This window comes from Chelativorans sp. M5D2P16 (assembly GCF_034427935.1).
GTDB lineage: Bacteria > Pseudomonadota > Alphaproteobacteria > Rhizobiales > Rhizobiaceae > Chelativorans.
Map to the genome: position 1 here is coordinate 165,501 of NZ_JAXQNM010000003.1, position 114,274 is coordinate 279,774.

Annotated in this window: 100 protein-coding genes, 1 pseudogene and 1 riboswitch (2 of these 102 only partly in view); of the genes and pseudogenes, 54 read left to right on the forward strand and 47 right to left on the reverse strand. The window is 65.7% G+C overall.

Translation table 11 applies throughout. From position 1 onward, the window contains the following. The 5 genes in view from SIN08_RS01625 to SIN08_RS01645 are tightly spaced (at most 18 nt apart) and all read left to right on the forward strand, a layout consistent with a single transcriptional unit that may run on beyond the window. Positions 1-868, forward strand: partial view of an oligopeptide/dipeptide ABC transporter ATP-binding protein gene (locus SIN08_RS01625; RefSeq protein ID WP_322449741.1) — the 3' portion only. It extends 113 nt beyond the left edge of the window; 868 of the gene's 981 nt are visible here — the last part of the coding sequence; the start codon falls outside the window, past its left edge; the stop codon is at positions 866-868. A 10-nt stretch (positions 869-878) separates the two neighbouring features. Then, complete coding sequence (locus tag SIN08_RS01630; protein ID WP_322449742.1) at positions 879-1,805, forward strand: ABC transporter permease; 927 nt, start codon at positions 879-881, stop codon at positions 1,803-1,805. 18 nt (positions 1,806-1,823) lie between these two features. After that, entirely contained in the window at positions 1,824-2,705 is an 882-nt protein-coding gene (locus tag SIN08_RS01635; RefSeq protein WP_322449743.1) for an ABC transporter permease, read from the forward strand. Between the two features lie 11 nt (positions 2,706-2,716). Further along, the gene (locus SIN08_RS01640) at positions 2,717-3,520 is read left to right on the forward strand and encodes a glycerophosphodiester phosphodiesterase family protein (RefSeq protein ID WP_322449745.1); all 804 of its coding nucleotides are present in this window, start codon (positions 2,717-2,719) and stop codon (positions 3,518-3,520) included. Then, positions 3,517-4,431: a TIM barrel protein gene (locus SIN08_RS01645; RefSeq protein WP_322449746.1), complete on the forward strand. Its 915-nt coding sequence runs from the start codon at positions 3,517-3,519 to the stop codon at positions 4,429-4,431. Before SIN08_RS01640 ends, SIN08_RS01645 begins: the two co-directional genes overlap by 4 nt. A gap of 78 nt (positions 4,432-4,509) precedes the next feature. Here SIN08_RS01645 and SIN08_RS01650 read toward each other — a convergent pair whose 3' ends face one another. From SIN08_RS01650 to SIN08_RS01675, 6 genes are all read right to left on the reverse strand, one after another. Next, positions 4,510-5,442 (reverse strand): isoaspartyl peptidase/L-asparaginase, encoded by a 933-nt coding sequence (locus SIN08_RS01650; protein ID WP_322449747.1) that lies wholly within the window; start codon positions 5,440-5,442, stop codon positions 4,510-4,512. A 193-nt stretch (positions 5,443-5,635) separates the two neighbouring features. Continuing rightward, positions 5,636-6,679 carry a P1 family peptidase gene (locus SIN08_RS01655; RefSeq protein WP_322449748.1) on the reverse strand — a complete coding sequence of 348 codons (1,044 nt, stop codon included), beginning with the start codon at positions 6,677-6,679 and terminating at the stop codon, positions 5,636-5,638. A 6-nt stretch (positions 6,680-6,685) separates the two neighbouring features. Next, entirely contained in the window at positions 6,686-7,585 is a 900-nt protein-coding gene (locus SIN08_RS01660; protein ID WP_322449749.1) for an ABC transporter permease subunit, read from the reverse strand. An 11-nt stretch (positions 7,586-7,596) separates the two neighbouring features. Then, a complete protein-coding gene (locus SIN08_RS01665; protein ID WP_322449750.1) occupies positions 7,597-8,517 on the reverse strand; it encodes an ABC transporter permease subunit in 921 nt (306 codons plus the stop codon). Positions 8,518-8,573: 56 nt separating this feature from the next. Beyond that, on the reverse strand, positions 8,574-10,106 hold the full coding sequence (locus SIN08_RS01670) for a glutathione ABC transporter substrate-binding protein (RefSeq protein WP_322449751.1): 1,533 nt from the start codon (positions 10,104-10,106) through the stop codon (positions 8,574-8,576). Between the two features lie 44 nt (positions 10,107-10,150). Beyond that, complete coding sequence (locus SIN08_RS01675) at positions 10,151-12,013, reverse strand: dipeptide ABC transporter ATP-binding protein (RefSeq protein ID WP_322449752.1); 1,863 nt, start codon at positions 12,011-12,013, stop codon at positions 10,151-10,153. Positions 12,014-12,208: 195 nt separating this feature from the next. Here SIN08_RS01675 and SIN08_RS01680 point away from each other — a divergent pair, with 195 nt between their 5' ends. The 3 genes from SIN08_RS01680 (at position 12,209) to SIN08_RS01690 (ending at position 15,243) form a co-directional block, all read left to right on the forward strand. Then, a complete protein-coding gene (locus SIN08_RS01680; RefSeq protein WP_322449753.1) occupies positions 12,209-13,159 on the forward strand; it encodes a LysR family transcriptional regulator in 951 nt (316 codons plus the stop codon). Further along, the gene (locus SIN08_RS01685) at positions 13,156-13,977 is read left to right on the forward strand and encodes a M55 family metallopeptidase (RefSeq protein ID WP_322449754.1); all 822 of its coding nucleotides are present in this window, start codon (positions 13,156-13,158) and stop codon (positions 13,975-13,977) included. The genes SIN08_RS01680 and SIN08_RS01685 overlap by 4 nt, the downstream gene beginning before the upstream one ends. A gap of 189 nt (positions 13,978-14,166) precedes the next feature. Then, positions 14,167-15,243, forward strand: a complete 1,077-nt coding sequence (locus tag SIN08_RS01690) for a DUF475 domain-containing protein (protein WP_322449755.1) — start codon at positions 14,167-14,169, stop codon at positions 15,241-15,243. Here the strand turns inward: SIN08_RS01690 and SIN08_RS01695 are convergent. Next, positions 15,225-15,728, reverse strand: coding sequence for a GAF domain-containing protein (locus SIN08_RS01695; protein WP_322449756.1), 504 nt, complete (start codon positions 15,726-15,728; stop codon positions 15,225-15,227). The genes SIN08_RS01690 and SIN08_RS01695 overlap by 19 nt on opposite strands. A 483-nt stretch (positions 15,729-16,211) precedes the next feature. On the opposite strand from SIN08_RS01695, the gene SIN08_RS01700 reads away from it, so the two are divergent. The 8 genes from SIN08_RS01700 (at position 16,212) to SIN08_RS01735 (ending at position 25,503) form a co-directional block, all read left to right on the forward strand. Beyond that, on the forward strand, positions 16,212-17,243 hold the full coding sequence (locus tag SIN08_RS01700) for an aminoglycoside phosphotransferase family protein (RefSeq protein ID WP_322449758.1): 1,032 nt from the start codon (positions 16,212-16,214) through the stop codon (positions 17,241-17,243). Positions 17,244-17,585: 342 nt separating this feature from the next. Next, positions 17,586-18,899 carry a sugar ABC transporter substrate-binding protein gene (locus SIN08_RS01705; protein WP_322449759.1) on the forward strand — a complete coding sequence of 438 codons (1,314 nt, stop codon included), beginning with the start codon at positions 17,586-17,588 and terminating at the stop codon, positions 18,897-18,899. Positions 18,900-18,968: 69 nt separating this feature from the next. Beyond that, on the forward strand, positions 18,969-19,841 hold the full coding sequence (locus SIN08_RS01710; protein WP_322449760.1) for a sugar ABC transporter permease: 873 nt from the start codon (positions 18,969-18,971) through the stop codon (positions 19,839-19,841). An 11-nt stretch (positions 19,842-19,852) separates the two neighbouring features. Then, positions 19,853-20,683, forward strand: coding sequence for a carbohydrate ABC transporter permease (locus SIN08_RS01715; protein ID WP_322449761.1), 831 nt, complete (start codon positions 19,853-19,855; stop codon positions 20,681-20,683). A gap of 14 nt (positions 20,684-20,697) precedes the next feature. Further along, positions 20,698-21,696 carry an ABC transporter ATP-binding protein gene (locus SIN08_RS01720; protein ID WP_322449762.1) on the forward strand — a complete coding sequence of 333 codons (999 nt, stop codon included), beginning with the start codon at positions 20,698-20,700 and terminating at the stop codon, positions 21,694-21,696. 19 nt (positions 21,697-21,715) lie between these two features. Beyond that, entirely contained in the window at positions 21,716-23,191 is a 1,476-nt protein-coding gene (locus SIN08_RS01725; protein ID WP_322449763.1) for a mannitol dehydrogenase family protein, read from the forward strand. 51 nt (positions 23,192-23,242) lie between these two features. After that, positions 23,243-23,929 carry an HAD family hydrolase gene (locus tag SIN08_RS01730; protein ID WP_322449764.1) on the forward strand — a complete coding sequence of 229 codons (687 nt, stop codon included), beginning with the start codon at positions 23,243-23,245 and terminating at the stop codon, positions 23,927-23,929. After that, positions 23,929-25,503, forward strand: coding sequence for an FGGY-family carbohydrate kinase (locus SIN08_RS01735; protein WP_322449765.1), 1,575 nt, complete (start codon positions 23,929-23,931; stop codon positions 25,501-25,503). The genes SIN08_RS01730 and SIN08_RS01735 overlap by 1 nt, the downstream gene beginning before the upstream one ends. A gap of 32 nt (positions 25,504-25,535) precedes the next feature. Here SIN08_RS01735 and SIN08_RS01740 read toward each other — a convergent pair whose 3' ends face one another. The 5 genes from SIN08_RS01740 to SIN08_RS01760 form a co-directional block, all read right to left on the reverse strand. Next, positions 25,536-26,705: a mandelate racemase/muconate lactonizing enzyme family protein gene (locus SIN08_RS01740; RefSeq protein WP_322449766.1), complete on the reverse strand. Its 1,170-nt coding sequence runs from the start codon at positions 26,703-26,705 to the stop codon at positions 25,536-25,538. A gap of 168 nt (positions 26,706-26,873) precedes the next feature. Continuing rightward, on the reverse strand, positions 26,874-27,983 hold the full coding sequence (locus SIN08_RS01745) for a sn-glycerol-3-phosphate ABC transporter ATP-binding protein UgpC (RefSeq protein WP_322449767.1): 1,110 nt from the start codon (positions 27,981-27,983) through the stop codon (positions 26,874-26,876). A 5-nt stretch (positions 27,984-27,988) separates the two neighbouring features. After that, the gene (locus SIN08_RS01750; protein ID WP_322449768.1) at positions 27,989-28,870 is read right to left on the reverse strand and encodes a carbohydrate ABC transporter permease; all 882 of its coding nucleotides are present in this window, start codon (positions 28,868-28,870) and stop codon (positions 27,989-27,991) included. Next, positions 28,867-29,787 carry a sugar ABC transporter permease gene (locus SIN08_RS01755; RefSeq protein WP_322449769.1) on the reverse strand — a complete coding sequence of 307 codons (921 nt, stop codon included), beginning with the start codon at positions 29,785-29,787 and terminating at the stop codon, positions 28,867-28,869. The genes SIN08_RS01750 and SIN08_RS01755 overlap by 4 nt, the downstream gene beginning before the upstream one ends. Before the next feature lie 85 nt (positions 29,788-29,872). After that, entirely contained in the window at positions 29,873-31,126 is a 1,254-nt protein-coding gene (locus SIN08_RS01760; protein ID WP_322449888.1) for an ABC transporter substrate-binding protein, read from the reverse strand. A gap of 234 nt (positions 31,127-31,360) precedes the next feature. Here SIN08_RS01760 and SIN08_RS01765 point away from each other — a divergent pair, with 234 nt between their 5' ends. Together SIN08_RS01765 and SIN08_RS01770 are read left to right on the forward strand one after the other, a co-directional pair. Further along, a complete protein-coding gene (locus SIN08_RS01765; RefSeq protein ID WP_322449770.1) occupies positions 31,361-32,392 on the forward strand; it encodes a LacI family transcriptional regulator in 1,032 nt (343 codons plus the stop codon). A 148-nt stretch (positions 32,393-32,540) separates the two neighbouring features. Then, a complete protein-coding gene (locus SIN08_RS01770; RefSeq protein WP_416207994.1) occupies positions 32,541-32,786 on the forward strand; it encodes a glycine zipper family protein in 246 nt (81 codons plus the stop codon). 78 nt (positions 32,787-32,864) lie between these two features. Here the strand turns inward: SIN08_RS01770 and SIN08_RS01775 are convergent, their stop codons facing one another. After that, the gene (locus SIN08_RS01775) at positions 32,865-33,734 is read right to left on the reverse strand and encodes an SMP-30/gluconolactonase/LRE family protein (protein ID WP_322449771.1); all 870 of its coding nucleotides are present in this window, start codon (positions 33,732-33,734) and stop codon (positions 32,865-32,867) included. Positions 33,735-33,855: 121 nt separating this feature from the next. On the opposite strand from SIN08_RS01775, the gene SIN08_RS01780 reads away from it, so the two are divergent. The 14 genes from SIN08_RS01780 (at position 33,856) to SIN08_RS01845 (ending at position 47,864) form a co-directional block, all read left to right on the forward strand. Continuing rightward, positions 33,856-34,836: a C4-dicarboxylate TRAP transporter substrate-binding protein gene (locus SIN08_RS01780; RefSeq protein WP_322449772.1), complete on the forward strand. Its 981-nt coding sequence runs from the start codon at positions 33,856-33,858 to the stop codon at positions 34,834-34,836. 49 nt (positions 34,837-34,885) lie between these two features. After that, the gene (locus SIN08_RS01785) at positions 34,886-35,335 is read left to right on the forward strand and encodes a TRAP transporter small permease (protein WP_322449773.1); all 450 of its coding nucleotides are present in this window, start codon (positions 34,886-34,888) and stop codon (positions 35,333-35,335) included. 4 nt (positions 35,336-35,339) lie between these two features. Then, positions 35,340-36,620 carry a TRAP transporter large permease gene (locus tag SIN08_RS01790; RefSeq protein ID WP_322449775.1) on the forward strand — a complete coding sequence of 427 codons (1,281 nt, stop codon included), beginning with the start codon at positions 35,340-35,342 and terminating at the stop codon, positions 36,618-36,620. Between the two features lie 60 nt (positions 36,621-36,680). Then, positions 36,681-37,403: a GntR family transcriptional regulator gene (locus tag SIN08_RS01795; protein WP_322449776.1), complete on the forward strand. Its 723-nt coding sequence runs from the start codon at positions 36,681-36,683 to the stop codon at positions 37,401-37,403. Between the two features lie 320 nt (positions 37,404-37,723). Continuing rightward, the gene (locus SIN08_RS01800) at positions 37,724-38,065 is read left to right on the forward strand and encodes an ArsR/SmtB family transcription factor (protein ID WP_265515614.1); all 342 of its coding nucleotides are present in this window, start codon (positions 37,724-37,726) and stop codon (positions 38,063-38,065) included. Continuing rightward, entirely contained in the window at positions 38,062-38,988 is a 927-nt protein-coding gene (locus tag SIN08_RS01805) for an SRPBCC family protein (protein WP_322449777.1), read from the forward strand. The genes SIN08_RS01800 and SIN08_RS01805 overlap by 4 nt, the downstream gene beginning before the upstream one ends. Before the next feature lies 1 nt (position 38,989). After that, positions 38,990-39,178 carry a hypothetical protein gene (locus SIN08_RS01810; protein WP_322449778.1) on the forward strand — a complete coding sequence of 63 codons (189 nt, stop codon included), beginning with the start codon at positions 38,990-38,992 and terminating at the stop codon, positions 39,176-39,178. A 41-nt stretch (positions 39,179-39,219) separates the two neighbouring features. Then, the gene (locus SIN08_RS01815) at positions 39,220-39,768 is read left to right on the forward strand and encodes a dihydrofolate reductase family protein (RefSeq protein WP_322449779.1); all 549 of its coding nucleotides are present in this window, start codon (positions 39,220-39,222) and stop codon (positions 39,766-39,768) included. A 471-nt stretch (positions 39,769-40,239) separates the two neighbouring features. Then, a complete protein-coding gene (locus SIN08_RS01820; protein ID WP_322449780.1) occupies positions 40,240-41,259 on the forward strand; it encodes a galactitol-1-phosphate 5-dehydrogenase in 1,020 nt (339 codons plus the stop codon). A gap of 33 nt (positions 41,260-41,292) precedes the next feature. Continuing rightward, a complete protein-coding gene (locus SIN08_RS01825; RefSeq protein WP_322449781.1) occupies positions 41,293-42,810 on the forward strand; it encodes an FGGY-family carbohydrate kinase in 1,518 nt (505 codons plus the stop codon). Positions 42,811-42,869: 59 nt separating this feature from the next. Continuing rightward, positions 42,870-43,796, forward strand: a complete 927-nt coding sequence (locus tag SIN08_RS01830) for a sugar-binding transcriptional regulator (RefSeq protein WP_416207999.1) — start codon at positions 42,870-42,872, stop codon at positions 43,794-43,796. A 97-nt stretch (positions 43,797-43,893) separates the two neighbouring features. After that, positions 43,894-44,823: a deoxyribose-phosphate aldolase gene (deoC, locus tag SIN08_RS01835; RefSeq protein WP_322449890.1), complete on the forward strand. Its 930-nt coding sequence runs from the start codon at positions 43,894-43,896 to the stop codon at positions 44,821-44,823. 12 nt (positions 44,824-44,835) lie between these two features. After that, positions 44,836-47,196, forward strand: coding sequence for an aldehyde dehydrogenase family protein (locus SIN08_RS01840; protein WP_322449783.1), 2,361 nt, complete (start codon positions 44,836-44,838; stop codon positions 47,194-47,196). Next, positions 47,193-47,864, forward strand: coding sequence for an HAD family hydrolase (locus SIN08_RS01845; RefSeq protein ID WP_322449784.1), 672 nt, complete (start codon positions 47,193-47,195; stop codon positions 47,862-47,864). Before SIN08_RS01840 ends, SIN08_RS01845 begins: the two co-directional genes overlap by 4 nt. 4 nt (positions 47,865-47,868) lie before the next feature. Here SIN08_RS01845 and SIN08_RS01850 read toward each other — a convergent pair whose 3' ends face one another. The 6 genes from SIN08_RS01850 to SIN08_RS01875 are packed head-to-tail and all read right to left on the reverse strand — an operon-like array spanning position 47,869 to position 52,803. After that, positions 47,869-48,753, reverse strand: coding sequence for a MurR/RpiR family transcriptional regulator (locus tag SIN08_RS01850; protein ID WP_322449786.1), 885 nt, complete (start codon positions 48,751-48,753; stop codon positions 47,869-47,871). A 16-nt stretch (positions 48,754-48,769) separates the two neighbouring features. Further along, positions 48,770-49,642, reverse strand: coding sequence for an MBL fold metallo-hydrolase (locus tag SIN08_RS01855; protein WP_322449787.1), 873 nt, complete (start codon positions 49,640-49,642; stop codon positions 48,770-48,772). Then, entirely contained in the window at positions 49,629-50,570 is a 942-nt protein-coding gene (locus tag SIN08_RS01860) for a phosphoglycerate dehydrogenase (RefSeq protein ID WP_322449788.1), read from the reverse strand. The genes SIN08_RS01855 and SIN08_RS01860 overlap by 14 nt, the downstream gene beginning before the upstream one ends. Before the next feature lie 3 nt (positions 50,571-50,573). Continuing rightward, positions 50,574-51,527: a shikimate dehydrogenase gene (locus tag SIN08_RS01865; RefSeq protein WP_322449789.1), complete on the reverse strand. Its 954-nt coding sequence runs from the start codon at positions 51,525-51,527 to the stop codon at positions 50,574-50,576. Beyond that, entirely contained in the window at positions 51,524-52,171 is a 648-nt protein-coding gene (locus tag SIN08_RS01870; RefSeq protein ID WP_322449790.1) for a bifunctional 4-hydroxy-2-oxoglutarate aldolase/2-dehydro-3-deoxy-phosphogluconate aldolase, read from the reverse strand. The genes SIN08_RS01865 and SIN08_RS01870 overlap by 4 nt, the downstream gene beginning before the upstream one ends. Then, positions 52,168-52,803, reverse strand: coding sequence for a glucose-6-phosphate isomerase (locus SIN08_RS01875; RefSeq protein WP_416207995.1), 636 nt, complete (start codon positions 52,801-52,803; stop codon positions 52,168-52,170). Before SIN08_RS01875 ends, SIN08_RS01870 begins: the two co-directional genes overlap by 4 nt. A 219-nt stretch (positions 52,804-53,022) precedes the next feature. Between SIN08_RS01875 and SIN08_RS01880 the strand changes: the two genes are divergently transcribed. The 7 genes from SIN08_RS01880 to SIN08_RS01910 all read left to right on the forward strand — a co-directional run bounded on the left by SIN08_RS01880 (position 53,023) and on the right by SIN08_RS01910 (position 60,783). Continuing rightward, positions 53,023-53,985, forward strand: coding sequence for a substrate-binding domain-containing protein (locus tag SIN08_RS01880; RefSeq protein ID WP_322449791.1), 963 nt, complete (start codon positions 53,023-53,025; stop codon positions 53,983-53,985). 67 nt (positions 53,986-54,052) lie between these two features. Continuing rightward, positions 54,053-55,558, forward strand: a complete 1,506-nt coding sequence (locus SIN08_RS01885; protein WP_322449792.1) for a sugar ABC transporter ATP-binding protein — start codon at positions 54,053-54,055, stop codon at positions 55,556-55,558. Continuing rightward, positions 55,555-56,562: an ABC transporter permease gene (locus SIN08_RS01890; protein ID WP_322449793.1), complete on the forward strand. Its 1,008-nt coding sequence runs from the start codon at positions 55,555-55,557 to the stop codon at positions 56,560-56,562. The genes SIN08_RS01885 and SIN08_RS01890 overlap by 4 nt, the downstream gene beginning before the upstream one ends. A gap of 9 nt (positions 56,563-56,571) precedes the next feature. Beyond that, positions 56,572-58,086 (forward strand): xylulokinase, encoded by a 1,515-nt coding sequence (locus tag SIN08_RS01895; protein WP_322449794.1) that lies wholly within the window; start codon positions 56,572-56,574, stop codon positions 58,084-58,086. Continuing rightward, positions 58,087-58,878 carry a glucose 1-dehydrogenase gene (locus SIN08_RS01900; RefSeq protein WP_322449795.1) on the forward strand — a complete coding sequence of 264 codons (792 nt, stop codon included), beginning with the start codon at positions 58,087-58,089 and terminating at the stop codon, positions 58,876-58,878. A gap of 14 nt (positions 58,879-58,892) precedes the next feature. After that, positions 58,893-59,987: a glycerol dehydrogenase gene (locus tag SIN08_RS01905; protein WP_322449796.1), complete on the forward strand. Its 1,095-nt coding sequence runs from the start codon at positions 58,893-58,895 to the stop codon at positions 59,985-59,987. A gap of 43 nt (positions 59,988-60,030) precedes the next feature. Then, on the forward strand, positions 60,031-60,783 hold the full coding sequence (locus tag SIN08_RS01910) for an SDR family NAD(P)-dependent oxidoreductase (protein WP_322449797.1): 753 nt from the start codon (positions 60,031-60,033) through the stop codon (positions 60,781-60,783). A 58-nt stretch (positions 60,784-60,841) separates the two neighbouring features. Here the strand turns inward: SIN08_RS01910 and SIN08_RS01915 are convergent, their stop codons facing one another. The 7 genes from SIN08_RS01915 to SIN08_RS01945 form a co-directional block, all read right to left on the reverse strand. Next, entirely contained in the window at positions 60,842-61,060 is a 219-nt protein-coding gene (locus tag SIN08_RS01915; protein ID WP_322449798.1) for a hypothetical protein, read from the reverse strand. Positions 61,061-61,120: 60 nt separating this feature from the next. Beyond that, the gene (minE, locus tag SIN08_RS01920; protein ID WP_322449799.1) at positions 61,121-61,384 is read right to left on the reverse strand and encodes a cell division topological specificity factor MinE; all 264 of its coding nucleotides are present in this window, start codon (positions 61,382-61,384) and stop codon (positions 61,121-61,123) included. Then, entirely contained in the window at positions 61,381-62,196 is an 816-nt protein-coding gene (minD, locus tag SIN08_RS01925; protein WP_322449800.1) for a septum site-determining protein MinD, read from the reverse strand. Before minD ends, minE begins: the two co-directional genes overlap by 4 nt. Before the next feature lie 30 nt (positions 62,197-62,226). Then, on the reverse strand, positions 62,227-62,979 hold the full coding sequence (gene minC / locus SIN08_RS01930; RefSeq protein WP_322449892.1) for a septum site-determining protein MinC: 753 nt from the start codon (positions 62,977-62,979) through the stop codon (positions 62,227-62,229). 304 nt (positions 62,980-63,283) lie between these two features. Further along, complete coding sequence (locus SIN08_RS01935) at positions 63,284-66,364, reverse strand: efflux RND transporter permease subunit (RefSeq protein ID WP_322449801.1); 3,081 nt, start codon at positions 66,362-66,364, stop codon at positions 63,284-63,286. Then, positions 66,361-67,563, reverse strand: coding sequence for an efflux RND transporter periplasmic adaptor subunit (locus SIN08_RS01940; protein WP_322449802.1), 1,203 nt, complete (start codon positions 67,561-67,563; stop codon positions 66,361-66,363). The genes SIN08_RS01935 and SIN08_RS01940 overlap by 4 nt, the downstream gene beginning before the upstream one ends. Before the next feature lie 318 nt (positions 67,564-67,881). Next, positions 67,882-69,219 (reverse strand): tetratricopeptide repeat protein, encoded by a 1,338-nt coding sequence (locus SIN08_RS01945; RefSeq protein WP_322449803.1) that lies wholly within the window; start codon positions 69,217-69,219, stop codon positions 67,882-67,884. A gap of 106 nt (positions 69,220-69,325) precedes the next feature. Between SIN08_RS01945 and SIN08_RS01950 the strand changes: the two genes are divergently transcribed. Beyond that, entirely contained in the window at positions 69,326-70,345 is a 1,020-nt protein-coding gene (locus SIN08_RS01950) for an AraC family transcriptional regulator (RefSeq protein WP_322449804.1), read from the forward strand. A gap of 36 nt (positions 70,346-70,381) precedes the next feature. On the opposite strand, the gene SIN08_RS01955 is transcribed toward SIN08_RS01950, so the two are convergent. From SIN08_RS01955 to SIN08_RS01975, 5 genes are all read right to left on the reverse strand, one after another. Continuing rightward, a complete protein-coding gene (locus SIN08_RS01955) occupies positions 70,382-71,095 on the reverse strand; it encodes an RES family NAD+ phosphorylase (RefSeq protein WP_322449806.1) in 714 nt (237 codons plus the stop codon). Continuing rightward, on the reverse strand, positions 71,092-71,505 hold the full coding sequence (locus tag SIN08_RS01960; protein WP_322449807.1) for an MbcA/ParS/Xre antitoxin family protein: 414 nt from the start codon (positions 71,503-71,505) through the stop codon (positions 71,092-71,094). The genes SIN08_RS01955 and SIN08_RS01960 overlap by 4 nt, the downstream gene beginning before the upstream one ends. A gap of 150 nt (positions 71,506-71,655) precedes the next feature. After that, positions 71,656-73,002, reverse strand: a complete 1,347-nt coding sequence (locus SIN08_RS01965) for a sigma-54 dependent transcriptional regulator (RefSeq protein WP_322449808.1) — start codon at positions 73,000-73,002, stop codon at positions 71,656-71,658. Then, positions 72,999-74,900, reverse strand: coding sequence for a sensor histidine kinase (locus SIN08_RS01970; protein ID WP_322449809.1), 1,902 nt, complete (start codon positions 74,898-74,900; stop codon positions 72,999-73,001). The genes SIN08_RS01965 and SIN08_RS01970 overlap by 4 nt, the downstream gene beginning before the upstream one ends. A 358-nt stretch (positions 74,901-75,258) precedes the next feature. Continuing rightward, a complete protein-coding gene (locus SIN08_RS01975) occupies positions 75,259-75,765 on the reverse strand; it encodes an Rrf2 family transcriptional regulator (protein ID WP_322449810.1) in 507 nt (168 codons plus the stop codon). A gap of 325 nt (positions 75,766-76,090) precedes the next feature. On the opposite strand from SIN08_RS01975, the gene SIN08_RS01980 reads away from it, so the two are divergent. From SIN08_RS01980 to SIN08_RS02000, 5 genes are all read left to right on the forward strand, one after another. Beyond that, positions 76,091-77,020: an NAD(P)/FAD-dependent oxidoreductase gene (locus SIN08_RS01980; protein WP_322449811.1), complete on the forward strand. Its 930-nt coding sequence runs from the start codon at positions 76,091-76,093 to the stop codon at positions 77,018-77,020. A 61-nt stretch (positions 77,021-77,081) separates the two neighbouring features. After that, a riboswitch (cobalamin riboswitch) is annotated at positions 77,082-77,321 on the forward strand. A gap of 150 nt (positions 77,322-77,471) precedes the next feature. Next, positions 77,472-78,527: an ABC transporter substrate-binding protein gene (locus SIN08_RS01985; RefSeq protein WP_322449812.1), complete on the forward strand. Its 1,056-nt coding sequence runs from the start codon at positions 77,472-77,474 to the stop codon at positions 78,525-78,527. A 23-nt stretch (positions 78,528-78,550) separates the two neighbouring features. Continuing rightward, positions 78,551-79,552: an iron ABC transporter permease gene (locus tag SIN08_RS01990; protein WP_322449894.1), complete on the forward strand. Its 1,002-nt coding sequence runs from the start codon at positions 78,551-78,553 to the stop codon at positions 79,550-79,552. Then, entirely contained in the window at positions 79,549-80,376 is an 828-nt protein-coding gene (locus SIN08_RS01995) for an ABC transporter ATP-binding protein (RefSeq protein WP_322449813.1), read from the forward strand. Before SIN08_RS01990 ends, SIN08_RS01995 begins: the two co-directional genes overlap by 4 nt. A gap of 201 nt (positions 80,377-80,577) precedes the next feature. After that, a complete protein-coding gene (locus SIN08_RS02000) occupies positions 80,578-83,421 on the forward strand; it encodes an EAL domain-containing protein (protein ID WP_322449814.1) in 2,844 nt (947 codons plus the stop codon). Positions 83,422-83,462: 41 nt separating this feature from the next. Here the strand turns inward: SIN08_RS02000 and SIN08_RS02005 are convergent, their stop codons facing one another. From SIN08_RS02005 to denD, 7 genes are all read right to left on the reverse strand, one after another. Beyond that, positions 83,463-85,109, reverse strand: coding sequence for an alpha/beta hydrolase (locus SIN08_RS02005; protein ID WP_322449815.1), 1,647 nt, complete (start codon positions 85,107-85,109; stop codon positions 83,463-83,465). Between the two features lie 169 nt (positions 85,110-85,278). Continuing rightward, positions 85,279-86,178, reverse strand: a complete 900-nt coding sequence (locus tag SIN08_RS02010) for a carbohydrate ABC transporter permease (protein ID WP_322449816.1) — start codon at positions 86,176-86,178, stop codon at positions 85,279-85,281. 266 nt (positions 86,179-86,444) lie between these two features. Next, complete coding sequence (locus tag SIN08_RS02015) at positions 86,445-87,392, reverse strand: sugar ABC transporter permease (RefSeq protein WP_322449817.1); 948 nt, start codon at positions 87,390-87,392, stop codon at positions 86,445-86,447. Between the two features lie 337 nt (positions 87,393-87,729). Then, positions 87,730-89,040, reverse strand: a complete 1,311-nt coding sequence (locus SIN08_RS02020; RefSeq protein WP_322449818.1) for an ABC transporter substrate-binding protein — start codon at positions 89,038-89,040, stop codon at positions 87,730-87,732. Positions 89,041-89,170: 130 nt separating this feature from the next. Beyond that, positions 89,171-90,238, reverse strand: coding sequence for a sn-glycerol-3-phosphate ABC transporter ATP-binding protein UgpC (locus SIN08_RS02025; RefSeq protein ID WP_322449820.1), 1,068 nt, complete (start codon positions 90,236-90,238; stop codon positions 89,171-89,173). Between the two features lie 81 nt (positions 90,239-90,319). After that, a complete protein-coding gene (locus SIN08_RS02030; protein ID WP_322449821.1) occupies positions 90,320-91,093 on the reverse strand; it encodes an SDR family oxidoreductase in 774 nt (257 codons plus the stop codon). Continuing rightward, complete coding sequence (gene denD / locus SIN08_RS02035; RefSeq protein WP_322449822.1) at positions 91,086-92,078, reverse strand: D-erythronate dehydrogenase; 993 nt, start codon at positions 92,076-92,078, stop codon at positions 91,086-91,088. The genes SIN08_RS02030 and denD overlap by 8 nt, the downstream gene beginning before the upstream one ends. A gap of 307 nt (positions 92,079-92,385) precedes the next feature. On the opposite strand from denD, the gene SIN08_RS02040 reads away from it, so the two are divergent. After that, entirely contained in the window at positions 92,386-92,568 is a 183-nt protein-coding gene (locus SIN08_RS02040) for a hypothetical protein (protein ID WP_322449823.1), read from the forward strand. Positions 92,569-92,624: 56 nt separating this feature from the next. Here SIN08_RS02040 and SIN08_RS02045 read toward each other — a convergent pair whose 3' ends face one another. From SIN08_RS02045 to SIN08_RS02085, 9 genes and pseudogenes are all read right to left on the reverse strand, one after another. Further along, complete coding sequence (locus SIN08_RS02045; protein WP_322449824.1) at positions 92,625-95,237, reverse strand: PAS domain S-box protein; 2,613 nt, start codon at positions 95,235-95,237, stop codon at positions 92,625-92,627. Positions 95,238-95,375: 138 nt separating this feature from the next. Then, a complete protein-coding gene (locus SIN08_RS02050; protein WP_322449825.1) occupies positions 95,376-96,566 on the reverse strand; it encodes an RHE_PE00001 family protein in 1,191 nt (396 codons plus the stop codon). Between the two features lie 21 nt (positions 96,567-96,587). Continuing rightward, the gene (gene repC / locus SIN08_RS02055) at positions 96,588-98,048 is read right to left on the reverse strand and encodes a plasmid replication protein RepC (protein ID WP_322449826.1); all 1,461 of its coding nucleotides are present in this window, start codon (positions 98,046-98,048) and stop codon (positions 96,588-96,590) included. A gap of 213 nt (positions 98,049-98,261) precedes the next feature. Further along, the gene (repB, locus tag SIN08_RS02060; RefSeq protein ID WP_322449827.1) at positions 98,262-99,329 is read right to left on the reverse strand and encodes a plasmid partitioning protein RepB; all 1,068 of its coding nucleotides are present in this window, start codon (positions 99,327-99,329) and stop codon (positions 98,262-98,264) included. Further along, a complete protein-coding gene (gene repA, locus SIN08_RS02065; RefSeq protein WP_322449828.1) occupies positions 99,326-100,585 on the reverse strand; it encodes a plasmid partitioning protein RepA in 1,260 nt (419 codons plus the stop codon). Before repA ends, repB begins: the two co-directional genes overlap by 4 nt. A 484-nt stretch (positions 100,586-101,069) precedes the next feature. Beyond that, positions 101,070-102,056 (reverse strand): LLM class flavin-dependent oxidoreductase, encoded by a 987-nt coding sequence (locus SIN08_RS02070; RefSeq protein WP_322449830.1) that lies wholly within the window; start codon positions 102,054-102,056, stop codon positions 101,070-101,072. Between the two features lie 429 nt (positions 102,057-102,485). After that, entirely contained in the window at positions 102,486-103,256 is a 771-nt protein-coding gene (locus SIN08_RS02075; RefSeq protein WP_322449831.1) for a hydroxypyruvate isomerase family protein, read from the reverse strand. A gap of 183 nt (positions 103,257-103,439) precedes the next feature. After that, positions 103,440-104,675 (reverse strand): glycerophosphodiester phosphodiesterase family protein, encoded by a 1,236-nt coding sequence (locus SIN08_RS02080; protein WP_322449832.1) that lies wholly within the window; start codon positions 104,673-104,675, stop codon positions 103,440-103,442. Positions 104,676-104,727: 52 nt separating this feature from the next. After that, a pseudogene (locus SIN08_RS02085) lies at positions 104,728-104,961 on the reverse strand (recombinase family protein); the annotation flags it as partial. Positions 104,962-106,204: 1,243 nt separating this feature from the next. On the opposite strand from SIN08_RS02085, the gene SIN08_RS02090 reads away from it, so the two are divergent. From SIN08_RS02090 to SIN08_RS02125, 8 genes are all read left to right on the forward strand, one after another. Continuing rightward, positions 106,205-106,651 (forward strand): DUF4260 domain-containing protein, encoded by a 447-nt coding sequence (locus SIN08_RS02090; protein WP_322449833.1) that lies wholly within the window; start codon positions 106,205-106,207, stop codon positions 106,649-106,651. A 1-nt stretch (position 106,652) separates the two neighbouring features. Then, positions 106,653-107,054, forward strand: coding sequence for a RidA family protein (locus SIN08_RS02095; protein WP_322449834.1), 402 nt, complete (start codon positions 106,653-106,655; stop codon positions 107,052-107,054). Positions 107,055-107,328: 274 nt separating this feature from the next. Next, complete coding sequence (locus tag SIN08_RS02100) at positions 107,329-107,580, forward strand: DUF1427 family protein (protein ID WP_322449836.1); 252 nt, start codon at positions 107,329-107,331, stop codon at positions 107,578-107,580. 42 nt (positions 107,581-107,622) lie between these two features. Continuing rightward, positions 107,623-108,312 (forward strand): hydrolase, encoded by a 690-nt coding sequence (locus SIN08_RS02105; RefSeq protein ID WP_322449837.1) that lies wholly within the window; start codon positions 107,623-107,625, stop codon positions 108,310-108,312. A 166-nt stretch (positions 108,313-108,478) separates the two neighbouring features. After that, on the forward strand, positions 108,479-110,329 hold the full coding sequence (locus tag SIN08_RS02110; RefSeq protein ID WP_322449838.1) for an amidohydrolase: 1,851 nt from the start codon (positions 108,479-108,481) through the stop codon (positions 110,327-110,329). A gap of 109 nt (positions 110,330-110,438) precedes the next feature. Next, complete coding sequence (locus SIN08_RS02115; RefSeq protein ID WP_322449839.1) at positions 110,439-112,031, forward strand: MFS transporter; 1,593 nt, start codon at positions 110,439-110,441, stop codon at positions 112,029-112,031. A 311-nt stretch (positions 112,032-112,342) separates the two neighbouring features. Continuing rightward, positions 112,343-113,173 carry an alpha/beta hydrolase gene (locus SIN08_RS02120; RefSeq protein WP_322449840.1) on the forward strand — a complete coding sequence of 277 codons (831 nt, stop codon included), beginning with the start codon at positions 112,343-112,345 and terminating at the stop codon, positions 113,171-113,173. Positions 113,174-113,366: 193 nt separating this feature from the next. Continuing rightward, positions 113,367-114,274: the 5' portion of a homoserine dehydrogenase gene (locus tag SIN08_RS02125; RefSeq protein ID WP_322449841.1), read on the forward strand. Its footprint extends 121 nt past the window's final position; 908 of the gene's 1,029 nt are visible here — the first part of the coding sequence; the start codon lies at positions 113,367-113,369; its stop codon lies beyond the right edge, outside the window.

A 114,274-nucleotide genomic window follows, 5' to 3' on the forward strand; every position in this document is an offset into this window, starting at 1 on the left:
GCCCGGCGAGACGCTCGGGATCGTCGGCGAATCCGGCTCCGGCAAGTCGACGCTCGGCCGCATGCTTCTGGGCATCGACCCGGCACAGGCGGGCGACGTCCTGTTCGAGGGGCGGCCGATGCCCACGCCGCACAGCGCCGAATGGCGTGCGCTCAGGGCGCGGATGCAACTCGTCTACCAGGATCCGCTTGCCGCGCTCGACCGTCGCCTGACCATCGCCGCCCAGATCGGCGAGCCGCTGGAGATCCATCGGATCGGCAGCCGGGAGGACCGCGCGGCCCGCGTGCGTGAACTGATGGCCGCCGTCGGGCTTCGCCTCGACCAGGCCGGGCGATATCCGCACGAGCTTTCCGGCGGTCAGCGCCAGCGCGCCGTCATCGCGCGCGCATTGGCGGCGGGGCCGTCGCTTCTTGTCTGCGACGAGCCGGTGTCGGCGCTCGACGTGTCGATCCAGGCGCAGGTGGTCAACATGCTGCGCGACCTTCAGGAGAAAAACGACATCGCCATGGTCTTCATCAGCCACGACCTGAAGGTCGTCCGCAACATCGCCGATCGCGTCGCGGTGATGTATCTCGGGAAACTCGTCGAGGAAGGCTCCTCCGACACGATCTTCCGCACCCCGCACCACCCCTACACCCAGGCGCTGGTGTCGAGCGTGCCGGTCCCCGGCAAACGGCTGCAAGGCCGGGTCATCCTGCAGGGAGAGCCGCCCAATCCGGCAGCCCGCCCGTCGGGCTGCGCCTTCCATCCGCGCTGCCCGCTGGCATCCGGGATCTGCCGCACCAAAACGCCCGAGCTGCGCCGGATCGAGGCGGGGCGAACCGCGGCCTGCCATGCGCTGACGGGCGACGGCGCCATGGCGGCTTGAGGAGACGCCGATGGTCCGCTTCGTTCTCACACGGCTGCTTCGGGCACTCATCACCATCGCCGCCGTGGTGACCTTCGCCTTCATCGTCTTGCGCATGTCCGGCGATCCCGCCCAGGTGATGCTGGGTCCCGACGTGCCGCAGGAGGCCGTCGAGGCGTTCCGCCACGCCTGGGGCCTCGACCGGCCGCTCTGGATACAGTACCTGGCCTACGTCAAATCCATCTTCACCGGCGATTTCGGCGTCTCGATGCGCGACAAGGCGCCGGCCATCGACCTGGTGCTGGAACGCGTGCCCGCCACGCTGCAGCTGACGATCCCGGCCCTGATCCTGAAGCTCCTGATCGGCGTTCCGGCCGGCGTCTACGCCGCCCTTCACCGCCAGAGCTTCGCCGACCGTGGGGTGATCCTGATGGCGATCCTCGGCTTCACGATTCCCTCCTTCGTCATGGGCCTGATCCTCATGCTGGTGTTCTCGGTGATGCTCGGCGTCCTTCCCTCGGGGGGACAGGACACCTGGATGCACGGCATCCTGCCTACGATCACGATGAGCATCGGCGGCATCGGCATTCTCGCCCGATTTTCCCGCTCGGCGATGATCGAGGTCATGGGACAGCCCTTCATCCGCACCGCCTCGGCCAAGGGCGTTAAATGGCACGACGTGGTCTGGGGGCATGCCCTGCCCAACGCGGCAATCCCCATCGTGACGATCGTCGGTTTCATGGTCGGCTCGCTGATCGCCGGCGCCGTCGTCGTGGAATCGATCTTCTCGTGGCCCGGGATCGGACGCCTGCTGGTCGTTTCGGTCACCAATCGCGACCTCGCCGTCGTGCAGTGCATCCTGCTCATCATCGCCGCCGCGATGGTCGTGTCGAACCTCATCGTCGACCTCCTCTACGGCTGGCTCGACCCACGCCTGCGCGCCCGCCTCGCCCACTAGGAGCCTCGGAAAACCGCCATGTCCTCGGCCGACCTGACAGACACGCGACCAACGCCCCATCCGGCCTTCGCCTTCGTGGCGCGGCTCCGCCGACAGGTTCCGCTCTCCGTCGGGCTCGGTGTCCTGTGGCTCGCGGCGATGGTGCTGGTCGCCGCGTCCGCCGACCTCCTGCGCCCCTACGGCATCACGGTCATGGATCTGACGAGCCGGCTTGCCCCGCCCGGTTCGCCGGGACACTGGCTCGGCACGGACGAACTCGGCCGGGACGTGCTTTCCCGGCTGATCCAGTCGATCCGCGTCTCGCTCGTCATCGCCTTTGGCGCGACGATCATTTCCGCTGTCTTCGGAACGGCGCTCGGTTTCGCCGCCGCCCAGTTCCGCGGCGTCGTCGAGCATCTGGTGCTCGTGCTCGCCGATTTTCAGGCCGCACTGCCGTTCCTGATCATGTCGCTGGCGGTTCTCGCCTTCTTCGGATCCTCCATGACGCTGCTGGTCTGCCTGATGGGGTTTTACGGCTGGGAGCGATATGCGCGCATCGCCCGCGGCCTGGCGATCTCGGCGAGCGCGCAGGGCTATGCGGCCTCGGTCGTGCAGCTCGGCGCGACGCCCGCCCGTGTCTATTTCCGCCACATCCTGCCCAATGTCGCCTCGACGCTGATCGTGTCGATGACGCTGACCTTCCCCGAAATCATCCTGATGGAAAGCGGCCTTTCCTTCCTGGGTCTCGGCGTGCAGCCGCCCGAGACCAGCCTCGGCAACATGGTCGGCTTCGGGCGCGAATATCTGACGACCGCTCCCTGGATCATGCTGGCGCCGGCCGCCGTCATCATGCTGACGACGCTTTCCATCTCGCTCGTCGGCGACTGGCTGCGCGACAAGCTCGATCCCACGATTCGCTGAAGAGGATTTGAATGACCCTGATCACCGGCCATCGCGGCGCCCGCAATCTCTGGCCCGAGAATTCGCTTTCAGGCTTCCGCAACGCTTGCGAACTCGGTGTCGACGCCATCGAGTTCGATGTGCATCTGACCGAGGCGGGCGAACTCGCCGTCATCCACGACCCGACGCTGGAGCGCACGACGGAAGGGACCGGGCCCGTACGGACCCTGAAGCCCGAGGCGCGGGCGAACACAAGGCTCAAGGGCACCGGGGAAGGCATCCCCACGCTTGCCGACGTGCTTTCCGTGTTGGCATCCCACGAGGGGCTCCGGCTGCACGTCGAGATCAAGCTCGACGAGACCGGAACGCCCTATCCGGGCATCACCGGGCAGGTGGCGAGGGAACTTAACCGGTTCGGCGTCGAGGAGCGGTCCGTTCTGACCAGCTTCGCCGTCCCGGTCCTGGAAGCATGCCGCCGCCGCGCGCCGCGGGTCGCGCGGCTGGTTTCCGTCAACGCCGAATGGGCCGAACGGCAGGGCGGACTTGCCGCCTTTCTCGACCGCGTCGACGGGCTCGTGGACCTGGTGGCGATCCACCACGAACTGATGGAGACGGAGTGGGCGCTGATCCGCCGGACGCTGCCGCTCGACCGGCTGTGCGTGTGGACCGTCAACGACGAAGCGCTGATCCGCCGCTGGCTGGAGCGCGGCATCGGCCACCTGACCTCGGACAACCCCGACCGCGCGCTCGCCCTGCGCGCGCACCTCGTGAACGCCGGCGGGCCGGCGGCCCCCGAAGCACCCACCCGGACGGAACCAATCGGAGACACGCCATGACCAGCATCATCGCCACCGGCTTCAACGCGGGTTCAATCGACGGAGAGCTCTTCAGCCTGGAGGCTGAACTGCGCCGGCTGGCGGACATCGGCGTCGATACGGTCGAACTCGGACTGACCAGCGTCGACCTCATCAGCGGCGGCCGCGTGATCGAGGAGCGGGCGGAGAGGCTTCAGGCGCTCACCGCCCAGTTCCCTTTCCGCTATACCGTGCACGGGCTTGTCTCCTCCAATTTCATGGATCCGGCGACCGTGCGCTACCAACTCGATGCGGCCAAGGCCCTGGTCGAGATCTGCGACAGGATCGACGCACGGGTCCTCGTCCAGCACGGCGGGCATCTGCGTGCCGATCAGATCTTCGATCGCGCGGCGGCCGACCAGCGCGAGCGCGAGGCGCTTTTCGAGCTCGCCGAATTCGCCCGGCCCCATGGCGTGCGCATCGCCTTGGAGAACATCTTCACAACCGAGCCCGGGCAATACCGCCAGACGCCGGCCGAGGTCGCGGCGACGGTGAAGGCCGTCGACCACCCCAATCTCGTGGCGCTGATCGATTTCAGCCACGCCTATATCGAAGCCACCTATCGCGGGCTCGACTTCCGCGATCAACTGCGCGCCATGGCGCCGGTCGCCGGTCACCTGCACGTCCACGATTCCTTCGGCCGCCCGATCGGCTTCTACAAGCCGCACCATCTCCAGGAGGCGACCGCGCTGGGCCTCGGCGACCTGCACATGCCGCTCGGCTGGGGAGACATCGACTGGGAAGACATCTTCGGCGAGCTGGAATTCCTGCCCGGTACGGTGTTGATGATGGAGATCATCACCCGCTACCGCAGCGAACAGCCGGCCTGCCTCGAACGCGCGAAGCGGCTGATGGCGCTGAACGAGAGGCGCGGCGCCGTCGCGGCGGAATGAGGTGACAGGGATATTTTGGCCTGACAACCTTCAGGAGTCGTGCTGCTTCTCTAGACGAACGTTCCGGACATCTTGCGGCTAATCGGCGAAGATGCCGATTTCCGCCTGCCCTCCTTCGCTCTGGCAAGCGCGATACATTCCCCGCGTGTTGAATGTCAGCACCGGGCGGCCGGTGCGCCCGAGCGCGATGACCCCGCCGCTGCCGCCGATTTCCGGCAGTTCGATGAGAACCTTGCGACGGACCGCCTCGGCAAGATCGAGGCCCTGATACTCGACCATAGCGGCGATATCGCGTGCCACGGTGAGGCGGATGAACATCTCGCCGTGACCTGTCGCGGAGACGGCGCAGCTCCTGTTATCGGCATAGGTGCCGGCCCCGATCAGCGGCGTGTCGCCGACGCGGCCGGGATGCTTGTTGGTCATGCCGCCGGTCGAGGTCCCGGCGGCGAGATTGCCGGCGCTGTCGCGCGCCACGGCGCCCACGGTGCCGTACTTGCCGTCATTGTGGTCCAGCGTGACCATCGCGGCCTCGCGTGCGTCTTCCAGTTGCTTGCGGCGATGATCGGTGATGAACCATTCGGGATCGACCGTCTCGGCGCTCACCCGCCGCGCAAAGGCTTCCGCGCCCTGCCATGCCAGAACGACATGGTCGCTCTCTTCCATGACCTTCCGGGCCAGGCATACGGGATTGCGAACCATCCTGAGGCCGATCACCGCGCCGGCATCGCGCGCGCGGCCGTCCATGATCGCCGCGTCCATTTCCACGGTTGCCTGCGAGGTCAGTACCGAGCCCCGGCCGGCATTGAAGAGGGGGTTGTCTTCGAGCGCGACGACCACGCGTTCAACCGCCTCGACCGCGCTGCCGCCACCCTTGAGCGCCGCCCTGCCGCATGTAAGGGCGTGGGCGAGACCTTCGCGGAAGGATGCTTCACCCGCCGCCGACAGCTTCTCGCGCAGGATCGTTCCCGCGCCGCCATGCAGCGCCAGCGCCCACCGGGCCTTTTGTTCCATCTCTTTTTCCTTGTCTGTCCTGCGGAGCCGATCCGTCGGCGATCATTCGCGCGGACACCGCTCACACACGTGCATTTTGTCGCGAGCGAAGCTCCGCGGAAAGCGTTACGATGAGGCCGGCCGGCACGGATTGTCGGTGCCCATTGTCCCGATCCCGGTGCGTTGGGCCAATGCCGAGTCGCTCTCGGTCATGTCATCCATGCATCGAACGCTTCTGTTTTCCAACCAGATACGCGCGGAAGGAAGGCAGGCGGCTGCCGTCGTAGGCCGGCATCGGCGTGGCATGCCAAAGCGCATTGAGAATCGCCTCTTCCGTCGCCTCCACCGCCGCCTTGAAGAAGGCGTTCATTCGGCTTTCGCAAAGACGCGATGCCGGATAGGTGTCGGCGCTGCCGCGCTCGAAGATATTCGCGGTGGAGAACGCCAGCGCTATATCGCCACTCTGGTGGCCGAGATGACTGCCGAGACGCCCGAGGGCGGCCCCGCTCCTGCGGGAGAGGCGGCCGAGCTGCCGCGAGTCCATCGGCGCATCCGTTGCCATGACGATGATGATCGAACCCTTGTCCTCGTCACCGGCATCGGCGCGGGCCCACTCGGCAACGGGCCGCCCGAAGACCCGCAAGTCCGCCTGCTGCCCGAAGTTGGAAAGGACCAGCACCCCGACCGTGTAGCGATTGTCGGCCAAGGCGACCTGCCGCGAGGAGGAGCCGACGCCGCCGGCAAAGCCGAAGGTCTTCATGCCGCTGCCCGCACCCACCGTTCCCTGGTCGAACAGGGTGCCGGCATTGGCGATCGCGGCTTCGGCGGTCGCCTCGCTCACGCGCAGCGCCTGGATGTCGTTTACCTGCCCGTCGTTGCATTCCAGCACGAGGGGATTGACCGTTGCGCTGCACCGGCCGATCCCGGGGTTCAGTGCGATGGCGCGCTTGATCAGCGCCGTCGCACAAACCGGCACGGCGAACGTGTTGGTCAGCAGGACCGGTGTCTCGATCTCGCCGAGCTCCATGAGCTGCACCAGTCCAACACTCTTGCCGAATCCGTTGAGGATCGAAGCCGCGGCCGGCACCGGCCGCCGGTAGAGGTCGCCAGCACGGGGCAAAACCGCGGTCGCCCCGGTACAGGATCCGGTTTCGTGAATGGATTCGTGCCCGACGAGCACGCCATCGATGTCGCAAATCGTGTTTGCCGGGCCGGTCGGCAGCTGCCACCAGCCGTTGTGGGGTATCATATTTCTCATGTCTACTCAGTGATCGTCGAGTTTCGGATCGAGCGCGTCGCGCAGCCCGTCACCCAGTATGTTGAAGCAAAGCACGGTGAGGAAAATGGCAAGGCCCGGAAAAAAGGTCAGATGCCATTCTCCGGCCAGCATGTATTCGCGCCCCGTCGAAAGCATCGCGCCCCATTCCGCCACGGAAGGCTCCACGCCGAGCCCTATGAAGGACAGGCTGGTGGCCGTCAGGATGGACGTGCCGATCCGCATGGTGAAATAGACGATCACCGCGCCGAGCACCCCGGGCAGGATGTGGCGGAACATGATGACGAAATCCGACGCCCCGGCGGCACGAGCCGCTTCCACATAGGTCGCCTCCTTGAGCCCCAGGGTGCCGGAGCGCACGATGCGCGCGAAGGCGGGCACGCTGAAGACGGCGACGGCGATGATGACGTTGGTGAGACCGGCGCCGAGAATGGCGACGATGCCGATGGCGAGCAGGATACCGGGAAAGGCAAACAGGACATCGGCGATGCGCATCACGATCGAATCGAGCCAGCCGCCGAAATAGCCCGCCAGAAGCCCGGCAACGACGCCGATGACGGTGCCGATCGTCACCGAGACGAAGCCGATGAACATGGACAGTTTCGCGCCGTTCAGGATGCGGGCGAAGATGTCGCGGCCGAACTCGTCCGTGCCGGCCCAATGAAGTGCCGAGGGCGCGCTCAGCGTGTTCTTGTAGTCGAACTCGTCGGGACCGAAGGGAAGAATCCAGGGTGCGGCAAGTGCCGCCACAAGCATGACGAGAAGGAAGATGCCGGCGGCAAGCGCGCCGGGACGCGCGGTAAGGCGGCGGCGGAATTCGCCGAACGGCGAGCGTACGGTCAGTTCCGTCTCGGGGGCGGCAGCCGGTGCATCGGAAACGAGAGACATACGTGCGGTTCCTATTTGTACCGGATGGCGGGGTTGATGAACCCGTAGAGCATGTCCACCGCCAGGTTGATGAGAAGGAACTGAAGGGAGAACAGCATGATCTCCGCCTGCACCACCGCGTAGTCGCGGAAGTTGATGGCATCGAGCAGCAGTGAGCCGAGACCGGGCCAGCGGAACACCTTTTCCACCACGATCGAGCCGCCGAGCAGGAATCCGAACTGGAGACCGGCCATGGTGACGACCGGAATCAGCGCATTCCGCAAGGCATGCTTCCAGATCACGACACGCTCGCGCAGGCCCTTTGCGCGGGCGGTGCGGATGAAGTCTTCACGCGCGACGTCGATCACGGCCGAGCGCGTGAAGCGCGCCATGATCGCGGCAACGCCCGCTCCGAGCGTGATGGAAGGCAGGATGAGGTCCGACGGCTCGTCGAAGCCGCTGGTGCCGAGCCAGCCGAGATGAACGGAAAAGAACTGCATCAGGAGCAGGCCGAGCCAGAAATTGGGCATCGAGATGCCGGAAACGGCGAGGAACATGCCGGCATGGTCGCCCGCGCTGCCGCGGCGCACCGCCGAGACCACACCCGCGATCAGCCCGAAGAGCACCGACCATGCAAGCGCGCAGACCGACAGCCAGAAGGTGGGCATGAAGGCGCGCGCTATCATCGTGGACACGGGTTCGCCCGTGCGCAGCGAGGTGCCCAGATTGCCGCTCGCGAGGTTCTTCAGAAAATCCACATACTGCGCGAACAGCGGCCGATCCAGGTTCAGCGCCTGACGAATGGCCTCCACTTCCTCCTGCGTGGCGGACTCGCCGGCAAGGAGCCGCGCGGGGTCGCCCGGCAGGGCATGGATGAACAGGAAGACGAAGACCGAGATCAGGAAGAGAACCGGCACGAGTGCCGCCAGCCTGCGCAAGAAATACTGCAACATGGGCTTTCATCCGGTGGTGGCCCGGCACAAAGGCGCCGGGCCATGGGAAGTCGGGTTTATTCGTATGCGGCGTGGGTGAACTGCATCGTTCCGTCCGGCATCTGGAAGACGCCCGACAGCCCCTTCTTTCGCGCGGCCATCTTGTTCTCGATGGCGAGCCAGACGACCGGTGCGTCCTTCCAGATCTGCTTCTGCGCGACCGAGTAGGCCTCGCGGCGCTTTTCGGGATCGGCCGTGTTCAGTGCCTCCTGGATCGCCTCGTCGACCGTCTCGTTGGAATAGAAGGCCATGTTGTAGATCTTCGGGATCCAGCCTTCCGTCGCGTAGACCGGACGCAGATGCCAGTCGGCATCACCGGTGGATGGCGACCAGCCGCCGAGCAGCATGTCGAACTCGGCCTTTTCCGGCACCATGGAAGAGAAGACCTTTTCCGAGCGCGTTGCCCCTTCCATGGGCACGATGTCGGCGCGCACGTTAATCTGGGAGAGCTGCTGCTGCAGGAACTGCAGCATGCGCACGCCGGTGGAGTTGTTCACGCCCCAGATGGCGATGTCGAAGCCGTCTTCGTAGCCGGCTTCTTTCATCAGCCGCCGCGCCTCCTCGATATCCGTCTTGAGCGGCCCCTGGCTTTCATAAAAGCGCGTGTCCGGGGCGATCGGCGAGTCCGGCACGACGCCGTGACCGGAATAGACGACACCCACGAAGGCCTGCTGGTCAACCGCGAGGTTGAAGGCGCGACGCACCCGCTCGTCCTTGAAATGGTCCTTGAGCATGTTCATGGACGCGGTCCAGACCGTGATGCCCGGCACTTCGAGCACCTCGTAGCCGCCGCTCGATTCCACCGAATCGGCCAGTTCGGCCGGCAGGATGTGGATGAACTGGACCTCGTCGGACAAAAGCATGGAGACGCGGGTGGAGCTTTCCGTGACAGGGTAGAAGGTCACCTTGTCGACCTTGGGCCATTCGCTGTCCCAGTAGTCCTCGTTCTTTTCGAGAACCAGGCGTTCGCCCGGAATCCACTCCTTGAACTTGAAGGGGCCGGTGCCGACGGGGTGTTTTTCGACATCCTTGCCGAACTCCTCGAGCGCCTTCGGACTGTGAATCACCACGGAAGGGTGAGCCACCGTGTTGATCATCGCGCCGAAGGGCTCCTTCAGCTTGAGAACCACCGTGTAGTCGTCCGGCGTTTCGACCTTGTCGACCACCTTGAAAAGGCTGTTCTTGGCAAGGTTCCGCGACTGGTCCGCCAGACGGTCGAAATTGGCCTTCACGGCCGCCGCATTGAAATCCGTCCCGTCGTGGAATTTCACGCCTTCGCGCAGCTTGAAGGTGAAGGTCTTTGCATCGTCGCTGCCTTCCCAGCTGGTGGCGAGCTGCGGCACCAGCTTCATGTTCTTGTCGAAGCCGATGAGCCGCTCGAGCACGCCGCTGGCGGCCGAGTAGTCGACATTGTAGTTGGAGTTGTGTGGATCCATCTTCTGGAAGATCTGGTCCATGGCGATCGACAGATCGGCGGCCACCGCCGGTATGGACAGCATGCTTCCGGCAAAGAGTGCGGCGCTGAACGCGGCGCGTTTAAAGAACTTCATGTCATTATCCCCTCGGTTTGCTGCGGTTGTTGCTTCTTGCCGCTTCAGGCGGCGCGGTCTGCCGGCGGCTCGTCGGCCTCGGGCCGGCGTGCGATGTAGTGGCCGGCGGCCACCTCGATCATCTCGTTGATCGCCGGCGGGCGGCCGACCGGATGCACCGGGCTCGGCACCTCGCCCGTTATCGGCATGCGGTTCCGCTCGCGCATCGTCGGATCCGGTACCGGAGCGGCGGCCATGAGGCGCTGCGTATAGGGATGGCGCGGATCCTCGAAGACGGCCCGGCGCGGGCCCGTTTCCACGATCTGGCCGAGATACATCACGGCCACACGATGGCTGATGCGTTCGACCACCGCCATGTCGTGGGAGATGAAGATATAGGCGAGGCCGAAACGTCTCTGCAGGTCCATGAGGAGGTTGATCACCTGCGCCTGCACCGAGACGTCGAGCGCCGAAACCGCTTCGTCGGCAATGACCAGCTTCGGGTCGGTGCCGAGCGCCCGTGCAATGGCGATGCGCTGGCGCTGGCCGCCCGAAAATGCATGCGGGTAACGGCTCGCATGCTCCGCCTTGAGTCCCACCTGCTCGAGCAGCCATACCGCCTTGTCGAAAGCGCTTCGCTTGTTCTCCAACCCGTGGAGCAGCATCGGCTCGGATATGGAATAGCCCACCGTCAGCCGCGGGTTGAGTGACGCGTAGGGGTCCTGGAACACGAACTGGATTTTCCGCCGCAGTTTCTGCAGATCCTGCCGGGACAGCTTCGTCAGGTCTTCGCCGTCGAATTCCAGTTTCGCCGCCTGCGCCTCGACGAGACGTAGGATGGAACGGCCGGTGGTGGATTTGCCGCAGCCCGATTCCCCCACCAGTCCCAGCGTCTCGCCGGGCCAGATGTCGAGGTCGAGATGCTCGACCGCGTGCACCCGTTTCCTCACCCGGCCGAACAGCCCCTGGCCTATATCGAAGCGCGTTGTGAGACCGCGCACGGAAAGGAGCGGCTCGGCAGCATAGTCGATCGGTCTGGCCGGTGCCTCGGCCATCGCCGGCGCTTCGTTCTCGCCCGGCACGGGAAAGGGGGCCGGATCGTCCGTGCCCTTCATTGCGCCCAGATGCGGCACGGCCTTGAGGAGAGAACGCGTATAGGCGTGTTTCGGCGCGCGGAAGATGGTCTCGACGTCGCCTTCCTCCACTTTCTCGCCGCGAAACATCACCACCACCCGGTCCGCCATTTCGGCGACCACGCCCATATCGTGGGTGATGAAGAGGACCGACATGTCCTGCTGGTCCTGCAATTCGCGGATAAGCCGAAGGATCTGCGCCTGGATGGTGACGTCTAGTGCGGTCGTGGGCTCGTCGGCGATCAAAAGCTGCGGCCTGCAGGAAAGCGCGATCGCGATCATCACCCGCTGGCGCATGCCGCCGGAAAGCTGGTGCGGATGGCGTTTCATGACCTGAGCCGCATCGGGGATGCGCACGCGGTTCAGCGTATCGAGCGCAATGGCGGCGGCCTCCGGACGGCTCTTCTTCTGGTGCGTGACGATCGCCTCGATGATCTGGTCGCCGATCGTGAAGACCGGGTTGAGGGAGGTCATCGGCTCCTGGAAGATCATGGCCATTTCGTTGCCGCGCATCAGCCGCGCCTGCTCGGGGTCCAGGCTGCTCATGTCGACGATGCCGCCGTCGCGTTTCCTGAAGGAAATCGTGCCGTCCGTAATCCTGCCGCCGCCGAATTCCACCAGGCGCATGACCGAAAGGGCACTGACGGACTTGCCTGAACCGGATTCGCCGACGACCGCGACCGTCTCGCCGCGCTTCACATCGAGGTCGAGCCCGCGAACCGCCTGCAGCGGGGATTCGCCATGGCCGAAGCATACGTTGAGGTTCCTGATTTCGAGCAGATGCTCTGCGTCCATATGGTCGGTCCTTTCCCCTTCCAGGCAATTCACGGCATGTGCCTTGCCGCGACCTGCTGCGCTCTTGCCGGCGCGTTGACATGCAAGTGAAGCGGTCCGGGTGCGCCCTGGCCAACGCCGTTTCGGTATAAACTATGCCGGATATGCATAGATTGCCGCTTGTCCTGCCCGGCAAAGCATGGTCGTCTCCCCGCCATGGACACGAAGTGGCTGGAAGATTTCTTGGCGCTCGCGCAGACGCGAAATTTCTCGCGGGCGTCCGAGGAGCGCAACGTGACGCAGCCGGCCTTCAGCCGCCGCATCAGGGCGCTGGAAAGCTGGCTGGGCGTTTCGCTCTTCGACAGGCGCACCTATCCCGTGACGTTGACGACGGAAGGGCGCGCCTTCCGCGAAACCGCCGAGAACATCGTTGCGACGCTCTATGCCGATCGTGCACAGTTTCAGGAACGCCTGCATGTCAACCGGCCGGATCTGAGGATCGCCGCGGCGACGACGCTCAATCTCAATTTCATTCCCGATTGGCTGCACGGGCTCGAGGGCGAGACGGGCCACCTGACCACCCACATCTTCACGCAGAACTTCCACGACATGTTCCACGATCTCGCGGAAGGCGAGATCGACCTCGTCCTGCAATATGCGCACGCGGATGTGCCGCTGCTGTTCGAGGCGTCGCGCTTCGACACAAGAGTGCTCGCCTGCGAGCCGATGATTCTCGTGTCCCCTGCCGACGAGCGCGGCCAGCCCCTGCACGACCCTTCGCGCGCCGGCTGCGATATGGCGCTTCCCTATATGGGCTATTCGCCGGACGGCTATTTCGCGGAGGTGGAGAAGCTCCTTTTCGCCCGCCGGCAGAAGGACGGGCCGATGATGCGGCGTCTCGGCGAAAGTCCGACCTCGGAAGTGCTCAAGCGGATGGCCGTCCGATACGGCGCGCTGACGCTGCTGCCCGAAAGCTGCGCGCGCGACGTCCTTCAACGCGGCGAAATGCTGTGCGTGGGCGGGCCGGATTGGCAGGTGCAACTCGAAATCAGACTCTATCGCTCACGCGATTCCCGGCGTGCCGCCGTGCGCAAGCTGTGGGCGGCGCTCAACCGTCCGGCGCGAGGGGAACCGCAGTATCCTGCATATGAGGAAAGACAGGCGTGAACATCTTCATTTCGGTGGACATCGAAGGCGTGGCCGGCGTCAGCGAACCCATTCAGGGACAGCGCGGCAATGCGGAATATGAAATCGCACGCAGATTGATGACAGAGGAGGCCAATGCCGCAATACGCGGCGCGTTTGCCGCAGGTGCGCGCGCAGTCACGGTCGCCGACTCGCATGGGCCGATGCGCAACATGATCGCCGATGCGCTCGACCCGCGTGCGATGCTCGTTTCCGGCAAGCCGCGTCCGCTTTCGATGATCCAGGGTATCCACGAAGGCCATGACGGCGCGGTGCTGATCGGCTATCACGCCGCCGCGGGAAACCGTGGCGTGCTGGCCCATACGATCAGCGGATTGGCATTCGCCCGCATCGAAATGAACGGTGTTCCGGTGGGCGAGCCGACCCTCTTTGCCGGTCATGCCGCCGAAATCGGTGTGCCGCTTCTGGCGGTCAGCGGCGACGACCGGCTGGGCGAGGAGATCAGGACGCAGTTCCCGAATGCCCGCGTGATCGAAACCAAGACGGCCCTTGGCGCCCAGGCGAGCCGAAGCCTTTCTCCGCACGCCTCCCGCGATCTGATCGAGAGGGAAGTCCGTACAGCCGTTGAAGGGGCTGCGGGGCAGAGGCCGCACGCACCGTGCCAGCCCCCGCTCGAGGTCGTGGTGACCTTCAACAGGCAAGTCTTCGCCGACGCTGCCTGCCTCGTGCCCGAGATCTCGCGCAGGGGCGCGACGGAAGTCGTCTTCACGGCAGGAAGTCACGCCGATGCGATCGGCATCCTCGCCGCCTTTTCGATCCTCGCGCAGGGACTTTCCTGAGGGCCGCAGCCGGCGTGGTTCGATCCACTGCCCCCTGTCGAGGGCGGTCGCCGCGGTCTTTCCCAGCCGTTCGCAAGGACGAAAACGCCCCTTCTCGTCCCGGCCGATCGGACAGCGGGTGCTTGCAACGCGCCGTTTCATGACTACTTCGAATAATGCCTGCCCGTTCTGCCCGGTGCCTGAAACCCGATGTTCCACTATTTCAAATGGGCCTTCATCTTCACGGCAGCCGGCCTCGCGCTGGCCGCCCTGGTCGGCTGGCAGGCGACGGAGACCGTTTCCGGCACGCTGTCGATCTTCTTTATCTGCGCGGTGCTGGCGGTGCTGGAGATTTCGCTCTCCTTCGACAACGCCATCGTCAACGCCAACCGGCTCAAGGCAATGACGCCGGTCTGGCAGCGGCGGTTCCTCACCTGGGGCATCCTGATCGCCGTTTTCGGGATGCGCATCATCTTCCCGCTTGTCATCGTCGCCGTCGCCGCGTGGATCGGCCCCTTTGCCGCGCTGAAGCTGGCCATCACCGAGCCGCGGCTCTACGCCGAGATCATGCGCGAGGCGCATCTGGGGATCGCCGCCTTCGGCGGCACCTTCCTCATGATGGTGGGCCTCAGTTATTTCTTCGACGAGCACAAGGAAATCCACTGGGTCCGCGCCATCGAGGAACGCATTTCGCGCGTGGCAAGCATACGCGGCGTCGAGATCGCCTTCGTCCTGGTGTTGATGCTCACCTTCACCGCCCTCCTGGAGGAAGAGAAAAAGCTGACCTTCCTCCTGTCCGCCATCTATGGTCTCCTGACCTTCATCGGCGTCGACATCCTCAGCAACGTGCTGGACCGGACGAAGGACGCGTTCGCCGGCGCGGCCAAGGGCGGACTGGGCGCGTTCCTCTATCTCGAGGTTCTGGACGCCTCCTTCTCCTTTGACGGGGTGATCGGCGCGTTCGCGCTGAGCCAGAACCTGTTCGTCATCGCCATCGGGCTGGGGATCGGCGCCTTCTATGTGCGCTCCATGACCATCATGCTGGTCGAGAAAGGCACGCTCACGCACTACCGCTATCTGGAGCACGGCGCATTCTACGCCATTCTCGCCCTGTCGGTGGTCATGTACGTGCAGGCGCTCGTGCATGTGCCGGAGGTCATCACCGGACTCGGCGGAGCCGCGCTCATCGGCCTCGCCTTCTGGTCCTCCGTGCGCTTCAACCGGCGGCACGGGCAGGCGCAGGATGCCCGTGCCGAATCGGTGCTCGGCTACTCCTCCGACAGGTAACGGTTCGCCAGATAGGCGGCCTTGGCGGGAATCGCCAGATAATGCTTCACCAGCTCCTGGCGTTCGGGCGTGAAGTGGTCCTCCCCGTGCAGCATGTTGACGGTGCCGACGAGCGAATCGCCGATCACCACCGGCAGGTTGATCACCGATCCGCAGCCCAACGCACCGATCTGCGCATAATCCCTGAAGATCGGCACGAGATCCGCCAGCTTGTTGGCGACGAACATCTGCCGGTGCTTGTGCACCTGCTCGTACCAGCGGTTATCGCGAAAGGGCCGTGTCTCGGTGACCGGGTAGCGCTCGGGATCGCTCGTGTAGGTGCGGCGCGCCACCCCGTTTTCCGATTCCACGGTGAGAAAGGTGAAGAGCTTGACCCCCACCAGCGTCTGCGCGAGCGCGTAAAGCGCGTCGAACGGCGCCTGCGGCGCCTTGGCGAGCGAAAGCGCATGATCGAAAGCCGCCAGCGGACGGTTCACCTGTGTCATCAAAGCTCCTGTTTCATGCATCCGAACTGCCGCGAAGGCGAGGCTCAGGCGACGGACGACACGCATCCGCCCCTTCGGGCCACGAGTGCAAGGGACGGGCCGGCGGCCTTCCGTCCATCCACACCGCATGCCGGCCCGCCGCGGTCATGGCAGCTCCCTTCCATCGGGGAAGAGGTGCGCGGCAGACGAATGGAAGCATGGAACTGGGTGGCAATACCCGTCAGACAAGGCCCGCTGGGATCTCCTGTTGCGCAAGCGTATGTGGGATCGTATCGCCCGACCCCGCCCGGGACTGGTTTCAACCACACCGCCTATCCCAACTCCATTAAAAAATTTTTCTGCAGAAGGATTATTCAGAAAAAGCGATGTCGCGCGGCGCGCCGGCGCGGTCGAACTATCCGCGCCGTTGCGGATGCTCGGCAGGTCCGCGCGAAAACCGGGAGCTGGGTTGAATGCCTCCCTGTCCTTTCCCATCATCGGGTCATGGAAATCGACGCCAGAATCCGCCGCACGGTCGGGGACATCATCGCCGCCCGCAATGGCATGCCGCCGAAAGACCTGAAACTCGAGCGCAGCAGCCGCAGCAGCTTCGGCGGGGCCGAAGCGGCGGGCCTTGCCGTCGTCACCGCCCGGTACCGCAACAGGCTCGACCGGCCCGAGATGCGGCGCATGGTCGTCAAGCGGCTCGTGGGCCGCCCGGCGCGCGAGGCCGCCGTTTATGAGCGGCTCGTGGCAATCCATGTGCCCGGCATGGCGCCCGAGCTTCTGGCCGTCGAGAATGACGGGCCGGACTCGGCCATCATCTTCATGGAAGCGGTGCGCCGCGTGAACGCCTGGCCGTGGGCGGATGCGTCCAACACCGCCGAGATGCTGACACGCCTCGGCCGGTTCCACCGCTCGCTCGACAAAAAGGACGTGGCCCTGCCGGAATGGGACTACGAAACCGAGCTTGCGGCCATGGCCGAGGCTACCGTCTCGACGCTCGACCAGTGCCGCGGCCATCCCGAACTTGGCGTCCTGACACGGCATATGGGACAGCTCGAGCGGCTGCAGGCGGCCCTGCCCGGGCTGAGACGGCAGCTCCTTTCGGAAGAGCCATTCGGCTGCCGCCCGATCCATGGCGACCTGCACCCCGGCAATGCCCTGGTGCGGCGGCGGGACGGCGGCCACCAGCCCATCCTCATCGACTGGGGGCGGGCACGCGTCGGCTCTCCGCTCGAAGACGTCAGTTCGTGGCTTCAATGCCTGCGTTTCTGGGATGCGGGTGCGCAGCGCGTCCACGACAGGCTCTTTCACGATTATCTTTCGGCCTTCGGCATGCCGCGCCGGCTGACCGACGACATCCGCGCCGCCTACTGGATCGCCGGCGCCTCGAACACGCTCGCCGGCGCCCTGCTCTACAACCTCTCCATCGCGCTCGACGCGCGGCAGGGCAAGGCCCGCCGCGAGACCGCCTTCCATGTCGCTCGCGACTGGCTGCGCATCGTGCGCCGGGCGCATGCCTGGACGATGTGATGCCGGCGGACCTCGTCACTGCTTTGCAGTCGTTGCGGCATGAATCCTCGGATCGGGCCTGTGGACGAGGAACGGAGAAGGTCGTCGCCAATCGTCGGCGTCGGCATCTCGCCATGAGCCTCCCCACCGTCGTCATCCTCGGGCTTGACCCGAGGATCCATGCCTGAGCATCGCCACGCCACCAGCGATCAAATTTCCCTGGCCTTTTCGAACCTTACCCCCTCGTCAGCACCGCTTTTGCTGCACCGCAGCAACGAATTCGATTGACTTTCCACGGCAGTTTATGAGTATTTGCTCATGAGCATAGCAATTGCTCAACGAGCGATCCCACGGGAGGAATTCATGACACTCAAGCCCCTGCTCCTCGGAGCAAGCTCCCTCTTTGCCCTCGGGCTTGCCGCCCATGCGGAGACCCTGACAATCGCCACGGTCAACAATGGCGACATGATCCGCATGCAGAAGCTGACGGACGACTTCACGGCCAAGCACCCGGACATCGATCTGGAATGGGTCACGCTGGAAGAGAACGTGCTGCGCCAGCGCGTCACCACCGATATCGCCACCAAGGGCGGCCAGTACGACATCATGACCATCGGGGCATACGAGGCCCCGATCTGGGCCAAGCAGGGCTGGCTTGCTCCCCTCGACGGCCTCGGCGAAGACTACGACGTCGACGACCTGCTGCCGGCCGTGCGGGAGGCCTTGTCGGTGGACGGCACGCTTTATGCTGCGCCCTTCTACGGGGAGAGCGCCATGATCATGTACCGCACAGACCTGTTCGAAGAAGCCGGGCTCGAAATGCCTGCATCGCCCACCTGGAGCTTCATAGCGGATGCGGCACGCCAGGTGACCGACAAGGAGAACGAGATCTACGGCATCTGCTTGCGCGGAAAGGCCGGCTGGGGCGAGAACATGGCGTTCATCACAGCTCTGGCAAATTCCATGGGCGCGCGCTGGTTCGACATGGAATGGCGGCCGCAGTTCGACAGCGAGGAGTGGAAGAACGCCACGCAATTCTATGTCGACCTGATGAACGACGCCGGTCCGCCCGGAGCCTCCTCCAACGGCTTCAATGAAAACCTGGCCCTCTTCCAGTCCGGCAAGTGCGGCATGTGGATCGACGCAACGGTCGCCGCCTCATTCGTGACCAATCCCGACGAGTCCACGGTCGCCGACAACGTCGGCTTCGCCCAGTTCCCGACCTACCAGGACCTCGACAATCACGGCAATTGGCTCTGGGTATGGTCGCTGGCCATCCCGGCCAGCTCGGAAAAAATCGAGGCGGCCAAGAACTTCATCGCCTGGGCGACGTCCAAGGAATACACCGAACTCGTAGCCTCGGAAGAAGGCTGGGCGAACGTGCCGCCGGGAACACGCACCTCTCTCTATGAGAACGAGAAGTATCTCGAGGCGGCGCCATTTGCCGACGAGACACTAGACGCAATGCAAGCCGCCGACACGACCAACTCCTCGGTCCAGGAGGTGCCCTATTCCGGCGGGCAGTTCGTGGCCATCCCCGAGTTCCAGGGCATCGGCACGGCGGTCGGCCAGCAGTTCTCGGCCGCGCTCGCCGGCCAGGTGTCGGTCGACCAGGCGCTCCAGAGTGCCCAGCAGCTCACCGAACGTGAGATGATGAAGAGCGGCTACATCAAGTAACCGTTCCTCCTCCCTGGGCCGCCTCGGGTAGCGCGGAGGCGGCCCCTTTTCCTTCGGCGGAGAGAACCGATGGCCACGATGCACACCCGCTCGACCGCGCGCCTGATGATGGCGCCCGCCGTCGTGCTTCTGCTTTTGTGGATGATCGTGCCGCTCGGCATGACCATCTGGTTCTCCTTCCTGCGCTACAACCTCCTCATGCCGGGCATGGAGGAGTGGGCGGGTTTCTCCAACTACTACTACTTTCTCACCGATCCGGCCTTCAGCACGGCGCTGATCAACACGCTGCTGCTCGTCGGCGGCGTTCTCCTGATCTCGGTGGGCGGCGGCATCGCGCTGGCGCTGCTGCTCGACCAGCCCTTCTTCGGCCAGGGCATCGTGCGCCTGCTCGTGATCGCGCCGTTCTTCGTCATGCCCACCGTTTCGGCGCTGGTGTGGAAGAACATGTTCATGAACCCGGTCTACGGGCTCTTCGCCTGGATCGCGAAGTTCTTCGGCCTCCAGCCCATCGACTGGCTGGCCGAGGTGCCGCTCCTGTCGATCATCCTGATCGTCTCCTGGGGGTGGCTGCCGTTTGCGACCCTCATCCTGCTGACGGCCCTGCAGTCGTTGAACGAAGAGCAGAGGGAGGCAGCCGAGATGGACGGTGCCGGCCCGGTCTCGCGCTTCATCTATATCGTCTTGCCGCACATGGCCCGCGCCATCACGGTGGTGATCCTGATCGAAACCATCTTCCTGCTGTCGGTCTTCGCCGAGATCCTGGTGACGACGAACGGCGGGCCGGGGCTGGAAAGCACCAACCTCACCTATCTCGTCTACGTGCAGGCGCTTCTCCAGTTCGATGTCGGCGGGGCGTCGGCGGGCGGTATCGTCGCCGTCATCCTCGCCAACATCGTCGCCATCTTCCTGATGCGCATCGTCGGCAAGAACCTGGACGCGTGAGGAGCAGACCCATGGCACGCGCAGTCTCCACCCGCCGGAAATGGACCATCACCCTCGTCGCATGGGTGATCGGGCTCGCCCTGTTCTTCCCGATCCTGTGGACCGTCCTGACGAGCTTCAAGACCGAGGGCGAGGCGATCGCCTCTCCACCCTCCCTCATCTTCTTCGACTGGACGCTTCAGAACTATTTCGAGGTGCAGGACCGCTCGAACTATTTCAAATATGTCGGCAACTCGATCGTGCTCTCGCTCGGCTCGACGGTGATTGGCCTCCTGATCGCCATTCCCGCCGCCTGGGCGATGGCCTTCTCGCCCACCAGGCGCACCAAGGACGTGCTTTTGTGGATGCTGTCGACCAAGATGCTGCCGCCCGTCGGCGTGCTGGTGCCGATCTACCTCATCTTCCGCGATGCCGGGCTGCTCGACAGCCGCATCGGGCTCGTGATCGTGCTCACCATGATCAATCTGCCGATCATCGTGTGGATGCTCTACACCTATTTCCGCGAGATCCCCGGCGAGATCCTGGAGGCCGCACGCATGGACGGCGCCTCGCTTTCCAAGGAGATCATCTACGTGCTGACGCCGATGGCGCTGCCCGGCATCGCCTCCACCATGCTGCTCAACATCATCCTGGCCTGGAACGAGGCCTTCTGGACGCTCAACCTCACCGCATCGAACGCAGCACCGCTGACAGCCTTCATCGCAGCCTATTCGAGCCCCGAAGGGCTGTTCTGGGCCAAGCTGTCGGCGGCCTCGACGCTCGCCATCGCACCGATACTCATCATGGGCTGGTTCTCACAGCGCCAGCTCATCCGCGGCCTGACCTTCGGCGCGGTGAAATAAGGCTGGGGGATAGAATGGGAAAGATTACGCTTGAAAAGGTCTCGAAATCCTTCGGCCAGACCGCGGTGATCCCTGAGATCGATCTCGAGATCGACGACGGCGAGTTCGCGGTTTTCGTCGGCCCGTCGGGCTGCGGGAAATCGACGCTCCTGCGACTCATCGCCGGGCTGGAAGACACGACCCGGGGCAAGATCCTGATCGACGGCGAGGACGTGACCGGTGCGGCGCCGGCCAGGCGCGGCCTGTCCATGGTGTTCCAGTCCTACGCGCTCTATCCGCACATGACGGTGCGCCAGAACATCGCCTTCCCGCTGAAGATGGCAGGCGAAGAGAAGCCGGCGATCGCCCGCAAGGTGGAGGAGGCTGCCCGGATCCTCAACCTGGCGGATTACCTCGACCGGCGCCCCGGCCAGCTCTCCGGCGGCCAGCGCCAGCGCGTAGCCATCGGCCGCGCCATCGTGCGCCAGCCCAAGGCCTTCCTCTTCGACGAGCCGCTCTCAAACCTGGACGCGGCCCTGCGCGGCACCATGCGGCTGGAGATCAGCGAGCTGCACCAGACGCTGAAGACCACCATGGTCTACGTCACCCACGACCAGGTGGAGGCGATGACCATGGCCGACAAGATCGTCGTGCTGCAGGCCGGCCGCATCGAGCAGGTGGGCTCGCCCATGGAGCTCTATCGCAACCCGAGGAACCTCTTCGTCGCCGGCTTCATCGGCGCGCCGAAAATGAACCTGATCGACGGCTCGGAAGCCGCCCGGCGCGACGCCGCCACCATCGGCGTGCGCCCGGAGCATATCCGCCTGGCGGACGGGAACGGCGCGTGGGCGGGCACGGTCGGCGTGACCGAACGGCTGGGTGCAGACACGCTGTTGCATGTGGAGGTCGACGGCATCGGCCAGGTGACCGTGCGCACGGACGGCGAAAATGCCGTGAAGAGCGGCGACACGGTGCATCTCCTGCCCGATCCCGACAAGATCCACCGCTTCGACCCCAACGGACAGGCTTTGTGAGGTACAACGGGACGTGACGATGACGATCAGGCTTTCCACCGATACGCTCGGCGCAATCACCCGCGCCGCCGTGCCGGCCTATGACAGGGCGGCGCTCACCGGCGGCATCGTCCATTTCGGCGTGGGCAATTTCCACCGCGCCCATCAGGCGATCTATCTCGACACGCTGTTCAATACAGGCCGGGACCACGACTGGGCGATCATCGGTGCAGGTGTCCTGCCCACCGACGCGGCCATGCGCGAACGGCTTGCCGGGCAGGATATGCTGACCACCGTGGTCGAGCAGGATGCTAACCGCAGCACAGCGCGCGTCACCGGCGCCATGATCGACTATCTGGCGCCGGGCGACGCCGCGGCTATCATCGCCAAGCTCGCGGACCCGGCGATCCGCATCGTCTCGCTGACGATCACCGAGGGCGGCTATTTCATCGATCCGGCCTCCGGCGTGTTCGATCCCACCCATCCGGCGATCGCCGCCGACGGCGCAAGCCCGAAAAACCCCTCGACGGTCTTCGGGCTGATCGCCGCCGGCCTGAAGCAACGGAGAAAGGCGGGCACCCGCCCCTTCACCGTCATGTCCTGCGACAACATTCCCCACAACGGCGCGGTCACCCGCAGTGCCGTCACCGGTCTTGCCGCGCTTTCCGATCCGGAGCTCGCCGCCTGGATCGCCGAGACCGTCGCCTTCCCCAACGGCATGGTCGACCGGATCACGCCGGCGACGGGCGAGCGCGAGCGGCGCATCTGCGCGGAGGATTACGGCATCGAGGACGCCTGCCCCGTCTTCTGCGAGGGCTTCAAGCAATGGGTGCTGGAGGACGACTTCCCGGCCGGGCGCCCGGCGCTGGAGGAAGCGGGCGTCCAGTTCGTGCCGGATGTCACGCCCTACGAGAACATGAAGATCCGCATCCTGAACGGCGGCCATGCGGTGATCGCCTATCCGAGCGGGCTTCTCGACATCCATTTCGTGCACGAGGCCATGGCGCATCCGCTGGTGCGGGGCTTTCTGGAGAAGGTCGAGTACGAGGAGGTCATCCCCGTCGTGCCGCCCGTGCCGGATACCGACCTCGGCGGCTACTTCCGGCAGATCAAGGAGCGTCTCGACAACCCGAAGATCGGCGACACGGTGCGCCGGCTCTGCCTCGACGGCTCCAACCGCCAGCCGAAGTTCATCGTCCCCACCATCGCCGACCGGCTGGCGCGGGGCGAAGGCATCGCGGGGCTGGCGCTTGAGTCGGCCCTGTGGTGCCGCTATTGCTTCGGCGTCAGCGAAAGCGGCAAGACGATCGAACCGAACGATCCCGCCTGGGACCGGCTGCAGGCCCAGGCCCGGCTTGCGAAGGAGAACCCGATGGCATGGCTCGCCATGGAGGACATTTACGGCGAGGTGGCGCAATCGGAACCGTTCCGCGCGGCCTTCGCCGGAGCGCTCACCGCGCTCTGGCGGGACGGCACCGAGAAGGTGCTTGCGCGCTATCTCGAGGGGCAGGGGTAGCCAAATGGACAAGCCGTTGCCTCTTCGGCGCGCCCTCGCAGGGCCCGCCCGGTGACCGATCGCCGTCTCGTCATCTTCGATTGCGACGGCGTGCTGGTCGACAGCGAGCCGATTTCCATCGCCGTGCTTCTGGAGATCATCGCCGAGGCGGGGATCAGGATCGATCCCGGCGATGCCTACCGCCGCTTTCTCGGCCGCTCCATGGCGAGCATCGCCGCCGCGATCCATGAGGAATTCGGCCTTGCCATCACCGACGAGCACCTGGAAGCCATGCGGCTGCGGCTCTACGACCGCTTCCGCCAGGCACTGATGCCGATTCCCGGCCTCGCCGCCATGCTGCCGGCGCTCGGCCCGGCGCGCTGCGTGGCCTCCTCCAGCCAGCCCGAGCGCATCCGCCTGTCGCTCGGCGTGACCGGCCTGCTGGAATTTTTCGAGCCGCACATCTATAGTTCCACCATGGTGGCGAACGGCAAACCCGCTCCGGATCTCTTTCTCCATGCTGCGAACGCGATGGGCATGGCGCCGGAACATTGCATCGTGGTGGAGGACAGCCCTGCCGGCATCGAGGCGGCGCGGCGCGCCGGCATGCGCGTAATGGCGTTCACGGGCGGCTCCCATGCCGGCCCGGCCGACCTGCGAAAGACGGTTGCCGCGCTCGATCCGGACATCGTCTTCGACGACATGCGCCAGCTTCCCGACCTTATCGCCGGGCTCGACGGACAGGCAGCAACAAGCTGATGCGCGATCTCGTCTGTGCCGTGGATGTGGGGACCGGCAGCGCCCGCGCCGGCCTGATCGACCGGACGGGCCGGCTCTATGCCCGCAACGAGCACCCCATCGTGATGAACCGCCCGCGCGCCAATCACGCCGAGCACGATTCGCAGGACATATGGCAGGCGGTGTGCCGGGCCGTGCGCGCAGCCTGTGAAGCGGCCGGGGTCGGCGCGGACCGCGTCGCCGCGATCGCCTTCGACGCGACCTGCTCCCTGGTGGTGCGCGGCGCGGGCGGAGCACAGCTCAGCGTTTCCGAAAGCGGCGAAAGCCGCTGGGACACGATCGTCTGGCTCGACCACCGGGCGCTCGCCGAGGCCGACGAGATCACCGGCGGCGGTCACCGGGTGCTCGACTTCCTGGGCGGCGTCATGTCGCCGGAGATGCAGTCGCCCAAGCTGACATGGCTGAAGCGGCACCTGCCGGAGACCTGGGAAGCGGCCGGCCATTTCTTCGACCTCGCCGATTTTTTGACCTGGAAGGCGAGCGGCTCGACGGCGCGTTCGCAGTGCACGGTGACGGCCAAATGGACCTATCTCGCCCACGAGGACGGCTGGCGGGCGGACTTCTTCGAAAGCCTCGGCATCGGCGATATGGTGCGCAGGGGCGGCCTGCCACGGCAGGCGACGGAAGTCGGCGCGGCGGTTGGCCGGCTCACCCCGCAAGCGGCCGCCGAACTCGGGCTGGACGAGTCCTGCGCCGTCGGCACCGGCCTCATTGACGCTTTCGCCGGGGCGCTCGGCACCATCGGCGGCTTTCCGTCCGGAGAGATCGGCCGCCACGTAGCGTTGATCGCCGGCACGTCGAGCTGCCTCATGGGCATGGATCCCTCCATGCGGCCGATCAGCGGCCTGTGGGGCCCCTATTACGGCGCCGCAATACCGGGCTTGTGGCTTTGGGAAGGCGGGCAATCGGCAACGGGCGCCCTGCTCGACCACATCATCCGCATGTTCGGCGGCGGGCGCGAGCCCGATGCGGCCACGCATCGCGACATCGCCGGCCGCGTCGCCGAATTGCGGGCCGCCGAAGGCGTGGACTTCGCCGCCGGCATCCATGTGCTGCCGGACTTCCACGGCAACCGCTCGCCTTACGCCGACCCGCATCCGCGCGGCGCCATAACCGGGCTGTCGCTCGATTATTCCTTCGACAATCTGTGCCGCGTCTACTGGCGCACGGCCGTGGCGATCGCGCTCGGGCTGCGCCATATCCTCGACCATCTTGCCGCCAACGGCCAGGAGATCGATACGCTGCACGTTACGGGCGGCCACCGCCGCAATCCGCTGCTGATGGAACTCTACACCGATGCGACGGGGCGCAGCGTGCACGAGCCGCGCACCGAAGACGCCGTCCTGCTCGGCACGGCCATGGCGGCGGCCGCCGCCGCCGGCTGGTTCCCAAGCCTTCAGGAAAGCTGCCGCGCCATGCAGGCGCCTGCCGATGTCCGCAAGGAGAATCCGGCCAATGCCGCCCGCTACGAGCGCGACTACCGCGTGTTCCTGAAGCTCCAGAACGAGCAGCGGGCGCTCGAGGCCCTTGCCTGAGGAAGAAACCCGGCGCGGCGTTTATCGGCCCCTCACGTATTCGTCGCCTCGCGCATCGTCGCGATCAGCGCCGCCTTCTGCTCGAACCCGATCCCCGGCGCATCGGGCAGGCCCACGCGCCCGTTCTCGACCCTGATCGTGTCAGCAAAGCCGCCGAACGGCGCGAAGACCTCCGGATAGGATTCGTTGCCGCCGAGCTTCAAGCCGGCTGCGATGTTGAGCGAAAGCTGATGTCCCCCGTGCGGGATGCAGTTGCGGCTTGAGAAGCCTTCCTCCGCGATCGCCTCGAGGATGCGCATATATTCCACGAGTCCGTAGCTCAGCGCGCAGTCGAACTGCAGCCAGTCGCGGTCGGGCCGCAGACCGCCGTAGCGCACGAGGTTGCGCGCGTCCTGATGCGAGAAAAGATTCTCGCCCGTCGCCATCGGCCCCGGATAGACCTCGCCCAGCCTCGCCTGGAGGGCGAAGTCGAGGGGATCGCCGGCTTCTTCGTACCAGAAGAGTTCGTAGGGTTTCAGCGCCTCGGCATAGGCGAGTGCCGTGGCGAGGTCGAAGCGGCCGTTCGCGTCGACGGCAAGATACCTGCCCTCCCCCACGATCTCCAGCACGGCCTCGATGCGGCGCAGGTCCTCGTCGAGCGAAGCCCCGCCGATCTTCATCTTGACGACCTCGTAGCCCATGTCGCGGTAGCGCCGCATCTCGTCCTGGCGCTGCCGGACATCCTTGCCGGGATAATAGTAGCCGCCGGCCGCGTAGACGAACACGCTGTCGTCATGCGTTCCGTCGCCGTGGTTGGCGGCGAGGTACTTGTAAAGGGGCATCCCGGCGATCTTGGCGACCGCGTCCCACACCGCCATGTCGATAACACCGACGGCTACCGAGCGCTCGCCATGCCCTCCCGGCTTCTCGTTCGTCATCATGACCGACCAGATGCGCCCGGGCTCGAGATTGTCCCGCGCATCGTTGAGGAGGCTTTCCGGATCGGCTTCGCGCAGACGCGGCATGAACCGCTCGTTGAGCAGCCCGCTCGCCGCGTAGCGGCCATTGGAGTTGAAGCCGTAGCCGACGACGGGCTTGCCGTTGCGCTCGACATCGGTGACGACCGCCACCACGCTCGCCGTCATCTTGGAAAAATCGACATAGGCGTTGCGGATCGGCGAGGAGATGGGAACGATAGCGTCGCGGATATCGACGATCTTCATTATTGGCCCCTTCGAGTTTGCAGCAACCGCGCGAAAGGCGGTGCGGCGATGATATGGAGGAGAAGGGACCGTGTGAACCGGAAACCGGCTTCGTCGGGTCGCGGCGCCGGCGCCTGAGAAAGCCGACCGTTTCGCCGAGACCGCCTCCGCCTTTCACAATGAGACGATCTACACGATCCGCTCGGTCGTTTCCGGATCGAACAGGACGGCCTTGTCCATATTGAGAACGAAGGCGAAGGGCTGGCCGGGTTCGGCCGTCGCGTCGGAACGCACGCGCGCCGTGATCTCCTTGCCGGCCAGTTGGGAGACGACGTATGTGTCCGATCCGGTGGGCTCGACGATGTCGACGACCGAATGGATCGTGTCGACGACCTTCGCATCGGGGTCGGTAAGGCCCCTGTCGGTGATCGCCTCGGGGCGGATCCCGAGGATGACCTGCCGTCCTTCATCGAGCGCGCCTCGCGTCGGCGGGAGCGCCACGCGGACGGGATCACTCCCCTCCCCCGAAAGTTCGATCTTCCGCCCGGCGCCATTTGCGACGACGCGCCCCTCGAGCAGGTTCATCGCCGGCGAACCCATGAAGTCGGCGACGAAGAGATTGGCCGGCGCGCTGTAGATCTCGCCGGGCGTGCCCACCTGCTGGACGACGCCCTCCTTGAGAACAGCGATCTTCGTCGCCATGGTCATCGCCTCGATCTGGTCGTGCGTGACATAGACGATCGTCGCGCCGGTATCGCGGTGCAGGCGCTTGATCTCCGCGCGCATCTCGACGCGCAGCTTCGCATCGAGGTTCGACAGGGGCTCGTCGAACAGGAAGACCCGCGGCTTGCGCACGAGCGCCCGGCCCATGGCGACGCGCTGGCGCTGGCCGCCGGAGAGCTGGCTCGGCCGGCGCTTCAGGAGATGCTCGATCTGCAGCAGCTTGGCGGTTGCGCGCACCGCCTCCTCCCTTTCCGCCCTCGGCACGCCCCGCATCTCGAGCGCAAAGGCGATGTTCCCCTCAACCGTCATGTTCGGATAAAGCGCGTAGGACTGGAACACCATCGCGATGTCGCGCTTGGAGGGGTGCAGATCGTTCACCACCTCGCCGTCGATCACGATCTCGCCCTTGGTGACGGGGGTGAGGCCGGCCACCGTGTTGAGCAGGGTCGACTTGCCGCAGCCCGATGGCCCCACCAACACCAGGAAGCCGCCCTTGTCGAGCGTGATGTCGATGCCCTTGAGGATATGGATGCCGCCGATGCTCTTGGAGAGATTGCGCAGTTCCAGAAAAGCCATGTCGGTTATCCCTTGACGGCGCCGGCCATGAGCCCGCGCACGAAATAGCGTCCGGCGACGATGTAGACGATCAGCGTCGGCAGGGCGGCGTAGACGGCGGCGGCCATGTCCACATTGTACTCCTTGACGCCGGTGGAGGAGGAAACGAGGTTGTTGAGCGCCACGGTCATCGGCGCGTTCTCGCCGGAGGCGAACGAGACCCCGAACAGGAAATCGTTCCAGATATTGGTGAACTGATAGATGACGGTGACGACGATGATCGGCCCCGAGCTCGGCAGCAGAATGCGCCAGAAGATCCGGAAGAACCCCGCCCCGTCCATCTGGGCGGCCTTGATCAATTCGTCCGGGAACGCCTCGTAATAGTTGCGGAAGAACAGCGTGGTGAAGCCGAGCCCGTAGACGACGTGCACGAGCACGAGGCCGGCGGTGCTGTTGGACAGGCCGATCTGCCCCAGGACGCGCGCCATCGGGATCAGCACCGCCTGGAACGGGATGAAGCAGGCGAACAGCATCAGCCCGAAGACGAGCGTGTGCCCCGGAAAGCGCCATTTGGTGAGCACATAGCCGTTGAGCGCGCCCAGGATGGTGGAGATCGCCACCGCCGGAACGACCATCTTGATGGAGTTCCAGAAATATCCCCTGATCCCGTCGCAGGTCACGCCGATGCACGCGCCGCTCCAGGCCTTTACCCAGGCATCGAGCGTCGGATCGGCGGGCAGCGCCAGCATGTTGCCGGAGCGGATCTCCTCGAGCGGCTTGAGCGAAGTGATGAGCATGACGAGGAACGGCAGCAGGTAGACGGCCGCGAACAGGCCCAGCAGGCCGTAGATGACGTAGCGCGCGGTGCGGGCCGAACCGGCCGAAACGCTTTCGGTCGCGGTGGTCATCTCTCGCGCTCCCTGAGTTCGGAATAGAGATAGGGGATCATGATCGCCGCCACGCCCATCAGCATCATGATCGCGCTCGCCGAGCCGACGGCCATCTGGCTGCGGGTGAAGGTATAGGAATACATGAAGGTCGACGGCAGCTCGGTGGCGTTGCCCGGCCCGCCGCCGGTCAACGCGATGACGAGGTCATAGGACTTGATCGCCATATGCGCGAGCACGATGACCGCCGAGAGGAAGGCGGGCCTTAAGAGCGGGATGATGATCCGCCGGTAGATGGCGAAGGTGGACGCCCCGTCGATCTGGGCCGCCTTGATGATCTCGCCGTCGATGCCCCTGAGCCCGGCCAGGAACATCGCCATGACAAAACCGGAGGCCTGCCAGACGCCGGCGATAACGACGGTGTAGATCGCCATCTCGGTGCTCACCAGCCAGTCGAACTGGAAGCTCTCCCAGCCCAGCTGGTGCATCGCTCTTTCGAGCCCCAGGCCCGGGTTCAGGAACCACTTCCAGGCCGTGCCGGTGACGATGAAGGAGAGCGCCATGGGATAGAGGAAGATGGGCCTGAGCACGCCCTCGCCGCGGATGCGCTGGTCGAGCAGGATGGCCAGAAGCAGGCCGATGGCGATGCAGAAGACGATGTAGAGCGAGCCGAAGATGGCGAGATTCTTGATCGCCATGTGCCAGCTCGGCTGCGCCCAGAGACGCGCATAGGAATCGAAGCCGACGATCTCGTAGACCGGCAGGATGCGGGAATTGGTGAACGACAGATAGAGCGTCCACAGAATGAAGCCGTAGACGAACAAAAGGATGAGCGCGAAGGACGGCGCCAGGACGATTTTCGGTAGCAGGGTCCGTGCCCGGTCGGCGAGACTGACGCCGTGCCTGACCGGCGGGGCGCGATCCACAGTCAGCGTCATGGGGTTTCCTCCCGCCAGTGCGCGATCTGACCGGAGCCTTGAACTCCGGTCGGGATCTTACCCGTGTTCGGGCACAATGGCCCGCCTATTGCGCGGCGGCGATCGCCTGCGGCAGGCGATCGAGCGCCTCGTCGGTCGAAAGCTGGCCGTTGAGGTGCTGCGTGATCACGTCGAAGAACGCTTCCTGAACGGACGACGGCTGGGCGTGGCCGTGGGCCAGCGAACCGGCGAGCGCATCGTTCTCCGCCGCCTCGGCGAGTTCGGCCATGCCCTTCTTGCCGCAAGCGTCGAACTCGGTGTCTTCGATATCGGTCCGCGCCGGCACCGACCCCTTCACGGTGTTGAAGGCCACCTGGAAGCCCGGATCCATCACCGCCGACGCCATGGCGAGCTGGGCATCACGGCTGGCTTCCCCCACCTCGAACATGACGAACTGGTCGGAGTTGAACAGGACGTCGCCCTGGGTGCCGGGAAAGCGCATGCAGACGAAGTCCTCGCCCGGCGTCATGTCGGCGCGCAGGAACTCGCCCTTGGCCCAGTCGCCCATCTGCTGGGCGCCGGCATCGCCCTCGATGACCATGGCCGAGGCCAGGTTCCAGTCGCGGCCCGAGAAGTTCTCGTCGAAATAGCCGGCAAGACGCGTCATGTTGTCGAAGACTTCGCGCATCGTGTCGCTTGAGAGTGCCTCTTCATCGAGATTGATCACCGCGTCGCGGTAGAAGTCGATGCCGCCGACGGACAGCACGACGTTCTCCCAAAGCGTCGCGTCCTGCCAGGGCTGGCCGCCGTGTGCGAGCGGAACGAGGCCCTGTTCCTTGAACGCGTCGAGCATCGCATAGAGTTCTTCGAGGTTCTGGGGCTCCTCCCCGCCATAGGCGTCGAAGGCCTCGCCGTTGATCCAGAGCCAGTTGGTCGAATGCACGTTGACCGGCGCGGCGATCCACTGGCCGTCATATTTCGAGAATTCCTGGAGTGCGTCGGGCACAACCTCGGCCCAGCCTTCCTCTCCGGCGAGATCGTTGAGGTTGGCGACAACGCCGAGATCGGCCCATTCCTTGATGTCGAAGCCGAGCATCTGGACGGCCGTCGGAGCATCCCCCGAGGTCACGCGGGCGCGCAGCACCGTCATGGCATTGGTGCCGGCACCGCCGGCCACGGGCATGTCGTTCCAGGCAATACCCTGTTCTTCGAGGTTTTCCTTGAGCACGTTGAGCGCGGCAGCCTCGCCGCCCGAGGTCCACCAATGCAGGACCTCGACGCTGTTTTCCTGCGCGTGAACGGCGCCTGCCACCAGCGTGGCGAGCGCCGTGCCCGCGGCGAATTTCGCGATTCGACGCATTTCCATGATTTCCTCCCAGGAAAGACCGGACCATCCGGCTGTCAATGATTTATAACGATATAGACGCACGCGTTGTCAACCCGGCGATACACGGTGGCACCCCAGTCGTTTTGCCGTAATTCCCGCAAATGCACGCGGTTTCTGCCAGGAACCTCCGACCATGGCGCTTCTCCACGCCAATTGTATCGTTATAAATTTGATGCTATGAGCGCGCCGAGGGAAAGGCTGCAGACGATGACCAGCACCCAAAAGGGCGGACCAGGCGCGCCCCGCTCCAACAGCGACAAGCCGACGCTGCGCACCATCGCCGAGATCACGGGGCTGGCGGTAACGACGGTGTCGCGCGCGCTTGGCGGCGCGCCGCAGATCGCGCTCGAGACGCGCCAGCGGGTGCAACGGGTCGCCGACGAAATCGGCTATCTGCCCGACCGCGCTGCGCAAAGGCTGCGCACGGGCCGAACCAACGTCATCAGCCTCGTGCTCGACCCGCACGAGGAGATCCTCAATTTCGGCACCTCGATCATCAAGGGCCTGACCGAGGCGCTTCGCGGCACCCCCTATCACCTCGTCATCACTCCGCATTTCAGGAACGAACCGCCGATCGTTCCGGTCCGCTATATCCTGCGCAACCGCATGGCCGACGGCATCATCTTTTCCCGGACGGAGCCGTTCGACGCGCGCGTGAAGCTGCTTCTCGAAGAGGATTTCCCCTTCGTCTGCCACGGGCGCACCGAGCTCTCGACGCCGCACGCTTACGTCGATTTCGACAATGAGCGCTTCGCCTACGACGCGACCAAGACGCTGATTGCGCAGGGCCGCAGAAAGCCCGCGATCCTGCTGCCGCCGCCGCGCTTCACGTTCCAGGAGCACATGCGCTACGGTTTTCTCAAAGCCGTGCGCGAAAATGGCGCCGGCTATGAAATCCTCGAGGGCGTCACGCTTGACAGTCCATCCGAGGCGATCACCGCCCATGTCGCCGAGCGCCTTGCCGAACCGGACCCGCCCGACGGCTATGTGCTGGGCGGCGAAGTCTCCGCGCTGGCGGTCATGGCGGCGCTCACCGACCACGGGCTGGTGCCGGGAAAGGATGCCGGCATCGTTGCAAAGAAAACGTCGAACCTCTTTACCCCGATCCGGCCGCAGATCGACACGATCTATGAGGACCTGATGGAAGCCGGCGCGGAAATGGGCCGACTGCTCCTCAAGCGCATTGGCGGCACCGCGCCCGATTCCCTGCAGACACTGCATCGCCCCGAGGCGCGCTAGGACTGGAGATCCGAACACCGCTCAGGTCGACCGGCCGTAGCGCTGTGCCCTTTGAGCCGGCTCCTGCTCTTCGCAACATTAAATTGTTGCTTTTCTCTATCCGAAGACAATATTCTGGGTTGTAGATCCAACTTGGGAGGAGCCCAAGATGCTGCATAGGATCCTTATCCCTCTCGTTCTCATAGCTGCGATTACCGGATGCACCACGACCGAGCGTGATGTTGGTGTCGGAGCAGCTACGGGTGCGCTTATCGGCGGAATCGTGGAGGGCGGCGAGGGAGCCCTTGTCGGTGCAGGGGTCGGCGCAGTCGGCGGTTTCCTCGTCAGAAATCTCCGAAACGGCTTCTGCCAATACCGGGATCGAAACGGGCGTCTTTACACCGCCCGGTGCTGACCGTGGTCCCTGTCGTCATTCGCATTCACCGGCCCCGCTCCACCCCTTCGCTCCGGATCTGTCCCGGTGCAGTGCCCTTCACCCCCAGCCGGCGCCGCCGAACGGGGTGCCGGCCCGCCCCATCACGCCGGGGTGCGCCACGGCGAGGCGGCCGCCTTCGCCGCCGTCGGCCTTGGACGTGAGATAGAGCCGCGACAGATCCGGGCCGCCGAAGGCGATCTTCGTGGGGGCTGCGACGGGCACCGCATGGGCGCCGATATGCTCTCCCGAAGGCGAGAAGACGTGCAGGCAGGCGCCTTCTACACCGGCGATCCAGTAATTGCTCTCGGCATCGATCGCGGCACCATCGGGCCGCCCGGCGAGGTCCTGGAAGCGCGCGAAGACGCGGCGTTCGCCCAGGCGGCCGCTCTCTGGATCGAGATCGGCTGTCCAGACGATCTGAAGATCGGGATGGGAATCGGAGACGTAGATGCGCCCGCGCTTCTCGTCCACCGCCAGGCCGTTCGGAATGAAGAAGCCGCCGGCGACCGCGTGCATGCTCAAATCGGGATCGATCCGGTAGAGAACGCCGGCCGGCCGGCGGTAGTCGTGCTCCATGGTGGCCGCCCATAGCCGTCCCCTCGAGTCGACCGCCGCATCGTTGAAACGCATGTTTCCGGCCTCGAGCGCCGCCGCGCGCGTGAAACGGCCGCTCGACGTGTCGAGCCGGAAAAGGCCGCTCTCCATTCCGACCACCACGACGCCGTCCCCACCGGTCGGCGCCACCACGCCCGCCATTTCGGGCGTTCTCCATACCTGTGTGGCGCCGTCGGCACCGCCGGTGCGGAACACGCTCCGTCCCTCGATGTCGACCCACCAGAGGCAATCTTCCCGCACCGACCAGACGGGGCTTTCGCCGAGCTTGGCGCGTGGGGTTGCGAGAAACTCGAACTCGGGCGGGCGTTGCACGCTGGCTCCTGTGGTGAAGGGTCGATTGACTTTCCTGTCCATTCTAGTATTTCATTACAACTGAAATATCAATTTGCGTACGATTTTGGATATTTCGCAGGGAGGACAAGGGAGGAAACGCATGTCCATTCATCTGAAAACGCTCGGTTTCGCCGCGGCGGTCACCGCCGTCCTGGCTTTCAGCCTACCCGCCGCCGCGCAGACGACGCTCAGGATCGGCACCGTGCTCGCGCCCAACGATCCGATGGGGCAGGGCCTCGAGAAGTTCAGCCAGGAGGTGGAGGAAGCGACCGACGGCGCCGTCGTCGTCGAGGTCTTCCACAACTCCCAGCTCGGCGACACGACCGAGATGCTCGACCAGGCGCGCGCCAATGCGAATGTCGGGACGGTCACGGATGTCGCCCGGCTTTCGAGCTTCGTGCCCTCGCTTGCGATCATGTCCGCGCCTTTCCTCTTCGACACCTACGAGGATGCCGATAAGTTCGCGCTGTCAGACGAGTATCTCGCCTGGGGCGAGGAACTGAAGGAGAAGGCCGGCCTCGTCATGCTGGCGTCGAACTGGTACCAGGGCGCGCGCCATCTCTTGACGAACGTTCCGGTGGAAAGCCCCGAAGATTTGTCCGGGCTGCGCATGCGCACCATCGGCGCGCCGATCTGGATCGAGACGATCCGGGCGATGGGGGCCGAGCCCACGCCGATGCCCTGGGGCGAGGTCTATTCGGCCCTGCAGCTGGGCACGCTCGATGCCGCCGAGGCGCAGCCAACCGCGATCTGGGGCGCCAAGCTCCACGAGGTCGTCGAGCATGTCACCAAGACGGCACACATCCAGCTCGTCACGGCTCTCGTCGTCGGGGCCGATACGTGGGATCAGATTTCGCCGGAGCACCAGGAGATCGTGCGCGAGCTTGCCATCGAGAACGGCCGCTACGCCTCGCAGCTGACCATCGAGCAGGGCGAGGAGGCGCTCGAGAACGTCGCCGAGGCAGGCGTCTCCATCGACGAGATCGACCGCACCCCGTTCAAGGAAGCCGTCGCCGGTGTCTATACCAAGCTCGATCTGGAGGACGAGGCGGCGACCGTCAGGAACGTCCTGGGCGACTGATCACGCGTTCATGTTCACCGCACGTATCGGACGGTAGGGGACGGCCGCGATGTATCAGCGTATCGAATTCGTCTTCGCGGTCGTTCTGCTCGGCCTGATCGTCGTGCTCGTCGGGGTGGCGGCCGCCGCGCGGGTGGCCGGCGCGCCCATCATATGGTCGATCGAGGTCGCTCAGCTTCTTTTCGCCTGGCTGGCGATGATCGCGGCGGACCTCGCCCTGCAGCAGGAGCGGCATATCGGCATGTCCCTCCTCCTGGACGCGCTGCCGCCGCCGATCCGGCGCTATGCGGAACTCGCCAATCTCGGGATCCTGCTCGCGCTGGTCGGTTTCCTTCTCGTCTATGCCCTCAAGAACACGGTTCTCATGCATCCCCGTCTCATCGGAGCCACGCAGATGAACGCCTCGCTGGTCCACGCGTCCATGGCCGCCGGGCTCCTGCTCATGCTGCGCACGCTCGTCTTGCGCATCTACCGCGGCATCCGGACCCCGGGCGGCTAGCGTCATGGTCATCCTGATCGCAATCCTCTTTGCCGTCTTCCTGATCATCGGCCTTCCGGTCGCCTTCGCGCTGGCGCTGGCGGCGATCCCGGTCTTCACGCTGAGCGGGACAATGCCGCCGACGATCGTGCTCCAGAAGATGGTCACGGCGACGCAGAATTTCCCCCTCCTTGCCGTCCCCTTCTTCATTCTTGCCGGCAACCTGATGAACGCGACCGGCATTACCAAGCGGCTCGTGCACTTTGCCGGGCTCTTGACGGGGTGGATGGCGGGCGGGCTCGCCCATGTCTCGATCGCGCTCAGCTTCATGATGGGCGGCATTTCCGGTTCCGCCGTGGCCGATGCCTCCATGGAGGCGCGCCTCCTCGGGCCGAGCATGCTGAAGGAAGGCTATTCCAAGGGCACGACCGCCGCCATCCTGGCCTTCGGCTCGATCATCACGGCAACCATTCCGCCCAGCATCGGGCTGATCCTCTTCGGCTTCATCAACGAGGTCTCCATCGGCCGCCTGTTTCTGGCCGGCATCGTGCCGGGCATCCTTCTCTCGCTCATCCTGATGGGGGCGACGTGGCTCGTCGCGAAGCATTACGGCTATGCGCCCGAAGCGCGCCGGATCCCCTCGGCAAGGGAGGTCTGGGCGAGCTTTCTGGACAGTGCCTGGGCCCTCGCCTTCCCGGTCATCCTGATCATCGGATTCCGCTTCGGCTTCTTCACCGCCACCGAGGCGGGCGTGTTCCTGGTCTTCTACGCGCTGTTCGTCGGCACCGTGGTCTATCGCGAGCTCGACGCGAAGCGCTTCTACGAGGCGATGTGCCAGTCGGTCACCGATCTCGGCATGGTGATGCTGCTCATCATGATGGCGGCGGTGCTCGGCTATGCCATCACCATCGAACGCGTTCCCCAGGAGATCACGGCGTTCGTCACCACCCTGACGCAGGAGCCCATGGCCATCCTGGCGCTGGTGATCCTGCTTCTCCTCGTCACCGGCATGTTTCTGGAGGGTGCGGCCAACATCCTGCTGGTCACGCCGATCGTCATGCCCGTGCTGATGAATGTCGGTTTCGACCCCGTGCATATGGGCATCCTCATCGTGCTTTTGATCAACATCGGCGGTCTCACGCCGCCGGTCGGTGTGATCATGTTCACGGTGTGCGGTGTCCTGGACTGCAAGACATGGGCGTATTCGCGCGCCTCGGTCCCCTTCTTCCTCGCCGTGCTCTTCTTCCTGGCATTGCTTGTTGAGTTCCCCGCCCTTTCGCTGGCACTTCCGCGGGCGGTGATGTAGCGGGGATGGATTGGAACAAAGTCGCGTTGCACAGGAGGAATCTCTGTCGGAGGCAATGGAGTGAGCGATAGCCTGTTCAACAGCCTGTCGGACCTCGACATGCTGGATGTCGGGGGCCCGGGCGCTCATCTGCCCGCCTCGGTGCGGGTCTATGCGGGCCTGCGCCGGCGCATCGTCTCGCTCGAACTGCCGCCGGGCATGACGCTCGACCGGTCGGCGCTCGCCGAAGGCTACAAGGTCAGCCAGTCGCCGGTGCGCGAGGCGATCATGCGACTCGAGCAGGAGGCGCTGGTCATCTCCTATCCGCAGTCGCGCACCGTCGTCACCCGCATCGACCCCGAACGCGTCGCGGAGGAGCACTTCCTGCGCTCCTCCGTGGAAAGCGAGGTGGTCCGGCAGCTCGCCGAGCGCGCCGACAAGTCCGCGACGACCAAGGCCAGGGGCATTCTGCGCATGCAGGAGGCCCTGTCGCAGGACGTCGAGCAGACCGTGCTCTTCCGCCAGCTCGACGATGCATTCCATGAGGCCCTGTTCGCCGGCGTGAACCAGCTCAGCCTCCACCGCCACATCGTCTCGCGCGGCGGACATCTGACACGCGTCCGCTCGCTCGACCTGCCCAAGAAGGGAAAGATGCGCGCCGTGCTCGAGGGCCACCGGGCAGTGCTGGAGGCGGTCGAGGCCGGCGATGGCGTCGCCGCCGGCGCGGCCATGCGCGCGCACCTGTCCGGCACGATCGAGCGTGTCGCCGAACTCAGGCGCGAACGGCCGGACTACTTCATCTGAAGGTGGCAGCCCGCTGAAAAGGCGCCGCCGCAGAGCGGTCTCCATGCATCACGACACGCGTTGTCAATTTTGCAAGTGCATTGGAGCGCGCAGAAGAAAACCGGAGTGGCCCCGCAACGTCGCAGGATGGTGGGGAGCGGACCGGCGGCCTCAGGAACTCGATTGCAGGCATCGCTCGCATAGCTGCGAGCAGCCTCTCAGCAAACTCGGCAAAGGAAGTCGCCCGCTCCAAGAACTCGTCGCGTTCAGGCGGGAAAAAACTTAGCGACTTGACGAAGTTTTCGCTTGCGCCACCGGCAAACTAGGCGATAGTTAGCGACATGGCTAAGCATGATCCCGATCTCTCGCTGCTCTTCCACGCGCTCGCCGATCCGACCCGCCGGTCGATCCTGACCCGGCTCGCCGAAACACCTGCGCGGGTAACGGATCTGGCTGGGCCCACGGGACTACGGCTGCCCACCGTGATGCGGCACCTTTCCGTGCTGGAGGAGGCAGGGTTGATCACCACGTCCAAGGACGGGCGGATACGCACCTGCGCCATCGTACCCGAGGCTCTGGATCCGGCGCGGACATGGCTCGATGAACAGCGCGCCATCTGGGAGGCTCGGCTCGACCGGTTGGATGCGTTTGTGATGAACGTGATGAAGGAAGGCGAAGAATGACACAGAACCTCGCTGCAAACAGTGCGACCCGAGCGGCGCCTGACGATGGGAAGGGCCGCTTTGCGACGCTCACCTTCGAACGGGACGTGGCCGCGCCATTGGCCGCGCTGTGGGAGGCATGGACGGCCCCGGCCGCGCGGGCGATCTGGGCCGCACCATCGCCCTCGGTCACCGTGGAGTTCTTGGAGGCCGACACCAGGGTCGGTGGCCGCGAGATCTCCCTCTGCAAGGTAGAAGGCCAGCCTGACATCCGCTGCGAGTGCGGCTGGCTCGTGCTGCAGCCGGAGATGCGCAGCGTGAATTACGAGGTGATCTCGTCCGAAGGCGTGACGCAATCAGCAGCGCTGGTGACAACCGATTTCGAAGGTGCGAACGAGCGCAGCCGGTTGGTCGTGACGGTGCAGCTTTCCTCGCTGGCGCAGGACATGGAGGCAGACTATCGGGAAGGCTTCGGCGCCGGTCTGGACAACCTCGCGGGCGCGGCTGAACGGACCATGGTGCTGCAGCGGGTGATTCAGGCGCCGCGGTCCATCGTGTGGGGCGCGTGGATGAACTCTGAAACGCTGCCGCAATGGTGGGGGCCGGAAGGCTTCTCCTGTCGCACGAAAAGGATCGATCTGCGCGCGGGCGGCGAATGGGTATTCGACATGATCGCGCCCGACGGCACGGTCTTCCCGAACCACCATCTCTATAACGAGGTCCGGCCCGAGGAGAGGATCGGCTATACGCTGCATTGGGGCGAGAACGGGCCGAAGCATGCCGACGCCTGGGCCTCGTTCGCGGATCAGGACGGGGCAACGAAGGTCACGCTGGGCATGGTATTCAGCACGGCTGCCGAGTTCCAGGAGGCGAAGGGCTTCGGTGCCGTGGAACTGGGACAGCAAACTCTGGGCAAACTGGAACACTTCGTCGCATCACGCTGAAATGCAGCGGCTTCCCGTCGGCCAGAATTTTTGGGCTTTTGGACGGGTCCTCAGCCATGTCGCGCCCGTCCTCATCGGCGGCGGCATCCGCCTCTTCAGTCAGACGGGCATGGAGCCGGTCAGGCTGGAGAAGGCCGAGGTCTCGCAAGCGCGGCAGATCGCCAACATGCGCTTCCGCTTCGCGGGATAGGGCCGAGTATTCACAAGGGGACACACGAAGAGGAGGGTTCTATGAGAAAACTGATCATATGGGACATGGTGACCGTCGACGGCTTCTTCGAAGGTCCGGACAGGGACATCAGCTGGTTCGTCTTCGAAGAAGAACTCGAAAACTACATTCATGAGACCCAGGAAAAGGCCGACACGCTGATCTTCGGCCGCGTGACCTACGAGTTCATGGCCGGCATTTGGCCGTCCGAGCAAGGCTGGATTGCGGACTTCATGAACAGAATAGAGAAGGTGGTCTTCTCGCGCACGCTGAAAAGCGCCGACTGGAACAACACGAAGCTCTTCAACGGCAATGTCGCGGAAGAAGTCTCCAAGCTGAAGACCAGGGACGGCGGAGACATCTTCGTGTTCGGCAGCGCCGACCTCACGGCGACCCTGATGGAGCACGGCCTGATCGACGAATATCACCTCGGGATCAACCCCGTCATTCTCGGGAGAGGCACACCGCTCTTCAAGGGCGGCCCGAACCGGATACCCCTGAAGCATCTGGAGACGAGGACGCTCAAGTCAGGCGTCGTCATCCTCCATTACGCGCCGGAGAGCAGACAATGACGATCGATCCGCACTTTCCCGTCACCTAGGCTTGCCAAAATGGGGGCCTGGGGAAGCGGCGCGCTCCGGACGATCGGCGGCCAAGGGGCGTGGCTGTCCTCACCTTAAATCTACGAATGACGCTTATGGGTTTGGCGCGGCCAGCTCGGAACGGCTGAATTGGAGTGATTCCAGCCGTCGGTGGTTCGTTGAAAACACTCCGGCCGAGTTCCGATCTTAGCAATCTGCTCGAATTTTCTCTTGCGCGCTCCGGTTCTCTTTGCGCCGGTGGCGCCCAGAAAACATGCGATCGCGGGACAATCACTCCCGTTCACTTCTGCATTTTTCACGCGTCCAGGCGAATGGACGCTGTATGCCGTCGCATGGGCCCTCCTGCGCATGCAACGCTTTTTCATTGACAACGCGATGCGGTTTGGCACAATTGTGCTAAACTATCACATATGTGACGAATGGTTTCGGAAGGAGACGACCATGCGCGCCATCGTGCTGCACGCCCCGAAGGACATCCGGCTGGAAGACCGGCCCAAACCCGTGGCGGGGGCCGGCGAGGTCGTGGTGAAGGTGGCGTCGGTCGGCGTTTGCGGCTCGGACCTGCCGCGGATGCTGGTGAAGGGCGCGCACAGGATGCCGCTGATTACGGGCCATGAATTCTCCGGACACATCGTCGAGCTGGGACAAGGGGTGGAGGGCTGGTCCGCGGGCGAGTTGGTGGCCGTGCCGCCGCTCCTGCCCTGCAATCGCTGCCCGCAATGCCTCACCGGCAATTTCTCGCGCTGCCGTGACTACGACTATTTCGGCAGCCGCCGCGACGGCGCCTACGCCGAATATGTCGCCGTGCCCGTGCAGAACCTTTTGAAGACGCCCGAAGGCGTCGATCCGCGTGCCATCGCCATGACCGATCCGGCCTCGATCGCGCTGCATGCGATCTGGAAGGCCGGCGGAATCACTGCGGGCCAGACGGGCGGCGTCGTCGGCTGCGGTCCCATCGGGCTGTTCGCGATCCAGTGGATCAAGATGATGGGCGCCTCCAGGATCGTCGCCGTGGACGTTTCGAAGGAAAAGCTCGACCTTGCGCGCGAGGCCGGGGCCACGCACTGCGTGCTCGCCCATGAATTCGACAAGAACACCACACGCGCCGACGTGGTGATCGAAGCCGTGGGCCTCGACGCGACCATCAATTCCGCCGTCGATCTGGCGGCGCCCGGCGGGCATGTCTCCTTCATCGGCATCCCGGTGCCGGACGTCACCTTGACGAACAAGACGTTCCAGACCTTCCTGCGACAGGAGATCTCGTTTCACGGCTCCTGGAACAGCTTCGGCGCGCCGTTTCCGGGGCCGCAATGGACGACGACGATCGAGAAGTTCGGCACGGGCGAATTAAAATGGGAGTTCCTGATTTCGCATGATCTCGACCTGGCCGAGCTGCCGGAGATATTCCGTCGCTTCGACGCCCGCGATATTCATTTTTCGAAAGTCCTGTTCCACCCTTGAGGAACGGGACACCGGGGAGGAAATGTCCGCGCAATGACCTGTGTTCTCAGTCTCGACTTCGGCACCAACGGCGTTCGTGCCGGCGTCTTCGATCTCGATGCGGGACGCCTGCTCGCCGCCGGCGAAGCGGGCTATGCGACGCGACATATTCCGCCCGACCGCGCCGAGCAGGACCCCGAGGACTGGTGGCGGAGCCTGCGCGCCATGCTACCAGGCGTTCTGGAACAAGCGGGCCGGCCGGAGATCGCGGCCATCTGCGTGGCGACCTTCGCCTCGACCGTGGTGGTCTGCGACCGCCAGGGCCGGCCGCTGGCCCCGGCCATCCTCTGGATGGACGCCCGCGCGGCGGACGAGGCCGCAATGACCGAGACCCTCTCCCATCCGGTGCTCGCCTACTCCGGGGGTTCGGACGCGGTGGAATGGCTGGTGCCGAAGGCCATGTGGCTTGCGCGCAACGAACCGGAGCTCTGGCGGCGCGCCGACGTCGTCTGTGAGGCGATCGACTTCGTGAACTTCCGCTTTTGCGGCCGATGGGCCGGGTCGCTGATGAACGCCACCTGCAAGTGGAACTACGACAGCCGCGCCCGGCGCTTCTGCCCCGAACTCTACCGGGACCTCGGCATCCCCGATCTCCTGGACAAGCTGCCGGCGGAGATCGTCGACGTCGGCGCCGCCGTAGGCCGCGTCAGTGAGGCCGCGGCCGCCGAACTCGGCCTCCACGGACGCCCGCTGGTCATCCAGGGCGGCATAGACGCCCATACCGGCGTCTTCGGCGCCGGCACCGTGGAGCCCGGCTGCATGCTCATGATCGGCGGCACGTCCAATGTCCATCTCACGCAAGTTCCCGACGACGGCACCGAGATCACGGGGGTCTGGGGCCCCTACCCCAACGCGCTGACACCGGGCCTGCGGATGATCGAGGGCGGGCAGGTCTCGGCCGGGTCGATCCTGAACTGGCTGGCGCGCGACATCTACGGCCTCGACGATGCGGGCTTTTCAAAACTGTGCGCGGACGCCGCCAGGGTGCCCTTCGACGAAACCGGGCTCCTGGCGCTCGATTTCTGGATGGGCAACCGCACGCCCTATCGCGACGCGCGCATGCGCGGCGCGCTGGTGGGCCTGTCCCTGTCCCACGACCGCGCCGGCATCTTCCGGGCCTGTGTCAGCGCCATCGCGCTCGGCTCGGCCAATGTGGTGTTCGACCTGGAGCGACAGGGCGTGACGATCGACCGGCTTGTGCTCGCCGGCGGTATCATGCGCAATCCGCTCTGGCTCGAGGCTACGGTGGACGCCATCGGCAAGCCGGTGGGCGTGGCCCGCGAGGACAATCTTTCGCTCTATGGCGCGGCGGTGTGCTGCGCGGTCGGTCTGGGGCTCTATCCTTCGCTCACCGAGGCCGCCGGCAGCCTGAGCGCGCCGGTGGTCGAGCACCGGCCGGACATGGGACGGCATGCACGATACCGCGGTATGCTCGAAGACTATCGCGAGGCGGCCGAGCTTCTGCGGCCCCTCATGCACCGCTTGTCGTCCAGACGGGAGATGCCGGCGTGAGTGAAGACAAGGATCGAAGCACGAACCGGCTTCCGGCCGACGAGGCACGGGAGCACCTGATGGTGCAGATCGCCCGCATGGCCTATCAGCAGGACCGGACGATGACCGAGATCGCGGCGGAAACCGGCCTCAACCGCTGGCAGGTCCGCCGCCTCCTGACGGAAGCGCGCGACCTCGGCGTCGTGCGCATCGAGATCGTACCGAGATCGCACCGCAAGCCGGATCTCGAGACGGCCCTGACGCGCGAATTCGGCCTGCGCGATGCGGTGGTCGTGCCGGCGGCCGGCGACAACGCGCCGTTGACCGAAAGTGTCGCCCAGGCGGCCGGCCAGTATGTGGCCGCGGTCAAGCCACGACCGCGCATGGCGGGTGTCTCGTGGGGCCGGACCATGGCCGCGGTCGCGCACTGGCTGCCGCCCAACTGGTCCGACGGCGTGGAGGTCGTGCAGATCAACGGGACGGTCGCGCCGGTGCCGCAGGCCGGCGGCCACAACGAGGTGGCCGAAACCTTCGCGCGCAAGGGCAACGGGCGGTTCGTCCCGCTGCCCGTCCCCGCCATCGTCGGCGAGCGCGCCACACGGGAAGTCCTGGAGAAGGACCGCATCGTGGCGGACGTGCTGCAGCGCGCCCGCTCGGCAGAGCTCCTGTGCTTCTCGATGGGCGCGCTCAACGAGCACTCCGCGCTTCTGCTTTCCGGCAACATCCTGCACAAGGAACTCGACAAGCTCCTGCGCGCGGGGGCGGTCGGCGACGTGCTGGGCCGTTTCATCGACAGGCGCGGCGCGATCGTCGACCAGGAACTCGACCAGCGCACCATCGGCCTGTCCTTTTCGGAACTGAAGCGCTGCGGGCGCGCCGTCGGAATCGCCTGCGGTGCGGAAAAGCACGATGTCGTCCTCGGCGCCCTGCGCGCCGGACTGATCAACGTCCTCGTCACCGACGAGGCGACGGCAACCTATGCATTGGAGCATGTTCATGACCGTTGACGCGCAAGAAAACCGCGCCGGGTCGAGCGGCCCGGCCGCCACCCACGCCCTCCGGGCCGCCGACTCCGGCACCGGCGGGCACGCACGCAATCCGGGAATGGCGCTGACGCCGGCCATGTTCGAGGGCCACGGCGTAAACCTCAGCGCCACCCAGCGCAGAGCCGCCACGCTGACCACGCGGCGGACGGTCAAGAAGCTCCACCAGGCGGCCTGGCTCCTGAATGCCGTGCGCTGCATCGACCTGACGACGCTTTCGGGCGACGACACCGAGGGACGGGTGAAGCGGCTCTGCGCCAAGGCGCGCAGCCCTCTGGCGCAGCACCTCAAGGAGGGGCTGGGGATTGCCGACATGCCGCTCACCACCGGTGCCGTCTGTGTCTATCCGACCATGGTCGCCCATGCCGTCAAGGCGCTTCGCGGCACGGATATCCCGGTCGCCTCTGTCGCCACCGGCTTTCCCACGGGCCTGATGCCGCTGAAGCTCAGGCTCGAGGAGATCCACTACGCCGTCGGCGAGGGCGCCGGCGAGATCGACATCGTGATTACCCGCGAGCACGTCCTCAAAAACGACTGGGCAGCGCTCTACGACGAGGTCGCCGCCATGCGTGAGGCCTGTGGCGAGGCGCATCTGAAAGCCATCCTCGCCACGGGTGATCTCAAGACGCTGCGCAACGTTTACGCGGCTTCGATGGTCGCCATGCAGGCGGGCGCCGACTTCATCAAGACCTCCACCGGCAAGGAAAGCGTGAACGCCACCCTTCCCGTCAGCCTCGTCATGGTCCGTGCGCTGCGGGATTACGGCGAGATGACCGGCCACAGGATCGGCTTCAAGCCCGCCGGCGGCATCAAGAGCGCCAAGGAGGCGGTCGCCTGGCAGATCCTCATGAAGGAGGAGCTCGGGCGCCCCTGGCTGGAGCCCGACCTGTTCCGTTTCGGCGCTTCGTCGATGCTGGCCGACATCGAACGGCAACTCGAGCATCACGTCACCGGACGCTACGCCGCCTTCTCGCGCCACGCGCTCGCCTAGGGACTGAAGGACATGACAGAGATCAAGGATATCCTGAGAACCATGGATTACGGCCCCGCCCCCGAGGATGCCGGCATCGTCACCGCCTGGCTGGAACGGCACAAACAAGGCTTCGGCCATTTCATCGACGGCGCCTTCACCAAGCCCGGCGACACGTTTGCGGTGACGAACCCCGCCACGGGCAAGGCGCTGGCGAACGTCACCCAGGGCAGCGGGCCCGACATCGACGCGGCGGTGAAGGCCGCGCGCGCGGCGCAGCCCAAATGGGCCGCGCTGTCGGGCCACGAACGCGCGGCCCATCTTTATGCGCTGGCCCGGCACGTGCAGCAGCATTCGCGTTTCCTCGCCGTGCTGGAAAGCCTCGACAACGGCAAGCCGATCCGTGAAAGCCGCGACATCGACGTGCCGCTCGTCGCGCGGCACTTCTATCATCATGCGGGATGGGCCGAACTGGTGGAGGACGAGTTTCCCGGCGCCAGGCCCGTCGGCGTCTGCGGGCAGATCATCCCGTGGAACTTCCCGCTCCTCATGCTCGCCTGGAAGGTCGCGCCGGCGCTCGCCGCCGGCAACACCGTGGTGCTGAAGCCGGCGGAGTACACGCCGCTGACCGCACTGGCCTTCGCCGAAATCGCCGCCGAATGCGGCCTGCCGAAAGGGGTGATGAACATCGTCACCGGCGACGGCGAGACGGGAGCCGCCATCGTTTCCCACGACGATATAGACAAGATCGCCTTTACCGGCTCGACCGAGGTCGGGCGGACGATCCGCCGGCAGACCGCCGGATCGGGCAAGAGCCTGACCCTCGAACTGGGCGGCAAATCGCCGTTCGTGGTCTTCGCCGATGCGGACCTGGATGCGGCGGTCGAAGGCGTCGTCGACGCCATCTGGTTCAACCAGGGCCAGGTGTGCTGCGCCGGGGCGCGCCTGCTCGTTGCCGAATCCGTCGCCGCGCGGTTCGAGACGCTCCTCAAAGCGCGCATGGACGATCTGCGCGTGGGCGATCCGCTCGACAAATGCACCGATGTCGGCGCCATCGTGCACCCGATCCAGCTCGAGCGGATCAAAAGCCTCGTCGCGCAGGGCGCGGCCGAGGGCGCCAGGCTGCATCAGGTGGGCGCGCCCGAAGGCTGCTTCTATCCGCCGACGCTGGTGACCGAGGTCGCACCGGCCTCGATCCTTTCCATCGAGGAGATCTTCGGTCCGGTCGCCACGCTGACCACCTTTCGCACGCCCGACGAGGCGGTGGCGCTCGCCAACAACACGCGCTACGGCCTCGCCGCCTCGGTCTGGTCGGAAAACGTGAACCTGTGCCTGGACGCCGCCGCGCAGATCAAGGCCGGCGTCGTCTGGATCAACTGCACCAACGTGCTCGATGCCGCCGCGGGTTTCGGCGGTTACCGCGAATCCGGCTTCGGCCGCGAAGGCGGGCGCGAGGGCATGACGGCCTATCTCGCCCACCCGCAGCCGACAGCGAAGAAAGGTGAAGCCGCCCTGCCGGAGCTCGACCCCTCCCCGGCTTCTGGCGGCGAGGCCAAAGGCATAGACCGCACTGCCAAGCTCTATGTCGGCGGCAAGCAGGCGCGGCCGGACTCGGGCTATTCCTACGCCGTGATGGGGCCGAAGGCGCCCGTGGGCCTTGCCGGATACGGCAACCGCAAGGATATCCGCGACGCCGTCGAGGCGGCGAACAAGGCGGGCGGCTGGGGCAAGGCCACGGGGCACAATCGCGCCCAGGTTCTCTACTATCTGGGCGAAAATCTTTCCGCGCGCGCCACCGAGTTCACGGACCGGCTGCGCAGCTTCGGCGCGTCGAAGGACGCCGCCCGGCGCGAGGTCGAAACGTCGGTCCGCCGCTGCTTCTGGTACGCAGCGCAGGCCGACAAGTTCGACGGCATGGTGCACCAGACCAAGACGTCGAACGTGACCCTCGCCATGCACGAGCCGCTCGGCGCGATCGGCATCGCCTGCCCGCTCGCCCACCCGCTGCTCGGATTCGTCTCCACGGTGCTGCCGGCCATCGCCATGGGCAACGCGGTCGTGGCGATCCCTTCGCAGGCGCACCCGCTCGCGGCGACGGAGTTCTATCAGGTGCTCGACACGTCCGACGTGCCGGGAGGGGTGGTCAACATCGTCACCGGGCCGCGGGATGCCCTGTCCAAAACCCTCGCCCAGCACGACGACGTGGCCGGGATGTGGTATTTCGGCAGCGATGCCGGCTGCGCCATGGTTGAGGCCGAAAGCGCAGGCAATCTCAAGCAGACCTGGGTCGAGAACGGTGCGGCGCGCGACTGGACCGGCAGAGAGGGCCAGGGCCGCAGCTTCCTGCATCGCGCGACACAGGTGAAGAATATCTGGGTTCCCTACGGCGAATGATTCTTTTCGATTGCGACGGCGTGCTGGTGGACAGCGAAATCCTGTCCTGCGGCACCGATGCCCACCTGATGAGTGAAGCCGGTCATCCGATCACCGCGGAGGATCTCATACGGCGTTTCATCGGCCACCCGAAAAAGGCGATCTGGGCCGCCCTCGCCGAGGAGCGCGGCAAGCCCTGGCCCGAGGGACTTTTGGAGCGGGCCGAAACGTTGCTGATGGAACGGCTGAGGACGGAGCTGGAGCCCGTCGAAGGGGTTGCCGCCGCCGTGGCGGCGATTTCGGGGCCGCGGGCCGTCGCCTCCTCCTCGTCGCTGGCGAAGCTCGACGTGGCGCTCACCCGCTGCGGACTGCGCGACGTCTTCGCGCCGCACATCTATTCAGCCGAGCAGGTCGCCCGCGGCAAGCCGGCGCCGGACGTCTTCCTCTTCGCCGCCTCGCAGGTGGGCGCCGACCCACAGAACTGCATCGTCATCGAAGACAGCGTGGCCGGCGTCCAGGCGGCGAGAAAGGCCGGGATGCGGGTCGTCGGCTTCACCGGCGGGCGTCACAGCTACCCGAGCCACGGCGACCGGCTGATGGAGGCCGGCGCCGTCCATGTCGTGAGGCATATGCGCGAGCTGCCCGATTGCGTGGCGTTTTTGCGCCGGAACGCGTTGCCGGCGGCGTGACCCGTCAAAAGGCTTCGTTCTTGCGCATCTGGCTGAGGTAGCGCTTCATGCGCACCAGCCGCTGGTTGTGCGGCTTGCCGAGGCGCCGCGCGACCAGCGTCGACAGGATATCCGCGGCAACGAGCGCGGCGATGCGCGAGGTCGTCGGCGTGAACAGATCGGTGTTGTCGAGCGTCTCGACATTGATCACCACGTCGGAATAATCGACGAGCGCGGTCTGGGTCGATCCGGTGATCGAAATCACGCGCGCGCCCTGCTCCCGCGCCAGCCGGGCAAGCTCGACGATCGACAGCGTGCCGCCCGTATTCGAGATCGCCACGGCGACCGAGCCGCGCTTCATCATCGACGCCGCCATCAGCTGCTGGTGGCTGTCCATCGTCGCGTTGCACGGGATGCCGAAGAGCGGGAACTTCTGCTGCAGGTCCTGCGCCACGATGGCCGAGGCGCCGAAGCCGAAGAACTCCAGGTGGTTCGCCTCCAGGATCAGGTCGACGGCGGCGTTCATCTGGGTCATGTCCAACGCCTTGCGGGCCCAGTCGAGCGAGGTGATGGTGTAGTCGAATATCTTCGAGGCCACCTCCTCGGGGCTGTCCTCGTCGGTGATCGCCGAATGCGTCGCGGGAGTTCCGAGCGCCAGGCTCTGGGCGAGGCGGATCTTGAGGTCCTGAAAACCCTCGCATCCAATGGCGGTGCAGAAGCGGATCACCGTGGGCTGGCTCACCTCGGCGATCTGCGCGGTCTCGGCCACGGTCGCGTTGAGGATGCGATGCGGATCGCTCAACAGCGCGTCGGCGACCTTCCTGTCGGACTTGCGCAGGTCGGGCCGCACGGTCCGCACCACTTCGAGGATGTTCCGGTTGGTCAGAAGCTGCGGATCGTTGATGTTCATGCGGTCACCTTTCCGGTCAGGACACGACCGGCTGCACGCTGTAGCTGACGCCGAGACGCGCCGCCTTTAGGTATACGCTCTCTTCATGGTGGGCAAACCTCCCAATCGTCTCCCGCGGCACCGTATTGAAGGCGAAGAGATCGAAATGATGCGCGATGACGGTGCCGATCCCCGCCGCACGGGCGAGCGCGACCGCCTCGCCCACATCCATATTGCCCGGCACCCCATTGGCGGCGCGCAACGCATCGCGTCCGTTCACCGGCAACAGCGCCACGTCGGCGCGTAACGCAGCCACCTCCTCCGCCTGGCCCGGGAAGAGAACCGTGTCGCCGGAATGAAAGATGCGGCGGCCGCACAGGTCCACCGCCATGCCGAGAAAGAGGTGGCGACCGTCCGCGTCACGTTCGAGGCTCTCATGCGCGGCGCGGGTAACCGTCAGCACGAGGCCGGGGAGCGGCTCGCGCCTCTCACCGGCATCCATCGTCACAAGCCGTTCCTCCGCGATGCCCGACCGCTCCAGGGCCTTTTCGCGGGCAGAGGCCGGCGCGACCAGCACCGCTTGCGGGTTGGTTGCCATCAGCGCCGGCAGGGTGCCCGGGTCGAGATGGTCCGTATGGGCATGGGTTGCAAGCACTGCGTCGACATGGGCAATGCCGTTCGCGGCGACGGGCGGCGGCATCATCCGAATGTGGGGAAAGCGCGTTCCCCGGTATTTTTCGGCCAGGCTGTCGGAAAGATAGGGGTCGATCACCAGCCGCCGCCCTGCCCCTTCGATGACGAAACCCGCCTGCCCCAGCCAATAGAGCCTGAGCGCCTCACCCGGGGGACGCGCCATCCGGGCGGGCAGATCGTCACATACCTCTTCCGTGATGACTTCAGGCGGACGCATTTTGCACCGCCAGATGTTTCAGGAGATTCTCCACCGCCGCCTCGGTGGCGCGCGTCACGCTGCCGTCGGTAAAGCCGCCGATGTGGCTGGTGGCGATCACGCGGGGATGCGCCGACAGGCGTTTGTCGCGCGGCGGCTCCTCCGCAAAGACATCCGTCGCGTAACAGCCGAGCTTCTCCGCCTCCAGCGCGGCGATCACCGCCGCCTCGTCGATCAGACCAGCCCTTGCGGTGTTGACCAGGATCGCGCCGGGGCGCATCTCTTCCAGAATGGCGGCATCGATCATCGGCAACCCGGAAGACGTCATCGGGCAGTGCAGCGTCACGATCCCGGCGGCGCGCAGGAGTTCCTCGAGCGGCACGTAGCGCACGCGGGCCGCAAGCGCACCGAGTGCGGGCTCCATCGGATCGTACGCGAGCACCTCAGCCCCCATGGCGACCATCACCGAGGCGACGCGGCGCCCGATCGCCCCCATGCCGACGATGCCCACGGCCGTGCCTTCCACCTCGCGCCCGCGAAGCCGGGGCCAGCCGCTGGCGCGCACGCCCTCGGCCGTCTCCAAAAGCCGGCGGCTGGCGGCCAGCATCATTGCGCAGGCCAGTTCGGCCACGCCGGTCGCATTGGCGCCGAGCGCGCGTTCCACGGCGATCCCCCGCGCCTCGAGCGCCGCCATGGGCAGGCTGTCCACGCCGGAGCCGTTGCGCGAAATCACGCGCAGACGACGCGCCGCCGCAATGACCCTTTCGCTGACGGGCTCCACGCCGGCGAGCCAGCCGACGCAGTCGGGCACCAGCCGCAGAAGTTCGTTTTCATCGGGGATCTTTCCCGGCGCGCTGAACACCAGTTCGAAGCCCGCCTTCTCCAACCGTGCCAGTGCGGGCGGCGGCGAAGAGGTGAGCGAACGGGGCGTGATCAGGACGCGGTCCATGCCCTACTCCTTCGCCGCCTGCACCGCGATGCGCGTCAAAGCGTCGATGTTCTCGGCGGTCGGCGCAATGGGAATATCGAACACCTCGGCGATCACCTGCGTCCAGCCGTGGATGAAATAGGTCCATCCGTCGACGATCGTCAGGTCCCGCGCCTTCTCCTGCCCCCGCGCCTGGTCGAGGAAGACCAGGTCTCCACGGTAGTTCAGGTCCCATACGACGGCTCGTTCGGGGAAAACCGCCGCGTCGGTCAGCGGCGAGCCGGGCACGTCCTTGCCGAGGCCGGTCGCGTTGATGACCAGAGAGCCCGGCTTGAGGTCGGGCAGAACGGCATCGTTGCCGGCGGGCGCGGGCGCCAGGACATAGTCCACCGGGACGTCGCTTTCGATCTCGGCGTGGACACGCCGGATCTCGTCCAGCCGTGGTTGCGAGCGGTTCGACACCACAATACGCGCGGGTACGTTCACGCCCCGCTCCTTACGCATCAGATGCCAGGTGAGCGCGATGGTCGAGCCGCCGGCACCAATGGAAAAGACCTCGCCGCCGGTCTTCTTCCAGTAGTCGGGTCCCAGGAATCCATCGATGGAGAGACCGGAGGAGATGGGATCCTTGGCATGGCAGATCAGCTTGCCGCCGCGCTTCGAGATACAGCTCGTCTCTTTCATCAGCGTGGCGAAAGGGTCGATCTCGTCGAAGAGATCCCGGCAGGCATTGAAAAGGTCGATCTTGTGCGTTGTCACCAGCGCGCCGAGCGAATTCGGGTCGTCGCGGATATATTCGACGGCCTCCCGATAGGCGGCCGGCTCGGCATGCGGGGGAAAATCGATCCCGCTGATCTGCGCGTCCTCCAGTCCCAGATGCCGCGCCCAGGCCGGGAAGACCTTCATGATCGAGCTCTTGCCCGTCGTCACTCCGATGAAGTGAAGCGTGGGCCGCTCGCAGGGGCGATAGCGTGTCATCCGCGCAGCTCCTTTGCGCGTGCGAGGGCGGCGCGCGCCTTCTCGGTGATTCCCTGCCAGTCGCCCGCGCGCATATCCTCTGGTCTGGCGATCCAGGTGCCACCCACCGCGGCGATCTGCGGCAGGGAAAGCCACTCGCCCATGGTCTCCAGGCCAACGCCGCCGGTGGGGATGAAGGAGATGCCGAGATGGGCGAACGGGGCCGCGATGTTCTTCAGCATTGACGGTCCGCCCGCCGACGCGGCCGGGAAGAACTTCATCAGCCGGCAGCCGCGCGCCGTCGCCAGCGAGATGTCGGACGGCGTCATCACGCCGGGTGCGAAAGGCAGCCCGGCTTCGGCGGCGGCGGTCGCCACTTCCGGATCGAAGCCCGGCGCCAGGCCGAACGCCGCCCCGGCCTCGACCGCGCGCGTCACTGCATCCGGCGACAGCACCGTGCCGGCACCGACCAGGATTTCAGGCCGCGTCTCGCTGAGCCGTGCCATGACATCCGCGGCTGCAAAGGTGCGGAAGGTGATCTCCACCACGCCGAGCCCGGCTTCCAGCAGTGCATCCGCCAGCGGCTCGGCATGGTTCACCTCTTCGATGGCAATAACCGGCACCACTCCGGTCGCAGCGACCCGCTCGAAGGCATCCATCGTCATGCCGCCGTCTCCGCATCCCTGTAGATTTCCGCAAGCTCGGCCTCGGAGCGCGGGCGCCAGTCGGCATTGTCGACCGCCTCCCAGCCGCCCTTGCCGTCGTCGAGGATGCGCACGCGCATTCCGCCGGAGCGCTCGATGATCCCGTAGTCCTGTCCCGAATCGGCGGGATAGGCGAACATCATCACCAGATCCTCGGCGCCGACATTCACCGAACGATGGATCCAGTAGGGCGGCACGTAGCAGATGCTCTGCGGCCCGATCTCGACCAGCCGCACCTCGCCATCCGGGCTTTCGAGCTGCATTACGCCGCGTCCGGCCTGGCCGTAGTAAATCTCCGGCCGGTTCCCATTGGCGTGGATGTGGCCGCGCGTCAGGAAGTACTCGTCGCCGACCTTGCCCGGCTCCATTCGCGTCACGCCCATGATCAGGTCGCTGACCTTCGTACCGGGAGTATAAGAGGTCACTTCGTAAGCCACCTGCCCCTTGCGCTCGGCAAGGAGCGCGTCGAAAGCCGCGCCGTCGGCGTAGAGCCCCGTGAGGTCGTCGAAGGTTTTCTTATAGTGACCGTTTCCGCCGCGCAGCAGCCCTTCGGCTACGGCGACGTCACAGGACCGCGGTTCCGCAAGCTTCACGCTTTCCTCCCTTGTCGCGTAAGATTTTGTAGAATTGCTACCTTATTGGCCTTGAACTAGTCAATATCTCCCGGCGCGCACAACCAAATTCCTCCATATCCCGGAAGTTTTGTAGCAAAATCCGTGTTGACGGAGGCAAAGCGCGTAATTATGCTACCAATTCTTGGAGCAACAAACCGGCCGCCGGCGCGGCGGCCTATCCTTGGGAGGATATTCCAGATGAAGAAAACGCTTGCCGTCGCCGCCGTTCTGGCCGCGGCCACCGGTTCCGCGCATGCCGCGGAGGAATGCAGGGTCGGCATTTCCATGTACACGCTCGGCGCGCCCTATTTCGCCGCCCAGGAAGCCACCGCGCGCAAGACCGCTGAAGAGGCCGGCTGCTCGGTGCGTTCCGCCGACGGCCAGAACGACATGGTCAAGCAGATCGGCGACGTCGAGGACATGGTCGCCGCCGGTATCAACATCCTCATCGTCAACCCGCGCGATGCGCAGGGCCTGGTCCCCGCCGTCAACGCCGCCTCGGCGCAGGGCGTGCATGTGGTCGCCATCGACTCCACGCTGGATCCCTCGGCCGATTTCATCACCCAGATCCAGTCCTCGAACGAGGCCAATGGCGAGCTGGTCGGCGATTGGCTCGCCAAGGAGCTCGACGGCGAGCCGGCGCGCATCGCGCTGCTTTCGGGCAGCCAGGGCAACCTGGTGGGACGCGAGCGGCGCCTCGGCGTCCTGCGCGGCCTCATGGACTCCATGCTGACCAATTACGGCCATGCCGACGTGGAGGTGCTGGGCCAGGGCTGGGGCAACTGGTCCACCGAGGGCGGCCTCACCGCCATGGAGGATCTGCTGACCGCCCATCCCGATATCAATGTCGTGCTCGGCGAGAACGACTCGATGGTCCTCGGCGCGCGCGCCGCCCTGCAGGCGGCCGGCCGGCTGGAGGAAGTGATCCTCGTCGCCGCCGCCGACGGCCAGAAGGAAGCCTACGAGCTCATCAAGGAAGGCGAATACGGGGCCACGGGGCTCAACAACCCGAACGAGATCGCGCGCATGGCGGTCGAGGTCGGCATCAAGGCGCTGAACGGCGAGCTTCCCGAGGACATCAGCAAGCTCACCTTCACCGAGCCGGCGGTGATCACGCAGGAGAACGTGGGCGAATATTACGATCCCGACTCCCTGTTCTGATAGGGTGCTTCGGTGCCGCCCGGGCGCGGGCGGCACCTTCGCAGTCGCGCTGCGCCGGGAGGGATGCATGACGCCGCTCATAGAACTGGGCAACATCTCAAAGTCGTTTTCGGGCATTCGCGCCTTGTCCGGCGTGAATTTCAGCCTCTCACCCGGCGAGGTGCACGCGCTCGTGGGCGAGAACGGCGCGGGAAAGTCCACCTTGATGCGCATCCTCGGCGGCGAGATGCGGCCCGACACCGGCGAGATCCGGCTGAACGGCGAGCCGATCCGCTTCACCGGTCCGGAAGACGCGATCGGCCGCGGCATCTCCATCATTCACCAGGAGATGGCGCTGGCGCCGGACCTGTCCGTTGCCGAGAACATCTTTCTTGGCGAGTTGCCGGCCGGTATCCGCTGGGCAAGCCTGCGCCGCCGGGCCGGCGAACTGATCCGCAGGTTGGGCTTCGACATCTCCCCCGCCGCACGGCTCGGAGATCTCTCCATCGCGCATCAGCAGGTCGTCGAGATCGCCAAGGCCCTGTCCCGCAACGCCAGGACCATCGTCTTCGACGAGCCCACCGCCGTCCTTTCAACGGGCGATGCAGAACGACTCCTGGACATCATCCGCAGCCTGCGGCGCGAGGGCGTGGCGATCGCCTATATCTCGCACCGCCTCGACGAGGTCTTCGCGGTTTCCGACCGCATATCGGTGCTGAAGGACGGGCAGAACGTCGACACCGTCACGCCCGACAAGGCGACCGTCGACGACCTGATCCGCCTCATGGTCGGCCGTCCCTTAAGCCAGCTCTTCGGCGAGAAGCCTGAAACCGAGATCGGCGAGGAGGTGCTGCGGGTCGAGAACCTGGCGCTCCCCAACGGCGTGCGCAACGTCTCCTTCTCGCTCCGCCGCGGCGAGATCCTCGGCCTCGGCGGGCTGGTCGGCTCCGGACGGACGGAAGTCGCCCGCGCGATCTTCGGCGCCGACCCGATCACCTCCGGCCACATGACGCTCAACGGCGAGACATACCGTCCGCGCACGCCCAAGCAGGCGGTCCGCCGCGGCGTCGGCCTGGTACCGGAAGACCGCAAGGGACAGGGCATCGTCCTCGACATGGCGATCATGCACAATGCCACCATGGCCCATGCAGGGCCGGTGACGCGCTTTGGCTTCTTCGACCCGCGCCGCGAACGCGGCGTGATCGACAAGCTCATCAAGGCGCTGCGCATCAAGCTCGGCCATCCCACGGATCCGGTCAGCAGTCTGTCGGGCGGCAACCAGCAGAAGGTGGTGCTGGCCAAGTGGTTTCACGCCGACGGCGATGTCATCATTCTCGACGAACCGACCCGCGGCGTCGACGTGGGTGCCAAGACCGAGATCTATTTCCTGATCCATCGCCTTGCCGCCGCGGGCAAGGCCGTGCTGGTCATATCGTCGGAGCACGCGGAGCTGTTCGGCCTTTGCGACCGCGTGCTCGTGATGGGCAACGGCGAGCTTCGCGGCGAGCTGTCGCCGCAGGATTACAGTGAAGAAAAACTGCTGACCCTGTCCATCGCCGGTCAGGGCAAGGCAGAAAGGGAGATGAGCGCATGAGCGACGGTGCCGCACAAATCAGCGAGCCCGCTGTCACCGACACCGCGAGGCCACGCAGTGGACGTCTGACCTTCACGCGGCTGTTCCAGCAGTTCGGCACGGCGGCCATCTTCGTGCTGCTCCTCGTCCTGGCCTCGACCCAATCGGACGCCTTCCTCTCCGAACGCAACATCATGAACGTGCTGCGGCAGATGTCGGGGATCGGCGTCATGGCGATCGGCATGCTGTTCGTCATCCTGACGCGCGGCATCGATCTGTCCGTGGGCTCCATCGCCGCTCTGGGTGCGGTCAGCTCGGCGCTTCTGATCCAGGAATACCCCCTGCCCCTGGCGCTTGCCATGTCGCTCGGCATCGGTGCCGCATGCGGCGCGATCTCGGGCGTCTTCATTGCCTTCATGCGGCTGCCCGCCTTCGTGATCACGCTGGCCATGATGACGGCCGCGCGCGGCCTCGCGCTCATCCTTTCGAACGGCCAGCCGATCATGCCGGGAAGCAAGGGGGCGCCGCTGCAGGCCTTCGGCACCGGCTTCACGCTCGGCTTCCCGAACCCGGCGCTCTTGATGTTCGTGCTCTTCGCGGTCGCCTTCGTGGTGCTCAACTTCTCGCGCTTCGGTCGTCTCGTGAAGGCGATCGGCTCGAACGAAGAGGCGGTGCGCCTGTCGGGCATCTCGGTGCCGCGCTACGTGCTGTCGGTCTACGTCATTTCGGGCATCCTGTCCGCCATCGCCGGAATCCTGGTGACCGCGCGTTCGGGCGTGGGGTCGGCCAGCGTCGGCGTCGCCGCGGAGCTGGACGTGATCGCCGCGGTGGTCATCGGCGGCGCCAGCCTGATGGGCGGGCGCGGCGGCGTCATCAACACCTTCATCGGGGTGATGATCCTCGGCGTGATCGGCAACATCATGAACCTCGCCGGCGTCCCCGGTTATCACCAGCAGGTGTATCTCGGGGTGATCATCGTCGCGGCGGTGGTCATGCAGCACGGCAGCCAGGTCTTCCGGCGCTGAGGGGACGACGTGGCGGATTGCATCATCGCACTGGACATCGGCACGGGATCGACGCGCGCCGCGCTCATCGGGCGGAACGGCCGCATCCTCGGCCTCGCCGCGCGGGAATATCAGCAGATCGTTCCCGCCTACGGATGGTCGGAACAACGGCCCGCCGACTGGTGGAACGCCGCGCGGGCGGCCCTCCGGGAGGTCACCGCACGCGCGCGTGAAGAGGGACACGGGGTGAGCGCCATCGCCGCATGCGGCCAGATGCACGGGACCGTGCTTGTCGACGACGACGGACAGCCGACGCGGGAGACGGTGCCGCTGTGGAACGACAAGCGCACGCTCGGCCATGTGCGCGCCTTCGAGGAGCGCGAGGACCTTTCCGCCTGGCTCCCGCGCACGGCCAATCCGCCGACGCCCGCATGGCCGGCCTTCAAGCTGCAATGGCTGCGCGACAACGACCCCGACGCCTGGAAGCGGGCCTCGACGGTGCTCATGCCCAAGGACTACGTGAACCTGCGCCTCACCGGCGAACGGTCGATGGACTGGACCGAGGCGGCATGCTCCTTCCTGATGGATCCGCTGACGGGCGACTGGAACGCAGGCGTCCTTGAGGACCTGGGCCTCGACCCCGCTTTGATGGCGCCCATCCGCCTGCCGACAGAGGTTCTCGGCCATATCACCCCCGATGCGGCGCGGGAGACGGGCCTTGCGGCGGGCACGCCGGTGCTGGTCGGCGGCGGCGACTATCCCGTTGCGCTTTTGGGCTCCGGCGTCTGCCGGCCGGGGCTCGCCTCGGAGGTCGCCGGCACCTCCTCGATCGTCACGCTGGTGGCCGAGCGCCCGGTGCTCGACGCCGAAATCAGCAATGTCGGCACGCCGGAGGGAAACTGGGGTGCGTTCGTCCTTCTCGAAGCCGGCGGCGACGCCGCGCGATGGGCGCGCCGCGTCTTCCACGCCAACGATCTGAGCTATGCCGAGATCCTGGATATGGCGGGCAAGGCACCGCCCGGATCGGACGCGCTCCTGTTCCTGCCCTATCTCGTCGGCGAGCGTCTCGGCGCCCATCGCAACTCCCGCGCCCAGTTCTTCGGGCTGGCGGCCGGGCACGGCCTGCCTGAGATGCACCGGGCGGTGCTGGAAGGCGTGGCCTTCGCCGTCAACCGGCATCTCGCGGTCATGGAGCGGGCCACGGGAGCGCGCCCGGAAGTGCTGATCGCATCCGGCGGCGGCGCCAAGGCGGATCTGTGGCTGCGCATCAAGGCGGCGGTCTACGGCAGGCCGATCCTCATCCCCGAGGAACCCGAATGCGGACTTATCGGCTGCGCCGCGCTGGCCGCCGTGGCGACCGGTGCGGCCGGCAATCTGGCCGAGGCGGCCGGGCGGCTGGTCAGGCATGCGCGCGAGGTCGTGCCCGATCCGGCCTGGGCGGATCGCTACGCCCGGATGCAGCCCCTTTTCGACCGTCTTTATACCGACAGCCAGCAGCACTACGACGCACTCGACGCCCTGGCGGCATCGCAACGGGAGGCCTGAATGTCCGCATCCATCTCTTCTGCAGAAACGCCCTTCCTGGACCGCTTTCGCCTCACCGGCCGTACGGCGCTCGTCACGGGCGGGGCGCGCGGCATCGGGCTGGTCACCTGCGAAGCTCTGGCCCAGGCCGGGGCAGGCATCATCCTGGCCGACCGCGACGGCGAAGCCGCGAAGACCGCCGCCGGCGGACTGCGCGAGAAGGGCTACGACGTCATCGCCGAAACCCTCGACGTCACCGACCCCGCGGCAGTGAAAACGCTCGCCGAAAAGCAAGCGAATGTCGATATCCTGGTGAACAATGCCGGTATCGCCCGGTCGAACATTCCCGCCGAACGGATGAGCGACGATGAATGGTCGTCGGTCGTCGACGTCAACCTGAACGGTCTCTTCTGGTGCTGCCGCGCCTTCGGCAAACGCATGCTGGAAAGGGGCGCGGGGACGATCGTCAATGTCGGCTCCATGTCGGGCATCATCGTCAACCGGCCGCAGGAGCAGGCGCAGTACAACGCCTCCAAGGCCGCGGTCCACCAACTGACCAAGAGCCTGGCCGCCGAATGGGCGCCCCGCGGCGTGCGCGTCAACGCCGTCGCGCCCACCTATATCGAGACCGAGATGACCGCCTATGTCTACGAGGACGAAAACCTGATGCGGCATTGGATCGGCGGCACGCCGCAAGGCCGTATGGGCCGGCCGGACGAGATCGCCGCCGTTATCCTCTTTCTCGCCTCGGACGCCGCCAGCCTGATGACCGGTTCGATCGTGCTGGCCGACGGCGGCTACACCTGCTGGTAAGGCCGGCGTCATCAATGGAGAAGATCGTGGACCAGATCGTCCCGCATGTCATCGGCGCCCGCTTCCCGGGCCGCTACATCCAGGCCCCCGGCCTGATCGCCCGGCTCGGCGTGGAGGCGCGGCCGCTCGGCACGCACGGCCTTTGCCTGCTGGACAACGGATTGGCCGATGTCCTGGAGGGAACGCTTCAGGAAGGGGCGGCGGGCGAGATCGCGCTCACCTGCCGGCGCCATGGCGGCGAGTGCTCCGAGGCCGAGATCGCAGCCGGCGTCGAAGCCGGACGGAAAGCCCGGGCCGACCTGGTGATCGGCGCGGGCGGCGGAAAGACGCTCGACACGGCCAAGGCGGTCGCGCATGCGCTATCCGTCCCCGTCGTCATCGTGCCCACCATCGCCGCCTCGGACGCGCCCTGCTCCGCTCTGGCCGTCGTCTATCGCGAAGACGGCAGCGTCGCCTACGACCATTTCCTGCCGCGCAACCCGGACCTGGTGCTGGTCGACACCGCGATTATCGCCCGCGCTCCGGCGCGGTTCCTGGCCGCCGGAATCGGCGACGCGCTGGCCACCTTCTACGAAGCGGAAAGCTCGCGCTGCGCACAGGCACCCAACTGCTGGGGCACGCACGGCTCACCCGTCACCTACGCGATCGCGCGCTTCTGCCGCGACGTGATCTTCGAAGCCGGCGAGGCCGCACTGGCCGAATGCGACCGGAACGAGGCGGGGCCGGCGCTGGAGCGTGTGGTCGAGGCAAACATCCTCCTGTCGGGCGCCGGCTTCGAATCCGGCGGCGTGGCGGGCGCCCACGCGATCCATCACGGCCTGTGCGAGCTCGAGGACGTGCATCACCACCTGCACGGCGAGAAGGTCGCCATTGGCGTCCTGGCGATGCTGCTCATCCACGGAATGGAGGAGGAATTCGCGTGGGTGAAAGCGTTCTGCGAAAGGGTCCGACTGCCGGTCACCCTGGCCGACGTCGGGATCGCTGAGGTGACGGAGGCGAAGCTCGACCGCGTGGCCGAGCGCGCCTGCAAAGCCGGCGACATCATGCACAACGAGCCCATCGCGGTGAGCCCGCAGATGGTCGTCGCGGCCTTGAAGCGCCTGGCCTGAAGAGGCCGTGCCGATGACAAGAGCCACATCAGAAGGGAACGAAATGCAAGAGATCCTTCATACTTTCCGGCCGGATCTTTTCTCCGGCAGGCATGCGCTCGTCGTCGGCGCGACCAGCGGCATCGGCCTCGACATTGCGCGAGGGTTTGCCGGTCTCGGCGCACGCGTCACGGCCACCGGCAGCTCGGCCGGGAAGATCGCCGGGCTCGACGAGGAAGGCATTTCCTTTGAGCGCCTCGACGTCCGCGATGCCGACGCCGTCCGCGCCTTTTGCGCGGCGCAGACCAGGGTCGACGTCCTGATCAACGCGGCCGGCGTGGCGCGAGGAGAGGAGGAATGGCAGGAAGAGGTCTTCCTCGACACCATCGACGTCAATCTGAATGCGCAGATGCGCTTCAGTTTCGCCCTGCACGACCGTCTGGCCGAGACCAGGGGCTCTATCGTCAACATCGCCTCCATGCTCAGCTTCTTGGCGGATCCCGGAGTGCCGGCCTACTGTGCATCGAAGACGGGGGTGCTCGGCCTCACACGGGCCTGCGCGCACCGGTGGGGCCGCGAGGGGATCCGCGTGAACGCCATCGCCCCCGGCTATCACAAGACGGACATGACGAAGCCCATCTGGTCGCGCCCCAAGGGCGAGGCGGCGATTTCCAAGCGCACCGCGCTCGGCCGGTGGGGCACTACCGAGGACCTGGTGGGCGCCGCACTCTATCTGTGCTCGCCCGCCGCGGCCTATATCACCGGCATCTGTCTTGAAGTCGACGGCGGATTCGCCACGGGCAACCCGCTGGAGTGAGCCGCGGGAACGAACCTGGTCCTTCCACTCACGCCGTTCGCCGCGGGGCGGCGCCGGGTCAGGCCCTGCGGGCTTGCGCGGCGCCTCCCTGGCTGCCCGAGCGGCCGTTATGCGGGGCCGGCAGGGTCGGCTCGCCGACGGTATCCTCGCAAACCCTCACGTGATCGGCCAACGCATCGTTGGACAGGAGCGCGCTGATCGTGGTGATGTCGCGCTTCTGGAACGCCGGCATCTGCTGGAGCTCCTTGAGCCGCTGAAGCAGTGCAAGTCGGGTCATGTCGTCTCCTTCACTCCCTGTCGGCGGCAACGGCGCCGCCATCGAGGGGATCGGCGGCCCTCAGGCCGCCTTGACGCGCGCGTCGAGGGGGATCTCGACGTCGATTTCCAGTGTCGAGACCTTGTCGCCGCGCTCCATCTGCACATTGACCTTTTCGCCGTCGACCTTCACGTGCTTGGCGATCACGGCGAGGATCTCCTCCCGCAATAGCGCCACCAGATCCGAATCGCCCACCGAGGCCCGCTCGTGGGCGAGCAGGACCTGCAGCCGGTCGCGCGCCGTGGGCGCCGAGGCCTGCTTACCGAAGAGGCGGAAGATGTTCATGCTGCCCTCCGTCCGAAGATCTTTCCGAACAGGCCGCGCTTTTCGCCGGGGACGGTGACCGGCACGGTTTCGCCGGTCAGCCTGCGCGCGGCCTGGAGATAGGCCTGTGCCGGCGCGCTGCGGCTGTCGGCGATCGTCACCGGTGCGCCGAGGTTGGAGGCGCGCAGGACGTCCATGCTCTCGGGTATGATGCCGAGCAGCGGGATCGACAGGATCTCCAGGACGTCGTCGACCTTCAGCATGTCGCCGCGATCGGCCCGGTTGGGATCGTAGCGGGTCAGAAGCAGGTGCTTTTCGATGTCCTCGCCGCGCTCGGCCTTGAGCGTCTTGGCGTCGAGAAGACCGATGATGCGGTCCGAATCGCGGACCGAAGAGACCTCGGGGTTGGTGACCACCACGGCAACGTCGGCGTGGCGCATCGCCAGCGTCGCGCCGCGTTCGATCCCGGCCGGGCTGTCGCAGATGACCCAGTCGAAGCTCTTCCTGAGCGCGCTGATCACCCGTTCGACGCCCTGGGCCGTCAGATTGTCCTTGTCGCGCGTCTGCGAAGCGGGCAGCAGGTAGAGCGTTTCCAGGCGCTTGTCGCGGATGAGGGCCTGCGACAGCTTGGCGTCACCCTGGATGACATTGATGAGGTCGTAGACGACGCGCCGCTCCGCTCCCATCACGAGGTCGAGATTGCGCAGACCGACGTCGAAGTCCACGACGGCCACCTTCGCACCCCCCTGCGCCAGGGCGGCGCCGAGGGCGGCGGCCGACGTCGTCTTTCCGACGCCTCCCTTACCCGACGTGACAACAACGACTTTTCCCATTTCCCTCTCCTGTGCTCTCTGCCCGCCGCTTCAGATGAGTGTCTCTGACCTGATCGCATCGCCGTCGAGCCACAGCTGGACGGCGCGTCCGCGCAGCTGCGGCTCGATGTCTTCGGCCGTCTTGTAAAGGCCGTCGATTGCAAGAAGCTCCGCCTCGAGCTTGCGGCAGAAGATGCGCGCCGAGGCGTTGCCCATGGAACCCGCCATCGCCCGTCCGCGAAGCGTTCCGTAGATGTGGATGGAGCCGCCGGCGACGATTTCCGCGCCCGAGGCGACCGAGGCGATGACGGTGACGTCGCCGTCGGGAAAGATGACCGACTGTCCGGAGCGCACCGGTTGATCGATGATGAGCGAGGGCATCGCCCGGACCATCGGCTGCTCGGCCTGCCGGCTGGGTGCTTCGGGCTCGTCATGCCGCGCGTCCGGTTTTTCCGCGGCCGGCTCCGGCGACGGCATCTCGATGTCGGAGGCTGGCCGGCCGCCGGACATGGCGGGCGGCATGTCGAAGCCCAGTTGCGAGGAGCGCGCGCCCTCGATCCCGATGATGCGCACGCTGCGCTTGCCGAGTTCGTCGACCAGTCCCTTCAGCTCAGCCCGGTCGATGGCAAGACCGTCGACGTCGAGCACCACCGGCCGGCGCAGGAAAAAGCCCGCCGAGCGGTCGGCGAGATCGTCGAGCCGTGCCAGCCAGCTCTCCACCGGAAGCTCCGGCGTGAGCACGAGTGCGAGAAAGGAGCGTCCCTTGAGGCGGATCGGTCGGCTATCAGTTAGCACTTTGGTCATCTTCATTAATTTTCCCTTGTTCGGGTCTAGGTGCTTCGTGGTTAACGAATGGTTAATGCACCCGCCCCCGGCAACCTGCAGAGAGGAAAAACGAGGGGAAACGTGCGGCGCGGCGCGCTTGCAGCCCGAAGCGCTGCCTGCCGGCGCAACCACTGCGTTTAGACGCAACGGCGTTGCTGCTTTGAGGGGTCGCGGAGCGGTAGCCTGGCCCGAATCACCCGAGCGCATACAATCGCCCGAGGGATCGATACGCGCCGGCGGATTTCCGCCGGCGCCGTTTTCCGAAAAGTGAGGAGCCCGCCTGCTAGGTCGCTTCAGGCATGAGCTTCGGGTCGGGCTTCTCCGCCTGTTCCGGCACGTCCTTCGACGAAATGTAGGTGTAGAACATCGGCACGACGAAGAGCGTGAACAGCGTGCCCACCAGGATGCCGGTGAAGATCACGAGGCCCATGGAATAACGCGCGGCGGCGCCGGCGCCGGAGGCGGTGATCAGCGGCACCACGCCGAGCGACATGGCGCCCGTCGTCATCAGGATCGGCCTGAGGCGCACCCGCGCGGAAGCGACGATGGCGTCGCGGCGACGCATCCCGTGGTGTTCGCGCTGCTGGTTGGCGAACTCGACGAGCAGGATGCCGTGCTTGGTGATCAGCCCGATCAGCGTGATCAGCCCCACCTGGGTGTAGATGTTGAGCGTGCCGAGGCCGAGATTGAGCGGCAGCATCGCGCCGAAGATCGACAGGGGCACCGACATCAGGATGATAAGCGGATCACGGAAACTCTCGAACTGGGCGGCGAGCACCAGATAGATGATAACGACGGCGAGCACGAAGGCGATCAGCGTCGTCTGGCCCTGCTCCTTCTCCAGCCGCGACTGGCCGGAATAGTCGATGAAGAAGCCGGCCGGCATGTTCTGAAGCGCGATGTTCTCGATCGTCTCCAGGCCGGCACCCGTTGTCACGCCGGGGCGCGGCAGCGCCGATATCGTCGCCGAGTTGAGCTGGTTGAACTGCTCGATGGAGGCGGGCGAGGCGTTGGTGGAGATGTTCACCACTGCCGAGAGCGGCACCATCTCGCCGGTCACGCTACGCACGAAAAGGTCGCCCAGGCGCTCCGGATTGTTCCGATAAGCCTGCGGCACCTGCATGATGATGTCGTAGCTCTGCGACTCGCGGTCGAACTGGGCGATCGAACCGCCGCCGACCAGCAGACCCAGCGTGCCGGCGATGTCGCGGACCGAGAGGTTGAGCGCGGCGGCGCGATTGCGGTCGATCGTCACCGTGACCTGCGGCGCGTCGAAGGACAGCGAGTTCTGGACGACGATGAAGCGACCGGATGCTTCCGCCTCCTGCTTGATCTCCTCGGCCACCTCGTAGACCTGGGCAGGATCGCCGGTCGACTGGAGGACGACCGAGATCGGCAGGCCGCCGCCGGTGCCCGGCAGGGTCGGCGGCGCGAAGACGAACGCCTCCACGCCTGTTACCCCGGAAATGCGGCCCTGGATGTCCTGCTGGATCTCGGCCTGCGAGCGGTCGCGGTCCGCCCAGTCCTTGAACGCCCACACCGCGAAACCTTCGTTGGTTCCGCCACCGAAGGCGACGGCCGAGAAGCTGGCCCGCAGTTCCGGCAGGTCCTCGGTCACCTGCATCATCTGGTCGACGTAGCGGGCGGTGTATTCCGAGGTGGCGTAACGCGGCGCCGTGATCAGCGAGAAGAGCGCGCCCTGGTCCTCTTCGGGTGCAAGCTCGCTCGAGGTGTTGAAGAACATGAACCCGGTGACCGCGACGAGCGCGACGACGATCATCAGCGTCACCGGCCGGTATTTGAGCGACCCCGCCACGAGGCGCTCGTAGCGGTTTTCCACGCGCTCGAAGGTTCGGTCGATGAAGGCCTGAAAGCGGCTGGGGTTCCCTGCCCGCAGGATGCGCGCGCTCATCATCGGGGTGATGGTCAGCGCCACCACGCCCGACAGGATGACCGCGCCGGCGAGCGTGACGGCGAACTCGCGGAACAGCGCCCCGGTGAGCCCGCCGGTAAAGGCGAGCGGCGCAAACACCGCGGCGAGCGTGATCGTCATGGCGATGACGGCCGAGGAGATCTCGCGCATGCCGTTGAAGGCGGCCTGCATGGCCGACATGCCCTCGTCTTCCATGTGCCGGTGGATGTTCTCCACCACCACGATGGCGTCGTCGACCACGAGGCCGATCGCCAGCACCATGGCCAAAAGCGAGAGGAGATTGATCGAATAGCCGAAGGCGAAGAGGACGAAACACACCCCGATCAGCGACAGCGGGATGGTCACGATCGGCATCAGCACCGAGCGGAAGGAACCGAGGAACAGGAGGATGACGAGGATGACGATCACCACCGCTTCGCCGATGGTCTTGAACACCTCCTCGATCGAGGCGCCGATCTGCTCGGTGGCGTCATAGACCATGGTGATGGTCATGCCGTCGGGCAGGCTTGACTGGATCGCCGGCAGTTCCTCGATCATCGCCGCCGCCGTATCCAGCGGATTGGCGTCGGGGGTTGGATAGATGCCGATGAAGATGCCCGGCTCGCCGTTGAAATTGACGATCGTGTCGGTGCTTTCCGCGCCCAGCTCGACATTGGCCACGTCGCGCAGTCTGACCACCTCGCCGTTCTCCGACTTCAGCGGCAGGGCTCCGAAGGCCTCGGCCGTCTGCAGCGTCGATTCGACAGTGATCGGATAGGCAACATAGGTGTTCTCGGTCTTGCCCGGCGCGGCCAGGAAGTTCGAGGCGTTGATGGCGTCGAGCACTTCCGAGGCGGTCATGCCGCGCGCGGCGAGCTGGACCGGATCGACCCACACCCGCATCGAATAATTGGCAGCACCCAGGATCTGCACCTCCGCCACGCCCTGGACGGTGGACGCACGGGGCCGGATGACGCGCTCGATATATTCGGTGAGCTGCTCGGCCGTCATGTTCGGGCTCTGCATCGCCAGATACATGATGGCGAACTGCTCGCCGGTGCCCTTGACGATCACCGGGTCCTCGGCCTCGTCGGGCAGCTCTCCGCGCACGCCCTGAACCTTGGACATGACCTCCGTCAGCGCCGTGTCCGGGTCGGAACCCAGCTTCATCTGCACCGTGACCGTGCTGCTCGACGGCCGACTCTGGGAGGTGACGTAGTCGATGTTCTCCGTCGTCGAGACGGCCCGCGCGATGGGGGCGCTGATGAAACCCTGGATCAGGTCCGCGCTGGCGCCGGGATAGGCCGTCGTGATGGTGATGACCGTCTCCTCGACCTCCGGATACTGGCGCACCTGAAGATTGATGACGCTCTGGAGGCCGAGAAGCAGGATGAGAGCGCCCAGGACCGTGGACAGGACCGGGCGGCGGATGAAGATGTCGGAGAAGCTCATTGTCCGCTCGCCTGTGCGCTTTCCCCAGATGTGTCGGCGTCGTCCTCGGAGACGTTGACGGGGGTGCCGTTATTGAGCCGGTTCTGGCCAGCGGTGACGATCCTGTCGCCTGCCGAGATGCCCTTGCGGATCTCCACCTGCTCCCCGCTGCGCCGGCCCGTCTCCACGAAGACCTGTTTGACCACCAGGGAGGGCGCGTCTTGCTGGCTGCCTTGGCCACCGGCGTCCTCACCGCCCTCACCGGCCGCTTGGGCGTCCGACGCCGCAGAGGCGTCCGCGTCCTGCTCGTCAGCCGGCACGACCACGTACACGTGATCGCCGTAGAGGCTCGCCACGACGGCCGTCTGCGGCACGGCGAGCACGCCGTCCTCGTCCGGCAGGATGACGCGGACCTCGACGAACTGGCCGGGCGTCAGCCTCCCTTCGGGCTTGGTGACCTCGGCCCGCACGTTGACGAGGCGCGAAACCGGATCGATCTTCGGATCGATGCCCCTGATGGTGCCCTCGAAGGGCAATTCATCGCCGGTGAGCCCGAGCCGCACGGCTTGGCCGATCTTGAGGTTCGGCAATTCCTGCTCGGGAACGGTGAAGTCCACGCGCATGACCTCCAGGCTCTGCAGCGTGGCGACGACGGTTCCCGGCGTGATGTACTGGCCGAGCTGCACCCGCGGAATGCCCATGATGCCGGCAAAGGGCGCGTTGATCTGCTTCTGGTCGATCGCCGCCTGCGCCTTGGCGACCGCGGCCTGCGAGGCCTCGGCCGCGGCGCGCGCCGATTCCACGTTCACCTCGGCACCCACCTGGCGGCGCTGCAGCTCCAGCGCGCGCTGCAGATTGGCTTCGTCGAGCCTGGCCTGCGCCTGGGCCGAGGCCAGATCGGCGCGCTGCATGGCATCGTCGAGCTGGACGAGGAGAGCGTCCTTTTCCACTTCCTCGTTCGCCTCGAAGGCGATTTCACTGACGGTGCCCGCCGCCTCGACCGTCAGATCGACGCCGTTCGTGGCGCTGACGGTACCGATCGCCTCGATCTCCGGGGTCCATTGAGCCGGCTCCACCGTCACGGTCGAAACCGCCACCGGCTGTACGGGCATGTTGGCGAAGAACTCTTGAATCGCCTGATTGCGGTAGAGATTGAAGCCGACGATACCGCCGCAAACAAGGACAAGAAGAAGAAGCGCGATGACGAACCGCTTGATCATGACCGGGGGAATCCTTGTTCTGGCAACCAGTTTGATTATCGGAAGGAAAGTGCTGCTGCTAGAAAATGAACGCTCAGCCCACCCACCATCCTGTCGATGCACGCCGGTCGTCCTCACGGATCGCTTTCGGCCGGCACCCGACATGGAACGGTCGCCGTTTCATTCACCTTTCGGCCAGATTGTCAATTCAAAAAAGATGATGGAAACTATCAGCTTGCGTGCCGTGCGAGGCCTGACCCGCACGGCAGGCGCGTCTTTTGCCGGCTTGCGGCTTTGGGAACGCCCACCCGAACCAAGAGGACGGGCGTTCCCGAGAATTCAGGCCGCCCGCCGGCCCTCGGGCGCGGTCGTGCCCGCCCGCTTGAGGAAGGTCTTGTTGACCGGGCTGTGGGGCTTCAGCGCGAGCCGCTCGCTCGCGAGCGCCTCGGCCATGCCGGACAGGCCGCCGCGCAGCGAGGCTTCCGTCAGGGTCCAGTCGATGACGTCCCGCTGCGCATGGCTGCCGCCGAAGGAATTGGCGATGAAGCGCGCACCGTGGAGGCGTTCGGCCGCCCGCTCGTAGTCGCCTTCGGCAAAGGCGGCAAAACCCTCGATCAGGGGAACGGCCGTCCGCCGGCCCCAATCGGCGACTTCGTTCTCGTCCTGGCCGTTGCGATAGGCCGTCAGGATGCGGTCCACATCGCGACGGCGTCCGGCACCGAGATAGGCCATGGCCGCATGCCAGTCGTTGAAGGGATAAGTGCGGCCGTCGGCATGGCTGTCCCAGGTTGCGGCGAGCTCGTGCCAGCGTGCGCCGACATCGTGGCCGGCGGCATGCAGCCGCCACAGAAGCGCCGACGCGTCGACCATGTCCAAGGCGACGGTGCTACGGTCCCGGCGGATGGGACCGTCATAGAGCGCGAACACCTCCTCCACCTGACCCAGATCGAGGTGGCAGAGCGAGCGATGCCACCAGTTGTGCACCTTGAAGAAGTTGTCATCGCCGGACCAGTGCGGTTCACGGGCGATCATCCAGCCGATGCCGTCTTCGGCGCGCCCCTGCATCTCCATGACGTGGGCGACGGCATGGTGCGCCCAGCAGTCGAGCGGCTGCAGGTCGACCGCCTGGCGGCCGGCATCCTCGGCGCGCACGTAGTCGCCCGCCTCCTCCAGCCCGAAGGCATACATACCAAGGACAATGGAATAACCCGGCGTGTCCGGCGACCATTTCGGCAGCACGCGGGCGACGCGGTCGCGCAGATCCCGGGAACTGGCGCGGTAGAAATCCATCAGATGGCCGGACTGAAGGGCGACCATATCGCGCGGGTAAAGCATGTTATGGCGATCGAGCGCTTCGGCCGCCGCGGTCCACCGGCCGGCGAGGAGAAGATCGAGCGCGGCCAGATGCGATGCCTCGCGATCGGAGAGCTTCAGTCGTTTCGTCCCGGCGACGATCTTCTTTGCGGCTTTGGTGGCCTCGGGCTCCGTCGCCAAGCCGAGCAGATGCGCCTTGAGAATATGCGCCATGGTAAAATCGGGCGATATCCCGATCGCCCGGTCCACGAGGGCGATCGGGTCTCCGCGATAGATGTTGAAAGCGTCCACGGCGGCGTCGAACAGCTCCGCGGCCTCGGCCGGGGCGCCGGACAAGGCATTGCCTTGACGGTCTGAAATCATCGTTGGTCTCCTCCATGAGGTCTGGAAAACGTTGTCGCGGCTGCGGGCGGCCTTTCGGCTCCCGAAGCGGCGGGTTTGCTGCTAGACTGTTCTCCGGGCACGGATAATGACCGAGGCGCCGGAACTCTTGACCGCGGCGCCGCTTCGCCAGGGGAGAACCGTGATGGACGCGCTGCTCGACATGTTGGGCACGATGCGTCTTTCGGGCGGCATTTTCCTCGATGCCGAGTTCACCGCGCCGTGGTGCATCACGGCCAAGGTCGGACCGGAGGACTGCACGCCGTTCACCCCCGAGCCGCGCCACATCATCGCCTATCACTATGTCACCGAAGGACATCTTGTTTTGAAGGTGGGTGACCGGCCGGCGGTCTCCGTCGACGCCGGAGAGATCGTCGTCCTGCCGCGCAACGACGATCACCTGATGGGAAGCGCCCTGAACCTCAAGCCGGTGAACGCCGATCACCTCATCCAACCGGCACCCGACGGCACGCTCGCGCGGATCGTTTATGGCGGCGGCGGCGCGCGGACCCGCATCCTGTGCGGCTTCCTGGGCAGCACCCTCCCTCAGACAGCGCTTACGGCGATGCTGCCCAGCGTTTTGACGCTGAAGGCCGCCGAGGGACCCGCGGGCGACTGGATCGAGAGTTCCTTTCGCTTCGCAGCGCGCGAACTGGCACAGGACAACGCCCGTTCGCGCACGCTGCTTGCAAAGCTCGCCGAGCTTCTGTTCATGGAGGCTGTGCGCCGCTATTTCGCCGCACAGCCGCCGGGCGTGAATGTCTGGGCGGCGGCGGTGCGGGATCCGGTGGTCGGGCGGGCGCTGGCGCTCCTCCACGGACAACTCGCACGGCGCTGGACGACGGAGGCGCTGGCGCGGGAACTGGCCTGCTCCCGCTCCGCTTTCGCCGAGCGCTTCACGCGCGCCATCGGCGACCCCCCGATGCGCTATCTCGCCCGACTGCGCTTCGAGCGGGCCTCCACGCAATTGCGTGACACCTCCGCACCGATCGCACAGATCGCCTACGACGTCGGTTATGAATCCGAGGCCGCCTTCACACGCGCCTTCAGGCGAGCCTTCGGCACACCGCCGGCCGCCTGGCGGCGCGAGCACATGGCGCGCCCATGATGGGGCGGCGAACCCGCGCTATGACGCCCGGCAACGTCAGATGACCCGGAAGACCTCGTGTCTGCCGGCGTCGCGGTAGAAATCGACGCGGTTGCCGTTCCAGTGGTAGTCGATGTGCCGGCTCTGCCTGGGGTTGGCTGCGCAGTCGGGATAGAAGAGCCCTGCGCACGCGCCGCCTTCATGCCGCACGCTTGGATAGACGATCCCGTCGGAGCCGACGCGGTGAAGCGCGGCGCCCAGTTCCTGGCCGGCCCGGTAATCGTTTGCGTCGAGGACGGCTTTCCAGCGCGCTTCGTCGCCGCGCAGGTCGTGCAATCGGGTGTCGATGTCGAGGAGGATTTCGCGAAACTGCGATGTCCAGCCGGGCGCCTCGCCGGTTCGGACCATGAAGCGCTCGTGGTGATGGATGGTTTCGAAGAGCGCCGTTTCGAACGTGCGCCCCGCGTAAAGCACGCCGAAATGTCCGGCGCTGAATCGGCTCGGCCGGTCGGGACTGACATGGGTGAAGGGCGCCATCAGCCAGGTCGCACCGGGGCCGGCGACACGCCGCTCGGGCGGCACCAGGTCGAGATTGCCGACCGATTCCATCAGCCGCGGATTGGTCTTCTGCTCGGCCGAAAGGATGAGCGGCCAGTCGGCCGGGTCGGCGATATCCTCGAACAGGTCGATGGGCGGGAAGACGCTGCGGATGATCCGCACCGCGCTATCCCAGGAGATATGCGAGACAGGCGGAAGCGCGGCTTCGCTCACCAGCCGCCCCGCTCGGCGTCGAGATAGCGGCGTACCCGCATCAGATCGGTCAGCTCGCCCTCCAGCATGACCTCCAGTGCGGAGCGCCCGCCGAACGCGGCGTTCGGTTTGCCGACCCAGTCATAGGCGCGCTGCGGCTCGCGGAAGATGATGCGCAGCGCCTTGTGGATGCCCATGAGGTTGGAAAGACGCGCCTTGCCGTCACGGTCGATGCGGCCGATCTCGCCCGCCTTCCAGCGCCGGTAGGTGCGCGCCGGCAGGTCGAGCAGCACGCCGGCCTGTTCGTCTGTCAGGCCCCATCGCCCGAACAGGTTGACCACGGCGCGGAACATCGCCGCCGCCTCGGCGTCGGTGATCGGCGCCGGCCTGAAATCGCGGGCGACGGTATCGATTGGCTGTAACAGCGACATTGCGGTCTCCTTGCCTTCCAAAGATAGGTCGTGGACGGCCATTTGGCAAGGTTTAGATGATATAAGGCCAAATGTTTCGGCCAAGCCCAAGAGTTCGGGAGGCTCTGGCGCTATACACCTCAGCGCGCCGCGCCCGTCTGCACGCGCCGGCTAACCGCCCTCCCCCCGGTGGTCGTGCCGGTGGAGCCCATGGCGCTGCATCTTCTCGTAGAGCGTCTTGCGCGAGATGCCGAGGGCCTCGTAGACCGCTTTCAGGCTACCGCCATGGGCCTGCAGGGCGCCGGCGATCACGCTCCGCTCGAAGGCGGCCACGCGTTCGGCAAGGCCGCCGTCCGCATCTCCCTGCCCGGCCGCCTCGTTGTCGATGCCGAGCCCAAGCACGTAGCGGTCGGCGGCGTTGCGCAATTCACGCACATTGCCGGGCCACTCGCGCCGGGCGATATCGGCCACGATGCCCGGTGGCACCTCCACCTCGTCGAGCCGGTAGCGCGCGGCCGCCTCGCGCACGAGCTGGAGGAAAAGCAGCGGCACGTCCTCGCGGCGTGCCGCGAGCGGCGGCAGGCGCAGCGTGACAACGTTGAGGCGGTAGAGAAGGTCGGCACGGAAGCGGCCCGCCGCGGCCTCCGCCTCGAGGTCCGATTTCGAGGCGGCGACGAAGCGCACGTCGAGCGGCACGGTCTCGTTGGAGCCGAGCCGCGTGATCGCCCGCTCCTGGATGACGCGCAAGAGCTTCGCCTGGAGATCGAGCGGCATGGAGCCGATCTCGTCGAGAAGCACGGTGCCGCCGCGTGCATGCTCGAACTTGCCGTAGCGGGCGCGCATGGCGCCCGGGAAGGCACCCGCCTCGTGGCCGAAAAGCTCGCTCTCGATCAGCGTCTCGGGAAGTGCCGCGCAATCGATGGCCACGAACGGCCTTTCGGCGCGCGGGCTGGCGTCGTGCATGGCGCGGGCGGCCACCTCCTTGCCCGTGCCGGTCTCGCCGATGATCAGCACGTCGGCATCCGTCGCGGCCACCGCGCGCAGGCGGTGGCGCAGGTCGACCATCAGCGGGCTGCGGCCGGGCAGCCGCGCCTCCACGTCGTCGCGCTTGCCGGCGGCGGCCCGCAGGCGGCGGTTTTCCAGAATGAGCGAGCGGCGGTCGAGGGCGCGCGCGGCGATGTCGCCGAGGTGCTGGGCATTGAAGGGCTTCTCGATGAAATCGTAGGCGCCTTCCCGCATCGCCTTGACGGCGAGCTGCACGTCGCCGTGGCCGGTGATCAGGATCACCGGGATATCGGCGTCGATCTCGCGGATGCGGCTCATCAGCGTCATACCGTCGATGCCGGGCATGCGGATATCGGTGATGACGATGCCGTTGAAGCCGCAGCCGACCCGCTCCAGGGCGCGCTCGGCCCCGTCGAGACCCGTCACGGAAAAGCCAGCGAGGTCGAGCGATTGCGCGGCCGAGCGGCGCAGCTCCTCCTCGTCGTCGACGAGCAATATCTGCCCCGCACTCATTCGGCGGCCTCGCGGGCGGCGACCTCGGCCCTGTGCAGCGCGACGGTGAAGACCGCGCCGCCCTCGGGATGTTCGGCAAGCGCGAGGGTGCCGTCGAAATCCTTCACGATGTTGTAGGAGATTGACAGGCCGAGACCCAGCCCCTTGCCCACGCCCTTGGTCGTGAAGAAGGGATCGAAGATGCGCTCGCGAATGGCCTCCGGCACGCTCGGCCCGTTGTCGCGCACCGTGATCAGCACCTCCTCGCCCTTCGCGCGGGCCGTCAGGGCGACGATCCTTTCGGGCTGGCCCTCCACCGCGTCGACGGCGTTGGAGAGGAGATTGACGAGCACCTGCTGCAGGCGCACGGGCCCGGCGCGGGCCGCCAGCGGCTCCGGGCCGAGATCGACGGCGACCTTCACCCGCGCCGCCTTCAGCCGCCCTTCCAGAAGCTCCAGCGCGTCGCCGACCACCTCGCCGACCGCCACAGGGCCGAGCTTCTGGTTCGGCTTGCGGGCGAAATTGCGCAGGTGGCGGCTGATCGCCGCCATACGGTCGGTCAGACCCGAGATCCGCATCACATTGTCGCGCGCCTCGGCAAGGCGGCTGCGCTCGATCAGGATGGCGGCGTTGTCGGCATAGGTCTTCACCGCGCCGAGCGGCTGATTGAACTCGTGGCTGAGAGCCGCCGACATCTGGCCGAGCGCGGCGAGCTTGCCGGCCTGCACGAGATCGGCCTGGGTCTGGCGCAGCCGGTTTTCGGCATCGCGCCGCTCCGCCACCTCTTTTTCCAGCCGGCGGTTGACGAGCGCCAGATCGGCGGTCCGCTCCTCGACGCGCCGTTCGAGCTGCTCCTGCGCCTGGCGCTGGAAGGCGATGCGCTCGTGCAGCCGGGCGCGGCGCTGGAAGAAGATGAAGGCGGCGAGTGCGGCAAGCCCGAGCAGAAGCAGCGCGGCAACCACGCTGGTGAGCGCCTGGGCGCGCACGGAGGCGGTCTCCAGGAGCACGCGCACCGTCCAGCCGGCTTCCGGCATGACCTCCGCGCGCACCAGGTATTCCCGCTCCCGCCCGCCGGCCGAGACGGTCATCAGGTCGTGGCCGGCCTCGGTGGCGGCGGTGAAGGGAAACGGGCGCAGCCTGGTATCGGCATAGCGGCGCGACGCCTCGGTGCGCGCAAGCCGCGCGGGGGTGAGCGGCAGAAGGCCGGTGTAGAGCCATTCCGGCCGGCCGGTCATGAAGACGATGCCCTCCGGGTCGGTGACGACGATCTCGTGGTCGCCGCCGCGCCAGGAGGCCTCGATCGGCTCGATGTCGATCTTGAAGACGACCACGCCGCGCACCGCGCCATCGACCATCACGGGCGCGGAGAAATAATAGCCGCGCTTGAGCGATGTCGTGCCGAGCGCGAAGAAGCGCCCGCGCCGCCCCTCCATGGCCTCCTGGAAATAGGGCCGGTAGCTGAAATTCTCGCCGACGAAACTCGTCTCCCGGTCATGGTTGCTGGCCGCGATCGTCTCACCGTCGGGTTGCATGACGTAGATGTCGGAGGATTCCAGAAGGGCGTTGATTTCCTTCAGATAAGCGTTGCCCTGTGCACGCAGGCCGGGGGAGGCCGGGTCGCGCAGCAGCGCCTTGATCTGGGCGTGGTCGGCGATCAGCGCCGGCAGCGCCTCGTAGCGGTTGAGTTGGCCGCGCAGCGCCGCCACGGCCAGGCGCAGCGTGGTATCGCCGCGCGCGGCGGCCTGGTCGAGATAGGTGCTGGTGGCGAAGGCCCCGCCCTTCACGGCAATCAGTGCGCCGGCAAGCACCACGAGCAGCGCCGCGACCGGCAGCCGCCAGCCGCGCGCCGTCTTCCTCCAGCCGTCCTGGCCGGCCGTCGTTCCTTGGCGGCAACCGGCCGCGTCGCCGCGCTCGGTCATGTCGCGTCCTTCCCGAAAGGGGTGAAACCGGGGCGCAATGTGCCGCCAAGGCAGGGCCGACGCAAGCCGCAACGGCTGACCTTCCCTTTAAGACCGGGTCTCCCCGAATTTCTCAGGGAGATTGGAGGAGCGGGAGCCCGGAGCGCACAAGCGCGCCGGCAATTCGCAAACCGTGGCGACTGGCAACAACGGTAGCGTCGGCGTTATCTCCCCCTTGGCGGGGGAGAAAGCGGTTCTTGGGTTTAGCGAAGCTAAGCCTTAGAAATCGCCAGAGAGGGGGCTCCCGCTCCTCCGAAGCAGGAGACGAGTAATGGACATTATGCGGCTGACGGGCCGCCGGTCCAGCTCGGACGGCCTCTCAAGCCCCGTTCATCGGCGCTGGCGAACACCTGCCGTGCTGAGGGTCGTGCGCGCCGCAGCTCGTCCCCCACTCCGCGGCGCGATCTCCCAGCCGCGTGACGAAATCGTCAGCCAGATCGGCGACCGTGATCGACGCGAAGCGCTTGAGCAGAAGCGCCTCGGCATCGTTCAGCGCTGTCTCGAGCCGGGCGTCGACCGCCTGCTCAACGAGGCACTCGGGGTGATCGACCGACGGGCCGATGGCGAAGAGTGGCGGCCTGCCGATGGCTTTGTAGACGTCCAGCAGGGTGATTGCCTCGAGCCCGCAGGCAAGCTCCCAGCCGCCGCCATGCCCCTTCTCGGAGGTGACGTAGCCCTTGTCACGCAGGCCTGCCATCATGCGCCGCACGACCACCGGATTGGTCCCGAGCATGCCCGAGATGGTCTCGGAGGTGGCACGCTTGCAGTGGCGGTCCATGTGGATCAGCACATGGAGCATCCTGGACAGGCGGCTGTCGCGTCGCATCGGTCGGTCCTTCCTTCGGTGATCTCTCGAGAGCGGGTCCTGTTGAACGAACACGCTTCAGGCGCCTCATCCCGCAAGCCGGAGCCCAACGGAGGGTATCCGGGATCCGTTCGTGACTCTTCCGCGCTCCGGAATGGGTCCCCGACAAAGCTTCGCTTTTCCGGAGGACGCCCGGCATGGGACCGCGATTCCTCGTACCGGATCATCCCAACGAAACGCATTCCCTCCTATCAGACACGCGCTCACGTAACAAGTGATGTTTTCTGTGTTGACGAGCGCTGTCCGTTATGCAACTTGAAAAGATACATTACATGGAGATGAGCGAATGTCCTTCGAAGTGATCATCGTCGGCGGCAGCTTCGCCGGCCAGTCGGCGGCCCTGCAGCTGGCGCGGGCGCGCCGCCGCGTCCTGCTGGTCGACAAGAAAGAGCCGCGCAACCGGTTCGCGCGGTCCTCCCACGGCTTCCTCGGCCAGGACGGCGAAGCACCCGCCGCCATCATGGCGAAAGCCACCCGGCAGCTCTCCGCCTATCCGACCGTCGTCCAGGTCGAGGGCGAAGCGGTCACCGCGCGCCGTGAAGACCATACCTTTCGCGTCAGGCTGGCCGACGGCCGCGAGGAACTTGGCGCACGCCTCATCCTCGCGGTCGGTGTGCGCGACACCCTGCCGGCGGTCGACGGGCTGGAGGAGCGCTGGGGCGTCTCGGTCCTGCACTGCCCCTATTGCCACGGCTACGAATTGGGCGGAGGTCCGATCGGCGTGCTGGCGAGCGGACCGAACGCAGTCCATCAGGCAACGCTGGTTCCCGACTGGGGGCCCACCACCCTGTTCACGCAAGGGGTCTTCGAACCCGATGCGGAACAGGAAGCGCTCCTCACCGAGCGCGGCGCCGCGATCGAGCGCACGCCGATCGTCGAACTCCTCGGCACGGCACCGGCGCTTCAAGCGGTCCGCCTCGCCGACGGCCGGACAGTGGAACTGGCGGGCCTGTTCGTCGCTCCGAAGACCGCCCTCTCCAGCGATCTGGGCGCCCAGCTCGGCTGCGCCTTCGAGGATGGGCCGACCGGTCCCTTCATCCGCGTCGACGGCAGGCAGCGCACCAGCGTGCCGGGCGTTCTTGCAGCCGGCGATGCCGCCAGCGCCATGACGAACGCCACGCTCGCCGCCGCTTCCGGAGCAATGGCCGGTTTCGGCGCGCACCAGTCGCTGATCTTCGGCGAGCCGGCGCAACGGCCTTCCAGCGCGGCTGCGTAAAAGAACAATGAATATCGAAGGCGGTTTCTGCCGGCCATCTTGACGTCCGGTGCATTCCCCATTCTAACTGGGCATCGACGGTTCCCGGCGGTGAAAGCCGCCGGGATTAAAAGGGAACACGGTGAGGAAGACCCGCAAGGGGCCGAATCCGTGGCTGCCCCCGCAACTGTGAGCGGATGCCGATCATCCTCGTGACGCGCAGCGATCGCGCGTCATGCCACTGTGCCGGCCGGCACGGGAAGGCAGATGAGAGGCCGTTGGTCCGTGAGCCAGGAGACCTGCCGTCAAGGAAGTCCACGATCACGAGCGGGGAAGCTCGGAAAGGATACCATGACGACACGCCAGACCTGATTTCCCGGACCAATCGACCACGATCCGCTACGCCGTCCCGGCGGTAGCGGACGTTCCATGCGAGCCGCACGCCGCCTCCGGCGCCAGGGCCCGTGCCGCCATGCTTCCTTTCCGGAGGACCAGACACTTGTACAGCCGCACTCTCCGTTTCCTTCTCGCCGCCGCTGCCACCACCCTCTTCGCAGCCACCCCCAAGGCTGCGTTCGCGCAGCAGACGCACTATCCGCTGACGCTCACCAACTGCGGCCAGGAGATAACCTTCGAGCAGGCGCCCGAGCGCGTCGTTTCGGTCGGCCAGAGTTCGACCGAGATCCTCTATCTTCTCGGACTTGCCGACAAGGTCGTCGGGACGGCGCTCTGGCTCGGCCCCGTTCTCGAGGAGTTCGAGGCGGTGAACGCCGAGATCCCGCGGCTCGCCGACAATGCGCCAAGCTTCGAAAGCGTGCTCTCGGCCAAGCCCGCCCTCGTCACCACGCAGTTCGAGTCGCAGATCGGCCCGAAGGGCGTTGTGGCGACGACCGCGCAGTTCGCCGACCTCGGCATTCCCGTCTACACCGCGCCCGCCGACTGCATCGGCAAGGACAATTCGACCGGCGGTGACGGCCTGCGCACCGAGACCTTCGCGATGGACCTGATCTACCGGGAGATCGACGACCTCGCCCGCATCTTCGACGTCAAGGAGCGCGGCGAGGCGCTGATCGCCGATCTGAAGGCACGCGAGGCGGCGGCGAAGGAGAAGATCGCCACGCTCACCGGCGACATCTCGGCCGTCTTCTGGTTCTCCAGCGCCGAACTTCAGACCGACCCCTATGTCGCCGGCCGCCGCGGCGCGCCCGCCTACATCATGTCGACACTCGGGATCCGCAACGTGATCGACAGCGCGGAAGAGTGGCCGACCATCGGCTGGGAGACCATCGCCAGGGCCGACCCGACGGTCATCGTCGCGGGCGAGATGGACCGGCGGCGCTATCCCGCCGACGATCTCGCAGTGAAGCTGGAATTCCTCAGGACCGATCCGGTGACCAGCCTCATGCCGGCGGTCAGGGAGGACCGGATCGTGATCATGGACGCGCAGGCGATGAACCCGACCATCCGCACCATCGAGGGGATCGAGATTCTGGCCGAGGGCCTTGCGCAGGTGGGTCTGGCCAAGTGAGAACCGCATCCGCACCGGTTCGCCTGCTCGCGGGCGGTACGCTCGCCGCTGTTACCCTGACCGGGGCGGTGGCGCTCGGCGCCGCCGTCGGCGAAACGTCCATTCCGGTCGAGACCGTTCTGAAGACCGTGGCGAACCGCCTCTGGGCGGCGGGCTATGCACTCGATCCCATCGACGAGGGCATCATCTGGAACTATCGCATCGCGCGTGCGCTGGTCGCCGCCTGTTGCGGCGCTTCGCTCGCGCTTTGCGGCGCCGTGCTCCAGTCGCTGCTCAGGAACGCGCTCGCCGACCCCTATATCCTCGGCATCTCCGCGGGCGCTTCGAGCGGCGCGGTGGCCGTGGCGATCCTGGGGCTCGGTTCCGGTTTTCTGACGCTGTCGCTCGGCGCCTTCGCCGGCGCGCTGATCGCCTTCGGCCTCGTCGCGCTCCTGGCCCTCGGAGCCGGCAGGGGGCCGGCGGCCATCATTCTTGCCGGGGTCGCCGGCTCCCAGCTCTTCAACGCGCTCACCTCCTTCATCGTCACCAAATCCGCCACGGCGGACCAGGCGCGCGGGATCATGTTCTGGCTCCTGGGCAACCTTTCCGGCGTGCGCTGGCCGGATGTCTGGCTCGCCGTCCCCGTGGCACTCGCCGGATTCGTCCTGTGCCAGGGGCACGCGCGGGCGCTCGACGCCTTCGCCTTCGGAACGCAATCCGCCGCCTCGCTCGGCGTGCCGGTGAAACGCGTCTATGCGGCGCTGATCGCGGCCGCGGCCTTCATGACGGCGACGATGGTGAGCATCGTCGGCTCGATCGGCTTTGTCGGGCTGGTCATCCCCCATGCGGCGCGGCTGCTGGTGGGCGTGCGCCATGGCGTGCTGCTGCCGGCCTCCGCCTTGATCGGCGCGGCCTTCATGGTCGCCGCAGACATCCTGTCGCGCACGATTATACCGGGGCAGGTGCTTCCCATCGGCGTCATGACGGCACTGGTCGGGGCGCCCGCCTTCGCGATGATCCTCATCCACCGGCCGGTGGCACGATGAGGCTCGCCGCGCATGATCTTACCTGGCGGGCCGGGCGGCGGACCATCGTCGACCGTGTCTCGCTCGAAGTCGAACCGGGCGAGTTTCTCGGCCTCGTCGGCCCGAACGGGTCGGGCAAGACGAGCCTGCTGGCCATGCTCGCCGGCCTTCGCCCGCCGACCTCGGGCAAGGTCATGCTTGAGGGGACGCCGCTCGCCCGCATCTCGCGCCGCGACCTCGCCCGCCGCATTGCCCTCGTCGAGCAGCAGGCCGAGACCGGCGAGCGCCTGACCGCCCGGCAGGCCGTGGAGCTCGGGCGCACGCCGCATCTGAGCGCGCTTTCCCCCTGGTCGCGGCGAGACGGCGCGATCGTCGACGAGACGATGGCGGCGGTGGGGATGAGCGCGTTCTCCACCCGCTCGTGGCAGACCCTTTCGGGCGGCGAACGCCAGCGCCTCCACATCGCCCGCGCGCTCGCCCAGGAGCCGCGCATCCTCATCCTCGACGAACCGACGAACCACCTCGACATCGAGCACCAGATCGGCCTTCTCGACCTGGTGCGCGCGCAGGACCTGACGGTGATCGCCGCGCTCCACGACCTCAACCACGCGGCGATGTTCTGCGACCGCGTCGCCGTGATGCAGGCGGGCAGCCTCGTCGCGCTCGGTCGTCCCGCCGAAATCCTCACCAGCCGGCGCCTCGCCGAGGTGTTCAAGGTGCGCGCCGACGTCGAGACCGATGCCGCCGGCGGCTGCTTCATCCGCTACGCCCGGCCGGCGGCCCCTTCCGGCCGGGCGACCGTGGAAGCCGCAGCGCGAGCGGAAGCTGTCCGGGACGTCCTCTAAAGGCCGTGCTTTTTACGGCGGACCGGCAACGCTACTGAGTCGGTCCGCACCACCTTCCTGCGCGCCGCGCAAAGGCCTCCGCCAGGGGGAATTTCGGTAATCCCCGTCTTCGTTATGTAAAATGATTGTTTACAGCGCATTATCCGCGCTGGCACTCTGGTACGACTGGGCGGGCCTTCGCTTCCGGTGTCGAAGAAGAAAATGACAACAGGGACTTCCAGGAACCGGCAAGGATCTCCAGGACAGCTCGGCGCTCTGGAGAAACGGTTCCGCGACGTCTTCGACCATATTCCACACATGCTGTGGATCGGCAGGCCCGGCCAGCCGGCGATGCTCTGCAACAAGGCCTGGTGCGATTTCGTCGGCGTCTCGCGGGAGACCGGCCCTTCGGACGCCTGGCTCCTGAACGTGCATCCGGATGACCGCGACCAGGTAAGCCATGCGTGGGAGACGGCCGTTTCCGAACGGCGATCCTATGAGAGCGAGCATCGGCTCGCACACCGTGCCGGCGGTCATCGCTGGGTCCTCGCCCGCGGCGTCCCGCAAAGGGATAACGACGATCGCCACCAATACTGGTTGGGCACCACGACCGACATCGATCCGCTGAAAACGGCCGAGCACGATCTCGCACTGCATGCCGAGCGCTACCGCGCCCTCCACCTGACGAGCGCGATGGTGCTGTGGATCGCCACGCCGGATGGCCGGGTGATCGAGGAATGGGGCTGGGCGAACCTCTCCGCGCAAGACCCGGGCGAGTTCCACGGATGGGGCTGGCTCGACGCCGTGCATCCGGACGATCGCGACAGGATCGTCGCCTCCTGGGAGCGGGCGCGCAGCGATGTACGCTCCTATGGAGCGGAATTTCGCGTACGCACGCCTGCGGGTGATTACCGCTGGGTGGAGGCCAGGGCCGTGCCCCTGCGCGATGCCGAGGGCCGCATCAGCGAATGGGTCGGCAAGCTTTCCGACATTCACGACCGCAAGCAATGGGAGCGCTCTCTTCGGGCAAGCGAGGAGCGCCTTCGGCTTGCCGTCGAGAGCACCGCGCTCGGCATCTGGGACGTCGACCTCGTGACCGGCGAGCGCCAGTGGAACGACCGGGCGCGCGACATTCTCGGCATCGCCCACGGCGCGCCGATCACCCGCGACACCTTCCCCGCCCACGTGCACCCCGACGACCGCGAGGACGTCGAGCGGCGTTTCTTCCTGGAAAGCCCCGCCGACGGCTCCGTCTACAGCGGCGAGTATCGCATCATTCGCGCCGATACCGGCGAGGAACGCTGGGTCGCCGCCACCGGCCGAAGCTTCGTGGACGCAAGCGGGACCCACATCCGCAAGATCGGCACCATACGCGACATCACGAGACGGAAACGAACCTACAGCGCGCTGGAATCGAGCGAGCGCCGGCTTCGGCTGGCGCTGCAGGCGGCAAAGATGATCGCCTGGGAGCAGGACCTGACCACCGGCTTCGTCACCCGCAGCGAGAATGCCGAAGCCCTCCTCGGAATCGGCTCCGCCCCGCTGGAGGACTTTCTCGCGCGTGTTCATCCCGAGGATCGCCGCCTGCGGCTCGATTTCCTCACCGCGGGGGGGAGCAACGAGACGGTGCAGATCCGTTACCGAGGCCCCGACGACCGGCGCCTGTGGCTGGCGGTGCGCGGCGAACATGCCGGCCCCTCCCAACTCGTCGGCGTGACGTTCGACATCACCGCCCAGAAGGACGCCGAGGAGGAAGTGTTGCGCATGGCCCGGGAGGACAGCCTCACGGGTCTTTCCAATCGCGACACGTTCCAGGCACTGCTCGAGCGAAGCTGCGCCCGCGCCAGGGCGGAGGGGTCGGCGTTCAGCCTGCTTCTCGTCGATCTCGATCACTTCAAGGACGTCAACGACACCCTCGGACACGATGCCGGCGACCGCATGCTGAAGGAAGCCGCCGCGCGGATGGTCGGCACGATCCGCAAGCGGGGCATTGTCGCGCGCTTCGGAGGCGACGAGTTCGCCGTGCTCATGCACGGGGTGGATGCTTCCGCGGCCTCCGATTGCGCCAGGACGATGCTCGATGCCCTGCGCCAGCCGGTCGTCATCTGGGGGCGCACCTTCTCCACGAAAGCCAGCATCGGCATTGCCCTGTTCCCCGGCGACGGCGACGATGCGAAGGATCTTCTCAAGAGCGCCGACATCGCGCTCTACAGGGCCAAGGATGAGGGCCGGAACCGCTTTGCCCTTTACGAGCCGAACTTGCGCAGGAAGGTTGAGGAGCGCATCGCCCTTCTTGACGACGTGCGCCGCGGCCTGGACAGCGGCGAGATCGTGCCTCATTACCAGCCGAAGGTTTCGCTGGTCACCGGCAGGATCGCCGGGTTCGAGGTGCTCGCCCGCTGGCAGCATCGACGGAAGGGCCTTCTGACGCCGGCCGATTTCGGCCTGGTTTTCGACGATCCCGACCTGGCCCGGGCCATCGGCGGGCACATGCTGGACATCGTCACCGGCGACCTGCGCACGTGGCTGGACCAGGACCTTGCCCCCGGCCGGGTGGCGATCAACATCAGCCCGTCGGAATTTCACGATGCCGATCTTGCCGGCGCCTTCCTGGAGAAGCTCGCCGAACGCGGCATCCCGCCCGAGACCGTCGAGGTGGAGATTACGGAAGCCGTCTTCCTGGACGAGTTGTCCGCCAACCCGTCGGCGGTCCTCGACACCCTCCACGAGGCCGGCGTTTCGATCGCACTCGATGACTTCGGGACCGGCTACGCCTCCTTGAGCCACCTCAAGCACTTTCCCATCGACCACATCAAGATCGACAGGAGTTTCGTTCGCGAGCTCGAGCGGGATGGAGACGACGAGGCGATCGTATCGGCCGTGATCCACCTCGCCCACCGCATGAAGATGCAGGTCACCGCGGAGGGCGTCGAGACGCGGAGCCAGGCCGCAAGGCTCAGGCAACTGGGATGCGACACCGCCCAGGGCTTCCTCTACGGGCGCGCGATGCCCGCCGGCGAGGCGGGCGAATTCCTCGCGCGCTTCGACGCCGGCACGCCGGGGTAGGCGGCATTGCCGGGCGATTTCCGGTTGCCCCTTCCAGGCGGTCACTCTCGCGCGAAACGCTGCTTGAGCCGGTCGGCCTCCTCGGCCGATACGCCTTGCGGTGCGGTCACCGCCATCCAGGCGTCGATATAGTGCTCGGGCGCATAGACGTGGCCGTGGCCCATGGGTGCGGTGGTGGCCAGCGCCATATCGAGCGCGAGTTGGAGGAAGGTGACGACCGGGTACCAGCGCAATTCGGGCGAGACGTCCGGGCCGCGCGGCCGCTTCATCCAGTCGGGCTGCCGGTAGAGCGCGTGGTAGTCGAAGAACGTGACCGGATCGCTGGCATATTGGAGATAGACGATGCGCAGCGGCCCCCAGTGCGCACCGGGGATGTCGAGCGCGTTCGTCTGGTTGGTGAAGCGGACGAAGGATCCGTCGCGGAAGCGGGGCAGCCATTCCGGCGAGCCGGGTTCCCGGCGGCTGGTGACGTACTGCCACATGCGGTTGGCAAAGGGCGGGCCGCTCCACAGCGCGCCGTGATAGGGGTCGCCCAGGATTTCGAAGAACTCGGTGGAGGCCTCCGAACCGAGTGAACCGAGACTGAGACCGTGCAGATAAAGTCGCGGCCTGTCCTCCTCGGGCAGTTCCCGCCAGTGTCCGTAGACGGCGGAAAAGAGCGCCCGGGCCGTCTGCGTGCCGTAGTCCGGCTCCACCAGCAGCGAAAGCCAGCTCGTGAGGTAGGAGTACTGGACGGCCACGCTGGCGACGTTCCCGCCATGCAGATATTCGAGCGTGTCCATCGCCGCCGGGTCGACCCAGCCCGTCCCCGTCGGCGTGACGATGACGAGAACGGAACGCTCGAAGGCGCCCGTGCGCTCCAGCTCGGCAAGCGCGATCCCGGCGCGCTCCTCGGCCGTCTCGGCGGCGTTGAGGCCGACATAGACCCGGATCGGTTCCATCGCCGGCTCGCCCCGGAAGGCTTCCAGCTCACCGGTCGACGGCCCGGAGGCGACGAACTCGCGGCCTGCCCTGCCGAGATCCTCCCAGGCGACCAGGGAGGCGGCACTGCCCGTCTTCAGAAGATCGGCAGGTTGCTCCGACTCCGGCTCCATCAGCGCATCGTAGGCCTGGAAGGAGGTGTCGGCCGCGCGCAGCGCGAACCGGAACAGCACCCCCTCGACCGCCACCCAGAAGAGGGCGGCCGCGACGGCGACGGCGACCACATTGGCCACGCGCGGGGGGATGTAGCGGCGCAGCCGAGCAGACGTGAAAGTGAGCAGGAGCCGGAAGAAGCGCGCCACGGCGAGCAGCAGGATGAAGGTCGCCGCGGCGATCAGGCCGGTCCGCAATGGATGTGCGCTGTCGAGCAGTTCCATCCCCATGAGGCGGCGGATCGAGTTCTGCCATTCTGCCGCCTGCCAGAGAAACGCGACCGCGATACCGGCGCACAGCACGGCCGAGAGATACTTGACGGCGCGCAGCACCCGCGCGTTCGGCCCCGGCAGTTCCATATAATGCGCCAGCCAGCGGCCGAACACGCCGATGCCGTAGCCCGCCGCGAGGGCGGCGCCCGACAGGATCCCCTGCATGAGGAAAGTGCGCGGCAGGAGCGATGGCGTCAACGAGGCAGCGAAGAAGAGCGTGCCGACGAAGAGGCCCGCCGCCGAGAAGGAGTTCCAGAATCTTACGATCCATACATGCGTCATCGCCGTCGCCGCGCGCTCCGCTCCCATCCCTGCCGAGCTATACCCGTCGGCGCGAACGGGGCAACCCCGGCGCATCCCATTCTTTCATGGGAACGGCCGAAGGCTTCGGCCGCTTGGAATCGCACGCAGGTTTGGGCGGAAACCGGTCCCGGTTCCCCGGTAGCGCCCCCTACTCCTTCACCGCGCCCGTCATCGAAGACACGTAATAATCCACGAAGAACGAATAGAGGATCACCACCGGCAGCGACCCGAAGAGCGCCCCCGCCATCAGGGCACCCCACTCGAAGATGTCGCCGCGCACCAGTTCGGTGAGCACGCCGACCGGCACCGTCTTGTTCTCCGAGGACTGGATGAAGGTGAGCGCGTAGATGAACTCGTTCCACGACAGGGTGAAGGCGAAGATGCCGGCCGAGATCAGGCCCGGGACGGCCAGCGGCAGGATGATCTTGGTCAGGATCTGCCAGCGCGAGGCGCCGTCCACCAGCGCGCTTTCCTCGAGCTCGAAGGGGATGGAGCGGAAGTAACCCATCAGGAGCCAGGTGCAGAAGGGAATGAGGAAAGTCGGATAGGTGAGGATGAGCGCCAGCTTCGAATCGTAGACGCCGACCTTGAAGACGATGTAGGCGAGCGGGATGAACAGGATCGACGGCGGTACGAGATAAGCCAGGAAGATCAAAAGCCCAACCGGCCGCGCACCTGTGAAGCGGATGCGCTCGATGGCATAGGCGGCAAAGACGGAAGCCGCGATCGACAGGAACGTCGAGGCGACCGCCACATACATGGTGTTGACCAGCCAGCCCGGGTAGGAAGTCTCGAAGAACAGGTAACGGATGTGCTGCAGCGTCGGCTCGACCACCCAGAAGGGGCTGTAGTTGTTGTAGTCGGTGAGCTGCGCGTTCGGTTTGATGGCCGTGATGGTCATCCAGTAGAACGGGAACAGAAGCACGAAGACGAAGAGCGCCAGCGGCAGGTAGAGCACCACCACCCGGCGCGGCAGCCGATTGAGATAGCTCATGCCCTCGCTGGCGTCGGTGAGCGGCTGGCCTTCCGACCGGGTCTCGGCGTTCATGTCTGCCTCCCTGGGCACGGGCCTTTCCAGCCATGCCTTGCGCTTCCATCTCTCCTCGCATGCGTCATCCCGGAAGCCGGAGCGGCAGCGCAGGCTGTCCGGGATCCACTCCGGAACCTGGACGAGTCACGGAATGGATCCCGGCTCGCGATCGCTTGTGCTCCCCTGGCCGGGATGACGCGCGCAAAGGGAACGTGCCGCCCCTGCGGCGCACCCGGACGGCCAGCGAACGTATGACAGAGCGAAAGCATCTCAGACAATCTCCCTCAATCCTGGCCGCCCTGCTGCCACTTGCGGCGTTGCAGGCCGAAGAAGCTGAACATGATGGCCGCCAGCAGGAACGGAATCATGGCGACGGCGATCGCCGCGCCCTCGCCGAGCTGCCCGCCGGGAATCGCCCGCTGGAAGGAGAGCGTGGCCATAAGGTGGGTCGCGTTCACCGGCCCGCCGCGCGTCAGCACATAGATGAGCTGGAAATCGGTGAAGGTGAACAGTACCGAGAAGGTCATCACCACGGCGATGATGGGGGTGAGCATCGGCAGGGTGACGTAGCGGAAGCGCTGCCAGCCCGTCGCCCCGTCGAGCGAGGCCGCCTCGTGCAGGGATTGCGGGATGGTCTGCAGGCCGGCAAGCAGGCAGATCGCCACGAAGGGAATGCCGCGCCAGACATTGGCGGCGATCACCGAGGCGCGCGCATTGTTGGGCGTGCCGAGGAAGTTGATCGGGCTGTCGATGACGCCGAGCTGCATCAGGGACCATGAGAGGATCGAAAACTGGGAGTCGTAGATCCACCAGAAGGCGAGCGCGGAAAGCACCGTCGGCACCACCCAGGGCAGAAGCACGATGGCGCGGAAGAAGGCCTTGAAGGGCAGCTTCTCGTTGAGCAGCAGCGCCAGCCAGAGGCCCAGCCCGAATTTCAGGATCGAGGCGACGATCGTGTAGAGCAGCGTGTTGTACACGGACAGCCAGAACACGGAATCGCTGGCGAGGAATTCATAGTTCTCCAGCCCGATGAAGATGCCGTCGCGGCCGATGCGCGTATCGGTGAAACCGAGCCAGACGCCAAGCCCCAGCGGATAGGTCAGGAAGCAGACGAGGAACACCGCCGCCGGCAGCATGAACAGAAAAGCGAGGAAATTGCCGTTCTGCATGAGGGCGGCGAGGCTGAAGCGGGGCTTTTCGGGTGTCGCTACTGACGTCGCAGTTCTGGACATCGCACGTCTCCGGCCGGTTTTTGTTTGACGTCGGAGGCAGCCACCCCCTCACTTGCGATTTCTAACACTTAGCCTCCGTTTCACTCCGACTAAGATGTTGAAATCGCTTTCTCTCGCGCAAGGTGAGAGATAGGCGCCCACAGCAACCATTTCGCCAATCACAAGCGTTCGTGATTGGCCGAGACGATATTGCAGACGCCTATCTCCCCTCCTGAGCTTGTCGAAGGAGGCGGGAGCTCCTCGACAAGCTCGGAGGCAAATTCTTGGACTTGGGCTGAGGCCCAAGTCCTTAGAATTTGCAAGAGCGGGGGTCATCGGCCACCGAACCACGTCATGTCTAAATCCGGTAATACCGGTTGGCCCTTCTCTCGGCTTCCGCCGCCGCTTCCTCCGGCGTCGTCTGTCCGGTAACGGCGGAGGCGAACATGTCGACCAGCACATAGTCCGCCATCACGCCCGCCGAGGCATAGCCGAGCGGGCCGGCATAGCCGTTGGGGCGCAGCGTCTCCGAGGCCCGCGCATAGGGCGCGTGCACCGGGTCCGCCGTCCAGATCGGATTGTCGGCGAATGCCTTGAGCGGCTGGCAGCAATAGGCGCTGGAGCCCTCGATCCAGGCGTTCATCTGGTCCGCCTCCATCATGAACTTGATGTAGGCCTTGGCCGCCTCCGGATACTGGCAGTGGTTGAAGAGCAGGATGGAGCTCGTTTGGTGCAGCTCGGCGCTCTCGCCAACCGGCCCGATCGGGAAGTTGGTCGTGCGGATGTCGTCGGCGATCTCCTGCATCGCCGGGTCGTTCCGCGCCGCGTAGTAGAGCGACACGCCGTTTGCCGTCAGCGAGATCTGCTCGGCCAGGAAGGCGCGGTTGTTGTTGATGTCGAGCCAGCTTTCCGTGCCGGGAATGAAGGTCTCGTACAGCGCCTTGGCGTAGTTGATGGCCTCGATGGTCTCGGGGCTGTTGATGGCGACCTTGCCGTTCTCGTCCACCATCATGCCGCCATGGCTCCACAGAAGCCAATGGGCATAGTTGTTGCCGTCGCCGACGGCCTTGCCGTGCGGGAAACCGGCGGGCGTGCCGTTCGCCTTCATCGCCTTGCAGAGCTCGAGGAACCCTTCGGTATCCTCGGGGAACTCGCTGAAGCCGGCCGCCTGCATGTGGCTCTCGCGGTAGCAGACCGCATTGCCGATCGCCGTCAGCGGCATGGCGATGAACTTGTCGTCGCGCGTGGCATAGCCCTTCACGCCGTCATACCAGCCGCCATACTTGTTGCCGAGATAGGTGGCCAGGTCGGTCAGATCGACCAGCTTGTCGGGATACTGGTGCGCGTCGTCGAACCAGCACATCACCATGTCCGGCCCGCTGCCCACATTGGCCGCGACGGCGGCCTTCGGGCGGATGTCCTCCCAACTTTCCTGGTCGATACGCACGTCGACGCCGGTCTCATCGATGAACTTCTGCGTGTTGGCGTTCCAGGCCTCCTCGTCGCCCTTGACGAAGGGCACCCAGCGCAACATGCGCAAGCTCGCCCCCTCCTCCGGCGTATAGGTCGGCTCGTTTTGCGCGAAAGACGGGCGTATGCCCATGGCGCCGAGACCGGCCATGCCGGCCAGCCCTGCCGAAGCGGTCAGAAAGTCGCGTCTCTTGATCATTGTCCACTCCTCCTCTTGGATTGCGGGATCCGATATCCTGCCCACCCGCCGTCCCGCATGCGGGCGTCCGGCACGGGCCGGTCGACCGGAAGGCGCCTCCTCCGCCCCTTCCGGGCCGCCGGCCCGCGCCTCATCGCGAAAGCCTCCGGCCCGTCTCGGCATCGAAGAGATGCACGTGCCGGGCGTCTATGCCGAGCGAGATGGTCTCGCCGGGCGCTGCCCGCACCCGCTCGCGGAAGACGCAATTGGCGTCGCCACCGCCGAGCCGGACGATCATGTGCGTCTCGTATCCCGTCGGCTCGATCACCACGACCTCGGCGAGGATGCCCTCGTCGTCGAGGCGGATGAATTCGGGCCTGAGGCCGTAGACCAGCTTTTGCCCCGCCGCCGCCTCGCCGGGATCGGCCACCGGCAGGCGCGTCCCGTCCTCGGCCACGAAGACCGTGCGGTCCTCCGGATCGAGCCGGCCGGAGATCATGTTCATGGCGGGCGAGCCGATGAAGCCGGCAACGAAAAGGTTGGACGGGCTGTCGTAGAGTTCGAGCGGCTGGCCGATCTGCTCGACGACGCCGTCATGCATGACGACGATCTTGTCGGCCATCGTCATCGCCTCGATCTGATCGTGCGTGACATAGACCGTGGTCGTCGCCAGCCTTTGGTGCAATTCCTTGATCTCGGCGCGCATGGCCACGCGCAGCTTGGCATCGAGGTTCGACAAGGGCTCGTCGAACAGGAAGACCTGCGGGTCGCGCACGATGGCGCGACCCATGGCCACGCGCTGGCGTTGGCCGCCGGAGAGCTGCCGCGGATAGCGGTCGAGCAGGTGCGGCAGGCCGAGAATGTCAGCCGCCACTTTCACGCGGCTGTCGCGCTCGGCCTTCGGCGCGCCCTTGAGCATGAGCGAGAAGGCCATGTTGTCGGCCACCGTCATGTGCGGATAGAGCGCGTAGTTCTGGAACACCATGGCGATGTCGCGCTCCTTCGGCGGCATCGCGTTGACGACGCGCCCGCCGATGCGGATGGAGCCGGCGGTTATGTTCTCCAGCCCCGCCAGCATGCGCAGGAGCGTCGACTTCCCGCATCCGGAGGGGCCGACAAGGATGACGAACTCGCCGTCGTCGATATCGATATCCACGCCCTTGATGACGGGAACCGCCCCGAAGGACTTCCGCACATCGATGAATTCGACGCCTGCCATGTTCAGTTTCTCTCCAGAATGTGGAAGGAAGTGCGGACGGGTGCGTGAAGCGGCTCTGCGTTTTCCATCACTTCTTGGTCCCTACCCTCGCCCCACCAGCGGCATCTTGGTCGCCATCACGGTGAGGTTCAGCACGTTCGCCTCGAGCGGCAGGCCGGCCATGTAGACCACCGCGTCCGCCACGTGGGCGACCGGTATCGTCGGCTCCGCCGCCGTTTCCCCGTTCGCCTGCAAGACGCCGGTGCTCATCTTCGCCGTCATGTCGGTGGCCGCGTTGCCGATGTCGATCTGGCCGCAGGCGATGTCGAAGGGCCGGCCGTCGAGCGCGGTCGACTTGGTGAGCCCCGTGATGGCGTGCTTGGTGGCGGTGTAGGGCGCGGAATGCGGCCGGGGCGTGGTGGCTGAAATGGAGCCGTTGTTGATGATGCGTCCGCCGCGCGGGCTCTGCTTCTTCATCAGCCGCATCGCCTGTTGCGTGCACAGGAAGGCGCCGGTGAGGTTGGCCGCGAGAATGGCGCTCCATTCCTCGAAGGTCACCTCCTCCATGGGCACCGGCCGCACATTGGTGCCGGCGTTGTTCACCAGGAGATCGAGCCGGCCGAAGGCGTCCTCGATCTTCTCAAAAAGCCCGGCCACCGACCGTGGGTCGCCGACATCGGCGGGAATGGCCTCGACACGCGCTTGCGACGCCGACGCCATTTCCGATGCCGCCTTCTCCAGCACATCCGCGCGGCGGCCGGAAATCGCGACGGTGTAGACTTCCCGCGCCAGCGCCTCCGCGATGCCGCGCCCAACCCCGGTACCGCCGCCGGTCACCAGCGCGATCCGGCCCTTACCCGATTGTCCTTCAGCCATGTCCGATGGTCCCGCCAAGCTCGTCTTCGATGTGGATCCGGATGATATCGTCGAAGCTCTTTTCCGCCGCAAAGCCCAGCGCCTCGGCGCGGCGCGCGTCGAAATCGGTGGCCCAGCCGGCGACGATCGCGCGGATCGCCGGGTCCGGCTCGCGGCGGATGAGCCGCACCGCCTTTTCCCCCGCCACGCGCCTCAAGGCCTCGATCTCCTCGCCCACCAGGGCGGAAAGGCCCGGCATGGTGAGGTTGCGGCGCGGGCCGATCTCGTCCGTGTCGATCTTCGCCGCGTGCAGGAAGAAGCCGACCGCCGCGCGCGGGCTGGCGAACCAGTGGCGCACGTCCTCGTCGACCGGCAGCACCGCCTCCTGGCCCGCAAGCGGCTCGCGCAGGATGTTGGAGAAGAATCCCGAGGCCGCCTTGTTGGGCTTGCCCGGCCGGATACAGATGGTGGGCAGTCTCAGGCCCACCCCGTCGAAAAAGCCGCGGCGTGTGTAGTCGGCCAGGAGAAGCTCGGTGATCGCCTTCTGCGTGCCGTAGCTCGTCAACGGCGTGGTGAAGAACGTATCACCGATCTTGTTGGGGAAAGGTGCGCCGAAGACGGCGATGGAGGAGGCGAAAACCAGACGCGGCCGGTAGGGCCCGCGTGCTCCCTCGTGCCGGATCGCCTCGAAGAGCGCGCACGTACCGTCGAGATTGACCCGGTAGCCCTTCTCGAAATCCGCCTCGGCCTCGCCGGAGACGATCGCCGCCAGATGGAAGATGATGTCCGGACGATCGGCTATCAACCGTTCGGCACTTCCCGGCGCCGAAAGGTCGAGCGCCGTCACCTTGGTGCGTTCCGCCAGGGAGTCGGGCACGGACGGCTCGACCACGTCGACGAGGGACAATCGGGTTATGGGCCTGCCGAGCGCGTCCTCTTGCGCGCCCAGCCGCTCGACGAGCTTGCGGCCCACCATTCCGGCAGCGCCGATCACAAGCACATGCATAAAGTCGCGATCCTCCCTTTCGCGCCGCCTCCCTGCGGCATTTTCCTTCCCGCACCCGCGGTGGCCGCGCAGCATGACATTGAACGACATGCACCCGCCCTCGCCGAATTCCGCTGAGACCCTCCTCCGATCGGTTCGAACACCGATGCGGCAACATAGCGCATCGACCGCGCGGGAAGTCAACCATGCACGACATCCGCCCGGCGACGCGGGTATCTTGAATTAAATTGAACCGTTCGGATTTGCGAAAGCGCAAGGGTTCGCGCGCCAGACTGCGGTGCCGGGGCGGTCGCAATGATGGTGAGAGATGCAAAGCGATTTCACGGCCGCGCGCGAATTGCTCGAATGCGCCCATGACAAGCTGTGCGGGTCGGATAAGACCAGCACCACCGTCCGCGCGGCGCTGGACACCCTCATCGAGGCCGTTGCCACGGCCGAGCACCAAAAGCCGCCGGCGCGCGTGATCCCCTTCCCCAACCAGGCACGCTGACAGCGAAATGCATCGGCGACTTCGCCACAGAATCACTTCCGCCGCTACCGGTCGGGTCAGACGCGCTTTTTACGGATCGGAACGGCGGAGGCGTTCCTGCCGGCCAGCCGCGCAAGGACGTCGAGTGCAGCGTCACCGGTGAGGGGTTTCGTGATCATCAGCGCCTGGCGGAAAGCTTCGGGCAACTCGTCGCGCCCGTAGCCTGTCAGGAAGGCGAAGGGGATGTCGGCGCGCGTCAGCGCGGCCGCGAGTTCGTCCACCGGGTTACCGTCGAGATTGGCATCGAGAAACGCCACGTCGAAACCGCCCGCGGCGATGTGTTCCCGTGCTTTTTCGAGTGTTGCAGCCGGCCCGACGACCTTGCAGCCCGCCTCTTCCAGCGTGGCGGCGACTTCCAACGCGATCGGCGCCTCGTCCTCGACGATGAGAACGCGCGCGCCCCGTGCCCGGGACGGTTTGGACTGCGCAGGGACTGCCGGCACGGGCGTCTCGAGTTGCCGGGGGGTCCAGAAGGCGCCACTTTCATCGGTCCGCTCCGAGACCGGCAGCACGATCTCGCAGAGCAGTCCCTCGGCGCGATAGGAAAGCGAAACCTCGCCGTCATGCGCAGCGAGGCTCTTTGCAATGAGCGTCGTGCCAAAGCCGCGCGTGGTCGGAACCTTGACGGGCGGGCCGCCGCTTTCCTTCCAACGCAGGAGAAACCTGCGATCGCCGTTGGTCTCTACACTCCAGCGCACGGACAACCGGCCGGTCGGAACCGACAGCGAGCCGTATTTGCGCGCGTTGGTGCCAAGTTCGTGCAACACCAGCGCCAGGTGCAGCGCGGGCTGCGGGTCGAGCGTGATCGCCGGACCGGAGAAGGTGATGCGTTCGTCCTCCGCGCCGCCGATCAGGAGCTGGTCGCGCAAGAGCGACAGGACATCGGCGCCCTGCCAGGAGTTGCGGGTCAGAAGGTCGTGCGTATGGGCCAGCGCCTGGATGCGGCCGCTGAAGCTGGCGGCGAAGGCGGCCGGGTCCCTGGCCAAGCGTACCGTCTGGTTGGCGATCGACTGGACCGTGGCCAGCGTATTCTTGACGCGGTGGTTGAGTTCGCTGATCAGAAGACGCTGCAGTTCCTCCGCGCGCTTGCGTTCGGTGATATCGCGCGCGACCTTCGAGGCGCCGACGATGCGGCCGAACCGGTCGTGCACGGGCGAGACGGTGAGCGAGACGTTGATGCGCCGGCCGTCCTTCGCGACACGCTCGGTCTCGAAATGCTCGAGGCGCTCGCCGCGCCGCAGCCGCGCCAGGATGTCATCCTCCTGGCTGTGCAGTTCCGGTGGGATGATGCGCGTGATCGGCTCCCCGATCATCTCCTCGGGGTCATAGCCGAAGATGCGTCTTGCGCCTTCGTTCCACGTCTGGACGATGCCTTCGAGAGTCTTGCTGACGATCGCGTCGGAGGAGGAGGAGACGATGGCCGCCAGATGCGCAGACTCCAGCTCGGCGCGGTAACGGTCGGTGATGTCCACCAGCACGTTGACCGCGCCGGTCATCTTGCCATCCCTGCTATAGAGCAGCGTCGGATATGGCACGCAGCGCACGCGCGTCCCGTTCGGCTGCATGGCGATCAGCTCGGCGCCTTTGACGGCCCGTCTTTCCCGAAGAGTCACGGCCATCGGGCACTCCTCATGGGGCAGCGGGGTGCCGTCCGGCTTGAACAGCCGCCAGGTCACGCACCACTTGTCCACCCCGATCTCCGGTTCCCGTCCCGCCAGCGCGACGGCAGCGGGATTGCAATAGGTGATCGTGCCTTCGGCATCGGTGGTGTAGACGGCCATCGGGAAGGTTTCGAGCACGTCGCGGAAGCGCTGCTCACCTTCGAGCGCACGCTCCTCCGCCTCCATGGTCCGCGTAACATCAAGTGTCGAGCAGCGGGTGCCGACGAATTTCCCGTCTCGGAAGCGCGCGCTCGAGGTGATGTGCACATGTCGGATGGAGCCGTCCTTGGCGCGCAGCCGGGCGGGATACCGGTCCAGGGCTTCGCCGCGGAAAAGCCGGGACAGGATATCCTCGATCACCGGCCCGTCGACGTGAAACTCCGAAATCGCCCGGCCGACATATTCCTCGCTGGTATAGCCGAGCATGTCCAGTTCCGCCCGGTTGGCGCGCGCGATCACGCCGTCGGCGTCGACGATGTGTAAACCGATGCCGGCATTCTCGAAAAAGTCCTCCAGTTCGTCCTTGTTGTCCTGGAGCGCATGGTGGACGCGCTCGAGCTCGCTGATATCCTGGAAGCAGTTCACCGCGCCGACGAACGCGCCGTCGGGATCGAACAGCGGTTCGATGTTGACGAGAACGTGCCGGCGCGTGCCGTCCGGCCGTTCGACGAGGACGTGTTGATCACGCGCGGGCACGGCGATGCGCAGCACGTCCGCCATCGGTGTCTCATCGTGCGGCAGGGGCGTGCCATCGGAGCGGTACAGCTTGTGCGCGCCGCAGAAGCGCTCTTCCGTCTCGCCGATTGCCGGTTCGCGTCCCCAAAGCTCGGCCGCCCGGCGGTTGAACTGCCGGATGAACCCGTCCCGGTCGCAGCAATAGATGCCGATCGGAAGGCCGTTCAGAAATGCCTCGGATCCGAGCGCTCGCCGCATAGCCGTTGCCGCCGGACTGAGTCCGGAGTCGTTCATCGCACTTCCCCCTTCAACCACGCCGATTGGTCCGAACGAGTTCGCCGCGCCTTTGTTCCCTCTCCTTTTAGCGCCGGATGCCTTTTTCGCAGAATGCCCGTCTTTCGGAAAAGTTCAAGGCGCCGGCAGACCGCCGGCTTACAAAACACCCCAGGCGCGGTAGCGGCCCCGGCCGGTGATCTCGCGCACGCCGAGCTCACCGATGAGGTTGAGCGCGCCGCGCTGGGTGACCTTGAGCTCGGCGGCGATGAGCGCGGTGGTGACGACCGGGCGCGACAGGACCAGTTGCGCCAGATGCGGCAGGTGCGAGTGGCGGCGCTTGGTCTTCAGCCGCCTTTCCATCTGCGTCGTGGCGAGCTCCAGCCGGTCGATCTCTTTGAGGCCGGCCCGTGCCGTCTTTTCCAGCGCATCTAGAAAGGCGCGACAGCGCACCCCCGGGTCGGGACTGCGCCGCTCCGCGCGCGGCACCTCGCGCAGGCCGACGGCGAGGGCGGGCAAATGCGCCTTTGCCTTGTCGCACCTGCGCAGGAGCGCGGCGACCAGCAAAGGGCCCAGCCAGTGCTGGCGGTCCAGCGGCCGGAGTGTTTCCCACGCGTCCCAGGCAAGGAAGGCGGTGACGACGGGTGGCAATTCCTCCCCTTTCAGGGCGACGAGCCGCGCACGCCATTGTTCGACAAGCGCCTCCTCGTCATGGTCGGGGTCGCGCAACAGCGCGAAAGCGGCGGGCGAAACCTCCGCCTGGCCGGGATCCGGCTCGGCGGCGGGCAATGGCCAGGGTGCCACAGCCGGTGCGAAGCCCTCATCCCTTCCTGTCGGCTCCTGTCCCGCTCCGGCCAGGGATTGACCCGCCCGGGCCAGGACGGCATCGATCTCGGCCAGTTCATCCGCGAGCGCGTCGTTTTCCGCCGCCTCTGCGCCAAGTGTACCGGCATCCCCCTCTAAAAGCTCCGCTTTCGGGACTGTCGGGGCTGCACCCCCCTCCCCTTCCCGGCGCCTCAGCGCGGCAAGCCCCCCTGACGAGAGCGCCCAGCCCGGCGCCCGGTCGGCGATGCGGCGTCGCGTACGCAAAACGTCATGAGCACGGGTGATCTCGTGCGTCGGTGCCCGTGCATCCATGCGACCGTCATGGAGCACCAGTTCCTCGACGTGGACGAGTTCTCCGTCGAGCCACAGCGCGGCCGCCGCGTCGGCGAAATGCTGCCGGGCGCGAAAGCCATCGCCGCAGGGGCTGTGGGCCACCCGCGTGTCGAGACGCGCCAGGAGATCCTCTGCCCGCGCCAGTGGCTGCAGGACGTGCATGAGGAACTGATCGAGCGATTCGCGGCGCATGAACCGGAAAATAGCACATCATTAACCAGAAGCTAACTGGCTGTTTGCTTCCGTCACTCGGGATCGGCCCAGGGCACCCCTTTCCGGATGTGCGGGTTCCGGATCAGCGGCATTTGCCGCCGCTTCCTTCCGCAGTCGGGCGGAGAGCAAGGCACGCAGCATCGGCTCCGGCGAGAAGCCGCCGATCGCGGCCCGCTTCGAAAGGCTGCGCAGATATGCGCCTGGGGATTTCAGCTCCTCCGCCCGTTCCAGCATGGCTGCGATCACGATGGCCGCATCGATGTCCCCCATGGCATGGCGCGCCTGAAACCAGGCTTCGCCGGAGATGCCGAGCATGGTGCGCACGAGATCTGCTGCCTTTGCGAGATCCCGCCAACCCAAAATGCCGCCCGGCGTGTAATCAGCGATCCCCGGACAAGCGGCAAGGACGGAGGAAAGGGCAACCGCGGGCTGCGGCGCGGGTGTTTGTTTCGGCTCTGGTCCGGCGGGGACCTTTCCGCGTTGACAGCTGTCAACTTTGCCGGAGGAGGTGTCGCACGGGCGGTCGGCGGATTCAGAATCTAACATATTATACTTATAAGATTCTTCTGAATCGGACCTCTCTATATGGCGCTCATTTTGCGCGTCATTGGCGCTCACTTTTCGGGCGTCGGCGCCTTTCACGGGGGTTTCATCCGCGCCGTTGACAGCTGCCAACTCCGGGGCCGGTGCGGTCGATAGCCACGCTTTCTCGACCTCCGCACGCAAGGCGACGAGCTGCGCCTTGCGTGCTTGAAGCGTCTCGGCGCCGGTGTTGCGGCCGAGACGGCCGGAAAGCGCGGCCAGGCGCTCCTCGAACCGGGTGAGGTCGAGAGCCCTTCCCTCCGCGCGCGCTGTCCGCAGGAGGGCTGAGATATCGCGCAGATGAATGGTCACCTCGCTTCTGAGCGCACGGATGGCAGCGGTCCGTGCGCGCGCTTCCGCTGCCAGGCGGGCGATCTCTCCTGCCCGGACGGCGAGCGGCGAAAGGTCGAAGCCGAAGGCGGTCTCGATGCGGCCCTCGGCGTCGCGGCAGGCAAAGCGCTTGCCGTTGGCGCTGTCCCGCCGCAGGACCAGCCCCGCCTCGACAAGGGCGACCAGATGCCGCCTCAGCGTCGCCGGCGCCATGCCGCGTGTGCGCAGGGAAAGCTCCGCATTGGATGGAAAGACGATGAGCGGACGGCTTGCATCGAGCCTGCGTTCGGGAAAGAAGCTCACCAGCGCTTCCAGGACGACAATGGTCCGATCCGACAGTTGAAGTGCTGCGCGCGCCTCGGTGACGGCGCGAATGAGTTGCCATTTGTCATGGCCGTCTTTTCCGCCCTGCTTCGAAGGCTGGGCTTGCGCTGCCGCACCCTGATCACGCAACGCCTGGCGGGCCCGAATCACCCGTTCGCTCACCGCAAATTGGGCACGAACCAACCCTTTCCCGCCAAATGGCGAGACGGCAAATCTCTCCGACATGTCTCCTGCCTTTCAATAGGCAAGAAAAAGCCGTCACCGGAGCGCGCCGATGCTTGACATTACCGGTCGGAAGTGATTCTTTCAGATTGCTACATCGAAAGGGGCTTCCGGAATGGCGACGTTCTGGGGGCCTTTTTCTTGCGCGGTTTTCCTCTTCGCTGACTTCCTCTCTTCACTCCGATCTCCGCCGCGGCCGGGCCGCCGGCGGTATGGCTATTTCTTCACGTTGCGCTCCTTCTCGAAGCGGCCGGCCAGCTCCGGCAGGCGCTCGGCAATGTAATCGGCAAGCCCCGGCCAGGCCGCTTCGTCGAACTCCAGCTTCGGCCTTCTGCCCGTACGCAGATGCGCCAGCACCCTGCCCTTGCCGTCCGCGATCTGTCGCGGCGTCTGTCTTTCCGTGCGTGCCGCCTGTCGCCGTGACACCCGTTCGAAGACGCGGTTGAAGCGCTGGTCCGTGGAAAGCTGCCTGAAACCTTCCGATGTGATCTCGTCGTCGGCGATCACCTCGGCGGCTTCGCGCTTCAGGAGTTCGGCCAGTGCCATCCAGCGCTCGCGGCCGGCCTTCGGCGCGGGGCCGATCGCCGCGGCGATGCGGCCGGGCACTGCGCCGGCAACGGCAAGCAGGCGGGTGATGTCGGCCTTGTGAACGGAAAGCGCGCGCTGGGCGACGCTGCGGTCGAAGCCGTAGCGGATCAGCGCCTGGGCGAAGAAGGCGCGCTCGATGAAGGAAAGATTGCGTCGCTCGCTGTTCTCCTTGCCCTGGGCGAGCACCAGTTCCTCGTCGGCCAGCCGGCGCACGACCGCCATGACCGGCTGATTGAGCCGGGCGGCAGCGCGCACGCGCCGATGGCCGTAGGCGACCTGATAGCGCTCCGGCTTTTCGGGATGCGGACGGACGAGCACCGGCACCTGCTGGCCGTTGTCGCGCATGCTTTCGACCAGCGCCTCGAAGTCCTCGTTGCCCGTTTCCTCACCGCTCAGGCGATCGCGCACCGGCGAGGGATCGATCAGGTCCGGCGCGATCTCGACGACGCGTTCCCCCTTGGCGAGACTTTCCTTGATGGCGCGCGCCTCGTCGATCTCGCGCGACATCGTGTCGAGCGAAAGCCCCATCGCCTTGACGGCGCCGGAGGCGCTGCGCGGCGGCGTGGCGGATTTCGTCTCTGGCGCGGGTTCCGCCGGTGCCGGCCGGGGCTCGGCGTCGGCGCGCTGGGAAGAGGCTTCGCCGGGCAGGGGCCCGCCGCCGAAAAGCGCCTTCAGGTGGTCCTTGCGCTTGCTCATGCGCCGCCTCCCTGATTGCGGCCCCAGGCCTCCAGCATGAGGCCCTCGATCTCCGTGTTGACGGCTGTCAACGCCTCCATGGCGCGGTCGTAGGTGGTGCGGGTGAAGCTGTCGCGGCCAACTTCGTATAGCGTCTGCTTGGTCAGGCCGGCGTCGGAGATCGCCGTCGACTTGACCATCGGCGCCGTCAGCACCCGCTCGCCGAACTGCGAGCGCAGGAAGCCGACGATCTGCGTCTGCGGGCCGTCATTGGGCTCGTAGCGCGTGACGAGGTAGCGCAGGAAATCGAAATTGAGCGTACCGCCCGCCGCGCGCACAACCGACAGAAGGTCAGCGGTCATGTAGAGGAACTGGCTCATGGACGCGACGTCCAGCATCTGCGGATGCACGGTGACGATGACCGAGGTGGCCGCGCACAGCGCCGAGAGCGTCAGAAAGCCAAGCTGCGGCGGGCAGTCGATGACCACCACGTCATAGTCGTCCGCAACACTCGCCAGCGCCGCCTGGATGCGGGCGAAGAAGAACCCGTCCGGGCCGGAGCCCGCCTGCCGCTCGGCCAGCATGCGTGGGGTGGTGTGCTCGAATTCGTGCAGTTCCAGATTGCCGGGAACGAGGTCGAGCCCGTCGAAATAGGTCTTGCGCAGGATCTCCGACAGCGGCCGACGCTCATCGTCATAGCGGATCGCGCCGTAAAGGGTGTCGTTGCCGGACAAATCGATTTCCGGCTGGTAGCCGAAGAGGGCGGAAAGGGAGGCTTGCGGGTCGAGGTCGACCGCCAGCACGCGATAACCGGCAAGCGCCAGATGCTGCGCCAGATGGGCGCTGGTGGTGGTCTTGCCGGAGCCGCCCTTGAAATTGGTGACGGCGATCACCTGGAGATGCTCGCTTTCGGGCTCGCGCCATTTCACATAGGAGCGGGCCTTGGGCAGGTTGCCCTTGGCGCGGGCCTGTTCGGCCAGATGCCGGCGCAGGGCGTTGATGTCGGCCAGCGAATAGAAGCGCCGCCCGCCCGAACCCGTCTCCGGCTGCGGGCCCTCGCCGGCGATCGACAATTGGCGCAGATAGCCGTCGGAGACGCCGATCAGCCGCGCCGCTTCGCCGCTGGTGAACGTGCGCAGCGCCTTCTGTGAGGCGGGAGGGAAGACGCGGTCGCGCAGCACACGCAGCTGGCCCGACAGAAGCGCCGCATCGGCGGCGATGCGTTCGTCGGCTGCCGGTGTCTGCGCCTCCGTCCGTCCCGCATTCTTGTTCAACATTCGCCTTCCTCCGGCCTTTCTCCTGTCCGGCGGCGGCAAAACCCACCCCGCCGGTCGACACCCGTCAACCGAACACAGCTTACCGGCACGCAACGAAGCGGGGATAAATTTTCCCCGGGCCGCTCACAAAACGGCAACCCCTCTACGCACCGCTACACTAACGCGATTCGCCCCGAACGGGCGAGCCGCCTACGCCGGCCACCGGACATGCTCCCGAAAGGGCGCTCACCGGGAAAAACCGGCACTAACGAGGCAAAGCCGCCATTGATGGCTTTTGCAATCGGTTACGCTATGGGACCTCAAAGGCGGCTTTTTCCGTAGCTATTGGAATAGCCCCTGCCGATTCCGTCAAGAAATTTTTGGTTAACAAGAGGTTAACGCGTTCCGGCCGGTGCCGGAACGCGCGGAAAGCCATTGAATTTACGGGGAACTTCCGGGGAGGGGAGGGCGCGCGGGGCTTCGTCCGATCCTCGCAGCGCGCTTGCTAAAGTCCGTGCATCACCTCCGCCGTGATCTCGAAGGAGCGCAGCCGCGCCCTATGGTCGTGGATCTGTCCGGTGAGAATCACCTCGTCCGGCCGGTAGCGTTCCAGGAAATCCGCAATCGTCCGGCGGACCGTCTCCGGCGATCCGGCGGCGGTGCAGGACAGCGCGTGGTCGATCGCCGGCAGCATGGCGGGATCGATTCTTTCGGAAATTTTATCCACGGGGCGGGGCAGGGGACCTGGCCTCCCAGTACGCAGATTCGCGAAGGCCTGCTGCATGGAGGTCTTGAGGTAGAGTCCCTCCTCGTCCGTCTCGGCGGCGAAGGCGTTGAGCGCCAGCATGAAATACGGCTTTTCCAGATGGGGCGAGGGACGGAAGGTCTGACGGTAGACGGCCAGCGCCTCGTCGAGGGCTGCCGGCGCGAAATGCGATGCGAAAGCGTAGGGAAGGCCGAGTTGCGCGGCAAGCTGCGCGCCGTAGAGGCTGGAGCCCAGGATCCAGACAGGCACGCGGGTGCCGGAACCGGGGATGGCGCGCACCTTCTCGTCCGGTTGCGACGTGTCGAGATAGGCGATCACCTCCTGCACGTCGCGCGGAAAGCCCTCGCCCTGGTCGAGCCCGCGCCTCAGCGCGCGTGCGGTCGCCATGTCGGTGCCGGGCGCCCGGCCGAGCCCGAGATCGATGCGGTCTGGGTGGAGCGTTGCCAGCGTGCCGAACTGCTCGGCCACCATCAGCGGCGCGTGGTTGGGCAGCATGATCCCGCCCGCACCGACACGGATGCGCTTTGTGCCCGCGGCCACATGGGCGATCAGCACCGCCGTGGCCGCGCTGGCGATCCCCGGCATGTTGTGATGCTCGGCAAGCCAGAAGCGGTTATAGCCCCACGCCTCGGCACGGGTGGCAAGGTCGGACATGTTGGCGAGTGCGTCGGCGGCCGAGGCGCCCTCGGCGATGGGGGCGAGGTCGAGAAGCGAGAAAGGCGTCATGGCGGGCTCCATCATGGCTGGTCCCGTCCATATGGCCATGATCGATGACCCGCCCAAGGGTGGAGGATAGACGAAGAGGCCCGTGCACGGCGGAAGCGCCCAGTCCGAGTAACGGAAGAAAATGCCGACTTTGCTTCCAGATAAAAGGTGCCGCCGCGCGGCCGCAGGCGACGAAGGGGCGGGCCAACAGAGTGGGTAAGATGAGCGACGTTCGTCTCCAGGGACGTCATCCCGGCCGAACGAAGCGAAGCGGAGAGAGGGCCGACATCCATTCCCCGGTGCTTTCACCGGCGAAACCGTCCCGGAATGAATCCCGGACAGCCTGCGCTGTCGCTATGGCTTCCGGGATGACGATCTTGCCTGTCTCATTCGTCAACGCAGCAAGAAAGCTTCTCACATGCGTTTGCCCTGCCGGCGCAAAAGACCGGCTCAACGCCAGCGGGCAAGCCAGCCGAGCCCGTCCTCCGTCGTTCCCCGCGGTCGGTATTCGGCGCCGAAATGGCCCTGATACCCGCTTTCCGCCAGTGCGGGCAGCAGCGTGGCGTAATCCACGTGGCCATGGTCGGGCTCGCTACGGTCGGGCACGGCGGCGAACTGCACGTGGCCGATGAGGGCGCGATGGGCGGTGAATTCCTCCAGCACCGGCTTGCCGGACCGCCCGACATGATAGCAGTCGAACATGATGCGGATATTGTCGCGGGCCGCCTCGCCGATGAGCCTTGCGGCCAGCGCGTTGTCGGTCAGGAAGTAGCCCGGCACGTCATGGCTGTTGAGCGGCTCCAGAAGGATGGTCGTCTTCATCGGCGCTGCCCGGTCGGCCGCGTAGCGCAGATTGCCGATGAAGGTGGCGCGGGCATCCGGATGGTCCGTCTTGCCCGCCATGACGTGGACCGACGCGGCGCCGATCTCAGCCGCGTAGGCGAGCGCCCGGTCGATCGCGGCGCGGGCGTCCTTCTCTCGGCCGGGCAGGGCGGAAAGGCCGAACTCTCCGGCCTCCGGGTCCCCACGCGTCGTGTTCAGGCCGAGAACCGGCAGCGCGCTTCCGGCCAGCGCTTGCCTGAGGAGCGCGGGCTCGACCGCATACGGCCAGTGCAGCTCGACTGCGTCGAAGCCCGAACGCGCCGCCGCGCGTACAGCCTGGGGGAGGGGCCGTTCGTTCCAGAGGAAGCCGAGATTGGCCGAAAAGCGGATCCTCATCATCCTCAATCCGATTCGATGTCGATATGGTCACCAGACCGCGGACGTCTTCCGGCCTCCGCATGTCGGGAGTCGTGTCGCAGCGGGGAGGGCGCTCGGTGGCGTAGCCGGCCGGAGGTCATGCCGGATACGCCTGCCGAGCGGATCTGAATGCGGCGGCGCGTCAGGCGCGCCGTGGCCCGCGCCTCACAGGCCGTAGCAGTTCGCGTAGAATGTCACGGTCGCGGGCCAGTCGGAGAACATGCCGACGATCCCGACGTCCTGCGCCAAAACGTGCAGCACGTTGTAATAGTCCGCATCGCTGTCGATCACGTCCTCGACCGACTGGAAATACCAGCCGCCGCCATCGGCAAGCGGCCCGGAGCGCTCGAGCGACCAGGAGATTATGGTGAGGCCTGCTTCCTTCGCCGCCTCGGCATAGGCCGACGGGACGATTTCTCCGGCCTCGTTCGTGGTGATGAGCATCCAGATCGGCGGCGCGATGTAATTCACGCCCATGTCGGCCAGCTCCTGCATCGTCGGCTTGAAGGACGCGGGATCGTTCGGATCGATCAGCCCTTCGTCATCGTCCGACGCTTCGTAGCGGTCATCGAGATAGACCGCCTGTTCGCCATATGCGGTGTTGTCGATCCAGTATTGGATGTCGCTCAGGTTGAAGCTCTGCGGCCAGACGTCCTCCGGCGGCACGCCGGCCGCCTCATATTCGTCGACGAGTTTTTGCGCGTAGTCTTCCTGGCTGAAGCCGTCGAAAGGCATCTCGACCGAGGGGGCCTTCAGTTCGGGCGTGAACTTGGCGCCGAGCGACTTGAAGAGCTCAATCGACTCGGCGTGCGTCATCAACTCGGCGCCGTCGGCATAAAGCGTCGTGCGGAAAGGCGCCGTGCCGCCCAGAAAGGCCTCTGCCGTTTCGGCTGTCGGGTCCGAGGAGTCCATCTTGGGCTTGAGCGTCCTGAATTCCTCGAGCGTTATGTCGGAGGTGCGGCACTCGGCCGTGGCTTCGGTCTCTCCCGAGGCCGGCGTGAAGGGCTGGGTGCACTTTGCGTTCAGGTCGGTGGTCACGATGTCGGTCGTGGTGTGGAGATCGTTCTGCGCATGCCGGCAGACGAGTTCTTTGTCCTTGGTGAAGGTCACGTCGCATTCGAGGATGCCGGCGCCCTGACGCGCCGCCGCGAGGTTCGACTGGACCGTATGCTCGGGGAACATGAGCGGCGCGCCGCGGTGACCGATCGAAAAGTCGGTCCGCTCGGGCGTTTGTGCCAGGCAGCCGGACAATTTGTCCTTCAGCTCGCCCTCTTCGAGCTTGTCCACCAGATATGCCGGACGCTGGCCATAACTCATGGCCGGATCGCCGACCGCGCTCGTAGAGACGAAGCCCGTCGCCGGCAAGGCCACGGCGAGCGACAGCAAGAAAGCCCGTTTCATGGTTTCTCCTCCCATTTTTGAAGACATAAAATGTTGAAATGAAGCGCCCCAACGCTTCCACGACAAGGACATCAAAAGCATTGTCCTTGGCGGCGTCCATGAGACGGAGCAAGCCATCGCGTCCGAAAACCGAGGCGCCCGATCTTGCGCGGTCTTCAAACGTGCCCACAACCAAGAGATCGTGTTGCTCGGCATGCTTCTGACAGAGCGCTATCTGATCATCGATGGAGCGCTCATTTTGAAGGTCGGTCGAAAATCTGGCGTAGATTGCCGCTCGCTTTTTCATCGCATGCGCTCCTTATCAGATCCAGCGCATGATCTTCTCGTGCGGCCAGACGCGCAAGTACCCGCGCAAGCTTGAGAATTGCACCGTCAGAATCTCCGTTCAAGTCCTCCTGTGCGTGAGGCGCTGATCCAGCTTTCTCATTGGAAGAGCTTCCTGTTGAGCTATCGGAAGATGCGCGAGCCATGTACTAAAATGAGCAGCATAGCTGGCGATTTCGGTAGGGGTTGTCAGCCAATTTGGTCCGACATCAGGCACGGTCAATTTGCTAAAATTGGCCGTGTTTGGCCTGTGCCTGCGCCAGGTTCACCAGTGACCAAGTGTACGTAAGGGCATATTCATTTGCTATCCGTTTGGTGCGGGCTTTTCGCATAAGCAGCGGATAGCGTGATTGTGCCGAGCGACGCATGAACCAGTTTTTGCTAGGCCGCAACAGAGGTGAGTATTGTCATTTGCAGGTTCAAATCCTGCCCCCGCAACCACATCCTACGCTACACTATCCCAGAGTGGCCGAAAGCTGCGATCTGGTTTGCTAGAGCACTACGCTCTGCAGAACGCAACGATAACAGGCGCGTAGCAGCTTTTCCGCTTTGCGCGCGCTCTCGGACCTCAAGCCATGTTGGCAGACCTCCAAAAGCCGACGATGCCTACGACCCATCCAATTATTTCGGCAAATGCGTTCCAATCCCGTCTCATCCGCCGACTGCCTCGGCCTAAGAGCCTCCAACAAGCTGTGGTCGGTTGACCGGCTCGAGGGCCGTCAGCCGCGACAGACTCGCCAGTGTTGCACGCGGCTGACGGTGGCCGCAAGACGCGGTTCTCGAGCGCGATGTGACTCTCGGTGGAACGCTGGCGGCGCAGGGCCACAATGCAGTGAGCCGCCGTCGGATCGTGAATAGCGGACTTCGTCCTGGGCCGTTACGTTCGGGCGTGCTCCTCGGCCTTAAAGCGCTCGACCCCACGCGCGATGATCTTCGGGGACGCACCATCGCTCAGCAACACGTGCCTCGATGACCGACAGCGCCATCTCGTCTCGACGCCCCGGGGCGTCAGACGGCATCTGAGCGAATAGCAAGCCGTGCACCGTTGCAGCAGTCTGCGCGCCGCGCGGTGGCGCTGAACCAGTTAGCGTGACGAAGAACATACGTTTTCATGGACCGCAATCTGGGGCAGACCTATTCCGGTTCACGCGGACGAAGCGGGCGCCGTCAGTTCTTTCCGTTTCTCCGAAACAACAGGAAGCCGAATGAACAACAACGCTGAACTCGAACAATCCGACCGCGGCTATCCGACAGGCATGGTCCTGTGGCTTCTTCGTGCGGAAGCGCTGGCGGTGTTCGCAGCAAGCACCGCGCTTTTCTTCTTGTCTGGCGGAGAACTCTGGGTGTTCGCGATCCTGTTCTTTGCACCCGACCTCAGTCTTGTCGGCTATGCGGCAGGCAAAAAGGAAGGCGCAGTTCTCTACAACGCTGTCCACAGCTATGCCCTTCATTCCGTTCTGGCCGTCGCCGGTGTTCTGACCGGCCTGGCAATTCTCTGGCAGATCGCCCTGATATTCGTATCCCATGCCGCCTTCGATCGGAGCCTGGGCTACGGGCTGAAATACGCTGCCGGCTTCCGCCACACCCACCTCGGGCCGATCGGCAAGTCTGCCCCCAAGCTACAGCTGAATTCGCTCAACGAGGAGAAGTAGGATGGAAAAGCCGGAATTCATCGTCACGCCGGGTTTTGGCGAGACCTTTCGCAACAACCTGCACTTCTCGACCGCCGTACGGATTGGGAACCGCGTGGAGACATCCGGCCAGGGCGGATGGAACGACGATCTGGATATTCCAGAGGCGATTGAGGACGAGATTACCACAGCGTTCAACAATATCGCCCGTGTTCTGGCGCAGGCCGGCGCGTCCTGGCGTCAGGTCGTCCATGTGAACACCTACCATGTCGGCGGCTTTCCGCCCCTCGTCAACGAGACGATCGTCCGTCTGTACCGGCATCATATGCCGGACCATGCGCCGATCTGGACGCAGCTCGGCGTCGAGGCGCTGGGGCTCCCCGCGATGCGCTTTGAAATGCGAGTGACCGCCATCATCGACTAGGATCGCTTCCGTCGACCCGGCGATCTGAATCGGAAATCCTGGTCAGGGCGGCACCGCAGCTTCAAGTCGGCAAGAGCCCGCAAGATTGGCACCTTCATAGCAGTTTCTGCGCCGCAGCAATCAAGCACGGGCACTAGAGTAAGCCTCCTAACGCCGACCTGCCTGTAAGCCGCGCGCCACCCGATGCCTCTGTGGCAGCGGTGCTTGCAACCCGCGCCAGTCCTTCAGTGCCGGCTGGAGCTTAGACCTCAAGTATCTCACCGGAGATCGATCCATGGGCCAGCTTCACCCTTACATCCTTTCACTGGTCGTCGGTCTCGGGATCGGCGTGGTCTACGGCCTGGTGTCGGTCCGTTCACCGGCTCCACCCATTATCGCCTTGCTTGGTCTGTTGGGAATGCTTGCAGGTGAAGCGGGTGTCCAGTGGTTGAAGGGCCATGCGAACCTCGTCCAGGCGGTCCTGCACGAAAAATCCTTCGCCCATCACGGCGCCGACGAGGTAGCGAAGAAAGGCGACGCCGCCTGAGGCGCACCAATCCGTTCTCCAATCACATAAAAGCGAGCGCAGATGTCCAGCAAACTGGAAGTCCTAACCCCTCAGAACAGCCAGCTTATCTTCATCGATCAGCAGCCGCAGATGGCCTTCGGTGTCCAGTCCATCGATCGGCAGACCCTGAAGAACAACGTCGTAGGCCTCGCCAAGGCGGCGAAGGCCTTCGGGATTCCGACGACGATCACGACGGTTGAGACCGAAAGCTTTTCGGGGCCGACCTTTCCCGAGCTGCTTTCGGTGTTTCCCGAGGCTCCCATCCTGGAGCGTACATCGATGAACTCCTGGGATGATCTGAAGGTCCGTGAGTCTTTGGCGGCCAATGCCGCCGACGGGCGCAAGAAGATCGTTGTGTCGGGTCTCTGGACCGAAGTCTGCAACCTGACCTTCGCGCTCTCCTGCCTCGCCGACACCGACTACGAAATCTACATGGTGGCCGACGCCTCGGGCGGGACGTCGCTCGACGCGCATAACCGCGCCATGGACCGCATGGTTCAGGTCGGGATCGTCCCGGTGACCTGGCAGCAGGTCCTCCTGGAATGGCAACGCGACTGGGCGCGGCGCGACACATACAATGATGTCATGGCGATCGTGACGGAGCATGGCGGCGCATACGGCATGGGGGTCGATTACGCTTATACCATGGTCCACAAGGCTCCCGAGCGCGCGGCGCACGGCCCGGTCGTCGCGCCTAAACCGGCGGCCTGAATGATGTGATCGGGCTGGACCGGCCGCCCCGCCGGAAGCAGCCGCCGGGTCTGCGCGCACGGGCGCAGCCTTGTTCCCACGCTAGCCGTCGCATCGCCGTCCGCTTTTCGACGATGCGGCTGCGGCTCGTTGCTCGCGGATTCGATGTGCTGCGAAGGAGAAAACCATGACCGCCAACGATCTGATCGTCGTCAACGCCAAGGTGACGACTCTTGATCGGCAGAACCCCTCGGCCGATGCGATAGCCATCCGAGACGGCAGGTTCGTTGCCGTGGGCCCAGAAGCCGACGTGCGCGCTTCCGCGCCAAACGCCGAGGTGATCGACGCGAAGGGGCGCCGGCTCATTCCGGGGCTGATCGACAGCCACACCCATGTGATCCGCGGCGGGCTGAACTACAATATGGAGCTTCGCTGGGACGGCGTCCCATCGCTTTCCGATGCGATGATGATGCTCAAGCGGCAGGTCGATCGCACCCCCGCGCCGCAATGGGTGCGCGTTGTCGGTGGCTTCACCGAACACCAGTTCGCCGAAAAACGGCTCCCGACTCTCGAAGAAATCAATGCGCTCGCGCCGGATACGCCCGTCTTCATTCTGCATCTGTACGATCGCGCACTGCTCAACGCGGCCGCCTTGCGTGTGGTCGGCTATACGAAGGACACGCCCAATCCTCCCGGCGGCGAGATCGTCAGGGATGGCGCCGGCAACCCCACCGGCCTGCTGCTGGCGCAGCCCAATGCGACGATCCTCTATTCGACGCTGGCCAAGGGACCGAAGCTGGATCCCGAGTACCAGATCAATTCGTCCCGCCATTTCATGCGCGAGTTGAACAGTCTTGGAGTGACCAGCGTGATCGACGCCGGCGGGGGCTTCCAGAACTATCCTGACGACTATGAGGTCATCGAAAAACTTCACGCTGACGGCCAGATGACGGTCCGCATCAGCTACAACCTCTTCACCCAGAAGCCAAAGGAGGAGCTCGCGGACTTCTCCTCCTGGGCAAAGCAGGTCTCGCCCGGGCAGGGCGACGAGGTCTACCGCCACAACGGCGCCGGCGAGATGCTCGTCTATTCCGCAGCCGATTTCGAGGATTTCCGCGTCGAGCGGCCGGATATGCCGCCAAACATGGAAGACGACCTGGAGCCCGTCATACGTCTCCTCGCAGAAAACCGCTGGCCCTGGCGGCTCCACGCCACTTACGATGAAACGATCGATCGTGCGCTCGACGTGTTCGAGAAGGTCAATCGCGACGTTCCGCTGCAGGGGATCAACTGGTTTTTCGACCACGCCGAGACGATCAGCGACCGTAACATCGACCGTATCGCCGCCCTCGGCGGCGGCATTGCCGTGCAGCACCGCATGGCGTTCCAGGGCGAGTACTTCGTCGAACGCTATGGGGCGAAAGCCGCCGAGCGCACGCCGCCGATCCGCCGGATCATGGAAGCAGGCGTTCCGGTTGGAGCCGGCACTGACGCCACCCGCGTCGCCAGCTACAATCCATGGGTCTCGCTGTCGTGGCTCGTGACTTCGAAAACCGTTGGTGGCCTCGCGCTCTATCCGCAGCACAATCGCCTCGACCGCGAGACCGCGTTGCGGTTGTGGACCGAAGCGAACACCTGGTTTTCCAATGAGGAAGGCAGGAAAGGCCAGATCAAGGCCGGGCAGCTCGCTGACCTCGCCGTGCTGTCCGGCGATTACTTTTCCGTGCCGGAAAGCGACATCGTCCACCTGCGATCCGTTCTCACCATTCTCGGCGGCAAGGTCGTGCATGGAGACGGCGAATACGAGCGGCTCGCACCGGATCTTCCCGCTGCGATGCCGCACTGGTCGCCGGTCGCCACCTTCGGTGGCTACCACAAGACGAAGGAAGCCCGCACCAAGCTGATGATGAATTGTGGTTGCAGCAATTTCTGCACGGTGCATGGCCATGACCATGCCGCCGCTCTTGGCACGCAGCTCCCAGTCTCCGACGCCCGCACTTTCTGGGGTGCCCTCGGATGCGGTTGCTGGGCCGTCTGACCTCTGCAGCCACTTCGACGCGCGCCAATGCGATCTGCGCCGTCTGCCACGCGCCTGACAGGAACAATGCGCTGAGATCTCCCACCAAGGGTGGATGAAGGGAATGGTCATGAGCGAACTACGGCAAGAGATTGCAGCTGAAACATCCGGGCCGCTGGGTTTCCCGGTTTTCCGGGCTCTGTGGATAGCGACCATCGTCTCCAATGTCGGCACATGGATGCACGATGTCGGCGCTGGCTGGCTGATGACTTCGCTGTCGCCAAGCCCGTTGCTGGTTGCGTTGGTTCAGGCGGCGACGACGCTGCCGATGTTCCTGCTTGCCCTGCCGGCCGGAGCGCTGGCCGACATCATCGACCGGCGCAAGATGCTGCTGACGGCTCAGCTGCTCGGCCTATTCGCAGCGGCTATGCTGGCCTTCCTGACATTCTACAACCTCGTCACGCCCGAAGTGCTGCTGGCCGGAACCTTCATGCTCGGCATTGCCGCGGCGCTCAGTGCCCCGGTGTTCCAGGCAATCGTGCCTGAGCTGGTGGACAAGCAGGCCCTACCGGACGCCGTTGCGCTGAACAGCCTCGGGGTCAACATCTCACGCGCCATCGGACCCGCGCTCGGCGGCGTCGTCGTCGCGCTTGCCGGCACCTCGGCCGTGTTCGCGTTGAACGCGCTTTCAGTGGTGGGCGTTTTGGCGGTGCTGTTCACCTGGAAGCGTCCTGAAGCCGTTCACAATCTCCCACCCGAACACTTCTTCGGGGCACTGAAGGCCGGCTACCGCTACACGCGGCATTCTCCGGCGATGCGTCTCGTGCTGGTAAGGGCGGTGGGCTTTTTCGTGTTCGCGAGCGCTCTCTGGGCAATGCTGCCGCTCATCGCGCGACACGGACTTGGCCTGGATGCAGCCGGCTACGGAGTTCTTCTTGGCTGCATGGGCGCGGGGGCGGTGCTGGGCGCGATCCTGCTGAAGCGATTGCGCAAAGCGGTTTCCGCCAACACGATATCCGCCGCGGCCACACTGCTTTATGCGCTGGCGATGCTGGGGCTCGCTCTGGTCTCCAATCCGTGGATTGCCGGTGTCGTCTTGTTCGCCGCCGGCCTCGCCTGGATCGGCATGCTGACATCGCTCAACGTCGCCGCTCAGATGGCCTCTCCGGGATGGGTGAAGGCACGAGCGCTGGCCGTCTACCTGCTGGTATTTCAGGGCGCGATGACTGGCGGAAGTGTGCTGTGGGGCTCGCTCGCTTCAAGCACCAGCGTCGCCACGGCGCTGGTGGTCGCGGCCGTCGGACAAGCGGTGGCGCTGCTCCTCGCTCTCTACTGGCGGCTGCCGCAGGATTCGGCCAGCGATCTGGCGCCCTCGAACCATTGGGCGGAACCGGTCGTCTCCGTCCAGCCGGCAGGGGATCGCGGTCCCGTTCTTATCGAGATCGAATATCGCGTAGACCCTGCACGCCTGGCCGAATTTGTCGCTGCATTGCGCAAATTCCATTCTGTAAGACAGCGCGACGGAGCGATCCGCTGGGATGTATGGGAGGATGCGGCCGAGGAAGGGCGCGTGGTCGAAAGCTTCGTCGTCGAAAGCTGGATTGAGCATCAGCGCCAGCACAGCCGGGTAACGCGTACCGACCAACTCGATCAGGAAATGATAAACGCGTTCCATGTCGGTGATCAGCCGCCACTGGTACGTCATCTGCTGCGTCCGGCCTGACCGACAGAACGCCGAATCAAACGACCTTTTCACACCGCCGGCTGGCGACGGGGCCTCATGCCTGCGCTCGGCACCCTGTTTTTCGCGGCAGGAGATTGCCCGCAAGATCGGCACCTGGAAAGCAGCTTCTGCGCCGCGAAATGTGTGCCCGCTCGCTATGCTTCAAATCGTGAAGCAATGAACCGCTCGCGTTCAAGGTGGAGCACGAGCAGACGCGAAAGCCGCCTGCCTCTCAAGCCGGAGGCGATACCACCGCCGCGAGGCCCTATTCCCGCGCGGCAGAGCCCCACCGACCACCACGGAGAAATGCAATGGCAACCATCACCACATCAGACGGCACCACCCTGTTCTACAAGGATTGGGGGCCGAAGGACGCCCAGCCGATCATGTTCCACCATGGCTGGCCGCTCAGCGCCGACGACTGGGACAACCAGATGCTGTTCTTCCTCTCGCATGGCTATCGCGTGATCGCGCATGATCGCCGCGGCCATGGCCGGTCCGACCAGACCGACTTGGGCAACGACATGGATACCTATGCCGCGGACGTGGCCGAGATCGCCAAGGCGCTCGATCTGCGCGACGCGGTACACATAGGCCATTCGACCGGCGGCGGCGAAGTCACGCGTTATGCGGCGCGCGCCGAACGCGGCCGTGTGGCCAAGGCCATTCTGATCGCCGCGATCCCGCCGGTGATGGCTCAGTCCGACGCCAACCCGGACGGCGTTCCGATGGAGGTCTTCGACGGGTTGCGCTCCGCCCTGGAGGCAAACCGCGCGCAGTTCTACCGTGATCTGCCGAGCGGACCCTTCTATGGCTTCAACCGGGAGGGTGCGAAGGTCAGCCAGGGCCTGATCGACAATTGGTGGCGCCAGGGCATGAGCGGCGGCGCCAAGGCGCATCATGACTGCATCGAAGTGTTTTCGGAGACCGACTTCACGGAGGATCTGAAGGCACTCACCGTTCCCGTGCTGATCATCCATGGCGAGGACGATCAGATCGTGCCGATCGAGAACGCGGCTCAAAAGGCGATCAAGCTCGTCAGGGACGGCACGCTGAAGACCTATCGCGGCCTTTCTCACGGCTTGTTCGCCACGCATCCGGATGTGGTAAACCCCGATATGCTGGCCTTCATCCGCGCCTGACATGCCTTCGCAATAGATGAACGGCGGTCGCGCCCACCGCGACCGCCGAAAGCGCAACTCCGTACGTCTCCTTCGCACCGTCGCTGGCGCGAGGTTACACTGCCGGAAAGACGCGGCTTTCAGCGGGAGTTTGTTCGGCGCCGTCGGAAGCGTTGGCAATCGGTGCTCGGAGCGCAAAGATAAGGCATGAACCATGAATGTCGTGAGGATCGCGATCGCCGGTTTCGGGGGAGTGGGCCGCGCGACGGCCAATCTTCTCCTCGCCCGCCGCGCTCGCTACCGGCAGGTCCATGGAGCGAACATTCGCCTCGTCGCGGTCTGCGGTTCGCGATCCGGACTGGCCGACGCAAGTGGTCTCGAAGCGGAGCGCCTGGATGCGCTCGAGCCGGGTCTGTCGGGCCCGGCATTCATCGAGGCGAGCGGCGCGGACATTCTCATCGAGGCGGGGCCGAGCGACTTTCGCACCGGCGGCCCCGGCCTCGCCTATATCCGTTCCACCCTCTCGGCGGGGCGCGACGCGATCGTGATATCCAAGGGCGCACTGGTCCACAGCGGACCGGAGTTGCTGGCCCTGGCGCGATCCTCGGGCGCGATGCTGAAACTCAGTGGCGCAGCGGCGTCCGCGCTGCCGACGATCGACCTCCTCGAGCACAGCCTGAAAGGCTGCGAGGTGCTCGAAATCGAGGGCATACTGAACGCCACCACCAACTACCTGCTCGATGCGATGATGAACCAGAACCTCGGCTTCGACGAGGCGCTGGCGCGCGCCCAGGCGGGCGGTTTCGCAGAAGCCGACCCGCGCAACGATACCGAGGGCTGGGACACCGCCAGCAAGCTCATCCTCATCGCCAATTTCGGCCTGGATGCCGCCCTGACGATGGACCATCTGGTCGTCGAGGGCATTCAGTCCATTGCGGCGAGCGATATCGAAACGTGGAGAAAGCAGCGTCTCGTTCCCAAGCTCGTCGGGAGCCTCATCCGGACGGACGGCGCGACGCGGGCGGCCGTTGGCATCCGCACCTACCCGGCGGCCGATCCGCTCGCGCATGTGTCGGGAAAGAACAAGGCGATCCGGATCACCACGGACGCGATGGGCGAGAC

What these genes read in the sequence shown, in the direction of transcription:
- SIN08_RS01630 (WP_322449742.1), top strand. Translation starts at nt 879, where the DNA reads ATGGTCCGCTTCGTTCTCACACGGCTGCTTCGGGCACTCATCACCATC.
- SIN08_RS01635 (WP_322449743.1), top strand. Translation starts at nt 1,824, where the DNA reads ATGTCCTCGGCCGACCTGACAGACACGCGACCAACGCCCCATCCGGCC.
- SIN08_RS01640 (WP_322449745.1), top strand. Translation starts at nt 2,717, where the DNA reads ATGACCCTGATCACCGGCCATCGCGGCGCCCGCAATCTCTGGCCCGAG.
- SIN08_RS01645 (WP_322449746.1), top strand. Translation starts at nt 3,517, where the DNA reads ATGACCAGCATCATCGCCACCGGCTTCAACGCGGGTTCAATCGACGGA.
- SIN08_RS01650 (WP_322449747.1), bottom strand. Translation starts at nt 5,442, where the DNA reads ATGGAACAAAAGGCCCGGTGGGCGCTGGCGCTGCATGGCGGCGCGGGA.
- SIN08_RS01655 (WP_322449748.1), bottom strand. Translation starts at nt 6,679, where the DNA reads ATGAGAAATATGATACCCCACAACGGCTGGTGGCAGCTGCCGACCGGC.
- SIN08_RS01660 (WP_322449749.1), bottom strand. Translation starts at nt 7,585, where the DNA reads ATGTCTCTCGTTTCCGATGCACCGGCTGCCGCCCCCGAGACGGAACTG.
- SIN08_RS01665 (WP_322449750.1), bottom strand. Translation starts at nt 8,517, where the DNA reads ATGTTGCAGTATTTCTTGCGCAGGCTGGCGGCACTCGTGCCGGTTCTC.
- SIN08_RS01670 (WP_322449751.1), bottom strand. Translation starts at nt 10,106, where the DNA reads ATGAAGTTCTTTAAACGCGCCGCGTTCAGCGCCGCACTCTTTGCCGGA.
- SIN08_RS01675 (WP_322449752.1), bottom strand. Translation starts at nt 12,013, where the DNA reads ATGGACGCAGAGCATCTGCTCGAAATCAGGAACCTCAACGTATGCTTC.
- SIN08_RS01680 (WP_322449753.1), top strand. Translation starts at nt 12,209, where the DNA reads ATGGACACGAAGTGGCTGGAAGATTTCTTGGCGCTCGCGCAGACGCGA.
- SIN08_RS01690 (WP_322449755.1), top strand. Translation starts at nt 14,167, where the DNA reads ATGTTCCACTATTTCAAATGGGCCTTCATCTTCACGGCAGCCGGCCTC.
- SIN08_RS01695 (WP_322449756.1), bottom strand. Translation starts at nt 15,728, where the DNA reads ATGACACAGGTGAACCGTCCGCTGGCGGCTTTCGATCATGCGCTTTCG.
- SIN08_RS01700 (WP_322449758.1), top strand. Translation starts at nt 16,212, where the DNA reads ATGGAAATCGACGCCAGAATCCGCCGCACGGTCGGGGACATCATCGCC.
- SIN08_RS01705 (WP_322449759.1), top strand. Translation starts at nt 17,586, where the DNA reads ATGACACTCAAGCCCCTGCTCCTCGGAGCAAGCTCCCTCTTTGCCCTC.
- SIN08_RS01710 (WP_322449760.1), top strand. Translation starts at nt 18,969, where the DNA reads ATGGCCACGATGCACACCCGCTCGACCGCGCGCCTGATGATGGCGCCC.
- SIN08_RS01715 (WP_322449761.1), top strand. Translation starts at nt 19,853, where the DNA reads ATGGCACGCGCAGTCTCCACCCGCCGGAAATGGACCATCACCCTCGTC.
- SIN08_RS01720 (WP_322449762.1), top strand. Translation starts at nt 20,698, where the DNA reads ATGGGAAAGATTACGCTTGAAAAGGTCTCGAAATCCTTCGGCCAGACC.
- SIN08_RS01725 (WP_322449763.1), top strand. Translation starts at nt 21,716, where the DNA reads ATGACGATCAGGCTTTCCACCGATACGCTCGGCGCAATCACCCGCGCC.
- SIN08_RS01735 (WP_322449765.1), top strand. Translation starts at nt 23,929, where the DNA reads ATGCGCGATCTCGTCTGTGCCGTGGATGTGGGGACCGGCAGCGCCCGC.
- SIN08_RS01740 (WP_322449766.1), bottom strand. Translation starts at nt 26,705, where the DNA reads ATGAAGATCGTCGATATCCGCGACGCTATCGTTCCCATCTCCTCGCCG.
- SIN08_RS01745 (WP_322449767.1), bottom strand. Translation starts at nt 27,983, where the DNA reads ATGGCTTTTCTGGAACTGCGCAATCTCTCCAAGAGCATCGGCGGCATC.
- SIN08_RS01750 (WP_322449768.1), bottom strand. Translation starts at nt 28,870, where the DNA reads ATGACCACCGCGACCGAAAGCGTTTCGGCCGGTTCGGCCCGCACCGCG.
- SIN08_RS01755 (WP_322449769.1), bottom strand. Translation starts at nt 29,787, where the DNA reads ATGACGCTGACTGTGGATCGCGCCCCGCCGGTCAGGCACGGCGTCAGT.
- SIN08_RS01760 (WP_322449888.1), bottom strand. Translation starts at nt 31,126, where the DNA reads ATGCGTCGAATCGCGAAATTCGCCGCGGGCACGGCGCTCGCCACGCTG.
- SIN08_RS01765 (WP_322449770.1), top strand. Translation starts at nt 31,361, where the DNA reads ATGACCAGCACCCAAAAGGGCGGACCAGGCGCGCCCCGCTCCAACAGC.
- SIN08_RS01770 (WP_416207994.1), top strand. Translation starts at nt 32,541, where the DNA reads ATGCTGCATAGGATCCTTATCCCTCTCGTTCTCATAGCTGCGATTACC.
- SIN08_RS01780 (WP_322449772.1), top strand. Translation starts at nt 33,856, where the DNA reads ATGTCCATTCATCTGAAAACGCTCGGTTTCGCCGCGGCGGTCACCGCC.
- SIN08_RS01785 (WP_322449773.1), top strand. Translation starts at nt 34,886, where the DNA reads ATGTATCAGCGTATCGAATTCGTCTTCGCGGTCGTTCTGCTCGGCCTG.
- SIN08_RS01790 (WP_322449775.1), top strand. Translation starts at nt 35,340, where the DNA reads ATGGTCATCCTGATCGCAATCCTCTTTGCCGTCTTCCTGATCATCGGC.
- SIN08_RS01800 (WP_265515614.1), top strand. Translation starts at nt 37,724, where the DNA reads ATGGCTAAGCATGATCCCGATCTCTCGCTGCTCTTCCACGCGCTCGCC.
- SIN08_RS01805 (WP_322449777.1), top strand. Translation starts at nt 38,062, where the DNA reads ATGACACAGAACCTCGCTGCAAACAGTGCGACCCGAGCGGCGCCTGAC.
- SIN08_RS01810 (WP_322449778.1), top strand. Translation starts at nt 38,990, where the DNA reads ATGCAGCGGCTTCCCGTCGGCCAGAATTTTTGGGCTTTTGGACGGGTC.
- SIN08_RS01815 (WP_322449779.1), top strand. Translation starts at nt 39,220, where the DNA reads ATGAGAAAACTGATCATATGGGACATGGTGACCGTCGACGGCTTCTTC.
- SIN08_RS01820 (WP_322449780.1), top strand. Translation starts at nt 40,240, where the DNA reads ATGCGCGCCATCGTGCTGCACGCCCCGAAGGACATCCGGCTGGAAGAC.
- SIN08_RS01825 (WP_322449781.1), top strand. Translation starts at nt 41,293, where the DNA reads ATGACCTGTGTTCTCAGTCTCGACTTCGGCACCAACGGCGTTCGTGCC.
- SIN08_RS01830 (WP_416207999.1), top strand. Translation starts at nt 42,870, where the DNA reads ATGGTGCAGATCGCCCGCATGGCCTATCAGCAGGACCGGACGATGACC.
- deoC (WP_322449890.1), top strand. Translation starts at nt 43,894, where the DNA reads ATGGCGCTGACGCCGGCCATGTTCGAGGGCCACGGCGTAAACCTCAGC.
- SIN08_RS01840 (WP_322449783.1), top strand. Translation starts at nt 44,836, where the DNA reads ATGACAGAGATCAAGGATATCCTGAGAACCATGGATTACGGCCCCGCC.
- SIN08_RS01845 (WP_322449784.1), top strand. Translation starts at nt 47,193, where the DNA reads ATGATTCTTTTCGATTGCGACGGCGTGCTGGTGGACAGCGAAATCCTG.
- SIN08_RS01850 (WP_322449786.1), bottom strand. Translation starts at nt 48,753, where the DNA reads ATGAACATCAACGATCCGCAGCTTCTGACCAACCGGAACATCCTCGAA.
- SIN08_RS01855 (WP_322449787.1), bottom strand. Translation starts at nt 49,642, where the DNA reads ATGCGTCCGCCTGAAGTCATCACGGAAGAGGTATGTGACGATCTGCCC.
- SIN08_RS01860 (WP_322449788.1), bottom strand. Translation starts at nt 50,570, where the DNA reads ATGGACCGCGTCCTGATCACGCCCCGTTCGCTCACCTCTTCGCCGCCG.
- SIN08_RS01865 (WP_322449789.1), bottom strand. Translation starts at nt 51,527, where the DNA reads ATGACACGCTATCGCCCCTGCGAGCGGCCCACGCTTCACTTCATCGGA.
- SIN08_RS01870 (WP_322449790.1), bottom strand. Translation starts at nt 52,171, where the DNA reads ATGACGATGGATGCCTTCGAGCGGGTCGCTGCGACCGGAGTGGTGCCG.
- SIN08_RS01880 (WP_322449791.1), top strand. Translation starts at nt 53,023, where the DNA reads ATGAAGAAAACGCTTGCCGTCGCCGCCGTTCTGGCCGCGGCCACCGGT.
- SIN08_RS01885 (WP_322449792.1), top strand. Translation starts at nt 54,053, where the DNA reads ATGACGCCGCTCATAGAACTGGGCAACATCTCAAAGTCGTTTTCGGGC.
- SIN08_RS01890 (WP_322449793.1), top strand. Translation starts at nt 55,555, where the DNA reads ATGAGCGACGGTGCCGCACAAATCAGCGAGCCCGCTGTCACCGACACC.
- SIN08_RS01900 (WP_322449795.1), top strand. Translation starts at nt 58,087, where the DNA reads ATGTCCGCATCCATCTCTTCTGCAGAAACGCCCTTCCTGGACCGCTTT.
- SIN08_RS01905 (WP_322449796.1), top strand. Translation starts at nt 58,893, where the DNA reads ATGGAGAAGATCGTGGACCAGATCGTCCCGCATGTCATCGGCGCCCGC.
- SIN08_RS01910 (WP_322449797.1), top strand. Translation starts at nt 60,031, where the DNA reads ATGCAAGAGATCCTTCATACTTTCCGGCCGGATCTTTTCTCCGGCAGG.
- SIN08_RS01915 (WP_322449798.1), bottom strand. Translation starts at nt 61,060, where the DNA reads ATGACCCGACTTGCACTGCTTCAGCGGCTCAAGGAGCTCCAGCAGATG.
- minE (WP_322449799.1), bottom strand. Translation starts at nt 61,384, where the DNA reads ATGAACATCTTCCGCCTCTTCGGTAAGCAGGCCTCGGCGCCCACGGCG.
- minD (WP_322449800.1), bottom strand. Translation starts at nt 62,196, where the DNA reads ATGGGAAAAGTCGTTGTTGTCACGTCGGGTAAGGGAGGCGTCGGAAAG.
- minC (WP_322449892.1), bottom strand. Translation starts at nt 62,979, where the DNA reads ATGACCAAAGTGCTAACTGATAGCCGACCGATCCGCCTCAAGGGACGC.
- SIN08_RS01935 (WP_322449801.1), bottom strand. Translation starts at nt 66,364, where the DNA reads ATGAGCTTCTCCGACATCTTCATCCGCCGCCCGGTCCTGTCCACGGTC.
- SIN08_RS01940 (WP_322449802.1), bottom strand. Translation starts at nt 67,563, where the DNA reads ATGATCAAGCGGTTCGTCATCGCGCTTCTTCTTCTTGTCCTTGTTTGC.
- SIN08_RS01945 (WP_322449803.1), bottom strand. Translation starts at nt 69,219, where the DNA reads ATGATTTCAGACCGTCAAGGCAATGCCTTGTCCGGCGCCCCGGCCGAG.
- SIN08_RS01950 (WP_322449804.1), top strand. Translation starts at nt 69,326, where the DNA reads ATGACCGAGGCGCCGGAACTCTTGACCGCGGCGCCGCTTCGCCAGGGG.
- SIN08_RS01960 (WP_322449807.1), bottom strand. Translation starts at nt 71,505, where the DNA reads ATGTCGCTGTTACAGCCAATCGATACCGTCGCCCGCGATTTCAGGCCG.
- SIN08_RS01965 (WP_322449808.1), bottom strand. Translation starts at nt 73,002, where the DNA reads ATGAGTGCGGGGCAGATATTGCTCGTCGACGACGAGGAGGAGCTGCGC.
- SIN08_RS01970 (WP_322449809.1), bottom strand. Translation starts at nt 74,900, where the DNA reads ATGACCGAGCGCGGCGACGCGGCCGGTTGCCGCCAAGGAACGACGGCC.
- SIN08_RS01975 (WP_322449810.1), bottom strand. Translation starts at nt 75,765, where the DNA reads ATGCGACGCGACAGCCGCCTGTCCAGGATGCTCCATGTGCTGATCCAC.
- SIN08_RS01980 (WP_322449811.1), top strand. Translation starts at nt 76,091, where the DNA reads ATGTCCTTCGAAGTGATCATCGTCGGCGGCAGCTTCGCCGGCCAGTCG.
- SIN08_RS01985 (WP_322449812.1), top strand. Translation starts at nt 77,472, where the DNA reads ATGCTTCCTTTCCGGAGGACCAGACACTTGTACAGCCGCACTCTCCGT.
- SIN08_RS01995 (WP_322449813.1), top strand. Translation starts at nt 79,549, where the DNA reads ATGAGGCTCGCCGCGCATGATCTTACCTGGCGGGCCGGGCGGCGGACC.
- SIN08_RS02000 (WP_322449814.1), top strand. Translation starts at nt 80,578, where the DNA reads ATGACAACAGGGACTTCCAGGAACCGGCAAGGATCTCCAGGACAGCTC.
- SIN08_RS02005 (WP_322449815.1), bottom strand. Translation starts at nt 85,109, where the DNA reads ATGACGCATGTATGGATCGTAAGATTCTGGAACTCCTTCTCGGCGGCG.
- SIN08_RS02010 (WP_322449816.1), bottom strand. Translation starts at nt 86,178, where the DNA reads ATGAACGCCGAGACCCGGTCGGAAGGCCAGCCGCTCACCGACGCCAGC.
- SIN08_RS02015 (WP_322449817.1), bottom strand. Translation starts at nt 87,392, where the DNA reads ATGTCCAGAACTGCGACGTCAGTAGCGACACCCGAAAAGCCCCGCTTC.
- SIN08_RS02020 (WP_322449818.1), bottom strand. Translation starts at nt 89,040, where the DNA reads ATGATCAAGAGACGCGACTTTCTGACCGCTTCGGCAGGGCTGGCCGGC.
- SIN08_RS02025 (WP_322449820.1), bottom strand. Translation starts at nt 90,238, where the DNA reads ATGGCAGGCGTCGAATTCATCGATGTGCGGAAGTCCTTCGGGGCGGTT.
- SIN08_RS02030 (WP_322449821.1), bottom strand. Translation starts at nt 91,093, where the DNA reads ATGGCTGAAGGACAATCGGGTAAGGGCCGGATCGCGCTGGTGACCGGC.
- denD (WP_322449822.1), bottom strand. Translation starts at nt 92,078, where the DNA reads ATGCATGTGCTTGTGATCGGCGCTGCCGGAATGGTGGGCCGCAAGCTC.
- SIN08_RS02040 (WP_322449823.1), top strand. Translation starts at nt 92,386, where the DNA reads ATGCAAAGCGATTTCACGGCCGCGCGCGAATTGCTCGAATGCGCCCAT.
- SIN08_RS02045 (WP_322449824.1), bottom strand. Translation starts at nt 95,237, where the DNA reads ATGAACGACTCCGGACTCAGTCCGGCGGCAACGGCTATGCGGCGAGCG.
- SIN08_RS02050 (WP_322449825.1), bottom strand. Translation starts at nt 96,566, where the DNA reads ATGCGCCGCGAATCGCTCGATCAGTTCCTCATGCACGTCCTGCAGCCA.
- repC (WP_322449826.1), bottom strand. Translation starts at nt 98,048, where the DNA reads ATGTCGGAGAGATTTGCCGTCTCGCCATTTGGCGGGAAAGGGTTGGTT.
- repB (WP_322449827.1), bottom strand. Translation starts at nt 99,329, where the DNA reads ATGAGCAAGCGCAAGGACCACCTGAAGGCGCTTTTCGGCGGCGGGCCC.
- repA (WP_322449828.1), bottom strand. Translation starts at nt 100,585, where the DNA reads ATGTTGAACAAGAATGCGGGACGGACGGAGGCGCAGACACCGGCAGCC.
- SIN08_RS02070 (WP_322449830.1), bottom strand. Translation starts at nt 102,056, where the DNA reads ATGACGCCTTTCTCGCTTCTCGACCTCGCCCCCATCGCCGAGGGCGCC.
- SIN08_RS02075 (WP_322449831.1), bottom strand. Translation starts at nt 103,256, where the DNA reads ATGATGAGGATCCGCTTTTCGGCCAATCTCGGCTTCCTCTGGAACGAA.
- SIN08_RS02080 (WP_322449832.1), bottom strand. Translation starts at nt 104,675, where the DNA reads ATGAAACGGGCTTTCTTGCTGTCGCTCGCCGTGGCCTTGCCGGCGACG.
- SIN08_RS02090 (WP_322449833.1), top strand. Translation starts at nt 106,205, where the DNA reads ATGAACAACAACGCTGAACTCGAACAATCCGACCGCGGCTATCCGACA.
- SIN08_RS02095 (WP_322449834.1), top strand. Translation starts at nt 106,653, where the DNA reads ATGGAAAAGCCGGAATTCATCGTCACGCCGGGTTTTGGCGAGACCTTT.
- SIN08_RS02100 (WP_322449836.1), top strand. Translation starts at nt 107,329, where the DNA reads ATGGGCCAGCTTCACCCTTACATCCTTTCACTGGTCGTCGGTCTCGGG.
- SIN08_RS02105 (WP_322449837.1), top strand. Translation starts at nt 107,623, where the DNA reads ATGTCCAGCAAACTGGAAGTCCTAACCCCTCAGAACAGCCAGCTTATC.
- SIN08_RS02110 (WP_322449838.1), top strand. Translation starts at nt 108,479, where the DNA reads ATGACCGCCAACGATCTGATCGTCGTCAACGCCAAGGTGACGACTCTT.
- SIN08_RS02115 (WP_322449839.1), top strand. Translation starts at nt 110,439, where the DNA reads ATGAGCGAACTACGGCAAGAGATTGCAGCTGAAACATCCGGGCCGCTG.
- SIN08_RS02120 (WP_322449840.1), top strand. Translation starts at nt 112,343, where the DNA reads ATGGCAACCATCACCACATCAGACGGCACCACCCTGTTCTACAAGGAT.